The following is a 112758-nucleotide window of genomic DNA, read 5'->3' as shown; positions in this document are numbered from 1 at the left end:
CGGTGCCGGGCTCATCACCCCCGACATCACGCCCGAGGTCGCGGGGGAGTGGATCGCCGCGAGCGAGCGCACCGGCCTCGACCGCGTGTTCCTCGCCGCGCCGACGTCGTCGGACGAGCGCCTCGATCTGGTCGTGAAGTCGTCGACCGGGTTCGTCTACACCGTGTCGACCATGGGCATCACGGGCGAGCGGGCCGAGCTCGATCGCGCGGCGCGCACGCTCGTCGGCCGCCTGCGCGACCACGGCGTCGCCCGTGCCTGCGTCGGTATCGGGATCTCGACCGCCGAGCAGATCGCCGGCGTCTCCGAGTACGCGGATGGCGCGATCGTCGGCACCGCACTCGTCCGCGCTCTCCGCGACGGTGGCATCCCCGCCCTCGCAGAGGTCACCCGCACCCTGGCCTCCGGCACGTCGTCGGCACGCCCCCTACACGAGAACTAGAATCGCACTCATGTCCCACGCGCTCCACAGCTTCAACGGCGTGCTCGCCAGCATCCCCAGCCCTCCCGTGTCGTACTTCGACGTGGGCCCGCTGCGGATCCACTTCTACGCGCTGTGCATCATCGCCGGCATCATCGCCGCGGTCTTCCTGACGAATCACCGTCTGTCGCGTCGCGGCGCCGAGCCGTGGGTCGTGATCGACATCTCGATCCTCGCCGTCCCGCTCGCGATCATCGGCGCGCGCATCTTCCACGTGCTCACGCACCCCGGGTTCTACTTCGGCGAGGGCAAGAACACCTGGAACCCGTTCGAGCCCGGCTCGGTGTGGGCGATCTGGGAGGGCGGCATCGCGATCTTCGGAGCCCTGATCGGCGGTGCCATCGGCGCGTACCTCGGTTGCCGCTGGACCGGCATCCGCTTCTGGACCTTCGCCGACGCCCTCGCACCGGGACTCCTGCTGGCGCAGGCGATGGGTCGCTTCGGCAACTGGTTCAACCACGAGCTGTTCGGTCTCCCCACCGACCTCCCGTGGGGACTCGAGATCGAATCGACGAACTCCGCCTTCCCGCCGGGGCTCCCCGAGGGCACGCTGTTCCACCCGACCTTCCTCTACGAGGTCATCTGGAACGGCCTCGGCGTCATCGTTCTGCTCTGGATCAGCCGCAAGGTCACGAGCCTGCAGTGGGGCAGGACGTTCGCGATCTACCTGATCTGGTACTCCGCCGGCCGCATCCTGTGGGAGTCGATCCGCATCGATCCGAGCGAGATCTACCTCGGTCTCCGCAGCAACGTCTGGGCGGCGATCATCGGCGTCGTCGTCGGCCTCGCGATCCTCGTCGTGCAGTCGCGTCGTCACCCCGGTCTCGAGCCGTCCCCGTACCAGCCGGGTCGCGGACGGAAGGATCTGGACGCTGATGTAGACTCGCAGGACAATCCCTCCGATTTCGTGGACCTGAGTGAGCCTCCGTCCGAAGAAGTCGCCGCAGGAGCCAGCGCCACAAGCACCGCTCCCACGGACGCGGACGGCCCCCGATAGCAGCCGACCGGTCCGTGAGGACCCCATCGCATCCACCCGGCCAATGACGTCCCCGGGTTCTCCGCAGATCTGAGGACGGTACAGGTGTATTTTCAGCCTCCCTACGGCGCGTCCGGCGCCTACCCCCCGAAGCAGGGAATGTACAACCCGGCGTTCGAGAAGGACGCCTGCGGCCTGGCCATGGTCGCCACCCTGCGCGGCGAAGCCGGGCACGACATCATCGCGCTGGCGCTCGAGGCGCTGCGCAACCTGGAGCACCGCGGGGCGATCGGCTCTGATGCGGGAACCGGCGACGGCGCGGGCATCCTGACCCAGATGCCGGACGCGTTCCTCCGCGCGGTCACGGAGTTCGAACTGCCCCCGGTCGGCGAGTACGCCGCCGGACTGGCGTTCCTCCCGCGCGATTCGAGCGTCCGCCGCGAGCAGAAGGCCGGCATCGAGAAGATCGCCCGCTCGGAGGGCCTCCGCGTCCTCGGATGGCGTGAGGTCCCCACCGCCAACGAGAACCTCGGCAAGCTCGCCGACGAGGCGCGTCCGGCGTTCGAGCAGCTCTTCATCAGCGCCGGGGGAGGGTCCCACGCGGACGCGCCGCTGACGGGCATCGCCCTCGACCGCGTCGCCTACCGCCTGCGCAAGCGGGCCGGCCACGAGCTCGGCGCCTACTTCGTCTCGCTCTCCGCGCGGACCCTCGGCTACAAGGGCATGGTCACGACGCTGCAGCTCGAGCCGTTCTACCCCGATCTCCAGGACGAGCGCTTCATGTCGGAGCTCGCGGTCGTGCACTCCCGGTACTCGACGAACACCTTCCCGTCGTGGCCGCTCGCGCAGCCGCTCCGCATGCTCGCTCACAACGGCGAGATCAACACCGTCGGCGGCAACCGCAACTGGATGCGCGCCCGTCAGTCTCAGCTCGAGTCGGAGCTGCTCGGCGACGTGGCCCCGCTCCTTCCGATCTGCACCGACGGCGCCAGCGACTCGGCATCGTTCGACGAGGTCCTCGAGCTGCTCACCCTCACCGGACGCAGCCTGCCGCACGCGATCATGATGATGGTCCCGGAGGCGTACGAGAAGCAGTCCGACATCACGCCGGAGCTGCGCTCGTTCTACGAGTACCACTCGAACCAGATGGAGCCGTGGGACGGCCCCGCCGCGCTCATCTTCACGGACGGCACGCTCGTCGGCGCCACACTCGACCGCAACGGCCTGCGTCCGGGACGCTGGACCGAGACCACCGACGGACTGATCGTGATCGGCTCCGAGACCGGTGTCCTCACCTTCGAGCCCGAGCGCATCAAGCGCCGCGGCCGTCTGCAGCCGGGCAAGATGTTCCTCGTCGACACCGCCCAGCAGCGGATCATCGAGGACGAGGAGATCAAGCGGGACCTCGCCACGATGCACCCGTGGCAGGAATGGCTGGACGCGGGATCCGTGCGCCTCGCCGACCTCCCCGAGCGCGAGCACATCGTGCACCCGCCGGCATCCATCACGCGTCGTCAACGCACCTTCGGCTACACGGAGGAGGAGGTCCGCATCCTCCTGACTCCGATGGGCCAGACCGGGGTGGAGCCGCTCGGCGCGATGGGCTCCGACACGCCGATCGCCGTACTCAGCAAGCGTCCGCGTCTGCTGTTCGACTACTTCACGCAGCAGTTCGCGCAGGTGACGAACCCGCCGCTCGACTCCATCCGCGAAGAGGTCGTCACGAGCCTCAAGCTCGGTCTCGGCCCGGAGAGCAACCTGCTCACCTGGGGTCCCGACCACACCCGGACGGTATCGCTCGACTTCCCGGTGATCGACAACGACGAGCTCGCGAAGATCCGGCACATCGACAAGACGCTGCCCGACCGGTCGAGCGCGACTATCAAGGGCCTCTACCACTTCGACGCGGGCTCGAACACGCTCGAGAAGCGCCTCGAGGAGATGTGCGACGAGGTCGACGAGGCGATCGCGCGCGGCGCGGAGTTCATCATCCTGTCCGACCGCGACTCGAACAAGGACCTCACGCCGATCCCGTCGCTGCTCATGGTGTCGGCGATCCACCACCACCTGATCCGGCGCGAGAACCGCATGAAGGTCGGCCTGATCGTCGAGGCCGGCGACGTGCGAGAGGTCCACCACGTCGCCACCCTGATCGGCTACGGCGCATCCGCGATCAACCCGTACCTCGCGATGGAGACCGTCGAGCACCTCGTGCGCACCGGCTACATCACCGGCATCAGCCCCGAGAAAGCCGTCAAGAACCTCATCTACGCGCTCGGCAAGGGCGTGCTGAAGATCATGTCGAAGATGGGCATCTCCACCGTGTCGTCCTACGCGGGCGCCCAGGTGTTCGAGGCCGTCGGTCTCAGCGAGGAGTTCATCGACAAGTACTTCACGCGCACCGAGTCGAAGCTCGGCGGCATCGGCATCGCCGAGATCTTCGCCGAGAACCAGGCCCGTCACGACTACGCCTACCCGGAGGACGCCGCGGCCCGCGCGCACGAGCGTCTGTGGACCGGTGGCGAGTACCAGTGGCGGCGCGACGGCTCCCCGCACCTGTTCAACCCGGAGACGGTGTTCAAGCTGCAGCACGCGACCCGCGAGCGCCGCTACGACATCTTCCGGGACTACACGCGGCTCGTGGACGACCAGGCCGCCGAGCTGAAGACCCTCCGCGGCCTCTTCACTCTCCGCACCGGGACCCGCAAGCCCGTGCCGCTCGACGAGGTGGAGCCGGTCTCCGCGATCGTGAAGCGTTTCTCCACCGGAGCCATGAGCTACGGCTCGATCTCCAAGGAGGCGCACGAGACCCTCGCGATCGCCATGAACCGGATCGGCGGCAAGTCGAACACCGGAGAGGGCGGGGAGGACGCCGACCGTCTGGTCGACCCCGAGCGCCGCAGCGCGATCAAGCAGGTCGCCTCCGGGCGTTTCGGCGTCACGAGCCTCTACCTCACCGAGGCCGACGACATCCAGATCAAGCTCGCCCAGGGTGCGAAGCCCGGCGAGGGCGGTCAGCTGCCCCCGCAGAAGGTGTACCCGTGGGTCGCCCGCACTCGCGGCGGCACGCCCGGCGTCGGTCTGATCTCGCCGCCGCCGCACCACGACATCTACTCGATCGAAGACCTCAAGCAGCTCATCTTCGACCTGAAGAGGGCGAACCCCGAGGCGCGCATCCACACGAAGCTGGTCAGCCAGTCGGGTATCGGCGCGGTGTCGGCGGGTGTTGCGAAGGCTCTCAGCGACGTCATCCTGGTGTCCGGCCACGACGGCGGCACGGGTGCGAGCCCGATGAACTCGCTCAAGCACGCCGGCACCCCGTGGGAGCTCGGCCTCGCCGAGACGCAGCAGACGCTCATGCTCAACGGCATGCGCGATCGCGTGGTCGTCCAGGTCGACGGGCAGCTGAAGACCGGACGCGACGTCATCATCGGCGCGCTGCTCGGGGCCGAGGAGTTCGGCTTCGCGACGGCGCCGCTCGTGGTGAGCGGATGCATCATGATGCGGGTCTGCCACCTGGACACGTGCCCCGTGGGCGTCGCGACGCAGAACCCTGTGCTGCGTGAGCGGTTCACCGGCAAGCCCGAGTTCGTCGTGAACTTCATGGAGTTCATCGCCGAGGAGGTGCGCGAACTGCTCGCCGAGCTGGGCTTCCGCTCGCTCGACGAGATCGTCGGACGAGCCGAGCTCATCGAGGTCGACGCCGCGGTCGAGCACTGGAAGGCCGAGGGTCTCGACCTCAGCCCGGTCCTCGACGGCCCCGCGTTCCCCGCGAGCGAGCCGCGTCGCAGCCGCCGTACGCAGGACCACGAGCTCGACAAGCACTTCGACGTGCAGCTGATCGACGTCGCGAAATCCGCTCTCCTCAACGGCGAGCCGGTCGTCGTCGAGCTGCCCATCGCCAACACCGAGCGCGCCGTCGGCACGATGCTCGGTCACCAGGTGACCTCTCGTCACGGTGCCGCCGGGCTGCCGCGCGAGACGATCGACGTGACCCTGCACGGCACAGCCGGACAGTCGCTGGGGGCGTTCCTGCCGTCCGGCATCGTGCTGCGCCTCGAGGGCGACGCGAACGACTACGTCGGCAAGGGTCTCTCCGGCGGCGACATCACCGTCCGTCCGCCACGCGGCTCGACCATCGTGCCGCAGGAGAACGTGATCGCGGGCAACGTGATCGGTTACGGCGCGACGTCCGGGACCATGTTCCTGTCGGGAGTCGTGGGGGAGCGTTTCCTGGTGCGCAACTCCGGCGCCACCGCGGTCGTCGAGGGCGTGGGCGACCACGCGCTCGAGTACATGACGGGCGGTGTCGCGGTGATCCTCGGGACGACCGGGCGCAACCTCGGGGCCGGCATGTCCGGCGGCGTGGCCTACATCCGCTCGCTCGACACGGGCAAGATCAACGCGCAGTCCCTCGGCAGCGGCGAGCTGCTGCTCGAGCCCCTGGACCGTGCCGATCTCGAAGTGCTGCGCAGCCTGATCGCGGAGCACGTGGAGCGGACGGCGTCGCCGCTCGGCTCCGACATCCTCGCCCGGTTCGATGAGATCTCGGGCGAGTTCACCAAGGTGCTCCCACGCGACTACGCCGCGGTGCGCACCATGCGCGAGGACGCCGTCGCCGAGGGGATCGACCCCGACGGCGATGTCGTCTGGAACCGGATCCTGGAGGTGACCGGTGGCTGATCCCAAAGGTTTTCTGAAGGTCACGGAGCGGGAGCTCCCGGCCCGTCGTCCCGTCCCCGTGCGGATCATGGACTGGAAAGAGGTCTACGAGGCCGGCGACCAGGCCGTGCTCAAGCGCCAGGCCGGCCGCTGTATGGACTGTGGCGTGCCGTTCTGCCATCAGGGGTGCCCGCTCGGCAACCTGATCCCCGAGTGGAACGACCTCACCTGGCGCGGGGAAGGCCGTGCGGCCATCGACCGGCTGCACGCGACGAACAACTTCCCGGAGTTCACCGGGCGTCTATGCCCGGCGCCGTGCGAGAGCTCCTGCGTGCTCGGCATCAACCAGCCCGCCGTGACGATCAAGCAGATCGAGCAGTCGATCATCGACGAGGCGTTCGCCAAGGGCTGGGTCGAGCCGCAGCCGCCAGCGCGTCTCACCGGCAAGACGGTCGCCGTCGTCGGCTCCGGTCCCGCCGGACTCGCCGCGGCGCAGCAGCTCACGCGCGCCGGTCACACCGTGGCCGTGTTCGAGCGCGACGATCGCATCGGCGGTCTGCTGCGCTACGGCATCCCCGACTTCAAGATGGAGAAGGGGCAGCTCGAGGCCCGCCTGCGTCAGATGCAGGAGGAGGGCACGCGCTTCCGTGCGGGTGTCGAGATCGGCAAGGACATCACCTGGGCCGACCTCCGCGCCCGGTACGACGCCGTGGTGATCGCGACGGGTTCCACCGTGCCGCGCGACCTCCCGATCCCCGGTCGGGACCACGACGGCGTTCACTTCGCCATGGAGTACCTCGTCGAGTCGAACCACGCGGTCGCCGGCGACAAGGTCACCGAGCAGATCACCGCCGAGGGCAAGCACGTCATCGTGATCGGCGGCGGCGACACCGGCGCGGACTGCATCGGCACGGCGCACCGCCAGGGCGCGCTGAGCGTCACCAACCTCGCGATCGGCACGCAGCCGGGCACCGAGCGTCCGGCCCACCAGCCGTGGCCGATGATGCCGACCGTGTTCGAGGTCTCCTCGGCGCACGAGGAGGGCGGTGAGCGGGTCTTCCTCGCGTCGACCGTCGAGTTCCTCGCGAACGAGGTCGGCGAGGTGCGTGCCCTGCGCGTCGCCGAGACCGAGTACGTCGACGGCCGGCGCGTGCCGAAGTCGGGCACCGAGCGTGAGATCCCCGCCGACCTCGTCCTCATCGCGATGGGCTTCACCGGCCCCGAGCAGGACGGGTTCACCGAGGACACGCGTCCCCAGGTGACCGATCGCGGTGCCTTCCAGCGCGACGACAGCTACGAGTCGACGATCCCGGGCGTGTTCGTGGCCGGCGACGCCGGCCGCGGTCAGTCGCTCATCGTCTGGGCGATCGCGGAGGGCCGCGCGGCCGCCGCGAGCGTCGACCGCTTCCTCATGGGGACGACCGTGCTCCCGGAGCCGGTGCGCCCGCACGAAGTCGCGATCGGCCTCCAGCCCGCGTAGGCTGAGCGCGGCATCGTCGCCTGATTTCCATCCCCCACTTTCTACCCTGGAGAATCCGTTGAGACGCGCGAAAATCGTCGCCACCCTGGGCCCCGCAACATCCACCTATGAGACCGTGCGTGCACTGATCGACGCCGGCGTGGACGTCGCGCGCCTGAACCTCAGCCACGGCGACTACTCCGTGCACGAGAACAACTATGCGAACGTGCGCCGCGCCGCGGACGACGCCGGTCGTGCGGTCGCGATCCTCGTCGACCTCCAGGGTCCGAAGATCCGTCTCGGCAAGTTCGAGGCCGGTCCCTACGAGCTCGCCAAGGGCGACATCTTCAAGATCACGACCGAGGACATCATCGGCAACAAGGAGATCTGCGGCACGACCTTCAAGGGTCTGCCACAGGACGTCAAGCCGGGCGACTTCCTCCTGATCGACGACGGCAAGGTGCGCGTCGAGGTCGTCGAGACCGACGGCGTCACCGTCACGACGCGGGTCGTCGTGGCCGGAGCGGTGTCGAACAACAAGGGCATCAACCTGCCCGGCGTCGCGGTCAACGTCCCCGCGCTGAGCGAGAAGGACGAGGACGACCTGCGCTGGGGTCTGCGCATCGGCGCCGACCTGATCGCGCTGTCGTTCGTGCGCAACGCCGCCGACGTCACCCGCGTGCACGAGATCATGGCCGAGGAGGGCGTGAAGGTCCCCGTCATCGCCAAGGTCGAGAAGCCGCAGGCGGTGGACGCGCTCGAGGAGATCGTCGACGCGTTCGACGCCATCATGGTGGCGCGAGGCGACCTCGGCGTGGAGCTCCCGCTCGAGGCCGTGCCGATCGTGCAGAAGCGCGCCGTCGAGCTCGCCCGCCGCAACGCCAAGCCCGTCATCGTCGCGACGCAGATGCTCGAGTCGATGATCAGCAGCCCGGTGCCCACGCGCGCCGAGACCTCCGACGTCGCGAACGCCGTCCTCGACGGTGCGGACGCGGTCATGCTGTCCGGCGAGACCAGCGTGGGCGACTATCCGGTCGTCGTCGTCGAGACGATGGCCCGCATCATCGAGTCCACCGAGGAGCACGGCCTGGAGCGCATCGCGCCGCTCACGACCAAGCCGCGCACCCAGGGCGGGGCCATCACGCTCGCCGCTCTCGAGGTCGCCGAGTTCGTCGAGGCGAAGTTCCTCTGCGTCTTCACGCAGTCGGGTGACTCGGCTCGTCGTCTCTCGCGTCTGCGCTCGCGCATCCCGATGCTCGCGTTCACGCCCGAGCCCGACATCCGTCGTCGCATGGCGCTGACCTGGGGCATCCGCTCCAGCCTCGTCGACATGGTGCAGCACACCGACCTCATGTATCTCCAGGTCGACGACTACCTGCTCAAGAACGGCCTCGCCACCGAGGGCGACAAGGTCGTCGTGATCTCCGGATCCCCTCCCGGGATCGTCGGCTCGACCAACGACATCCGCGTCCACAAGGTGGGGGATGCCGTGAACGGCGCGGCCCCCATCTACAAGGAGGCCACGGTCTGACCTGATCAGTCCGTCACGACGGGGAAGGAGCGCACGCTCCTTCCCCGTCGTCGTCCACGGTGTCAGCGCCCGGCGGCGCCGCAGGTCGTCGTGGGTGGGCGCCCGGCGCTCACATCGGCGAGCCACACGAGCATGTCCGGGAGCGCGGCGTAGGCGGCGAGTCCGTGGTTCACGCCCCGATAGCGATGGAAGTCGACGTCCGCGCCCTGCGAGCACAGAAGGGCGACGTAGTCCTCAGTCGCCGACGGCCTCACGAGCTCGTCGGCGAGCCCTTGTCCGACGAAGACCGGCACCTCGATGGGGGAGGAGCCCGCACTGTTCTCGCTCAGCAGTGTCTTCCACGGTTCGGTGGTCGCCGGGTCGCTCGTGACGTACCCTCCGACGAGCGGATCGGCGATCTCGTGGATCTCCGCGACTTCCGAGAGCAGGCACATCGACGCCATCCTCGGAGTCGCCGACGCTCCCGCCGGCGTGAGGATGGACGACAGCGTCCCTTCCGGATACTCGTCGCCGTACGCGTTCTCGTAGGCGGGGATCGCGTACGACGCGATCGTCACCCCCGAGATGTCGATGATGTCGTCGCTCATGAGGCGGGTCAGGTCGGCCGCAGGCGCTGCGACCGCGACCCCGTGCAGTGTGAGTTCGGGGGCGTAGACCGCGGCGCGCTCGGCCGCGAACAGCACGGCCTGTCCGCCTTGCGAATGCCCCCAGAGCACGAAGTCCGTGCCGACTCCCGTCGCGCGGATGCTGTGTGCGGCGCGCACGGCGTCGAGGACGCTGTTGGACTCCGGGACCCCGAGCAGGTACGACGAATCACCGGGGACGCCGAGTCCCGGGTAGTCCGGCGCCACCACGGCGTAGCCTGCGAGCAGGAACTCGTGCACGCCCTCCATGAGCTGGAACGGATCCACGCCCAGCGACGGTGCGCATCGGGTCGCCGCGCCCGTCGTGGGGTGCCCCCAGGCGATGCTCACGCGACCGGTGTCCGGCGCGGGCACGTCCGGCACGATCACGACGGCGGAGGCGGCGACGTCCTTCCCCGCGAGATCCCGCGTGTGGTACACCACTCGCCAGGCGGTCGAGCCGAGAGGAGCACTGTCGATCTCCTCCGCGCGGATCACGGCGCCGGGTTCCCCCGAGGGGAGGGGCTGCGGCACGCGATAGAAGCCGGCATCCGAGACGAGCTCGGCCTCGCCCTCCACATGGCGGCGGATCGCGTCCGCGGCGAGCACCGTCGCCGTCGCGAGGACCACCGCGAAGACTACCGCGAGGACACGCCGTCGATGCCGTGTCCGACTCCAGATGTCGGTGGCCGGATTCGCACGCATGGTCATTGTCTAGCGCATGTTCACATCCGACGACAGAGTCGGACACGTTCTCGTGCCGGCGGTGGGACTCGAACCCACACGCCCTCTCGGACAGAGCATTTTGAGTGCTCCGCGTCTGCCATTCCGCCACGCCGGCTCGTGTGTCGCGTCTTCGACTGTAGCGCAGCGACGCTGCACCGATGTGCGCGCGGCGACTCCTTCACGGCCGTGGTGGGCACTCTCCATTAGGATGGAGGCGTGACAGAGCAAGAACAGGCTGAGCAGCCCACGGCATCCGCCCCCCGACGCGTCGTCGTCGCCGAGGACGAATCGCTGATCCGTCTCGACATCGTCGAGATCCTCCGCGACAACGGATTCGACGTCGTGGGCGAGGCCGGGGACGGCGAGACCGCCGTCGCGCTCGCGACCGAGCTGCGTCCCGACCTCGTCATCATGGACGTCAAGATGCCCCAGCTCGACGGCATCAGCGCCGCCGAGAAGCTGCACAAGGGCAACATCGCCCCTGTCGTGCTGCTGACGGCCTTCAGCCAGAAGGAGCTCGTCGAGCGCGCGAGCGAGGCCGGTGCGCTGGCCTACGTGGTCAAGCCCTTCACCCCGAACGACCTCCTTCCCGCGATCGAGATCGCCCTCGCGCGTCACGAGCAGATCATCACGCTCGAGGCCGAGGTGGCCGACATGGTCGAGCGCTTCGAGACCCGCAAGCTCGTCGACAGGGCCAAGGGCCTCCTCAACGAGAAGATGGGGTTGTCCGAGCCCGAGGCGTTCCGCTGGATCCAGAAGGCGTCGATGGATCGTCGTCTCACGATGCAGGACGTCGCCAAGGCGATCATCGAGCAGCTCGCGCCGAAGAAGTAGTCCCGTGCGTCCGCTCGATGCGGAGCACGCTCTGCGCCTCATCCGGCGGGGCGACGGCGCGGCGTTGGCGCGCGCCTACGCCGCGAACCGCGCGCATCTCGCGCCCTGGGAGCCGCTGCGCGCCGATGACTTCTTCACGGCCGAGCGCCAGGAGCAGGGTGTCGAGCAGAGTCTCGTCGACGTCGAGGCCGGTCGTGGGTATCGCTTCGTCATCGAGTCCGACGACGGTGAGATCCGGGGTCGGATCAACCTGAACAACGTCGTCCGCGGTGCGTTCTGGAGCACGGATCTCGGCTACTGGATCGATGCCTCGCGAACTCGTCGGGGTCTCGCCGGTCGAGCGGTCGCGGCCGTCGTGGACTTCGCGAGCTCCGAGCTGCAGCTGCACCGGATCCAAGCAGCGACCCTCGTGCACAACGAGGCGTCTCAACGGGTGCTGTCGTCTGCGGGGTTCGTGCAGATCGGAATGGCGCCGCAGTATCTGCGGATCGCCGGGGAGTGGCAGGATCACCTCCTGTTCCAGAGGATCCTCGTGTGATGGTCCTCTCCTGCACGCGTGGGCAGTTCGCCACGGTTCTCCACAATCGCGCTCCACGCGATTCTCGCCCGGTCCGTCCGGCGTACTGTCGTCGCATGCCCCTGACTCCTGCCGCCCTCCAGCTCCGCGTCGAGCAGAACACGAACGACATCGCGTCGATCTACGAGATCCTCGACGGCATCGGTCGGAAGCTCGTCGAGCACGACGACCGCTTCGACGCCATCGACCGCCGCCTCGATGGGATCGACGGACGGCTCGATGGGATCGACGGACGCCTGGACGGGATCGACGGACGCCTGGACGGCCTGTCGTCTCAGATGGCCGAGGTGCTCGGCCTCCTGCGCGGAGGGGTCAGGCCGGTAGGTCCTTGATCATGTTGGTGATGCGGATCGTCGAGCACCGGCGCCCCTGGCCGTCCGTGACGACGATCTCGTGCACCGTGATACTGCGCCCGAGGTGAACGGGCGTGCACACGCCCGTCACCACACCGGAGGTGGCTGAGCGGGTGTGGGTCGCGTTGATGTCGACTCCCACCGCGAGCCGTCCAGGACCCGCATGCAGGTTGGCAGCCATCGAGCCGAGCGACTCGCCGAGGACGACGTATGCACCACCGTGCATGAGCCCCACCGGCTGCGTGTTGCCCTCGACCGGCATCGTGGCGACGCAGCGCTCAGTCGAGAACTCCAGGAACTCCATCCCCATCTTCTCGGCGAGGGCTCCCATGCCCCGAGCCGTCGCCCAGTCGAGTCCAGCACCGGACACGGTCTCGCTCATGGATCCTCCTCAGCGGGTGTCCGTGGTCATCGTTAGGCTGACAGGGTGACGGACTCCGCAAAGCCTACCCTCATGGTCGTCGACGGCCACTCGCTCGCCTACCGCGCGTTCTTCGCGCTCCCGGTCGACAACTTCACCACGAAGGACAACCAGCACACGAACGCCATCTACGGCTTCCTGTCGATGCTGGTGAACCTGATCAAGGCCGAGCAGCCGACGCACCTGGCGATCGCCTTCGACACCTCCCGGCACTCGTTCCGCACGGACGAGTACCCGGAGTACAAGGCCACGCGCTCGGAGACGCCTCAGGAGTTCCGCGGCCAGATCCCGCTCCTCCAGGACTGCCTCGCTGCGATGTCGATCCCGGTCCTGACGAAGGAGGGGATCGAGGCCGACGACATCCTCGCCACCCTCTCGACACAGGGCGCCGAGCAGGGGTATGAGGTGCTCGTCGTGTCGGGCGACCGCGACACGATCCAGCTGGTGAACGACGACATCACACTGCTCTATCCCAACGTGCAGGGCGTCTCCCAGCTCAAGCGCTACGACCCGGTGACGGTCCAGGAACGTTATGGAGTGCGCCCGGAGCAGTATCCGGACATAGCCGCCCTCGTGGGCGAGACGAGCGACAATCTCCCCGGCGTCCCCAAGGTGGGCGAGAAGACGGCCGTCAAATGGCTCACGCAGTTCGGCACGCTCGACGAGCTCCTCGAGCGTGCGGAGGAGATCAAGGGCGTCGTCGGCGGCAACCTCCGCGACCACATCGAGGACGTGCGTCGGAACCGCAAGCTCAACCGTCTCCTCCGCGACGTCGAACTGCCCGTCGCGCCCGACGACCTCGCGGTGAGCCCGATCGATGCGCAGGCGGTCCGTGACATCTTCGCGCGCCTCGAGTTCCGCACGCTGCTGCCGCGCGTGTTCGACGCCGTCGGCGCCGGCGAGGTCGCCGACGACCCGGCGTCCGTGGTCGAGATGCCGACGCCCGAGCAGGTCGATGCCGCTGGTTTCGCTGCGTGGGTCGGCGCGCAAGAGGGCGACATCTCCCTCCGGATCGTCACGCAGAACGGCGTGCCGATCCGCCTCGGCGCCGCGACCGTGGAGTCTCTCCGGGAGGTCGACTGGAGCGATGATGCCGCCGCGGGATTGACGGCGTGGCTCGAGTCCGATCGTCCGAAGGTCCTCCACGACGCGAAGCCGCAGGTCAAGGCTCTTCTCCGCGTCGGCATCCGTCTCGACGGGCTCGCCTACGACACGAGCCTCGCCGGCTGGCTCCTGCGCCCGAGCTTCCCCGACAAGACGCTCGCCGACCTCGTCGAGCGCTACCTGGGGGAGAAGCTCCCTGAGGCCGATCCCTCGCAGCTCGTCCCGGAGACCGAAGGCGCGACGCCCTCCCAGGAGGCGTGGTTCGCGCTCCGCGTGGCTCAGGCCCTTCGCGAAGACATCCCGGAATCCGTGGGCACTGTGCTCACCGATATCGAGCTTCCGACGCTGCTGACGCTCGCGGACATGGAGGTCGCAGGAGTCGCGGTCTCTCACGACGTGCTGTCGACGTTCTCCGGAGAGCTCGGCACTCGCGCGGAGGGACTCGCGCAGGAGGCATTCTCGATCGTCGGGCGGGAGTTCAACCTCGGTTCGCCGAAGCAGCTGCAGGAGGTACTGTTCGACGACCTGCAGCTGCCGAAGACGCGCAAGACGAAGACCGGCTACTCCACGGATGCGGCGGTGCTCGCCGATCTCCAGGAGACCAACCCGCACCCGTTCCTCGGGCTCCTCCTGCAGCACCGTGAAGCGACCAAGCTGCGTCAGATCATCGAGTCCCTGGACACCGCGATCGGTGCGGATCATCGCGTCCACACGACGTACGTGCAGACCGGCAGCCAGACCGGGCGGCTGTCGAGCACGGACCCCAACCTGCAGAACATCCCCGTGCGCACCGAGGAGTCCCGACGCATCCGCAGCGCATTCCAGGTCGGCGACGAGTACGAGGCGCTGCTCACGGCGGACTACTCGCAGATCGAGATGCGCATCATGGCGCATCTCTCGGGCGACGAGGGTCTGATCGAGGCGTTCAACAGCGGCGAGGACCTGCATCGGTTCGTCGGTGCGCGCGTGTTCGGCGTCGACCCGGCGGACGTCACGGCCGCGATGCGCACGAAGGTGAAGGCGATGTCGTACGGTCTCGTCTACGGCCTCTCCGCGTTCGGTCTCTCGAAGCAGCTCCGGATCGAGCAGTCCGAGGCGAAGCAGCTCATGGTCGAGTACTTCGCGCGTTTCGGCGCCGTGCGAGACTACCTGCGCGCGTCGGTGCTGCGGGCCAAAGAGGACGGATACACCGAGACGATCTTCGGACGTCGGCGGCCTTTCCCCGATCTCGCGTCCCCGAACCGGGTGCTGCGCGAGAACGCGGAGCGGGCAGCGCTCAATGCCCCGATCCAGGGCAGCGCAGCCGACATCATGAAGATCGCGCTCTTCCACATCCACGGCGACCTGCGCTCCGAAGGACTCGCGTCGCGGGTGCTGCTCCAGATCCACGACGAGCTCGTGGTGGAGGTCGCGCCGGGGGAGTGGGATGCCGCGGAGCGCATCGTCCGCTCGCGGATGGGCGATGCGGCGTCTCTGTCGGTCCCGCTCGACGTGCAGGTGGGTCGCGGCCAGGACTGGAACGAAGCGGCCCACTGATCCGAGCGAAACGGCCGTGCGAGACCGACGTGTCCGCACGGCCGCCGCGGGCTACGCTGAAGGGATGACGTCTTCCCCCCGCACCCCCTCCGCCATCGACAAGGTCGCCGAAGACTGGGTCGACACGATCGCGGTCCTCGCCCCGACGCTCGGCACGTACATCGGTCGTGACGAGGTCAACGATCGTTTCGGCGACCTCAGCCCCGAGGGGCACGAAGAGATCGCAGCGGCCACGCGGAAGGCCCTGGCCGACCTCAGCGCACTCGAGCCGGTCGATGCCGTCGACGAGGTCACGAAGGCCGACCTCAGCGCCGAGCTCTCGCTCGACCTCGAGCTGCACGAAGCCCGGTGGCACCTCCGCGACCTCAACGTCATCGCGTCTGCGGCGCAGGACGTGCGTTCGGCGTTCGACCTCATGCCCACCTCCACCGCCGACGACTGGTCGGTCATCGCGACCCGTCTCGCCGCCGTGCCCGAAGCGCTGCGCGGATACACCGAGACTCTGCGCGCCGGCATCGCCGCGGGTGTCACACCGGCACGTCGTCAGGTCGTCGAGGTCGCGACGCAGATCGACAGGTACATCGCGGACGACGGCTTCTTCGCGGCCTTCGTCGCTCACGCGTCGCCCGACGAGGGGAACCTCCCCGCTTCCCTCGCGCGCACGCTCGACGAGAACTCGGCATCCGCGCGAGTCGCTTACGGAGCGCTGCGGCGCTTCCTCGCCGAGGAACTCGCACCGGCGGCATCCGAGGAGGACGCCGTGGGTCGTGAGCTGTACGCGCTGAACTCGCGCCGCTTCCTCGGGGCGACGATCGACCTCGACGAGACGTACGAGTGGGGTCGCGAGGAGCTCGATCGCATGGTCGCCGAGCAGACGGCGATCGCGAACGAGATCCTTCCCGGCGCGAGCGTCGAGGAAGCCGTGGCGCACCTCGAGTCCGACCGGGCGCGCAAGCTGGTGGGCACCGAGGCCCTGCAGCGCTGGATGCAGGAGACGAGCGACCGTGCCGTCGCCGAGCTGGGTGCCACCCACTTCGACATCCCCGAGGCGATCCGCACCCTCGAGTGCATGATCGCGCCGACCCAGGAGGGCGGGATCTACTACACGGGTCCGACGGACGACTTCTCCCGCCCGGGTCGCATGTGGTGGTCCGTGCCCGAGGGCGTGACGGAGTTCGACACCTGGCGCGAGCTCACCACCGTGTATCACGAGGGCGTACCCGGACATCATCTCCAGATCGCGCAGGCCGTGTACAACCGCGGCGAGCTGAACTCCTGGCGACGTCTGCTCGCCGGCACGTCCGGGCACGCGGAGGGGTGGGCGCTGTATGCGGAACGCCTCATGCAGCAGCTGGGTTACCTCGACGACCCCGCGGATCGTCTCGGAATGCTCGACGGGCAGCGCATGCGCGCCGCACGGGTCGTGCTCGACATCGGTGTTCACCTCGGCAAGACGCGACTCGACGGGCAGGGCACCTGGGACGCCGCGTACGCCCTCGACTTCCTGCGCGGCAACGTCAACATGTCGGATCAGTTCGTGCAGTTCGAGGTGAACCGCTACCTCGGCTGGCCGGGGCAGGCGCCGTCGTACAAGGTCGGCCAGCGCATCTGGGAGCAGGTCCGCGACGCCTATCAGTCCGAGCGCGGTGCGGACTTCGACATCAAGGAGTTCCACAAGCGTGCGCTGGACATGGGCGGGGTCGGGCTGGACACGCTCCGGACCGCACTCCTCGCGCGGTGACGGGAATGTCCTCGTCGGCATCACTGTTCATTCAGGTGAATAGAAAGGGCTGACATTGGACATCGAGTTCGGGCTGGACACATTCGGCGACATCACACGGGGCGCTGACGGCGAGCTTCTGACGGGTGCGGAGACGATCCGCAACGTCGTGGATCAGGCGGTGCTGGCGGACCGCGTCGGTGTCGGGTTCTTCGGCGTGGGGGAGCACCATCGACCGGAGTTCGCCGTCTCAGCGCCCGAGATGGTCCTCGCGACGATCGCGGGCCGCACCGAGAGCATCCGCCTCGGCACCGCCGTCACGGTGCTGTCCTCGGACGACCCCGTGCGGGTGTTCGAGCGCTTCTCGACCCTGGACGCGCTCTCGAACGGACGCGCCGAAGTCGTGCTCGGGCGCGGCTCCTTCATCGAGTCCTTCCCGCTCTTCGGATACGACCTGCGCGACTACGAGGCTCTGTTCGAGCAGAAGCTCGAGCTCTTCGTCGAGCTCCTGAAGGAGGAGCCGGTCACGTGGTCGGGCAGCATGCGGGCGTCGCTGGAGAACGCGGAGGTGTTCCCGAAGACGGCGAACGGGCTCCGCACCTGGGTCGGCGTGGGTGGGAGCCCGGAGTCGGTCGTGCGAGTGGCCCGTCACGGTCTCGGGCTGATGCTCGCGATCATCGGAGGCCCGGCAGCGCGCTTCCGGCCCTTCGTGGACCTCTACCACCGCTCCGTGGAGTCCTTCGGGACGACCTCGCACCCCATCTCCGTCCACTCTCCGGGGCACATCGCCGCTACGGACGATGAGGCCTGGGACGCCGCCTACTCCGGTTTCGAGGCGATGAACAACACGATCGGGCGGGAGCGCGGCTGGCCCGCCTACAGCCGCGCTCGCTTCCAGAACGACGTCGGTCCGGCGGGGGCGCTCTACGTCGGCTCACCCGACCGCGTGGCTGCGAAGATCGCCGACACGGTGCGCACCCTCGGGCTCGGAAGGTTCGACCTCAAGTACGCCACCGGGACCCTGTCGCACGAGGCGATGATGACCAGTATCGAGCTCTACGGAACCGAGGTCATCCCGCGCGTGCGGCGCCTTCTCGTCGACGACTGAGGCGAGGCCGGACCTGCTCGATGAGGCACTCCGCGGCCTACGATGGGGACATGGCATCACCCGCCCTGCCGAGCCGTGAGTCGCTCGCCGGTCGTCTCGACGATCTGCCGTTCACCCGTCGACACCTCCGGGTGCTCACCGGATCGGGGGTGGGGTGGGCGCTCGACGCCATGGACGTCGGGCTGATCTCGTTCATCCTCGCGGCGCTCACCGCGCAGTGGGGACTCACGAAGACGGATGCCGGATGGATCGCCTCCGTCGGCTTCCTCGGCATGGCGCTGGGGGCGACTCTCGGCGGTCTGCTCACCGACCGCCTGGGTCGTCGACAGGTGTTCGCGTTGACCCTGCTCGTGTACGGGATCGCGACGGGCGCGAGCGCGCTCGTGAGCGGTCTCGCCGCGCTGCTCGTGCTCCGCTTCCTCGTCGGGCTCGGACTCGGCGCCGAGCTGCCCGTCGCCTCCACGTACGTGAGCGAGTTCGCGCCGGCGCGCATGCGCGGACGGCTCATCGTGCTGCTCGAAGCCTTCTGGGCCCTGGGCTGGACCGCCGCCGCCGTGATCGGCTACGTCGTGATCCCTGCGTCGGACGATGGATGGCGGTGGGCGTTCGCGCTCGGCGCGATCCCGGCGGTGTACGCCCTGATCGTGCGCTGGGGGCTCCCGGAGTCGCCGCGCTGGCTGGCGTCGCGCGGACGTATCGCCGAGGCCGACCGCATCGTGTCGACGTTCGAGCTCGACGCCGGCGTGGAACGCACCCCGCCGATCCGCCGAGAGCCGGCTTCCCGGTCCCTCGCGCAGACGTCCGGCGCCCGGCTGACCGCGCTGTGGAGCACGGAGTTCCGCGTGCGGACGCTGTGTCTGTGGGCGGTGTGGCTGTGCGTGAACTTCTCGTATTACGGCGCCTTCATCTGGATCCCCAGCATCCTCGTCGACGCCGGTTTCGATCTGGTGCGATCCTTCGGCTTCACGCTCATCATCACCCTGGCCCAGCTGCCCGGATACGCCGTCGCCGCGTGGCTGATCGAGGTCTGGGGGCGTCGCGTGACCCTGTCGGTGTTCCTCGTGGGATCGGCCGTGTCCGCAGTGCTCTTCGGCACCTCCACCGCCGAGGCGGCGATCATCGCCTCGGGGATGGCCCTCTCGTTCTTCAACCTCGGGGCGTGGGGCGCGCTGTACGCCGTAACCCCCGAGGTCTATCCGACCTCGCTGCGCGGCACGGGAGCGGGCTGGGCCGCAGGCGTCGGCCGGATCGCGTCGATCCTGGCTCCCCTCGCTGTGCCGGTCCTGCTCGTCGCGGGCGGTGTCCCGATGCTTTTCATCGTATTCGCGGCGTGCTTCGTCGCCGCCGCGGTCGCCGCCTGGGGCCTGGTCGACCGCGGGGGAGCGGCGCTGGACGACCGCTAGTCCACGCGTGCTGAGGCTCGCACCAATATGCTGGCCTGATGGCAGAAGTACGCTACGTGGCCATCGGCGATTCCTTCACGGAGGGCGTCGGCGACGTGCTCCCGGATGGGAGGGAGCGCGGATGGGCCGACCTCGTCGCCCAGGGATGGGCGACGGCATCCGGCCACTCGGTCGAGTATGCGAACCTCGCGATCCGGGGCAAGCTCGCGTGGCCGATCGTCGAGCAGCAGCTGGAACCGGCGCTCGCGCTGCGTCCGACGCATCTGTCGTTCAACGGCGGCGGCAACGACATGCTGCGGCCGCGGACCGACCTCGAGCACATCGCCGACGCGTTCAGCCGGGTGCTGCGGCGGTGCGACGAGGAAGGGGTCACCCTCATCCTCCTGTCGGGTGCGAACCCGAGCGGACAGCTGCCGATGGGGTCGCTCGTGCAGAAACGAGGGGACCTGCTCTCGGAGGCCGTGCTCCGTCGGGTCGAGGACCGTCCGGACGTGATCCGCGCACTGAACTGGCCGGATCGGGAACTCGCGCGCGCCCCGTACTGGTCGGAGGACCGACTGCACATGAACGCCGCCGGCCATCACCGGGTCGCGGCTCGCGTGCTGCACGCGCTCGGCCTCGAGCCGGATCCCACCTGGTGGGCGCCGACCGCGCTGACCGCTGCGGGTCCGGCCGGCGTCGCTTACTACCGTCAGTTCGTCGGGCCGTGGGTCAGACGCCGGATGACCCGCACGTCGTCCGGCGACGGGCGCACCGCGAAGCATCCCGACTGGGTCGAGCTGGCTCCGCTCACATGACCGACATCGAGCTGCGACGCATCCCCGGCGGCGCGGTCACGCTCCACGACGCCCGTCGCGCAGTTCAGCGCACGGTCGAACTGGAGCCGTTCGAGATCGGAGTGTTCCCGGTGACCGAGGAGCAGCTCGCGGAGATCCTTCCTCTTCCGTCACGGCATCCGCGGCGGCCCGCACGCGACCTCAGCTGGCTGCGCGCCGTGCACTTCTGCAACGCCGCGTCGGAGTGGGAGGGACTGGACCCCGCGTACCGGTTCGACGGCGAGGAGGTGAGCTGGGACGTCGGCTCCGACGGCTATCGGCTGCCCACGGAGGCCGAGTGGGAGTTCGCCTGCCGAGCCGGCTCCGTCGGGCCGCACTACGCGCCTCTCGCCGAGTCCGCCTGGACGGCCGCCGACGGGGTGACCTCACCGCAGGACGTCGGCGGCAAGCTGCCCAACCTGCACGGGCTCTTCGACACGCTCGGGAACGTGTGGGAATGGTGCTGGGATCTCCTCGACCCGGCGCGATACGACGACTACCGCGTCTTCCGCGGCGGAGGATACGCCGACGACGCCTGGAGCGTCCGGGCCGGTGTACGTCGCGGCGGCGCCCCGCGCATGCACCATGACGATCTCGGCGTACGTGTGGCCCGGGGAGCTTTCGACGATGACGGCGGCGCGGTGCAGGGATGGTCGGCGACGGCCGATCGTGAACGTGCTCTCGTCGACGGCCCCGTGCCCTTCGGCTGGACGCCGCGAGCGCCCGGCACGCACTGACGGCCTCCGCCTCGCCGCCGTTTTGGTCGGCGGTGCGGGGGAGTGGGAAGCTGAGGGGATGACCTCTCGCTTCTCTCTCATCGTCTCGCAGGGGCGCGTCGCGGACCGCACGGACGGCGCCCTCGTCGGAGCGCGTCTCGTCGGGAACGCCCTCGCCGATCTCCTGGGGACCGAGCAGAACGTCATCGGTTCGCCGACGGCATCACGGACCGATGACTGGTCCGACGCACTGCCCCAGGCCGAGTCCACGCTCCACGGGCTGCGTGACGCCGTCGGCTCGGCGATCGACGCCGGCCGCACCCCGCTGCTCGCGACCAACACCTGCGCGGCGAGCCTCGGCACGCTCCCGACGGTCGCGGACCGCCACCCGGACGCCGTCGTGCTGTGGATCGATGCGCACGGCGACTTCAACACCCCTGACACCACGGCGTCGGGATACCTCGGCGGCATGGTGGTCGCCGCGGCCTGCGGGCTGTGGGACAGCGGACACGGCGCCGGGCTCGACCCGCGCCAGGTCATCGTCGTCGGCGGCCGCGACATCGATCCGGCAGAGGGCGACCTCCTCGCCGACGCGGGCGTGACCGTCCTGGCGCCGGCCGAGAGCACGCCGGAACGGGTCGCGGAGCTCGTCGCCGGCCGGCCCGTCTGGATCCACGTGGACTGGGACGTGCTCGAACCCGGATACATCCCGGCCGCCTACCGCGTCGCGGAAGGCCTCCTCCCGCACCAGATCGCGGCGATCTTCGCGGCTCTGCCCGCCGATTCGGTGAAGGGGATCGAGCTCGCGGAGTTCGAGGCGGGCGATCAGGACGTGCCCGAGCGGGTGAGTCTCGAACTCATCCTCGAGACCTTCCAGCACCTGGTGCGCTGAGTCGGATCAGCGACGACGCTCGGGGTCCAGACCCACGCGGATGCGTGTGCGCTTGCGCTCGACGAGGATGAACGCCATACCGAGCAGCCACAGCGGGAGCGGCATCAGGAACGCGATGCGGAAGGCGTCGAGCGAGTAGGTCTCCGGCGATCCCGCGCCCTGCAGATCGAGCGCGAGACCGATCAGGAAGATCGCGATCAACGCGGCGATGAACCCGCCGGCGTTGGTGACACCGGTCGCGGTGCTGAGGCGGTGCGAGGGATTGTGCGTCCTGGCGTGGTCGAACGCGATCATGCTCGCCGGACCGCCGGTCGCGAGCGCGACCGCCAGGACGTACAGCAGCCACAGCGGCGCGGGTCCGGGAAGAGCGATCACGACGAGCCAGGCCACCATCTGCACGGCGACCGCGGGCAGCACGAGTGCCAGAGAACGGTGGTTCGGGAGCCGTCGGGAGAGGTCGCCGATCACCGGTCCGAGCGCCATGCCCGCGACGACGTAGACGGAGATGATCCCCGCGGCGTGCGCGGGGGAGAGACCCTGGGCGGCGGTGAGGAACGGCATCCCCCAGAGGAGGACGAACGCCGTGCCCGCGAAGGGGGTGGTGAAGTGCGACCAGAACGCGAGGCGCGTGCCCGGATGGGCCCAAGCCGCACGGATCCCCACTCCGGTGTCGATGGCCGAAGTGACGACGCGGATCACCCCGGTGTCGGTGTCGACGGACACGTCGGCACCGCGTTCGGCCGGGTGATTGCGGATCAGCAGGGCGACGAGGACCGTGAACAGGACGCCGAGACCAGCGACGCTCCCGAAAGTGATCGTCCATGTGGTGGAGTGCAGCAGGGCTGCCAACGGGACGAGGGCGATGAGCTGTCCCGCCTGACCGATGATCCCGGTGAACTGCACCATGATCGGCCCCCGCTGGGCCGGGAACCACGTCGCGACCAGACGCAGCACGGCAGGGAAGATGGCGGCGTCGCCGGCGCCCAGCAGCACGCGCGCGACGAGGGCGATGCCGATGCTGGGGGAGAGGGCCATCGTCAACTGACCCGCCGCCATGAGGAGCATCCCGATCGTCATGATCGGCCGTGAGCCGTACTTGTCGAGCAGGACGCCGACCGGGATCTGCATGCCGCCGTAGACGGCCAACTGCACGACCGCGAAGAGCGCGAGAGTGGAGGCGTCCGCCTGGAAGCGATCGGCGGCCTCGACTCCCACGGCACCGAGTGAGGTGCGGTTGGTGATCGCGAGGACATACGCCGCGACGCCGACCGACCAGATCAGCCAGGCCCGCCACCCCGGGGCGGACACGGGGGAGTGGGAGATCTGACGCACCCTTCCACGCTACTCCTGCGGAGAGGCCGCGCCGGACCGCCGCCCACGGGTACGGGCGCGGTGGTGGATGTCCGCGCCCCGCGCTAGCGTGGCCGCATGACTGAGACACCTCGGCACCATTCGATCGACTACGTGGAACTCGTCGTCCAGGATCTCGACGCCGCGCAGAAGTTCTACGGCGAAGCCTTCGGGTGGACCTTCGTGGACTACGGACCGACCTACGCGGGCATCGCGTCGTCCACCGGTGACGGCTCCGAGGTCGGGGGACTGCTGCTCTCGGACCAGGGGCGCCCGCCCGGCGGACCGCTCGTGCTGCTGTACTCCGACGACCTCGACGCCACGCAGAGCGCGATCACCGCGGCAGGCGGCGCCGTCGTCCAGGGACCCTACGAGTTCCCCGGGGGACGCCGACTGCACTTCACCGACCCGAGTGGCAACGAACTGGGGGTCTGGGCGTCTCAGTGACTCTCAGCCGCGGGGCGGCGTGAAGTGCAGTGTGTACTGACATAATGTGCATTATCGGCTCTTCCGTGATCGCACCCAAACGGCCGTGGGAGGTCCGCTCGATAGGCTCGAGGCATGAACGGAGACGCGGCAGAGATCGACGGTGCCGAAGCGCGGCGAGCGAATCGGGACAACTGGGACGACCGGGTCCCGCTGCACGAGAACGCCTACGGCATCGAGGCGTTCGACGACCCGGCTCATCTCAGCGACGTCATCCGCGATGATCTGCCGATCCTCACGCGCATCCTGGGAACGGATGATCTCTCCGGCGTCGACCTCGTGCATCTGCAATGCCACATCGGCACGGACTCGGTGTCGCTGGCTCGCGCGGGTGCGACCGTTACCGGCGTCGACTTCTCGGAGCCTGCACTGGTGGCGGCCGCGGCTCTCGCGCAGCGCAGCGGGGTCGCGGCGACCTGGGTCCACACCGATGTCCTGGATGCCCGTTCAGCCGTCGTGGGCGACTTCGACGTGGTCTATACCAGCATCGGCACCATCTGCTGGCTCGACGACCTCGACCGGTGGGCGGCGCAGATCGTTGCGCTTTTGCGTCCCGGTGGGACGTTCTTCATCAGGGACGGGCATCCTGCCCTGTACGCGCTCGACGAGGATGCGCCGCAGCTGACGACGCGATACGCGTACTTCGGCGACGGCCGCGCGCAGCAGTGGGACGACGCCTCGACATACGCGGGAGACGGCGTCGTCACCCACATCCGCACGTACGAGTGGGCCCATCCGCTCTCGGAGATCCTCGGCTCGCTGCTGCGCGCCGGTCTGCGGATCGTGCACTTCGACGAGGGGCGCACACTGCCGTGGCGGTTCAGCCCGCGGATGGTCGAGGTCCCGCGCGGCTACGCGTGGCCCGAGGACGAGCGCGACCTCGTGCCGTGCACGTACACGATCGTCGCGCGGCGCGACTGAGGTCTCAGCTCGGGCGTCGCGTGAGGTTCAGGTGGACGACCCCTGACGGGGATGGCGTGGCCTCGATGTCGAATCGCTTCTCGATCCCTTCGAGGCCGTCCCACAGACGTTCACCACGGCCGAGGACGATCGGGACGACGACGAGATGAACCCGGTCGACGAGGTCGGCCGCGAGGAATTGACGCACGGTCTCGACACCGCCTCCGATGCGGACGTCCTGCTCCCCCGCGAGCTCACGTGCGCGACGCAGCGCCTCCACGGGATCCGCGTCGACGAAGTGGAACGTCGTGCCGCCGTCCATCTCGATCGGCGCGCGCTCGTGATGCGTCAGCACCACGACCGGAGTGTGGAACGGCGGCTCGTCACCCCACCAGCCCGTCCACTCGTCGTCGGTCCACGGACCGCGTTGGGGTCCGAACTTGTTGCGTCCCATGATCTCCACCCCGATGCCGTCGTTCCAACGGCGCGCGAACGCCTCGTCGACACCGTCCGAGCCGGGCCCGTCTCCCGGCAGCCCCATATCCCTGAACGTGCGGGTGTCGAAAGCCCAGGACATCAGTCGGTGGCCGGCATGCCCGAACGGGGCATCCAGTGTCTGCCCCTCCCCTGCGCCGTATCCGTCGAGGGAGATCGTGAAGTTGTGGACGCGGACGAGAGGCATGGATGCTCCTTCAGAGGGGCCGAGTGACTAGGCGCCGACGTACGCGGCGAGGTGCTCGCCCGTCAGGGTGGAGCGGTCGGCGACGAGTTCGGCGGGACTGCCCTGGAACACCACGCGGCCGCCGTCATGTCCTGCTCCGGGGCCGATGTCGATGATCCAGTCTGCGTGCGCCATGACGGCCTGGTGATGCTCGATCACGATCACCGTCTTGCCAGACTCGACGAGGCGGTCCAGGAGTCCGAGGATGTTCTGCACGTCGGCGAGATGCAGACCGGTGGTCGGCTCGTCGAGCACGTAGACATCCCCCTTCTCCCCCATCTGGATCGCGAGCTTGATGCGCTGACGCTCGCCACCCGACAGCGTCGACAGCGGCTGCCCCAGCGAGAGGTAGCCGAGCCCGACGTCGTCCAGGCGTCCGAGGATGGCCGTGGCGGCCGGCAGCTTCGCCTCACCCTCGGAGAAGAAGACCCGCGCCTCCGACACCGGGAGGTCGAGGACCTCGGTGATGTCCTTGCCCGCGAGCTTGTACTCGAGCACCGCGGCCTGGAAGCGCTTGCCGCCGCAGTCCTCGCAGGGCGTCTCGATCGTGTCCATGAACCCGAGCTCGGTGATGATCACGCCCGCCCCCTTGCAGGTGGGGCAGGCTCCCTCGGAGTTCGCGCTGAACAGCGCAGGCTTGACGCCGTTGGCCTTGGCGAAGGCCTTGCGGATGGGCTCGAGCAGGCCCGTGTAGGTGGCGGGGTTGCTGCGTCGCGAGCCCTTGATCGCCCCCTGATCGATCGCCACGACGCCCTCGCGCTTCGACACCGAACCGTGGATCAGCGAGCTCTTGCCCGACCCGGCGACGCCGGTGACCACGGTGAGCACGCCCGCGGGGATGTCGACATCGACGTCCCGCAGGTTGTTGGCGGTCGCCCCACGGATCTCGATGGCACCCGTGCTCGCGCGCACCGAGGGCTTGAGCGACGCCCGATCGTCGAGATGCGTGCCGGTGCGGGTCCCGCTGGACTTGAGCCCGTCGACCGTTCCCTCGAAGCAGATCTCTCCGCCTGCGCTGCCGGCCCCGGGGCCGAGGTCGACCACATGGTCTCCGATCGCGATCGTCTCCGGCTTGTGCTCCACCACGAGAACCGTGTTGCCCTTGTCGCGCAACCGCAGCAGGAGGCTGTTCATGCGCTGGATGTCGTGCGGATGGAGCCCGATCGTCGGTTCGTCGAACACGTAGGTGACGTCGGTGAGCGAGGACCCGAGGTGGCGGAGCATCTTGATGCGCTGAGCCTCTCCCCCGGACAGTGTCCCCGACGGACGCTCGAGGCTCAGGTAGCCGAGGCCCAGGGTGACGAACGCGTCGAGGTTGGCGCTCAGCGCCTCCAGCAGCGGGCCGGCGCCGGGGAGGTCGAGGCTGCGCACCCACTCGGCGAGATCGGTGACCTGCATGCGGCAGGCGTCGGCGATGCTGATGCCGTCGATCTTCGACGAGCGGGCGCCTTCGGTGAGCCTCGTGCCGTCGCACTCCGGGCACGTCGCGAACGTCGCGACGCGCTCGACGAACGCGCGGATGTGCGGCTGCAGCGCGTCGAGGTCCTTCGACAGCATCGCCTTCGTGATCTTGGGGATGAGTCCCTCGTAGGTCATGTTGATGCCGGAGATCTTGACCTTCGTGACCTCTCCGTAGAGGAAGAGATGGCGCTGCTTCTCGCTGAACTCGGCGATCGGCTTGTCGCCCGGGTAGAAGCCCGACTGCGAGAACCCCTTCACCATCCATCCATCGGCCGTGTAGCCCGGCACCATGATCGCGCCCTCGTCGAGGGACTTCGACTCGTCGACGATCTGGGCGAGGTCGAGATCGGAGACCGCTCCCCTCCCCTCGCACCGCGGGCACATGCCGCCGAGGTAGATCGCATCCTTCACGATCTTCTTCTCGCCGCCGGGACCCGTCATGACCCCGCTCGCCTTCTGGGTCGGGATGTTGAAGGAGAACGCTGTGGGGCCTCCGATGTACGGCTGGCCCAGCTTGCTGAACAGGATGCGCAGCATGGCGTTCGCATCGGTGACGGTGCCGACCGTCGAGCGGGGGTTCGCCCCGAGACGTTCCTGGTCGACGATGATGGCCGTCGTCAGCCCTTCGAGCACGTCGACGTCGGGCCGCGGCACCGACGGCATGAACCCCTGCACGAAGGCGCTGTAGGTCTCGTCGATCATGCGGCGCGACTCGGCGGCGATCGTGTCGAACACGAGCGAGCTCTTGCCCGAGCCCGAGACACCCGTGAACACCGTGAGGCGGCGCTTCGGGATGTCGACGCTCACCTCTTTGAGGTTGTTCTCGCGCGCGCCCTGGACGCGGATCAGATCGTGGCCGTCGGCGACGTGGGTCATCGTGGTCCTCGGGGTCGTGGCCGTCAGGCGGCCTGGTTGATACGGAGCAGGTTACCGGCGGGGTCGCGGAACGCGCAGTCGCGGACGCCGTAAGGCTGGTCCATCGGCTCCTGCACGACATCGGCGCCCTTCTCGACGAGGCGCTCGAACAGCCCGTCGAGATCATCGCTCGAGAGGGTCAGCGCGCCGTAGCTCCCCTTGGCGATGAGCTCGAGGATCGTCTGGCGCTCGGCGTCGGTGATTCCGGGATCGGTCGCCGGCGGGTGCAGCACGATCGACGTGTCGGGCTGCCCCTCGGGACCGACGGTGAGCCAGCGGAGGCCGTCGTATCCGACGTCGCCCCTGACCTCGAACCCCAGGGCGTCGCGATAGAACCCGAGAGCCGCCTCGGCGTCGGTGTGAGGCAGGAACGCGTAGTGGATGTTGATGTTCATGGGTTCAGGTTAGGTGCGCATCCGTGCGCGGTGCTTCTCGATTCCTGATCGGCCTGGTGACGTGCTTGGCCTGGAAGGTCGGGATGCCGTCCACATGGGCGGCGCGTTCACGGTACACCCCGGGTGGGACACCGACGAGTTCCGTGAACCGCGTCGTGAAGGTGCCGAGCGACGACCCGCCGACCTCGTTGCACACCTCGGTCACGGAGAGGTCGCCGCGACGGAGCAGCGCCATCGCGCGTTCGATGCGGCGCGTCATCAGATAGGAGTACGGGGACTCGCCGTACGCCTCGCGGAAACGCCGGCTGAGGTGACCCGCCGACATGTGCGCGCCTCGGGCCAGTGCCTCGACGTCAAGAGGCTGCGCATACTCCCGATCGATACGATCGCGCACCCCGCGCATGATGACGAGCTCGCGGATGCGGGCTTCGGCGTCGGCGGTCATGGAGCGATCCTCCCATGTCGGCGGATGGCGCCGTGTGACCGTCCGCGACATCCCCGCGCGCTCCTCCCCCGCGGGCGTCCTGGGGAGCGCTAGCCTATGAGCATCCCTCACAGGGTTTTCTCAGAAAGGGTCCCCAACCATGTCTGATCCGCTCGCGACCTCCGCGTCGTCCCTCTTCAAGTCCATCCGCATCACGCTCGCCGTGTCGGGCGTCATCGCCCTGCTCACCGGCATCGTCCTGCTCGTCTGGCCCGGCAAGTCGCTCGGGGTCATCACGGGTATCTTCGCCGTGTACCTCGTCATCGCGGGACTCGTCTACATCGGTCTCGGGATCTTCAGCGCAGCCAAGGGAGGGTGGGCGCGCGTCGGCCACATCGTGCTGGGGCTGCTCTACATCGTCGCCGGTGTCATCGCCTTCACGAACCTGCGGGAGACGGGCACTTTCCTCGCCTTCGTGATCGTGATCTTCATCGGTGTCAGCTGGATCATCGACGGCGTGGTCTCGCTCACGCTCCTCGGCAGCGACGGGTCGCGCGTGTGGACGCTTCTGTTCGCCCTGCTCAGCATCGTCGCCGGAATCATCGTGATCGTCGCGCCCCTCGAGTCCGCGCTGATCCTGTGGGTGTTCCTCGGCGTATCGCTCGTCGTGCTCGGCATCGTTCAGATCGTCCGCGCCATCACGATCGGCAAGGACGCGCAGAACCTCGCAGCGGCCGCGCAGCCGGATCCCGCGAGCTGATTCCGCTCTCGACAGACGAAGAGGCGCCCCATCCGGACCGGACGGGGCGCCTCTTCGTCTGCTTCAGAGCGGCGAGCTCACTCGGGTGCGAAGCCGCTCACGTCGCCGACGAGTCGCGTGTTGTCGGCCGGGACGGCGTCGACGGCTGCCCGAGCCACCTCGGCGGCGAACTCCGACACGTTGTAGAGCTTGCCGGCGGACTCGCGGCGCTCGGCGATCGCGCCCGGGTTCGCGCGCTCCAGGAGAGTCGCGGTGATGGTGCCCTCGATCATGTCGCCGGAGACGACCGTGAACCCGATCCCCTTCTCGGCGAGGCCCGGGATGCGGTCGCGGAGAGCGTCCTCCCCCGCGCGCTTCGACAGTGCGACCGGCTCGTACTCCGGCATCGTCGGCGTCGTGCGGATGAAGTGCGCCTGGTGGCTCGTGACGAACACGACGCGCGAGCCGTCGCCCAGCAGCGGCGTGGCGGCCTCGAGCACGTTGACCTGGGCGTCGCGGTTGAGCGTGAGCGCGTAGTCCTCCGCCATGCCCGACTCCATGCCGCCCGAGGCGTTGAGCACGAGCACGTCGAGGCGACCGTATTCGGCCTTCACCGCGTCGAGCATCTCGGCGACGGAGGCCGGGTCGGTGAGATCGGCGCCGACGACCAGCGCCCGGCGGCCCAGCTCGCGCAGCTGCGCGGCGAGCTTCTCGGCGCGGGGCGCCTTGTTGCGGTAGTTGATGACGACGTCGGCTCCGGCCTCGGCCAGGTAGCGCACGGTGTCGGCACCGATGCCGCGGGACGATCCGGTGACGAGAGCCACCTTGCCGTCGAGGGAACCTGCGGGAAGAACGTCGGTCACGGTGACTCCTCAAGTGCGTCGAACGCCGTGATCGCACGGCGGATCCAGACTACCAACCGGCCGCGGAGACGCCGTGATCCCGCCACGGACGCGTGATAGGTTGACCGCAAAGGGAGGCAGAATGAACGACTTCTCCGTCTTCATCGACATCGTCGAGAACTGGGCCTGGATCGGCTGGCTCGTCCTCATCGCCCTGTTCCTCGTGATCGAGATGCTGACCCTCGATTTCACGTTCCTGATGCTCAGCTTCGGCAGCGCGGTCGGGCTCGTCACCGATCTCGTCGGTCTCCCCGCGTGGGCCCAGGTCATCATCGCCGCCGTCGCCGCCGCCGCGTTCATCCTCCTCCTGCGCCCGCCGCTCCTCCGGAGACTGCACCGCGGCGAGGATCCGACGAAGTCCAATGTCGACGCCCTGCTCGACCTCCGGGGTATCGCTCTCCAGGACGTCACCCAGATCTCGGGCCAGGTGAAGCTCAGCAACGGGGACACCTGGACGGCGCGCTCGCTCTCGGCCGTCGCCATCCCGCAGGGCTCCCCCGTCGCGATCAGCGCAATCAACGGAGCCACCGCCATCGTCCGCCCCGTCAACGACTAGGAGTATTCCGTGGAGGATTCCTCGTTCATCCCGACTGCGATCCTGTGGATCTTCATCATCGCGGTCATCATCTTCGTGGTGGTCACGCTGGCCCGATCCATCCGGATCATCCCGCAGGCCACGGCCGGTGTCGTGGAGCGGCTGGGACGCTATCACAAGACGCTGACGCCCGGTCTCAACATCCTCGTCCCGTTCATCGATCGGCTGCGCCCCCTGATCGACATGCGCGAGCAGGTCGTCTCGTTCCCGCCGCAGCCCGTCATCACGGAGGACAACCTCGTCGTCTCGATCGACACCGTCGTCTACTTCCAGGTGACCGACGCCCGGGCGGCGACGTACGAGATCGCGAACTACCTCGGCGCCGTCGAGCAGCTCACCACCACCACGCTCCGCAACGTGGTCGGTGGCCTCAACCTCGAAGAGGCGCTCACGAGCCGCGACAACATCAACGGTCAGCTCCGCGTCGTGCTCGACGAGGCCACGGGCAAGTGGGGCATCCGGGTCGGCCGTGTCGAGCTCAAGGCCATCGATCCGCCCATCTCGATCCAGGACTCCATGGAGAAGCAGATGCGCGCCGAGCGTGACCGTCGCGCCGCGATCCTCACCGCCGAGGGGTCGAAGCAGTCGCAGATCCTCGAGGCGGAGGGACGCCGGCAGGCGGAGATCCTTCGTGCCGAGGGCGACAAGCAGGCGGCCGTTCTCCGGGCGCAGGGTGAGGCCGAGGCGATCCAGAACGTCTTCAGCGCGATCCACCAGGGCCAGCCGGACGACAAGCTCCTCGCGTACCAGTACCTCCAGATGCTCCCGAAGATCAGCGAGAGCGAGTCCAGCAAGCTCTGGATCATCCCGAGCGAGCTCACCGAGGCGCTCAAGGGCATCGGCAGCGCGTTCACCCCGAAGCCGGGCCAGGGTCCGACGATCACGCCCGGCGCGTGACGCACCCGTACTTCGACAAGACCAGGCGCCCGAGGGTCTTCGCCCATCGTGGTCTCGTGACCGCGCAGGCCGGAGCCTCGGGCGTCTGGGAGAACTCCGCGGCGGCGTTCGCCGCAGCGCACGCCGCCGGCGCGGAGTACATCGAGACGGACTGCCAGGTCACTGCGGACGGCGACGTGATCCTGTTCCACGACGCGACGCTCACGCGACTCACCGGAGACTCCCGCCCGGTCCGCGAGGTGCGGACGCGCGAGCTCCGGATGCTGTTCGCCGATCACGGCGGTCTGCTCACGGTCGCGGAGGCGCTCTCCTCGTTCCCCGCGTCCCGCTTCAACATCGACGTGAAGACCCGCGAGGCCGCCGACCCGCTCGGACCGATCCTGGTCGAACACGTCGACCGCGTGCTCGTCACCAGCTTCGACGATGCGAACCGGCGTGCCACGATCGCATCCGTCCTGCGCGCGGGCGCGGGACTGCGTCCCGCCACCTCCGGCGGGAGCCGCACGATCGCCGCAGTCCGAGCCCTGTCCGCACTGCGCCTCTCCCCCGCACGCGCCCTCCGAGACCTCGACGCATTGCAGATCCCGGAACGGCACGGACTGCTCACAGTGCTCACGCCGGCGCTGATCCGGGCCGCTCACGCACACGGCGTCGAAGTGCACGTCTGGACCGTGAACGATCCGGCCGACATGCGTCGCCTCGTCGACCTCGGCGTCGACGGGATCGTGTCCGATCGCGCCGACCTCGCCGTCGACACCCTCGCCCGCTGACCTCAGCATCGCGCGCCCGCCGCACCGCGCTGGGATTCCGCTGTGAATCCCGCCGAGAACACGGGCGCGTGGATGAAGCCCACAGGCTGGGGCGTTATACCTGACAGCGACGAGAGGACCACACAATGGCAGATCGCAGCCTACGCGGCATCCGACTCGGCGCCCAGAGCCTACAGAGCGAAGAGGGCGTCGTTTTCATGGAGCGCCGGGAGACCACCTACACCTGTGACGCGTGCGGCCACGTCACGAACCTGATGTTCGCGGCGGACGCCGAGCCGCCGCAGACCTGGGAGTGCCGCTCCTGCGGCGCCGACGCACGACTGAACGTCGACGGCCAGGCCGTCACGCTCGACGCCACCGATGAGAAGGCGGCGCGCACGCACTGGGACATGCTCATGGAGCGCCGCACGCGCGCCGAGCTCGAAGAGCTCCTCGAGGAGCGTCTCGCCTTCATCCGCGCCCGTCGCGGCGCTGGTGAGGACCCGACCCGGGAGAAGATCGGCGCCTGATCAGCGCCGGCGGGCGCGCCACCACCCGAGGATGAGCGCACCCAGTCCGCCCCACAGCAGGAGCTGCTGGATCCAGGGGCCCAGAACCACACCCGCCGTGAGGCCGGAGCGCAGCTCGACATCCTCGAGCAGGGCCCCGGCCTCATCTGCGTCCAGGCTCGACACGGTCGTGCCGTCGTGGCGGATGATCTGACTGGTGCCCACGGTGGAGACGTTCACGACACTGCGCCCGGTCTCGATCGCACGCATTCGGGCGAAGGCGAGCTGCTGGAGATTCTCGTCCGTGCCGCGGAAGTCGGCGTTGTTGGTCTGGAACACCAGCACCTCGGCGCCGTCGCGGACTCCCTGGTCGACGACGTCGTCGTAGATCACGTCGAAGCAGATCGCGAGGCCGACCTGCACCCCGTCGACGTCGATGACCGAGCTGTTGATGCCCGGAGTGTACTCGCGCTGGATGAGCCCGATGAGGTCCGGCGCCAGAGCGTTGAAGAACGGACGATCGGGAACGTACTCGCCGAACGGCACCGGATGGCGCTTGTCGTGGATCGCCTCGGCTGCTCCGTCGCGCCACAGCATCGAGGTGTTGAAGTACCGCTCGTTCCGCCCCGTCGCCGCGTTCGCCAGTAGCGGTGCGTCGATCCTGGTGGAGACGAGGGACATCCGGCGTGCCAGGTCCGGAGTCTGGAACGGGTCGTAGTCGAGTGATCCCTCCGGCCAGACGAGCAGGTCGACGTCCTCGCCGTAGAGGGGTTCGGTCGCCGCGGTCTGCGCGTCCACGACGGAGAACGGCGTGCGCTCGTCGAAGTATCCGGTGGGGCCGTTGCCCTGCACCGCGGCGATCCGCATGCTTCCGCTGGCGGAGGTCGGGAACAGCGGGGTCAGGAAGAGCACGAGCACGAGGCCCGCCGGCACCAAGAGCGTGATCCGTGGCAGGCCGCGCCGCAGTCGCACGAGCTCGATCAGCACGGCGACGAGCAGGACCATCGCGAAGCTGAGCCCGGACACCCCGAGCCACGACGTCACGGACGCCAACGGACTCTCGGCCTGGGTCATCCCGAGTCGCGCCCACGGGAAGCCGCCGTACGGCCAGGAGCCGACGAACAGCTCCCGTCCGACCCAGAGCGCGGCCACGACCACCGGCAGCACCACGACGCGCCCCCAGCGCCCCGGCAGCGCCCGCGGGAGCCAGCGGTACGCGAGGGTGATCGGGATCAGGCCGAGAGCCGTCAGACCACCCTCCACCACGCTCAGGGCCATCCACGGCACCGGTCCGAGGTAGCGCGACGTCCAGGAGACCAGCAGGCCGAAGAACAGGATGCCGAACACGGCGCCCACGAGCAGAGCCGCACCGACGCGACGTCCGACGAAGGCGAGGAGCAGCAGGGCGGTCGCGGGGAACGCGAGCACCCAGACCCCGGCATCCGGGTACGCGAGGTCCAGGAGGAGGGCTGCGAGGGCTGCGCTGACGAGAGCAGCCCAGAGCGGGAGGATCGGGCGCGCCGGATCAGCGCTCGCTCGAGAGTCGGACATCGATCTCCTTCTCACATCGACGAGTAGGCGACGATGCCTCGTCGGACCCCGTCGAGCGCGGTGCGCGCATTCCGAGCGATCGTCGCGTCCTCGGCGACGATGGACAGCTGGTCGAGCAGGTCGATCGTCTGCTTGGCCCACCGCACGAAGTCGCCGGCGGCCATGTCGGCGTCGATCAGGACCCGGTCGAGCGTCCCCCCGCGCGCCCAGGAGTGCATGGCGCCGGCGAGCCCGGCGGCGAGCGGCTCGGTGCCGGGCAGGTGGTGGTCCTTCTCGAGATCGTCCAGTTCGGCCCACAGGGTGGTGGTCTTCTCGTAGGCCGCGCGGAAGGCTCCACGGGGCAGGCCCCGCTCCCCCGAGTTCGCCTCGTCCCGCCGGGGCTCGTAGACCAGGCAGCACGCCATCGCCGCGAGAGACGGCGCATCCAGGCCGGTCCAGAGGCCCTGGCGCAGGGACTCCGCGACCAGGAGATCCCGCTCTCCGTAGATGCGGCGCATGGTCCGTCCGGCATCCGTGAGGGTCATCTCACCGGTGTCGCGGCGAAGGTAGTCGAGCGTCTCGAGCACCTCGACGACCCGGTCGAAGACCCGAGCGACGGTGCCCGTGCGGTTCTCGATCTGCCGGCGGGTGCGATCGGTCTCCCGCTTGAGCTTCCAGTAGCGCTCGGCCCAGCGCGCGTGGGCTTCGCGGTCCGGGCAGCGATGACATCCGTGCCGCTGCATCCGCGTGCGGAGCGACTGGATCTGCTTCATGCCCTTGTCGCGGGCGGCTCGGGGCGCGTTCGAGTCCTGACGGTTCTTCTTCTCGAGGTCGCTGAGCTCGCGGCGCATGGTGGCGTACTCCATGAAGTCCCCGTGGTCGCAGGTCATCGCCGCCCGGTAGCCGTCAAGCGATTCCTCGGCCTCGCGCACCTGGCGGGCGAGGCCGACCACCGCGCGGTCGGCCTGGAACTGTGCGAACGACGATTCCAGCACCTCGCGCGCCCTGGCCTTGCCGAACAGGTCGATGAGGTTGACCGCCATGCTGTAGGTCGGCCGGAAGCTCGAGTTGAGCGGGTACGTGCGGCGTGAGGCGAGAGCCGCCACCGCCTGCGGATCCATGCCCTCCGTCCACTGGACCACGGCGTGTCCCTCGACGTCGATCCCGCGGCGTCCGGCGCGGCCCGTGAGCTGCGTGTACTCCCCCGAGGTGATCGCCACCCGCGCCTCGCCGTTGAACTTCTCCATCTTCTCGAGCACGACGGTGCGCGCGGGCATGTTGATGCCGAGCGCGAGCGTCTCGGTCGCGAACACGACCTTCACGAGCTTGCGCTGGAACAGCTCCTCGACGACCTCCTTGAACGCCGGGAGGAGGCCGGCGTGGTGCGAGGCCACGCCCCGCTCGAGGTTGTCGAGCCACTCGAAGTACCCGAGGACGCCGAGATCCTCGTCCTGAAGTGTGCGGGTGCGCTCCTCGACGATCGCTCGGATCTCGGAGCGCTCCTCCGCCGACGTGAGGCGCAGACCCGACCGCCGGATCTGCGACACGGCCGCGTCGCAGCCCACGCGGCTGAAGATGAAGAAGATCGCCGGAAGCAGGTTCGAGCGCTCGAGGAGCCGCACGACATCGGGGCGGTCCATCCGCTCGATCCGGCGGACGTTCGCGGAGCGCACGGGACGACGCCCGCCGCGCGGAGGACGCTGCGCCTGACGCCCCGCATGCCGGTTGCTGCGGTAGGACTGCGCCTCACGGTTCTGCTCGTAGTGCGAGCCCGTGAACGACCGGATGCGCATCAGCTCCTGGTTCACCCTCGCCGTGGCCAGTCCGGCGCGGTCGTCGAACAACGGCAGCAGATCGTCGCGCACGAGCACGTGCTGCTCGAGCGGCACCGGGCGGATCTCGGACACGATGACCTCCGTGTCGCCGCGGACGGTGTCGAGCCAGTCGCCGAACTCCTCGGCGTTCGACACGGTCGCGCTCAACGACACGAGACGCACGTGCGGCGGGAGGTGGATGATGACCTCCTCCCACACCGCGCCGCGGAACCGGTCGGCGAGGTAGTGGACCTCGTCCATCACGACGTAGCGCAGATCGCGCAGAGCGGCCGAGTCGGCGTAGATCATGTTGCGGAGCACCTCGGTCGTCATGACGACGATCCGGGCGTTGCCGTTGATGTTCGTGTCGCCCGTGAGCAGGCCGACCTGATCGGCCCCGTACACGTCGACGAGCTCGCGGAACTTCTGGTTCGACAGCGCCTTCATCGGCGTCGTGTAGAACGCCTTGTCGCTCGGGGTCTGCATCGCGAGGTGGATCGCGAACTCCCCCACGATCGTCTTGCCCGCACCCGTGGGCGCCGCGACGAGCACGCTGTGTCCGCGTTCGAGAGCGTGGCATCCTTCGACCTGGAACGGGTCGAGGTCGAACCTCTGCCGGGCGGCGAACGCCGTCGTCTCCGGGTGACCGGCGGACTCGCGGGCGGCTGCGTACCTCTCGGCGGGCGAACTCATGCGGCGGCCGTCGTGCCGAGGCCGGCGGCTTCGTCGCGCTTGCGCTTGCGACGGTCGAACAGCAGGGAGACGAGTGCGGCGGCGAAGTAGAGCAGCACGAGGATCCCGGCCAGCATGAACATGCTCACGAGATCCGCGGCGGGTGTCGCGAGTGCGCCGAAGACGCAGGAGACGAGAATGGCCACTCGCCAGCCCTTGAGGATGTCCCGACCGGTCATGACGCCGGCGACATTCAGGGCGACCAGGAACACGGGCAGGACGAACGAGACACCCACGACGATCATCAGTTTGAACACGAAGTCGTAGAAGGCTGACGCCTCGTAGAGGTTGTTGCCGCCCTCGGGGGTGAAGTTCGCCATCAGCTCGATGACGTGCGGCACCACGAGGGTGCCCACGTAGCAGCCGGCGAAGAAGAGCGGGATGGCGGCTCCGACAAAGCTCACCGTGTACACGGTCTCCTTCTTCGTGAGGCCGGGCATGATGAACGCCCAGATCTGCCACAGCCACACGGGCGCCGAGAGGAAGAGTCCGATCGAGAAAGCGATGCGCATACGCAGATCGAAGGGCGCGGTGACGGAGGAGAACGTCAGGGCGACGATGCTCTCACCGCGCTCGTCTGCGATGTGTCTGATCGGCTCCGTGATGAAGTGGATGATCGGATCGGTGACGAGGAAGGCCACCACCATGCCGACGACGAGTGCGATGGCCGCGATGATCAGACGTCGCCGCAGTTCGACGAGATGGGCGCCGAGCGACATCCGTCGATCGCGGCGCCCATCACTCGCAGCCTGGGGGGCCGAATCGATAGCGGCCACGGAGATCAGCTGGGACGTTCGGGCCCGGAAGGAGTCCCGTTCTCCGGCGCAGTGGTGCCCTGGGGCTTGGGAGCCTCGGCCTGCTCGGCCACGGCGTCGTCTTCACGCATCGCCTTCATCTCGCCCTTGAAGACGCGGGCCGACTGGCCCATGCTCTTCGCGAGCGCGGGAAGCTTGGCTGCTCCGAACAGAAGCAGGACGATGACCACGAGGGCCAGCAGGTGCCAGCCGGTCAAACCAGCCATAGGTTACTCCTCAGGTCGGGGATTCCCACCAGTCTAACCGGCGTCCGCGCTATTCGGGTCCCGGTAGAGGGCGAGTCCTGCGGCCGCCCATTCCCGAGCCGCCGTGCGCGCCACACCGGGCTCCACGACCTCGATGACACCGCCGAAGCGTGCGGCGAGGCGCTTCACGCCCCGGGGATCGGCGAGGTGCAGTCGGGCCGTCACGACGCCGTCGACGGACTCGATCTCGTCGCCGCTGAGGAAGCCCCGCAGCAGCGGGGCGATCCGCTCGGGCACGCGCACCCGCACTTCGCCCTCGTCCGCGGCGGCGGCGAACGCCTCCGGCACGTGGTCGCCGGCGTGCGTGATCGGGATGTCCGTCAGGCGGGCGTCGCTGACCCGGTCGAGGTGGAACGTGCGCATGGCGCGACGCAGATGGCACCACCCCTGCAGATACCACTGCGCGTTCGTGATGAGCACCTGGACCGGGTCGACCGTGCGCGTCGTCGGCGCCGCGTCGGGGGCCTGGTAGGTGAAGGACACCGCCACCCCGTCGCGGATCCCGGCCGAGACGACCTGACGGACCTCGTCGACCGCGCTCGGCGCCACGACGACCTCGGCGGGCGCGTCCGCTGCACCCCGGGAGAGCTTGGAGATCAGGCCGCTCACGAGACCGGAGTCCGACACCGCCGGCACCGCCGCGACCATCTGGAGTCCGGCCAGCAGCGCGGCGGCCTCCCGTGCCGTGAATCGAGGGACACGACGCAGGGCGACATCGTTCGTGATCTCGATGACGTCCTCCTGCTCGAGGAGGTCCCAATTGATGTCGAACATCTCCTGCGGCTGCTGCCAGTACCCCGAGTCGCCGGGCAGCCCGATGACCGTGAGTTTCTCGACCATCTGCCGCATCTCGCGGGGCGTGACCCCGAACTCGGACGCGGCCTCGCTCAACGACACCTGTCCGTGCTCGAGGAGATAGGGCACGAGTGTGAGGTACAGCCGCACGCGGTCGGCCGCGAGCAGGGGCTTGGCCGGCGCGCTCATCGGTCGCTCTCCGCATCGGCGTTCGCGGCGACGACCGCGCGCAGACGGGCGATCACGGCGTCGCGCAGCGGTTCGGGCTCGACGACCCTGACCTCCGGCCCGTAGGACGCGAGCTCGTCGGCGAGGATATGGAGGTCGACGAACGGCACCCGGATCCCCTGGGTCGCCGGCGTCGCGCGGCGGCCGAGACGTAGCGACGCCTCGGTGCCGGGCGTCACCTCCAGGAGCGCCGAGTTCTCGGCCGCGACACGCTCGAGGCCGCTGAGCGCCCGCTCCCCCGCGCCGTCGCGCAGGGCGGGATCGAACCCGGTGGACGTGACCTTGACGGCGCCGACGATGCGGCTGAGGAGGAACATGCGGTCCTCCTCTATCGCCGTGTCCACGCCGAACACGTGCCAGCGGGCCTCGTAGTCGACGAGCGCGAGGGGACGGATGCTGCGGCGCCGAGGGGCGTCCTCCCCGGGCTTGAGGTAGTCGAAAACGACGACTCGACTCTTCTCGATCGCGTCCTGCAGAGGCGTGAACGCCTCGCTGCGGGCCGTGATGCGCGGCGCGAAGCCGATGATCGGCTCGTCGCCGTCGATCCCCAGCGCGCGGATCTTGCGGACACCGGCCTGCGCATCGCCCGACGCGGACTCGGCGCTCCACACGCTGCCCGCGAGTCGGAGGACGGCGAGCTCCGCAGGGGTGAAGCCGATGTCGCCGGGGAGATCGTATTCCGCTTGCGGAATACGATAGCGCGCTTCGCGGAGATCATTGGGGTCGGCCTGATCGCCGAGCGTCTCCACCGGTACGCCGAGCGTGCGCAGCTCATCCTTGTCGCGCTCGAACATCTTCTCGAGGGCGTCGGCGCGCGCGCCGGCATCCGCACGCTGGCGGTATCCCGAGACGTTGTCGAGGATCTGCTGCTTCGTGAGCCCGATCTCCGTAGCCATGAGCGCCACGACGAGGTTCGTCAGGCGCTCCTCCGCGGGGATACGGGCGGCCATCAGCGCGTCGTCACCGCACCCAGGACGTCGATGACGTACGCCATCGCGGGGCCGCTGTCGGACGCCGGCGTCACGACGAGGATCTGCGAGCCGACGGTCTTGCCGACGAGTTCCTTCGCGACCTCGGGCGCCGTCGACGGCAGGTTGAAGCTGGGGTTGTCACCCCACGTCGTCGTCGTGACCTTGCGGTCGTCCCATCCGACCGCCGTGAGGTTCACGAGGGGCGTCTTGTCGGCCGTGACCTTCTCGCCGTCCCCCTTGATGAGAGTCTGCGTGACGATCTCGTCCGGGGCGTCGGTGTCGGGGATGATGACGCCCGGCGTGCCGTCGGGTGCGCGGACGACGGTCGGCATGTTGCGCGCATCGTTGAACTGGAGGGCGCCGTCGGCGCGCGACGGGTAGATCTTCAGGAGGTCGACCACGACGATCGCCGCATCGCCGTCCCCGAGCCCGAGGTTCTTCCGAGTCTCCGCGGTCACACCGTCGGAGGGGATGCCGGCGATGATCCGCGAACCGCCGGTCGCGCACTCGAGCACGGGGCCGAGGCCGGGGAACTGGGGCACGAGGGTCGCGATGTTCGAGAGGCTCTCGGAGTCCTCCGAGTACGGCGACTGGAACAGCATCTCACCGGTCTTCGCGCTGTAGATCGACAGCTCGGTGGTCATCACCTGGGTATCGGTCACGAGCGGCTCGCCGTCCCCCACGACGACGTCCTCGAACGACGTCTTCGGGAACTTCGCCGGCGCGAACACCTCGACGTCCGGGGCCGAGCCGAACTCCCCCGTCACGGTGACGGCGCTGGAGACGGCGTCGCCGTTGCCGACGCGATCACACGCCTCTCCCGCGAAAGAGGGGGCGGCGGCGCACCCGCTCAGAGCGAGGGCGGCGAGGCTGAGGGTGGCCAGAACGGCGGACGTTTTACGCACGCGCTCCAGTCTATTCCGTCGGGGGCTCCGATTCGCGCGAAGCGGCCGCGATACGCGCACCCTCGGCGGCCTTGCCGGCCTCCCGAGCACGCTTGCGCAGGTTCTTGTCGGTGATCTCCCGATCCCCCACCGCGCCCGGCGTCCAGGCCTCGACATCCGCGTCGCCGTAGCTGCTCTTCGAGGCGCGACGTTTGACCGAGGGCGCGACCGCACCCGGGGCGAGACGACGCGCCGTCAGGAGGAAGCCGGTGTGGGCGACCATACGGTGATCGGGGCGAACGGCGAGGCCCTCGACGTGCCATCCGCGCACCATGGTCTCGGAGGCCTCCGGATCGGTGAAGAGTCCGGTACCGCGAATGTACTCGGCCACACGCGAGAGCTGGGTCGCGGTCGCGACGTAGCAGAGCACGACGCCACCCGGGGTGAGGGCGTCGGCGACCGCATCCATGCACTCCCACGGAGCGAGCATGTCGAGCACGACGCGGTCGACCGTGCCGTCCTCGAACTGAGCGGGAAGCTCCTCCGCGAGGTCGCCCACGACGACGTCCCAGGTCGACGGCGTCTCGCCGAAGAAGGTCTCGACGTTGGCCCGGGCCACGTCAGCGAACTCCTCGCGACGCTCGAACGAGACCAGGCGGCCCTCGTGCCCGATCGCCCGCAGCAGAGAGAGGGAGAGCGCGCCGGAGCCGACGCCCGCTTCGACGACCACCGAGCCGGGGAACACGTCAGCCTGCATCACGATCTGGGCGGCGTCCTTGGGGTAGACGATCGCGGCGCCGCGGGGCATCGACATCGCGAAGTCACGCAGCAGCGGCCGCAGTGCGAGGTAGTCGTGACCGGAGCTGTTCGGGACGACCGAGCCGTCGGGCAGGCCGATCAGGTCGCGGTGTCGCAGCACGCCCTGGTGCGTGTGCAGCTCGCCGTCCTCACGGAGCGTGACCGTGTGCAGACGGCCCTTGGGGCCGGTGAGCTGCACGCGGTCGCCCTCGCGGAACGGTCCGCTCGGTCGGTGCGCGGCGGTGGAGGTCATCGGGGGGCTCCCGTCATGGAGGTCGTGCGGTCGAAGAGATCGACGAGGTCCGCGGCGGTCCGGTCCTGCAGTGTCGGCCACAGCTCGTGAGCACCCACGTGCTCGAGGGGGACGATGTGCGGCACCCCGAGCGCGACCGCGCCGGAGGCGAGACCGGCGCGCAGACCGGTCGGAGAGTCCTCGATCACGACGGCGTCGGCGATGTCGATGTCGAGCAGCGAGGCGGCCTTCAGGTAGGGCTCGGGGTGCGGCTTCGGCTGGGACACGTCGTCACCGGCGACCACGATGTCGAAGGCGTCGAACTCGATGAGCTCGACGACGCTCAGGGCCATCCGGCGCAGGGACATCGTAACGAGTCCGGTCGGGATGCCGGCGGACTTCAGGTCGAGCAGCAGCTCACGCGCCCCCGGTCGGAAGGGCACGCCCTGAGTGCGCAGCGACTCCTGGACACCGTCCGTCAGCAGGGCGATGATGGCCTCGGGCTCCATGTCCACACCGGCGTTCTGCAGGATCACCGCGCTGTCGATGAGACCGTTGCCGACCAGTTGCAGCGCCTGCTCGTGCGACCACGTGCCGCCGTAAGACTCGACGAGCGCCGTCTCCGCCGCCATCCAGTAGGGCTCGGTGTCTACCAGGGTTCCGTCCATGTCCCAGAGGATCGCGCGGGGCTGTCTGCTCACCGGTCCATGTTAGCCGTGGCGCAGCCCGGTCCCCGCGCGGGCGGACTAGCCTGGAGGGATACCCACCCGGGTTCGCGAAGGGAGAGCAGCATGGACGTCCTCGGTTCGCGCATCATCATCACCGCCTTCGACGGCTGGAACGACGCGGGAGAAGCCGCGAGCGGCGCGATCGCCGCGCTGCGTGAGATGAGCGAGTACGACCTCGTGCACTCGATCGACCCCGAGCTGTACTTCGACTACCAGTACACGCGCCCCGCCACGAAGATGGACGCCGAGGGACGCCGGCAGCTCACCTGGCCGGAGGCCGGCCTGTGGCGCCCGCGCGACCCCGGACCCGGACCTGAGTTCTGGGTGCTCACGGGCGTCGAGCCCGCACGCACGTGGCAGGCGTTCGCCTCGGAGTTCATCGACGTCGCGCTGCGCGATGACATCACGGGTCTCGTGACCTTGGGGGCCATGCTGTCCGACGTCCCGCACACACGCCCGATCTCGATCTTCGCCTCGAGTCAGAACGAGCAGGTCCGCGAGGCGCACGGGCTCGAGCGGTCGCTGTACGAGGGGCCCGTCGGCATCCTCAGCGTCTTCGAGCACTTCGCGGAGTCCGCCGGCATCCCCACCGCGAGCCTCTGGGCGAGCGTGCCGCACTACGTCGCGTCGGCCGCGCCCTCGCCCAAGGTGACGCTCGCTCTGCTCGACCGTCTCGAGGAGCTCACGGGCGTGGACGTCCCGCGCGACCATCTGCGCACCGAGGCGGCCGCGTGGGAGGCCTCGATCGATGCGGCTGCTGCGGACGACGAGGACATGACCGAGTACATCCGTCAGCTGGAGCGCACCCGCGACACCTGGGACTCCCCCGACGCCTCCGGTGACGCGATCGCCCAGGCCTTCGAGCGGTATCTCAAGCGCCGCGGCGACGGCCCCGCCGACCGCAAGGGCTGACCCGCGATCAGGGGGCGATGACCCCCGTGCCGAGCAGCACCAGGAGTACCGTGCCCAGCAGGATGCGGTAGATCACGAACGGCAGGAAGCTGCGCTTCGAGATGTAGTTCATGAAGAACGCGATCACGCCGAGCGCCACGACGAACGCGATGCCCGTCGCGGCGAGGGTGTCGCCGAAGGAGAAGAACGCCGGCTCGTCCCAGCTCTTGAACACCTGGTAGAAACCGCTGCCGAACACGGCCGGGATCGCCAGGAGGAACGCGTACCGAGCGGCCGCCGCGCGCTCGTAGCCGAGGAACAGCCCCATCGTGATCGTGCCTCCCGAGCGCGAGACGCCGGGGATGAGTGCGAGTGCCTGCGCGAAACCGTAGGCCACGCCGTGCGGGTAGGTGAGGTCCTCGAGCTTGCGGCGCTTGGCGCCGACGTGGTCCGCGATGCCGAGCAGGATGCCGAACACGATCAGCATGACCGCGACGATCCACAGCGAGCGGAAGACGCTCTCGATCTGGTCCTGGAACAGCAGGCCGAGGAGCACGATCGGGATGCTGCCGATGATGATCATCCAGCCCATCCGGGCGTCCGGGTCGCTCTTCGGGGCCTTGCCGACGAGCGAGCGGAACCACTGGCGGATGATGCGGACGATGTCGCGCCAGAAGAACACCACCACGGCCGCCTCGGTGCCGATCTGCGTGATCGCGGTGAACGCGGCGCCGGGGTCCTCCCCGGAGGGCAGGAACGTCCCGAGGATGCGCAGATGCGCGCTGGAGGAGATCGGCAGGAACTCGGTGAGTCCCTGCACGATGCCGAGGATGAGCGCTTCGAACAGGTGCATGGAGGGCCTTCGGGGTGGGAGTGACCGCGTCTCCGACGCGGAAGCGCTCAGTACGTGCGCAGCAGATCGGCCAGCACCTGCTGACCGAAGACAAGCGATTCTACGGGTACTCGCTCATCGACTCCGTGGAACATGCCCGTGAAGTCCAGGTCGGCCGGGAGCCGCAACGGCGCGAATCCGTATCCGGTGATGCCGAGGTATGCGAGCGCCTTGTTGTCCGTGCCGGCGCCGAGGAGATACGGGATGACGGGCACACCGGGATCATGGCGCCCCAGCGCGCCGACCATGGCGTCGACGAGCTCACCCGCGAACGGCGTCTCCATCCCGATGTCGCGCACGACCGTCTGGATCTCGATGTCCTCGCCGACGATCTGCTGCAGCTCCGCGAGAACGTCGTCCTCGGTGCCCGGGATGACACGGACGTCGATCAGCGCCTCGGCGCGCTCCGGGATCACGTTGTGCTTGTATCCGGCTTTCAGGACCGTGGGGTTCGTCGTGGTGCGGAACGTCGAGCGCAGGAACGCCTCCGCGGGCCCCGCGGTGGCCGCCAGGGCATCGGGATCGTCGACGGGGAGCCCGCTCAGCGCGCTGAGCCCGTCGAGCAGGGCCTCGGTCGTCGCCGTGAGGCGCACGGGCCACCGGGTGCGGCCGATCGCCGCGACGGCCTCGGACAGGCGCGTCACGGCGTTGTCCTCGTGCAGGCGGCTCCCGTGGCCGGCGCGGCCCTTCGCGACGAGGCGGATCCAGATCAGCGCCTTCTCGCCCACCTGCAGCAGGTAGGCGCGGCGGTCGTCGACGGAGATCGAGTAGCCGCCCACCTCGCTGATCGCCTCCGTGGCGCCCTCGAACCAGTCCGGACGGTTCTGCACCACGAGGGCCGACCCCTCGACACCGCCGTTCTCCTCGTCCGCGAAGAACGCCAGCACGAGATCGCGCTCCGGCTGCTCCCCCGCCCGCAGGATGTCCGCGATCGCGGTGAGGATCATCGCGTCCATGTTCTTCATGTCCACGGCGCCGCGGCCCCACAGCATCCCGTCCTGAACGATGCCCGCGAACGGGTCGACCGTCCAGTCCGCGGCCATCGCCGGGACGACGTCGAGGTGCCCGTGCACGACGAGCGCCGGCTTCGAGCGATCGCGACCGGGCACGCGGGCCATCACGTTCGTACGACGTGGGATCGGCTCGTAGTACTCGACCTCGAGCCCGAGCGCCTCGAGGTACGCGCCCACGTACTCCGCGGCCTCCCGCTCGCCCTTGGCATCGCCGCCCCCGAAGTTCGAGGTGTCGAACCGGATGAGGTCTCGTGCGACGCGCACGACCTCGGGGAGGGAGTCGTCGTTCATGCGATCCAGGCTATCGAAGCGACGAGGCGCGCCCGGGCGTCCGCGCCGGTTTCGGGGTGGGCTCCACCCCGTGCTAATGTAAATCCTCGTTCGGCAACGAACATCCAACACCTGCGCGGGTGGCGGAATGGTAGACGCGCTACGTTGAGGTCGTAGTGCCCGATAGGGCGTGGGGGTTCAAGTCCCCCTCCGCGCACAGACAGGCCCCGGAAGATCACATGATCTCCCGGGGCCTTCTTCGTTCCGGGAGATCATCGCCCGCGCACAGCCGCCTACACCGCGCCGACTCCGAACACGAGACCCAGCACGTAGGTGATCGCGGCCGCACCGAAGCCGATCGCCAGCTGTCGCAGCGCGCGACGCAGAGGCGGGCCACCGGACAGGATGCCGACCATGGCACCCGTGGACAGGAGAGCGATCCCCACGAGGACGAGCGCCACGATCACCGCAGTCGCGCCCTGCAGTCCGAAGATCCATGGCAGGACCGGGATGATCGCACCGGAGGCGAAGAGCAGGAACGAGGAGATCGCGGCCGTCCAGTCGCTCCCGACGATCTCGTGGTCGTCTCCCGGATGAACCGCCACCGGACCCGTCGCCGTGCGCTCGACCCCGGCGCGGGCGGCCGCGACGATGCGCCGGGCCCGCGCGAGCGCCTCCGAATGCTCGATGCCCCGCGCGCGGTAGACCAGTGCCAGCTCATTTTCGTCGATGTCGAGGTCGGCGGCCGTCGCCGCGGCATCCTCGTTCGCCTCCGTGGCGGCGAGCAGCTCACGCTGGGAGCGCACGGAGACGAACTCGCCCGCGCCCATCGACAGCGCGCCGGCGAGCAGGCCGGCGATGCCGCTGAAGAGGACGAAACCCGAGCTCACGCCCGTGGCGCCGATGCCGAGCACGAGGGCGAGGTTGCTGACGAGGCCGTCGTTCGCACCGAACACGGCGGCGCGGAAGGAGCCGGAGAGCCGCCGACGCCCGCGAGCGGCGAGGCCCCGCACCACCTCGTAGTGGACCTTCTCATCCGCGCGCATCGCCGGCGTGGCGTACTGCTCGGAGTCGTAGGGAGAGCGAGCCTCGGCGCTCTGCGCGAGCGCGAGGACGAAGATCGAGCCGAAGCGGCCGGCCATCCAGCCGAGGAGCCGCGAGCGGAACCCGGCCCTCGGCAGTCTCGCCGGCTCTCCGCCGAGAAGATCGAGCCAGTGCTGCTCATGCCGGCGCTCCGCCTCGGCGAGACTCAGAAGGATCTCGCGCTCCTCCCCCGCGCGGCGGCTCGCGAGCTTCTGATAGACCATCCCCTCGGCTCGTTCCTCGACGAGGTATCGAGCCCACCGACGACGATCGGCCGCGGTCGCCTGGGCGGGGACGGGAGTGGTCATGCGGTCTCCTCCTCGGAGCGTGCGGACGCTCCCACGGTAGCCCCGCAGTACGCGCCGAAGCGCCACCGGCGAGCGATTGCCAGGATTTCGGCGCGGTGAAGCGCGGGAGCGCTCAGGAGCGGACGCGTTTGCGCAGGACGTCGATCCGGGCCTGCAGCTGGGTCACGGTGGCCTGCGCCACAGCCGGGCCGCCGCAGATGCGCCGGAGCTCGGCGTGCACGGATCCGTGCGGCTCGCCCTTCTGGCGCGCGTACAGGCCGACGAGGCTGTTCAACAGCTGTCTCTGCTCCTTGAGCGTGCGGTGCAGCGGAGCCGGCAGCGTCGTGGTCTCGGTGGGGCCGGCGGCGGCCTCGCGAGCCTCTCGCAGACGTGACTGACGCGCCTGTCGCTGCATGAGCAGGTCGTGCACGTGCTCGGGCTCGAGGAGTCCGGGGAAGCCGATGAACTCCTCCTCCTCCGGTGTGCCCGGCTCGGCGAGCTGACCGAACTCCTGACCTTCGAACACGAGACGGTCGAAGTGGGCGACCGACGAGAGCGCCTGGTAACTGAACTCCTGCGTCAACGCGTCGGAGGCGTCGTCCTCGCGGTTGGCGCTGTCGAGCAGCGAGTCCTCGAGACCGTCGTCGTCCTTCGACTGCCGGTCGAGCGCGTGATCGCGCTGCTTGTCCATCTCGTTCGCGAGGCCCATGAGCACGGGCACCTGCGGCAGGAACACGCTCGCAGCCTCGCCGCGACGACGGGCGCGCACGAAGCGGCCGATGGCCTGGGCGAAGAACAGCGGCGTCGACGAGGACGTCGCGTACACGCCCACCGCGAGCCGCGGCACGTCCACGCCCTCGGACACCATGCGCACAGCGACCATCCACCGGGCGTCGCTCGCGCTGAACTTCTCGATGCGCTCCGACGCCGAGGCGTCGTCCGAGAGCACGATGGTCGGCTGCTGCCCGGTGATGCTGTGGAGGATCTTCGCGTAGGCGCGCGCCACCGTCTGGTCCGTCGCGAGCACGAGTCCGCCGGCATCCGGCACATGGTTGCGCACTTCCGTGAGTCGACGGTCCGCTGCCGAAAGCACCGCCGGCATCCATTCGCCCTCGGGGTCGAGTGCCGTGCGCCAGGCCTGCGAGGTGACGTCCTTGGTGTTGTCCTGACCGAGGTGCGTCTCGAGCTCGTCCCCCGAGCTCGTGCGCCAGCGCATCTTTCCCGCGTACATGTGGAAGAGCACGGGCCGCACGACGCCGTCGGCCAGCGCTCGACCGTAGCCGTAGTTGTAGTCGGTGCGGGAGATCCGCGCTCCCGACTCGTCGGGGTGGTACTCGACGAACGGGATCGGAGCGGTGTCGCTGCGGAACGGCGTGCCCGACAGCAGCAGCCGTCGCGTGGCCGGTGCGTAGGCATCGCGGATCGCGTCGCCCCAGCTGAGCGCGTCACCGCCGTGGTGCACCTCGTCGAGGATCACCAGCGTCTTCGCGTCTTCCGTCAGGTGGCGGTGCACCGAGGACTTCGCGGCGACCTGCGCGTAGGTGACGACCGCGCCGTGATAGTGCCGCGCAGGGGCCCAGTGGCTGTTGCGGAACTGCGGGTCGAGGCGGATGTGCACACGTGCGGCCGCATCGGCCCACTGCGTCTTGAGGTGCTCGGTCGGCGCGACCACGATCACGCGGTTCACCTCGCCCATCCGCATGAGCTCCACGGCCAGCGTCAGGGCGAACGTCGTCTTGCCTGCCCCGGGGGTCGCTGCGACGAGGAAGTCGCGCTGGTCCGCCTCGAAGTACTGCTCGAGAGCCTCCTGCTGCCAGGCGCGCAGCTTGTTGGCGGTTCCCCAGGGGGCGCGCTGGGGAAAGGACGGAGAAAGCATCGGATCAACGATAATCGGTCCCTCCGACATCGGCGCGCGCCTTCGACGATGTCGGGCGGCGGAGTAGGCTCGGTCACTGCGTGACGATCACCGTCGGATGCGCGCGTTCGCGAAGGAGAGCTGGATGACCGACCAGGATTCGACACGGACCCCGTACGTCGCCAACGAGACACCGCACCCGTGGCGGCGCTTCGTGGCGGTCGGCGACTCCTTCACAGAGGGCATCGGCGACCCCGATCCGGCCGTTCCCGGAGGCAACCGCGGGTGGGCCGATCGCGTCGCCGAGGTGCTGTCGCAGGACGTCGACGACTTCGCGTACGCGAACCTCGCGGTGCGCGGCAAGCTCATCGCCCAGATCGTGGAGGACCAGATCGAGCCCGCCGTCGCGCTGCGGCCCGACCTCATCTCGATCTGCGCGGGCGGCAACGACGTGATCCGCCCCGGCACCGATCCGGACGCGATCTCCGTGCAGTTGGAGGACGCGGTGGCGCGGCTGTCATCGACGGGCGCGGCCGTCATCCTCTTCACGGGTATCGACACCCAGTTCACCCCGGTGTTCCGTCCGTTCCGCGGCAAGGTCGCCATCTACAACGAGAACATCCGCGCGATCGCCGACCGTCACGACTGCATCGTCGCCGACCAGTGGGCGCTCAAGGTCGTGCAGGACATGCGCTTCTTCGACGACGACCGCCTGCACTACAACGCGCTCGGCCATCACGAGATCGCGCGCATGGTGCTGCGGGCGCTCAACGTGCCGAACGAGCTCGAGTCGATGCAGCCGAAGACCATCCCGCTCCGCACCTGGCGCGAGGCCCGCGGCGAGGACCTCGAGTGGGCGCGCGAACATCTCGTTCCGTGGGTGCTGCGACGGCTGCGGCATCAGTCCTCGGGCGATCATGTCGCCGCCAAGCGACCGGAGGCCGCTCCGTATCTGTTCGTCCGCGATCAGGACTGAGCAGCGCCGACGCTGAACCGCGCGGGTCGCGTCACTCGTCGGCGAGGGCGTAGAGGGCGACCGCGGCCGCGGAGGCGACGTTGAGCGAGTCGACTCTTCCGCGCATGGGGATCGTCACGATGCGGTCCGCGGAGGCGAGCTCGGTGTCGGAGAGGCCCTCGCCCTCCGAGCCCATCAGCAGTGCCACTCTGTCCGCGCGGCCACGCGAGTAGTCGCGCAGGGAGACCGCATCCTCGGAGAGCGCGAGCGCGGCCACCTCGAAACCGGCGGCGCGGAGATCGGTGACCGATCCGTCCCAGTCCGGCATCCGGGTCCATGGCACCTGGAACACCGTGCCCATGCTCACCCGCACGCTGCGGCGGTAGAGCGGATCCGCGCACCGTGGCGCGACGAGCACGGCATCCGCTCCGAGACCCGCGGCTGCGCGGAACGCCGCGCCGATGTTCGTGTGGTCGCCGATGCCCGCGAGAACCAGCACGAGGTGCGCGTCACTCACGATCTCGGCGACCGCGGGCAGCGCTGGGCGGTGCATCGCGGCCAACGCGCCGCGGTGCACGTCGAAGCCGGCGACGGCCTCCGCCACCGCGTCGGGCACCTCGTACACCGGCACATCGACATCGCGCAGCAGGAGCCGGATGCCGTCGACCCACCGTCTCTGCACCATGACCGACCGCGGGCGATGACCTGCGGCCACCGCCCGTTCGATGACCTTCGCCGACTCGGCGATGTAGAGGCCGTTCGCGGACTCCGTGCGGGTGCGGAGCGCCGTGTCGGTGAGTCCCCGGTAGTCGTCGAGGCGCGGGTCGTCGGGGTCGGTAACGATGTGCAGGTCCACGCCCTCACTCTGCCACCCCTCGCTCGATGCCCGTCGCCTCCCTCATCCGTCGCACGCCGTAGACTCGCAGGAGGAGGTCCTGTGAGCGCATCGAGCCCGGTCGAGTCGTCGGCCATCGTCGCCCGCACCGCCGAACTCCTCGCCGGACGCCGTATCGCCTTCCTCACGGGTGCCGGTATCTCCACGGACTCCGGCATCCCCGCCTATCGCGGCGAGGGCTCGCGGACCCGCAGCGACCCCATGACGATCGACCGGTACCTCGGCGACGAGGCGGCCCGGCGGCGCTACTGGGTCGGCGGTCACCTCGGGTGGCGCGCGTTCGCCCGCGCCGAACCGAACGCCGGCCACCGGGCGCTCGCGACGATGGAGTCCACCGGCAATGTCACCGGGGTCATCACGCAGAACGTCGACGGTCTGCACCTGCGTGCGGGCAGCTCGCACGTCATCGAGGTGCACGGCACCATGCGCCGGGTCTCCTGCCTCCACTGCGGACAGGTCTTCGACCGGCGCGACGTCGCGACGCAGATCGAGGACCTCAACCCGTGGATCACCGTGCCGGAGAACGTCAAGCTCGCGCCGGACGGCGACGTGCTGCCGGAGAGCACCGAGGGTTTCGTCGTGCCGGTGTGCACGGTGTGCGGCGGCATGCTCAAGCCCGACGTCGTGTTCTTCGGCGAATACGTCCCTCAGGACCGGTTCCGCGCCGCGGAGTCGCTGCTCCGTTCGAGCGACGCCCTGGTCGTCGCGGGGTCCTCGCTCGTCGTCAACTCCGGCGTGCGTCTCGTGGAACGCGCGCGCCGACGCAGCATCCCCCTCGTCATCGTCAATCGCGAGCCGACGCGTGCCGACCCCTGGGCCGATATCACCATCGCCGCAGGCACCAGCGACGTGCTCCCCGCCCTCCAGGAGCTCCTTCCATGACCCTCATCACGCTCGTCCGTCACGGCCAGACCGACTGGAACCTCGCCCGCCGCATCCAGGGGTCGACGGACATCCCGCTCAACGAGACCGGGCGGGCGGATGCACGCTCGGCCGCAGGTCTCCTCGCCGACACCACGCACGACGCGATCTACACCAGCCCGCTCCTGCGCGCCCGCGAGACCGCGGAGATCATCGCCGGCGAACTCGGTCTCGACGCACCGCAGCCGGTCGCCGACGTGCGCGAGCGCGAATTCGGCGACGGCGAGGGGATGCTGGTCGCCGAGTACCTCGAGCAGTACGGCGACTGGCTCGCTCCGGTCCCCGGTGCCGAGACGCTCGGCGCGGTCGCCGATCGCGCGCTCGCGGCGATCGACGTGATCGCCCGGGACTCGCGGCGTCGCTCTGCACCGCGCGCCGAGTCGGTCATCGTGGTCGCCCACGGCGGCGTGATCCGCTCACTGATCGACCACGTGTCCGGTGGGACCCTCCCCCGCGTGGGCGACGTCCTCGCGAACGGGTCGGTGCACCGCTTCGAGGCCTCGCCCGGTTCGCTGCGTCTGCTCGAGCAGGCGATCCTCGTCTGAGGAACAGGTCTCAGCGCACGCGGTCGAGCACGGAGCGCGCGTGCCGGAGAACGGGCTCGTCGACCATCCGGCCCTGGAACCGGAAGACCCCGCGCTCGCTCTCGGCCGCCGCGAGGACGTCGCTCGCCCACGCGACCATCGCCTCATCGGGGGCGTAGGCCGCACGGATGACGCCGACCTGGCTCGGGTGGATGCACGCGGTCGCCGCGAACCCGGACGCCGCCGCGTCCTCCGCCTCGAGCCGCAGCCCGTCGACGTCGTCGATCGCGAGGTGCACCGCGTCGATCGCGCTCTTCCCGTGCGCGCCGGCTTCCATCAGCACGCGGGATCGCGCGTAGCGGGCCACCTCGCGGTACGCGCCTCCGGTCGTCCGGCTCGCGGTGCCGCCCAACGACGCCACGAGATCCTCCGCGCCCCACATCATCGCGACGATCCGGGGATGCGCGGCGATGCGGTCGGCGAAATGCACACCGCGTGCGGTCTCGCACAGCGCAATCAGGTCGAACCGTCCGTCGAACGCCGAGAGCGCATCGGGGTCTTCCGTCTTGGCGACCATCACGGTGCGGAAGTCCGTCTGCGACAGCGTCGAGAGATCGGAGACGAACGCCTCCGTGTCCGGAGCGTTGACCCGCACGATCACCCGATCCGGATCCAGGTCGGCGTCGATGAGGTTGCCGCGAGCGGTCGCCTTCGCGTCGGGCAGCACGGCGTCCTCGAGGTCGAGGATCACGGCGTCGGCTTTCTCCAGCGCGCCGCGGAAGCGCTCGGGTCGGTCGGCCGGGCAGAACAGGAGCGCAGGGCCGAGGTCGAAGGTCATAGGTCGTCTCCTCGGGGTGTGCATCGAACGAGCACCGATCGCGAGGCGGTGGCCACGACCGTGCCGTCCTGATTGCGTCCGGTATGGGCGATCCGCACGACGCCCTGGCCCGGACGCGACGATGACAGGCGTTTCTCCACCACGGTGCTCTCGGTGTACAGGGTGTCGCCCGCGAAGAGCGGATGCGGGAACGCGACCTCCCCGAACCCGAGCTGCGCCACGAGGGTGCCCTGTGTGAGCTGCGCCACCGAGGCGCCGACCATGGTCGACAGCGTCCACATCGAGTTGATGAGCCGGGCGCCGAAGGGCTCCTGCGCGTCCGCGAACGCGGCATCCAGATGCAGGGCCTGCGTGTTCATGGTCAGCGTCGTGAACAGGACGTTGTCGGCCTCGGTCGCAGTGCGTCCCGGTCGGTGCAGGTACCGCGCATCGATCTCGAACTCCTCGAACCACAGCCCGCGCTGCACGATGTCGGTCATACGGTCCACGCTACCCGGCGAGCCCGAGCGCCCGCGCGATCACGAGCAGCTGCACCTCGGTCGTGCCCTCACCGATCTCGAGGATCTTCGAGTCCCGATAGTGCCGGGCGACGGGGAACTCGTTCATGAACCCGTTCCCGCCGAAGATCTGCGTTGCATCGCGTGCGTTGTCCATCGCCGCCTCGCCCGCGACGAGCTTGGCGATCGCCGCCTGCTCGGCGAACGGTCGGCCGGCGTCGCGCAGCCGGGCCGCGTGATGCCAGGCGAGACGCGCCGTGTGCACGCGGGCTCGCATCCGCGCGAGCGTGAACTGGGCGTTCTGGCGAGTGCTCAGTGCACTGCCGAAGATCGTGCGGCTCTTCGCGTAGTCGACCGCGGCCTCGAGGCAGCCCTCGGCAGCGCCCGTGGAGAGCGCGGCGATCGCGATGCGCCCTTCGTCGAGGATGCTGAGGAAGTTGCGGAAGCCGCTCCCCCGCGTTCCCAGCAGGTTGTCCTCGGGGACGCGGGCGCCCGTGAAGGTCAGCGGATGCGTGTCGGAGGCGTTCCAGCCGACCTTGTCGTACGGTGCTTCGACCGTGAAGCCCGGAGTGCCGTTGGGGACGATGATCGTGGAGATCTCCTTGCGGCCGTCCGCGTTGCCCGTGACGGCGGTCACGGTCACGAAGCGCGTGATCGGGGTGCCGGAGTTCGTGATGAACTGCTTCGAACCGTCGATCACCCACTCGTCGCCGTCGAGTCGTGCGGTGGTGCGCGTCGCGCCTGCGTCGCTGCCCGCCTCGGGCTCGGTGAGCCCGAACCCCGCCAGCGCCTTCCCCGCGAGGAGGTCGGGCAGGAGTTCCTGCTTCTGCGCCTCGGTCCCGAAGCGGAACACGGGCATGGCGCCGAGACTCACTCCGGCCTCGAGCGTGATCGCGATCGACTGGTCGACCCGTCCGAGCGCCTCGATCGCGATGCCGAGCGCCATGTAGTCGCCGCCCTGCCCGCCGTACTCCTCCGGGAAGGGCAGGCCGAACAGTCCGAGATCGCCCATCGCGGCGACGACGTCCATCGAGAGCGTGTGCGTGCGGTCCGCTTCATACGACTGCGGCGCGACGACCGTCTCGGCGAACTCCCGCACCATCCCTGCGAGCTCGCGCTCCTCGTCGGTCAGCTGGTCGTTCATGCGTTCTCCTCCGTCGTGACGTGCGCGACCGCCTGGTCGCGTCGGACCTGATCTCCCACCGCGACGAGCAGATGCACCGTCCCGTCCTGCGGAGCGACCACCTGGTGCTCCATCTTCATGGCCTCGATCGACACGAGCGGGTCGCCCGCGGAGACCGGTGCGCCGTCCGCGACGTGCACGGCGACGACGCTGCCCGGCATCGGAGCACGGCCGTCGGGACCTTCGGCGGCGGCATCCCGCTCGCCCGCCGCCAGCCGATGCCGGAGACGCGCGCGACGGTCGAGCGGCCGCAGACGCGCCGTGCGCCCCTCTGCGCTCACCCACACCGCGCCCTCCGCGTCGACGCGGGTCGCGATGCCGGGGGCCGACCGCCCACCGGGCCGCTCCTCGACCACGTCGCCCTCATCCGTGAGGAAAGCCACGGTCGAGGCGGCCGGGTCCGCGAGCGACAGCCACACGGCTCCGGCACGATCGGCCGCACGTCGCGCTCTCGCGGCCCGGGGTGCCGTCGTCCGCACCTGAGCGGTCGCGGCGGCGAGCATCTCCTCGGAGGGGGAATCCGCCACCACCGGGAGGAGCGTCTCGATGATCCCGGTGTCGAGATCACCGGATGCGACGCGCGGGTCCCGGCACAGCTGTCGGAGGAACGCGACGTTGGTGTCGACCCCGAGGACGACCGTGCGACCGAGAGCCTCATCGAGGCGGCGGAGCGCCGTGGCGCGATCCTCCGCGACGGCGACGACCTTCGCGATCATCGGGTCGTAGAAGCCCGTCACCTCCGACCCGGTCTCGATCGCCGCATCCACGCGCACGCCCGGGGGAGGGTCGAACAGCAGCACGCGACCGGTCGACGGCACGAATCCGCGCTCCGGCGACTCGGCGTAGATGCGCGCCTCGATCGCGTGTCCGCGCACCGCGGGTCCCTCGTCCAGCGCACCGCCGGCGGCCACGTGCAGCTGCAGCGCCACGAGATCGAGACCGGTGACCTCCTCGGTGACGGGATGCTCGACCTGCAGTCGGGTGTTCATCTCGATGAAGAACACCTCCTCGGGACGGTCTGCGTCGATGAGGAACTCGACCGTCCCGGCGCCGACATAGGACACGCTCTGCGCGGCCTGGACCGCGGCGCGCAGCAGACGCTCGCGCGTGTCGCTCGGGATCCCGGCCGAGGGCGCCTCCTCGATCACCTTCTGATGGCGACGCTGCAGAGTGCACTCGCGTTCGCCCAGCGTGATGACCCGCCCGTGCGTGTCGCCGAAGACCTGCACCTCGATGTGGCGCGGTCGTCGGATGAGTCGTTCGAGGATCAGCGCGTCGTCGCCGAACCCGGCCTTCGCGACGCGACGCGCGGAGGCGAGGGCCGCGCTCAGCCCGACGGCATCCGAGACGACCTCCATGCCCTTGCCGCCTCCTCCCGCGCTGGGCTTGACGAGGAGCGGGAACCCGACGCCGGCGGCCTCCTCGGCGATCTCGGCGTCGGACAGTCCCCGCGCGTCGAATCCCGGGACGACGGGCACTCCGGACCTCACGACGTGATCCCGGGCTCGCGCCTTGTCGCCCATGATCTGGAGGGCATCGACGCCGGGTCCGATGAACACGAGTCCGCTCTCGGCGCAGGCCTCCGCGAGCCCGACGCTCTCGGACAGGAAGCCGTACCCGGGATGGATGGCCTCCGCTCCGGTGGCGCGTGCTGCGGCGACGACGGCGTCGATGTCGAGGTATGACTCCGCCGCGGCGGCCGGCCCGATGCGCAGGGCCTCGTCGGCCTCGCGGACGTGCGGCGCCTCGGAATCGGCGTCGCTGTAGACCGCGACGCTGCGGATGCCGAGTGCGCGGAGGGTGCGGATCACACGGCGCGCGATCTCGCCGCGGTTCGCGACGAGGACGGTGGAGAAGGGGGGTGCGGTGGTCACGGGGTCACATCCGGAAGAGGCCGAAGCGGGGCTCCGGGAGCGGGGTGCGGGCGATGACGTCGAGCGCGAGACCCAGTCGGTCACGGGTCTCGGCGGGGTCGATGATGCCGTCGTCCCAGAGTCGCGCGGTCGCGTAGTACGGCTCGCCCTGGGACTCGTACTGCGCGCGGATGGGCTGCTCGAACGCAGCCCGCTCCTCGGGCTCCCACGAGTCTCCGCGCGACGCGAGCTGGTCCTCCTTGACGGTCGCGAGGACGGAGGCCGCCTGCGCCCCGCCCATCACCGAGATGCGGCTGGCGGGCCAGGTCCACAGGAAGCGCGGCGAGTACGCGCGGCCGCACATCGAGTAGTTCCCGGCGCCGAAGGAGCCCCCGATGATCACGGTCAGTTTGGGGACGCGTGTGCTCGCCACCGCGGTCACCATCTTGGCGCCGTCCTTCGCGATGCCTCCCGCCTCGGCATCCGAGCCGACCATGAATCCCGTGATGTTCTGCAGGAACAGGAGCGGGATGCCGCGCTGGTCGCACAGTTCGATGAAGTGCGCGCCCTTCAGCGCCGATTCGCTGAACAGCACCCCGTTGTTGGCGACGATGCCGACGGGATGCCCGTGCAGTCGCGCGAACCCGGTGACGAGGGTCGTGCCGTACCCGGCCTTGAACTCGTGGAACGTTTCCGCGTCGATCAGCCGTTCGATCACCACGTGCACGTCGTAGGAGGCGTTCACGTCGACGGGCACGACGTCGTAGAGCGGGCCCTGCTCGGCGGGGGCGACGGCGTCGATCACATCCCACGCCGGGGCGGGCGGTGCGGGCAGCGTCGCGACGATGTCGCGCACGATCTCGAGCGCGTGCTCGTCGTCCTCGGCAAGGTGGTCGACGACGCCGCTGCGCCGCGCATGCAGCTCTCCCCCGCCGAGCTCCTCGGCGCTCACGACCTCGCCGATCGCGGCCTTCACCAGCGGAGGCCCACCGAGGAAGATGGTGCCCTGCCCGCGAACGATCACGGTCTCGTCGCTCATCGCGGGGACGTAGGCGCCCCCGGCCGTGCACGATCCGAGTACCGCGGCGATCTGCGGGATGCCCTCGGCGGACATGCGCGCCTGGTTGAAGAAGATGCGTCCGAAGTGGTCTCGATCGGGGAAGACCTCGTCCTGCTTGGGGAGGAAGGCTCCGCCGGAGTCGACGAGGTAGAGGCACGGCAGCCGGTTCTCGAGCGCGATCTCCTGCGCCCGCAGGTGCTTCTTGACTGTCAGGGGGAAGTACGTCCCGCCCTTGACGGTCGCGTCGTTGCAGACGACCATCACGTGGCGGTCGTGGACGAGCCCGATCCCGGCGATGACGCCGGCCGCCGGCGCCTCTCCCCCGTACAGCCCCTCGGCGGCGAGCGGAGCGATCTCGATGAAGGGGCTTCCCTCGTCGAGGAGCCGGGCGACGCGGTCTCGGGGCAGCAGCTTGCCCCGTGCGAGGTGACGGGCGCGGGAGGACTCGGGTCCGCCGAGGGCGACGGTCGCGAGTCGTTCGCGGAGGTCGGCCGCGAGGGACTCCTGGGTATCGGGCATCGTGAAGTCCTCCTCGACCCACGTCGCGCCTCGGTAACGATCTGGCGCACTCGACGGAATTCCGGTTAGTGTGCACTAACCCGTTGCATCAGGTTAGCGAGGATTAACTGAGATGACAAGCCCCCTCACGGCCCGTGATCGTGCCAAGGCCGAACGATCCGATGCGATCCTGCGCGCCGCGGCGCACCTGTTCGCCGAGCGCGGTTACAACGGCGTGAGCCTCGAGGACATCGGCGCGGCCGTCGGCGTCTCCGGCCCCGCGGTCTACCGCCATTTCGCCGGGAAGCAGGCGCTCCTCGGCGCGGTCCTCGTCGCGGTGAGCGAGGACCTCGTCCTCGGCGGCACGGACGTCGCGGAGGCGACCGCCGGAGCCTCCGAGCGGATGCGGGCGCTGATCGCCTTCCACGTCGAGTTCGCGCTCGGTCACGCCGACGTCATCCGCGTCCACGACCAGGAGGTCGCCCATCTGGCCGACGACGACCGCGCCGCGGTGCGACGGCTGCAGCGCGCGTACATCGAGCTCTGGATCCGCACGCTCGCCCCGCTGATCGACGCGGCCCCGGACGAGCTCCGACTGCGCGTCCAGGCCTGCTTCGGACTCATCAACTCCACCCCGCACAGCACGCGCGCGGCGGTCCGCCAGGACCCCGCCACCGCGACCGTGCTGGTCGCGATGGCGGAGTCCGCGCTGCGAGCGGCTATCTGAGCAGCATCGCCCGACCGGGTTCCTCGAGCACGTCGGCGACGTCCTTGAGGAACCGCGCTCCCTCGGCACCGTCCACCAGGCGGTGGTCGAACGAGAGGCTCAACGTCATCATCTGGCGCAGCGCGATCTCGCCGCGGTACTCCCACGGCTGACGACGCACGGCACCGACGGCGAGAATGCCGGACTGACCGGGCGGGAGGATGGGCGTGCCCGCATCGACACCGAACACGCCGATGTTCGAGATCGAGAACGTGCCGCCGGCGAGCTCCGCCGGCGACGTGCGCCCGGACCGCGCCGTCGTCGCGAGCTGCGCGATCGCGTCGGCCAGGGCAGGAAGGGTGAGTGTCTGCGCATCACGGATGTTCGGCACGATGAGCCCGCGGTCGGTGGCCGCCGCGATCCCGAGGTCGACGTAGCCGAACCGGACGATCTCGCCCGCCTGCTCGTCCCATCGGGAGTTGAGGCCCGGTGTGCGACCGAGTGCGAGGCACACGGCCTTCGCGATCACGGCGAGCGGTCCGATCCGGTGCTCGGCGAGCGAACGATCCTCTCGCAGCGACGCGAGCAGATCCATCGTCGCGGTGACGTCGACGGTGTGGAACACGGTCACGTGCGGTGCCGTGAACGCGCTCTCGACCATCGCCGCCGCCGTGTGCTTGCGGACGCCGCGGATCGGGATGCGGACCTCGCGAGCCTCACCGGCACCGCCGGCGGAGAGCGCCGAGACGGCGTCCCGCTCGACCGCGGGAAGCGGCGACTCCGCTCGCTCGGACGCGACGCCGGTGCGCTGCGCATACTCGTCGACGTCGCTGCGCGTGATGACACGATCGCCCACCGTGGCCGCGACCAGCACGAGGTCGACGCCGAGACGCTTCGCGTGCGCGCGCACCGGCGGCGTCGAACGCGGGCGCTCGATCACGGTCTCGACATGGACGGTCGGCTGCGCGTCGTGCGGGGCGGCCTCGAGCACGGCCGTGTCGGCGACCGGGGCATCGGCCGTCCGACGGGCGCGGCGTGCCGGGCGGCCGGCGGCGGCAGGAGCGGCTCCGTACCCCACGAGGTTCGGCTGCGCCTTCTCCCCCGCCGCGGGCACGCCGTCGGCATCCGGCGCGTCGCCGTCATCCCCGGCGACGTCGAAGGCGATGAGCGGCGCGCCGACGGCGACGGTCTCGCCGGCCTCGGCGTGCAGCGTCGACACCGTGCCCTCGTAGGGCGACGGCAGCTCGACGACAGCCTTGGCGGTCTCGACCTCGGCGAGCGTCTGGTTCAAGGCCACCGGGTCGCCGGGGGCGACGAGCCAGGTGACGACCTCAGCCTCCGTGAGGCCCTCACCGAGGTCGGGAAGGCGGAACTCCGCGATCATGCGTCTGCTCCCGTAAGGCTGTTCGGCCGATCGAGCACGCGGTCCACCGCGTCGAGGATCCTGTCGAGGTCGGGCAGGTGATACTTCTCGAGCTTCGCCGGCGGATAGGGCACGTCATGCCCCGTGACCCGCAGCGGCGCGGACTCGAGGTACTCGAAGCACCGCTCGGTGATGCTCGCGATGACCTCGGCGGCGACACCCGCCTCCCGGGATGCCTCGTGGGCCACGACGACGCGTCCGGTCTTGCGCACCGATGCCGCGACCGAGTCGTAGTCGACCGGCGACAGCGAGCGCAGATCGATGACCTCGAGAGAGATCCCCTCGTCCTCGGCGGCCTCCGCGGCCTGCAGCGCCGTGGACACCATCGCACCGTAGGTGATGAGTGTCGCATCCGTCCCGGCGCGCACCACGCGGGCGAGCCCCATCGGCGCGGCATCCGCGAGCGGAGCGTCCAGATCGATCTCGCCCTTGTGGTGGTAGAGACGCTTGGGCTCGAAGAAGATCACGGGGTCGTCGCTCGCGATCGCCTGGCGCAGGCTGCGGTAGGCGTCCTCGGGATTCGAGACGGCGATGACGCGCAGGCCGGCCGTGTGCACGAAGTACGCCTCCGGGGATTCGGAGTGGTGCTCGGCGGCGCCGATACCGCCGGCCCAGGGGATCCGGATGGTGATCGGCATCTTCACGCGCCCCTGCGTGCGGTAATGCAGCTTCGCCACCTGCGCGACGATCTGGTCGAACGCCGGGTACACGAAGCCGTCGAACTGAATCTCCACCACGGGGCGGTATCCGCGGAACGCGAGGCCCACGGCCATCCCGACGATGCCGGACTCCGCGAGCGGCGTATCGATCACGCGCTGCGCGCCGAACTCGTCGAGCAGTCCGTCGGTGATCCGGAACACGCCGCCGAGCGCGCCGATGTCCTCACCGAGGAGCACCACCCTGTCGTCATCGCGCATCGCCTGGCGGAGTCCGGCACTGAGCGCCTTGCCGAGCGTCATCTCCGTCATGGTCAGACCTCGCCCTCGAAGGACGCGAGGTACGCGGCGTACTCGTCACGCTGGCGTGCGAGCCCCGAATGCGGCTCCGCGTAGACGCCGTCGAACACCGCGAGCGGCGGTCGCGTGACCATGCCGAGGCACTCCGCGCGCATCCGCTTCGCAACGTCGTCCGCGGCCGCCTGGGTCGCGGCCAGATGCTCCTCCGAGAGTTCGCCCTGCGCACGCAGGTAGGTCTCGACGCGGGAGATCGGGTCGCGTCGACGCCACGACTCGAGCTCCTCGGCGTCGCGGTAGCGGGTCGGGTCGTCAGCCGTGGTGTGCGGTCCCATCCGGTAGGTCACCGCCTCGATGTACGCGGGACCCTTGCCCGCTCGGGCGTGGTCGAGAGCCCAGCGCATCGCTGCCATGCAGGCGAGGACGTCGTTGCCGTCGACCCGGACGCTCGGGATGCCGAACCCGGGAGCTCGTCCGGCGATCGGATACTGCGACTGCACGGCCACCGGCTCCGAGATCGCCCAGTGGTTGTTCTGGCACACGAACACCACGGGCGCCTGGTAGGAGGCGGCGAAGATCATGGCCTCGTTGACGTCTCCCTGGCTCGTGGCGCCGTCGCCGAAGTACGTGACGGCGACCTCGTCCGTGCCGTCGTGACGGATGCCGAGCGCGTAGCCGACCGCGTGCAGCGACTGCGCGCCGATGATGATCTGCAGCGGGGCGACGCGCAGCGATGCGGGGTCGTGTCCTGCCCCCTCCTCGCCGCGCCACATGCGCACGTAGTCGCCCGGTTCGGCGCCGCGGGCGTAGATGACCCCGGTCTCGCGATAGCTCGGGAAGACGTAGTCCTGCGGGGCGAGTGCGCGGGCGGTGCCGATCTGCGTGGCCTCCTGCCCCTGACAGGGCGCCCAGAGACCCAGCTGACCCTGGCGCTGCAGCGCGACGCCCTCCGCGTCGATTCGCCGCAGCACGACCATGTCGCGGTGCAGGGCGCGGAGCTGCGCGGCGTCGACGTCGGCGACGTAGGGGTCGAGCTGCGCGTTCGCGACGCGCTGTCCGTCCGGCGTCAGGATGCGCTCGGAGAGCTCGAGATCCTGGGCGGTGTCGGCGATCGGCGTGATCTGCGGTGACATCATCGTCCTCCTCGTTCGCGGCCGTCCTCGTGGGACGCGGCACGTCGGCGCCGGCGTCCTCGCCGGCTCATTCGAGCGTACGTCTGCTCATCACCTCGCTCAAGCAATGAAGAAGCGCTTGAGCATGTTGCTCAATTCGGCCCCATCGCGCCCTGCTACCCTTTGGCACTATGGCCGGACTTGACCGCATCGATCTGGAACTTCTCGCCGCCCTCGCCGACGATCCGCGCATCACGATCGTCGCCCTCGCCGAGAACCTGGGACTCTCGCGCAACACGATCCAGGCGCGCATGGCCCGTCTCGAGCAGACCGGGGTGTTCCTCTCGTACGAGCGGGCTTTCTCCCCCGATGTGCTGGGCTTCCCTCTTCAGGCGTTCGTGAGCATCGGGGTCAAGCAGACCGAGCTCCCCCGGATCATCAACGAGCTCGCGCGCATCCCGGAGGTGGTGCAGGCGCACGGGCTCAGCGGTTCGATCGACCTGCTCGCGCGGGTCGCGTGCCGCGACGCGCGTCACCTGTTCGACACGGACGCCCGCATCCTGTCGATCGACGGCGTCGAGCGGACCGAGACGTCGCTCGCGATGGGCGAGGTGATCCCCTTCCGCGTGGCCGGCCTCATCGGCCTCGCGCGACGGGAATCCTGAGGTAACGGCGGATGGCGCCGGCCGCCTCGGCCGGCGTCTCGTAGTGGATGAGATGTCCGACATGCGCGATCTCGACGAGCTCGGCATCCGCGAACCGCGTCGCGAGCTCCCGCTCGACCTCGATCGGGGTGATGTCGTCACGCTGAGCGGCGATGAGGAGCGTCGGCACCGCGATCGAGGCCGCGTACTCGCTCACGTCGTGCGACACGCTCGCGACGAAGGCGTCACGCAGGACGTCACGGTCGGCGAACAGCGAGAAATAGGTGTCGTGCTGGTCGTGGATGAACCGGCGCAGCACGGGATCCGAGGTCTTGGCCATCGTGATGCTCATGACCCGCACGATCAGGCGGTTGCGGAGCAGGGCGGTGCCCAGTCTCTCGGGGAGCCGAGCTCCGAGAGCGTAGTAGAGCACGGCGAGGCGGGTCATGACGCCCTTCGGCCCTTCCAGCGCCGGTGCCCCGATCGGGTTGATGAGAATGAGCTTCGGGGTCTCGAGACCGGCGGCGACGGCTGCCGACGTGACGATCGATCCGAAGGAGTGCCCGAGGATGACGGCGCCCGGCGCGACGGAGGCCGCGAAGGCGCGCAGCCACGCGACGTACTCGTCGAGGTCGTAGCGGCGGTCGGGCGCGGGCGTGGACTCGCCGAAACCCGGCAGGTCGGGCGCGATCACCCGCGCTTCGGGAAGGAAGGCCAGTACGGACTCCAGCCCGTGGTGATCGCCGCGGAACCCGTGCACGGCGACGATCGTCGTCTCCGCATCGTCGGGGCCGTACTGCCAGTACGCCGTCCGCGCACCGCGCACGTCGATCTCGTGCCGCTGCACCGGCAGTCGGCTCAGACGGTCGGCATACGGGGAGCGCACGGGCATGACCTCAGTCTAGAGGCGGCGCGGGAAGCGTCCCGTGTGTCCCTGAGGCTCGATGTCCGCGTCGCCCCGTACGGTGAAGTCATGTGCCGCACCGCCCGTCATCTCGCTCGCGGAGGGTGCGGCGCGGGGACCCGACGGCCGATCCTCGAGGAGGAACATGCGCTTCTCCACCCGTGACGTCTCCCGGGTCGAGGAGACCTGGAAGCGATACGTGCCCTCGGCCGTCCTTCGCGACGTCGACCCCCGCCGCTTCCGATTCGAGTGGAACTCCGCCGACCTCGGCGGCGTCGGCCTGGTGCGCTACGACCTCGCCGCGCAGGTGCACTCCACCGCCGAGCCGCACGAGCAGTTCCTCGCGTGCAGGGCCGCGGGTTCCGACGTGCGACTGCACTCCGACCGCACCGACCTGGACCCGACGCGCCCCTGGATGACCGACGGCCCGCGCGTGGACGCGCACTGGGACGCCGGCGCCCGGGTCACGGCTCTCGTCTTCGACCGCGCGAAGCTCGAACAGCGGGCACGGCAGATCTCCGGCGATGACCTCCTGTCCCTGCATGTGACGGATCTGTCGGCGAGCAGCTCTCCGGCCGGTCTCGCCTGGGAGCGCACGGTCGCGTATCTCGAGAGGAGCCTCGACGACCTCGCCGCCGACGACGTGATCCTCCGCGGCGAGCTCGCGCGACACGCGAGCATCGTCACCCTCGCCACCTTCGCTACGACCCTCCGCGGCAGGCAGCGGCGCACAGCCCAGACCACGCCCGCTCCCGCGACCGTCCGTCGCGCGCTGGCCTTCATCGCCGAGAACGCCCACCGGCCGATCACCGTCGATCACATCGCAGAGGCCGCGCACATCTCCACCCGAGGCCTGCAGTACGCCTTCCGCCGCGCCCTGGACCGGAGCCCCGCCGAGTGTCTGCGGCAGGCGCGTCTGGACGGCGCGCATCGCGAGCTGCGTTCCGGCGCTGCCGGGACGGTCGCGGCGGTCGCGCGCCGATGGGGGTTCAGCCATCCGTCTCGCTTCGCCGCGGCCTATCGGGAAGCCTTCGGCGTACCGCCCTCGGTGACCGCTTCCGCGAACCGCGGATGACATGACGCGAACAGATTCTGCGCGCCCCACGCGCGCCGTGACGATGATGTCGGGACCCGCCGCTCGCACCCCGTAGATTCCGATCCATGGGATCCCTGTACTACGGCGAGTCCGAGCCGATCCAGATCGAGGACCGTGCCCTCGCGCACCTGAAGGTGGACATCGCGACTAAGCTCCGACGAAACGAGAGCTTCACCCTGTCCTGGCGTCACCCGGAAGGTCAACCGGAGGGACGATCGACCATCTGGCTGCATCCGTCGATCCCCTTGCGGTTCGTCTTCCAGGAGCCCGAGACCCCGCAACTCAGCCGCCGCTGGATCGAGGACCTCGCACACACCGCCAACTCGAGCGGCGGCATCAGCCTCGTCGACGAGCACCTCGAGACGCCGGAGGCTCCGGAGACCGGATCGGACTGACGACGAGGGAGCCGCCGGCCCGACCCGGCGCCTCAGATCACGTCGTCTTCGACGACGCGATCCCGACGTCCCCGTCGGGAGACCAAAAGGATCAGCCCGATCACGAAGGCCACGGCGCCCGCGGCCATCAGGATGTAGCCGACCATGTCGAGGTTGATCCAGTCGAGCTGGATGTTGAGGGCGAAGACCAGCACAGCGCCGATCACGATCAGGACGATTCCCGTGCCTATGGTCATGATGGTTCCTCCTCGGGTGAGTATTCGGCCCGAGAGTGCCAGCGCGGCTCGTCGGCCGGGTAGGGGCTTGACAACGCCTCAGGGGCGCGGCGTGGCCACCGCTCGATCACCCGACGAGCAGCCCGAGCGCCATGAGCGCCGTGGCGGTTCCCGCCAGCAGATGCCGCATCCGCTCCACCATCCCGCGTGACCGTGCGACCTCCACCGCGGAGACCGTCGCATGCGCCACGAGCCCCCACAGCACGAACGGTGCCAGCTCCACCGCCGCGGGATGATGCGTGCCGGTCGTGGCGACCTGGTGCGGCGCCGTCACGAGCTGCACGAGACCGGTGAGGATGAGCGCGAATGCACCGTGGACCCACGGTGGGGCGAACCTCGCTCTCGTGATGTCGGCGCCTCGCGCGTGCGACCTCGGGCCCTGCACCGCGGCGATCGCCACCGCGGTGATGACGGTCACCGCGAGCCAGGCGACGGGCGACAGCACGACGGCGCCCAAGACCATGTCGAGCATCGCGATGACCATGACGATCTCCCCGCACAGGGGCACGACGCCCGGCCGCGCTCCGGTGCCGCTGAGCGCGACGTGTGCGACCATCACGAGGACCGCCAGCAGGTGCAGCGCCATGTCCGGCATCCCACGCTCCCGTTCCGCCGGAGCATCACGCCGACTCTTGTCCACAGTGCCGCTCCCCGACGGCACGGAACCGACACCTGCCTCCACGGACAAGCACCGTGCTCCCCATGACAACCCCGCCGCGGTGAGGCTCGCCACGATGGGATCACGGCGTCGAGCCGTCCTGCATCGAAGGAGCTGCCATGACCTCTTCCGCCCCGCCGACCGTTCGCACGGAGGCGCATCGGCGCCTCGGCGTGCCCGCCGTCGCGTTCATGATCGTCGCCGCATCCGCGCCTCTCACCGTCATCGCCGGTGGTTCGACGAGCGCGTTCTCGGTGACGCACGTCCTCGGCGTGCCGTTCGGGTTCCTGGTGCTCGCCGCCGCCCTCGCGGTGTTCGCGATCGGATACGCCGCCATGAGCCGATTCGTGACGAACGCGGGCGCCTTCTACTCGTACGTGGCGCAGGGCATCGGGCGACCGGCCGGCATCGGCGCATCGGTGCTCGCGCTGATCGCGTACAACGCGATGCAGGTCGGGATCTGGGGGATGTTCGGCTTCCAGGTGTCATCGTTCGTCGAGGCGAAGACCGGCGTGGCCATCTCGTGGTGGGTGTGGGTGCTCGTGGGCATCGCGGTCGTCGCGGTGATGGGCATCAACCGAGTGGACCTGTCGGCGAAGGTGCTCGGGGTGCTCGTGGCGCTGGAGTTCCTCGTCGTGATCGTGTTCGACGTGGTCGCCTTCGCGAGTCCCGCCGAGCAGCTCACCGCCGCTCCGATCAGTCCTGCCGCTCTCTTCGTGCCCGGGGTCGGCGCCGTCCTGGCATTCGGTATCGCGGCGTTCATGGGCTTCGAGTCCGCCGCGATCTACGGCGAGGAGTCGAAGGATCCGAAGCGCACGATCCCGCGTGCGACCTTCCTCGCGGTCGGCGTGATCGGCGTCTTCTACACGATCTCGTCGTGGGCGCTGGCTCTCGCCGTCGGTCCGGAGAAGATCCTCGACCCCGCGGGGATCACCGCGGCCGAGGCCGGTCCGCCGCTGTTCTTCGACTTCGTGTACGCACGACTGGGGGCGATCTGGGTCGACATCATGTCGGTGCTGTTCATCACGAGCGTGTTCGCGGCGGTCGTGAGCTTCCACAACGCCGTCGCCCGGTACGCGTTCTCGCTCGGACGCGAGGGCGTGCTGCCGAGAGGACTGGCCGCCATCCGTCGCGAGAGCGGTGCACCATGGGCGGGTTCCGTGCTGCAGACGGCGATCGCGGTGGTGGTGGTGCTCGCCTTCGCGGTCGGCGAGATCGGGTGGGATCCGGAGATCGGCCCCTTCCCGGTGCTGACACTCTTCACCTGGCTCACCAACCTCGGCGCGTTCGGCCTGGTGCTCCTCATGGCTCTCGTGTCCGTCGCCGTGCTCGGGTTCTTCCGCCGGGACGCCCGCGATGTCGGCGTCGGCAGTCGCGTCGTCGCACCGCTCGTGTCCCTCGCCGCCCTCGGAACCGTGTGGGCGCTCATCCTGGCGAACTGGGACGTGCTGCTCGGTCAGGCGGAGACCACACCGACGTCCTTCATCCTGCCCGCCGCGATCCTCGTGCCTTCCGCCGGCGCGGTGCTGTGGGGATTCTGGCTGCGACGCGCCCGTCCCGAGGTCTACGCGCGGATCGGTCACGGCGCCGAGCAGCAGGGAGCGCCGGTGCTCGGCGACGAACCCGCGGGAACCTGATCCGCGGAGGATGCGAACGAGGGGCGGATGCCGCAGCATCCGCCCCTCGTTCGCGCGTTCTGTTCAGCCGCAGGTGCAGTGCTCGCCCTGACCGCACCCGCCGTCGGTTCCCGCGTGCGCCTGGCTCGACTCGGGCACATCCAGCGCAGGGTTCGCGTCGAGGAAGCCGTACGTGCTGAAGGTGAACCCGGTGTGGTCGACGGGCATCACGGGCCAGTCCTCGGGACGCGGGATGTGGGTCAGGCCGAAGGTGTGCCACAGCACGATGTCCTCGCCGTCGAGTGGACGGTCGTCCGCCGTGTAGGCCGGGAGCCCGGCACCGCCCTCATGCGCGTTGGGGTAGCGCCCGGCGGGCCAGCGCTCCTCGGCGTCGTACGCCGTGCCCCACAGATGCTTCGTCGCGAACGCGGCTCGCGCAGCGACCGTCGACGCGGGATCCGCCATGAGCAGAGCGGTCGGCTGCGGCACGAGATGGTAGGCCGTGGGCTTCCCGAGGCGGTTCGTGCGCGAGGCGGACTGCACCTCCCAGACACGTGCGACCGAGGTATCCGCGACTCGCTGCGCTGCCGCCTCCGACACGAGGGGGGTCTCCGTCCAGGTGAAGGCGTTGCCGAAGGGGTTCGCGTCGCCCATCGGGACGCGGGCGGCGTCGATCTCGACGAGCCGGTTGTCCTCACCGTCGACGGCGACGTCGAGGCGCGCGCTGAACAGATGCTGGTGCACGGGGGCGAACACCCCGGGCGCGATCTCGGGCGCGTGCGCGTTCGTCGACCCGGGCTCCCCGGCGCCGACGAAGACGATGCCGGTGGCCTTCGCCTCGAGGCGGATCGTGCCGTCGAGCGTGAAGTACCAGTAGAAGCCGTAGTCGTAGTTGCCGATCGTGGAGAAGTACGAGACCACGAGCCGGCGCGACCGCCGCACGTGCGATCCGACCGCGCCCTGCTCGGTGTGCTTCCAGAGGATCCCGATGTCCTCCTCGTGCATGCACACGACGTTCGGGATGCGCATCGGGTGGCCGTGGTCGTCGGCGACGTGGCCGTCGAAGTAGTGGATCACGCCGAGGCAGTCGCAGCCCAGCTCGAGGTGGTTGGCGTTCTTGCCGAGGAGGTACTCCCCCGCATCGAAGTAGCTGATCCAGAACCGCGTGGGCGAGGTGTCCCCGTAGGGCACGACCATCTCGGGCACGCTCGCGCGGGTGAGCACCGGACGTCCGTCGAAGCGCACGTCATGCAGCACGAGACCTTCGCGGGCGTTGAAGTCGACGCGCATCGACCAGTTCTCCCACTGCACGGCCGAGCCCTCGACGCGGAAGCTCGGCCCGTCCGGCTGGGTGATCTCGATCGGCTTCAGGGTCGAGCGTGCGGGGCCCACGACCTCCGGCGTGTAGTTCCCGTGTCCCGACGGCACCGGGACGTCGCCCTCGTCCTCGATGCCGATCACGGCGTTCGCGATCAGATCGACGTGCACGATGAGTCCCTCGACCGGGTGCGCCCAGGGGATGTCGTCCTCGCTGTCGCGCAGGAAGGTCAGGGAGCGGATGACGCGGCGCCCGACCTCGTCCGCACGCCCGACGAAACCGGGAGCGAGCGGGGAGCAGAAGGCGAGCTCGGCGCGATCGGCCAAGCCGCGACGCGCCATCGCCGCCTGCCACTCCGGAGAGGCCTTGACGATATCGGCGGCGCGCTCGTACTCCTCGAACAGGTACTGGGGCTGACCGTAGGGGGCTGACGACGGATCGTGGGCCCGCGTCGAGACCACCACCCGACGGCTCACCGACACGATCGCCTCCGTCACCGCGCCGGTCTCGGTGTCGAGCAGGGTGACGTCGACGCGACGATCCATCGGCGCTCCCGGTGTCCACGCCCCGAGCTCCGTCTTGGTCGGCTCGTCGGGCAGGAGCATCGGCACGCGCACCGCCTCGCCGAGCAGACCCGCCTCCACGAGCACCTCGCGGGCGGCCGTGATCTCCTCGGCGGACAGCGGGTCGAGAGGGTGCCGCGGCGCCGGCTCGCGGTTCGCCCTCACCGGGATGAGGTCGGCGTTGTCGTGCGGCTGCACCGGATGCTGATGGTGGGTCATGCCCAGATGCTAGGAGCGCACTCGGGCGCCGACAAGCGATCGGCTCGCGTCGCGGCCGACCGTTCGCGCACGCACATCCACTGCGCGCTCCTCGACAAGCCGGCGGGCGTCGAGCCGCGCAGACTGGGACTCGCGCACGGCGGCGATGCCGCTGCGCACACCGCCACCGCGCAGAGGAGACGCCGATGTCCGAGCACACCCCCACCGTCCCGACCACGACCGAGGACTCCGCACTGCTGGAGCGGATCGGAGCGACGGGCCCCGACGGCCGCGACGTCCCCGACGCGGCGACGCGCGAGACCATCGGACGCGCACCGGTACAGGGCGTCGACGGCCTGGAGGACGCCGTCGCCCGCGCGCGCGCCGCGCAGCCTGCCTGGGAGGCGCTCGGCCACACCGAACGATCCCGCTTGCTGTCCGCCGCCGCCGACGCCGTCGAGGAGCACGCCGAAGCGCTCGCCCGCCTGCTCTCCCGGGAACAGGGCAAGCCCCTGAACGGTCCCAACGCCCGTTTCGAGGTCGGAGCGTGCGCCGCGTGGCTGCGCACCGCCGCCGCCACACCGCTCGAGACCGAGGTGATCCTCGACGACGAGACCGGCCACGCCGAGCTGACTTACCGGGCCATCGGCGTCGTCGGCGCGATCGGGCCGTGGAACTGGCCGCTCATGATCACGATCTGGCAGATCGCCGCCGCCCTCCGCATGGGCAACACGGCGGTCGTCAAGCCCAGCGAGTACACGACGCTCAGCGTCCTCGCGCTCCTGTCCGTGCTGAACGACGTGCTGCCGCCCGACGTGCTCATCGGCGTGGCCGGCGACCGCGAGATCGGGGCTCGGCTCACCGCGCACCCCCTCATCGGCAAGGTCATGTTCACGGGCTCGACCGCGACGGGTCGGCGCATCGTGGAGGGGTCGGCGCAGAACCTCGCCCGCCTCACACTGGAGCTCGGCGGCAACGATGCCGGGATCGTGCTGCCCGGCGCGGACCCCGCCGCGATCGCCGAGGATCTCTTCTGGGGCGCGTTCATCAACACGGGGCAGACCTGCGCCGCGCTCAAGCGCCTGTACGTGCACGATTCCCTGTACGAGCAGGTCGTGGAGGCGCTCGCCGCAGTCGCCGCCACGATGCCCATGGGGAACGGCCTCGATGAGGACAACGTCCTCGGCCCCCTGCAGAACCGCGCCCAGTTCGACATCGTCTCTCGTCTGGTCGACGACGCCAGGGAGCGCGGCGCGCGGATCGTGACCGGTGGCACCCCGGCATCGGACCTCGGTGAGCTGTTCTACCCCGTCACGCTCGTCGCGGACATCGCCGACGGTGCACCCCTCGTCGACGAGGAGCAGTTCGGCCCGGCGTTGCCGATCATCCGTTACAGCGATGTCGACGACGCCGTGCGCAGCGCGAACGGGCTCGATGTCGGACTCGGCGCCTCGGTCTGGGGGGACCGTGACGAAGCCAGGGCCGTCGCCGCCCGGGTGCAGGCGGGCACCGTGTGGATCAATTCGCACGGCGGAGTGCATCCGATGATCCCGTTCGGCGGCGTGAAGGGATCCGGGTACGGCCTCGAGTTCGGAGTCGAAGGGCTCAAGTCGGTCGCGGTGCCGCAGATCATCAACGGCTGACGCCGTCGCCGACCGCACCGCGCGAAGGGACGCGCGGTGCGGTCAGTGCGTCGCGCGGAACTCGCTCGGCGAGACGCCGAAGGTCGCCTTGAACACGCGGCTGAAGTGCGCGGCGTCCGGGAACCCCCACTGCGCCGCGATCGCGGCCACGGGCCGTGCAGCGGACGCCGGGTCCACGAGAGTGCGCTGGCACTGCTGCAGACGGCGCATGCGGATCCACGTCGAGATCGTGGTGCCCTGCTCCCGGAAGAGGCCGTGCAGATGCCGAGTGGAGATGAAGTGCGCGGCCGCGATCGAGCTCGGCCCGAGCTGCGGCGAGCCGAGGTTGCGATCGATGTGCGCGTGGATGCGCTGCACCAGAGCGCGGTGAGGGTCGTTCGCCGCGTCGAGCCCCAGCTCGCGGGTGAAGACGGTGGTGAGCAGATCGACGGCGCTGTGCAGGAGTCGCGCCCCGGTCGCCCCCACGACCTGGTCGAGGTTGTCGGCGAGCTGGCTGAGATACGGCGCGACGAGAGCTCCCACGCCCTCCGATCCCGACATGCGCACGGCGGTGAGCTGTCCGAGGACCTCGCTCGGCACCGCGACCAGGTGTCGGGGCACCATCATCACCATGGTGCGGAACGTGTCGTCGAAGGCGAGCGTGTAGGGGCGGTCTGTGTCGTAGATCGCGAGGTCGCCGGGGCCGAGCAGCGCTTCGCGTCCGTCCTGGATCAGCATCCCGCTGCCGGCGAGCATCATGCTCACCTTGAAATAGGGGCTGTCTCCTCGGGCGATGAGCTCCGGTGTGCGCTCCACGACGTGCTCGGTCGCCCGCACGTCGGTGATGTGCAGTTCGTCGACCTGCGCCCCGCGGATGATTCCGCGGAACCCGTCCGGGCGCGCGCTCGACACCTGCAGAGGCACGAACGAGTCGTTCACGGCGGCACGGAAGCCGCTGATGCCCAGGACCTCGCTGTGGACCGGCCGCTCGTCTCGGGTGTTGAGAGCCATGGGACCACCTCTCCCTCGAAGCGGATCGTCATCGTATACGATGCTGGCGCCAGCCTACCCCGTACCCGATCGCACGACAACGAACGTCGACGCGGCGGAGGTGCGCAGAGAAACGGTAGGGCGGGCGGGACTTGAACCCGCGATCGTTGGGTTATGAGCCCACTGCCTTAACCAGCTTGGCCACCGCCCCGTGGTCCCCAGCCTAGCGGGCGTGCTCCGTCATGCCGGCGTCGCGTCCTCGTGCGTGCGGAGGTGTCCGAGATAGATGTCGGCGTTCGCGATCAGACCCTCGCGCTCCTCCTCCGTCAGGGCACGCCGCACTTTCGCCGGGACACCCGCGACGAGAGATCCGTCCGGCACCGTGGTGCCGCCGAGCACGACCGCTCCCCCGGCCACGAGGCAGCCCTCACCGATCACGGCGCCGCTCAGCACCACCGCTCCCATGCCGATCAGCGAGCCGTCGCCGATCGTGCAGCCGTGCACGACGGCGTTGTGCCCGACCGACACCTTCGCGCCGATCCGCACCGGGTGTCCGGCGTCCACGTGCACCGAGACGTTGTCCTGCACGTTGCTGCCGGGGCCGACGACGATGCCGGCGGAGTCGCCACGGAGCACCGCGTTGTACCAGACGCTCGCGCCGGGCTCGAGGCGCACGTCGCCGACGATGCGTGCGCCATCGGCGACGAAGGTCGCCTCGGCGATCGACGGGACTCTGTCTGCGAGGGCGAGGACGGATGCTCCGGATGCGACGCTCATGAGGCGAGCCTACCCTCGCATGCCCGTTTTTCCGCGTGATTACGCGGAACTAAGCCCAGCCTTCACTTGCTTGCGGAATGAATCAGGATGAGTAGCGTTGTCTTCACCAGGTACGAAATGACCACTCCGGAGGAGTCACGATGAGCAAGGCACAGACCGTTTCCACCACCGCCAGCGATCCGACCGTCGCGGCCGCCGCCGCGCAGTTCCTCTCCCCGGTCGTCCTCGGCCTCCAGGCCCTCACGATCGACGGCAAGCAGGCCCACTGGCACGTCCGTGGCGCGAACTTCGTCGGCGTCCACGAGCTGCTCGACACGATCGTCGCCCACGCCGGCGATTTCGCCGACACCGCTGCGGAGCGCATCGTCGCTCTCGGCCTCCCGATCGACGCCCGTGTCTCGACCGTCGCCGCGAAGGCCGGTGCGACCGCCGTCCCCGCCGGGTTCACGCAGTCCGACGAGCTCGTCCGCGCCGTGATCTCCGACATCGACGCGATCCTCGTCGACGTGAAGGCCGCGATCGACGGCCTCGACGAGGTCGACCTCACGAGCCAGGACGTCGCGATCGAGATCATGCGCGGCCTCGAGAAAGACCGCTGGTTCCTCGTCTCGCACATCGCCGCGTAACAGCACCGCACGACGAAGGGCATCGGGATCCGTCCCGGTGCCCTTCGTCGTGCGTGGGAGGGTCAGGCGCGGTGTGTCACGCGTCCGCCCACCAGGGTCGCGACCACCGGCATCGTGCGCAGAGCATCGCCGGCCGCCGTCCGGGGGTCCGTTCCGCACAGGGCGATGTCCGCCGCCTCCCCCGGACGCAGCGAGGTCCGCACGCTGGCACGCAGAGCGTCCCCGAATCCGAGTGCCTCCTCCGGGTGCCAGGGTGTGCGGTCGTCATCGGTCCGCTCGACGGCCGCGGCGATCGCGTGCCACGGGTCCAGCGGGGCCACCGGCGCATCCGAGCCGAATCGCAGCTCGACGCCCACGTCGTGGAGGGCGCGCAGGGGGTAGCCGATCGAGGTCTGCAGCGCCCAGTGCGTGCCGACGACGTCACGGTCGTCGAGCGCGTGCTGGGGTTGCACGCTCGCGATCACCCCGAGCCGGGCGAACCGGGCGAGATCCGCATGACGGACGAGCTGCGCGTGCTCGATGGTGCCCACCGCACCCGTGGTCGTGAAGGCGTCGAGCGCTGCCGTCACCGCGCGATCGCCGATCGCGTGGACGGCGACCGCGAGCCCCGCTCCCGTCGCCGTCGTGAGGAGATCGGTCAGTTCCGCCGGGGGAACCGTCAGCACGCCGAAGTTCTCGGGATCCCCGGGGTAGGCGTGCGAGCAGGCGGCCGTGCGAGTGCCGAGGGAGCCGTCGCTGATGATCTTGAGCGCACCCACGCGGATGAGCCCACGACCGGCATCCGGAGTCCCCGGCCATTCGTGGGTGTCGCCCGTGCGGAGACCTGCGGTGATCGCACGCTCCAGGTCGAACGGGTACACCGCGAACTCCACGCGATGCGCGGCGAAACCGTCGGCGATGCGCCGCGGCCACGCATCCGCGTTCCACGCCATGTCGAAGTCGACGAGTCCGGTCACGCCGCGCGCCGCCGCCCTCGCACCCGCGGCGATGACGGCCCGGTCGCTGCGCGCGGGGTCGACCGCGTTCAGGCGACGGGAGATCTCGAACGCATCCTCCTCGCGCAGCATGCCGTCCGGGCTCGTGAAGCCCTCGCGCCGCAAGGCCGCGGAGTTGAGCCAGGTGCTGTGCACGTCCGCATTGATCAGGTACGTGGGGACGGTCCCGGTCGCGGAGTCGAGCAGCGAGAGGGTCGGGGCGTCGCTCCACAACGCGTCGCGGAACCCGGCGCCGACACGCCGCCCGTCCGACAACGGCGCGGCGCGGCCCATCACCGCGGCCGCCTCCGCCGCCGTGCGGGCGGCTCCGAGGTCTACGCGCTCCGCGGCGAGGGCCCACTGCACCGTGTGCACGTGGTTGTCCCACAGACCGGGTACTGCCCAGGCACCCGCGGCGTCCAGCACGGCGCCGCGGGGCGGCAGCACGCCGGTCGGGGCGATGTCCGCGATCACGCCATCCTCGAGGAACACGTCGACGGGTTCGTCGTCCATGAGGAACTCACTCCCCGGTCCGGCGATGCGGACGGCGGTGATCGTGCCGGCGAGCTCTCCCTCGTGGCTCATCGGCCGGCCGCCGTGCGCGCGTCCTGAGCCCGGCGCATCTCGCGCGCGAGCTCGGGCTGCGCGTACGGACCGTCGCCCTCCAGCGCGGCGATCACCGTCTCGATCGTCTCCGACGGCTTGTTCTGGCTGAGCTTGCGTTTGGCGACCACGCGGGTCGGCGTCAGCCGGAACCCCACGGTGCCCGCGGCGAGACGCGCGACGAACGCCTCGTCGTTCGGACGCTCCCACATGAGCCGCGGGTCGGACATCCGCCCTTCGAAGTGAGCGACGAGCCGGTCCAGCACCTGGAGGTTTTCCTGCTCGCTGAGGATCTCGGGCACTCCCGCGAGGTGCACGGCGGTGTAGTTCCACGTCGGCACCGCCGCGACGTCGCCGTACCAGCCCGGCGAGATGTAGCCGTGCGGCCCCTGGAACACCACGAGGAGCTCCCGATCCCCCAGCCCGTGGATCAGGTCGTCGGGACGTCCGACGTGGGCCACCACGGTGAGGTCGTCCCGGTCCTCGTCCAGCAGCACCGCGTAGTGCGAGGACACGAGCCCTTCGGGGCCGTCGCTGACGATCGTGGCCCACGGGTTCGCGGCGATCACGCGACGGATCTCGACGGTGTCGGCGAGACTGAAACTGGGGTTCTGACGCATCCCCTCAGCCTACGGCCGTGGGCTCAGGCCTGGCAGCGCGGACACCAGTAGAGCTTGCGGGCGCCGAGCTCCTCGAGGGCGATCTCCGTCCCGCACACGCGGCAGGGCAGACCGGCCCGATGATAGACCCAGTGCCGATCGTCGCGGCTCGCCATGGCGGCGCGATACTCGTCCGGCGACAGGTCGTCCATGGTCATCATCTGCCCGGTCTCGACGCCGATCGCGAGCAGCCGCACCCAGTCGTGCCACAGTGCGCGCACGACGTCCTCGGGCACCTGCCTGCCCGGCGTGTGCGGGTTGAGGCGCTGGCGGTAGAGCATCTCGGCGCGGTACACGTTGCCGATCCCGCTGACCACGGACTGGTCCATGAGAAGCAGCGCGATCACGGTCTGCGTCTTGCGCACGGCGCGGACGAACCGCTCCTCGTTCTCGGTCGGATCCCCGACGAGCGGGTCGGGACCGAGCTTCGCGACCGTCGCGAGCATCTCTTCGGGAGTCTGCAGAACGCACGCCGTCGGTCCGCGCAGATCCGCCGCCGTGATGTCGGTCAGGAGGCGCAACCGCACCTGCCCCACGACCGGCGGAGGCCACTCCATGTCCTCGTCCGCGAGTCCCTTGGTCTGCTCCGACATGCGCACGTGCACGCGCGTGCGTCGCGGTGCGCCGATCGACGCGAGCGAGTTCTCCCCCGCGTCATCGAGGATCTCCTCGTCGACCACGGTGCCGCGCTGATTGGTCTGCCCCATGCGCCCGTTCGCCGAGGCGATCGTCGGATCGACGAGGATCTCCCCCGCGAAGTCCCAGGCGCCGTAGAGGCCGAGGTGCACGCGGAGCCAGATCGCCCCCTCGAACTCGAGGAACATCTGCTTGCCGACGGCCTGGACGCTGACCGCCTCGCGCCGATCGAGCACCGCAGCCCCCTCGGCGAAGCGCCCCTGCGGGCTCGATGCGCGGAGCACCTTCCCGACGAAGTTGCGGTCGAACTGGCGCGCGATGCGGTGGACGGAGTGACCCTCGGGCATGTCAGGCCCGCGGGTCCGGCAGCAGGGATCCGTCGCGCTCGAAGTCCGCGATCTGCGCGATGCGCCTCACATGACGTTCCTCATCCGAGAACGGAGTCGCGATGAAGGTGTCGATGAAGGAGGCGACCTCATCGAACGAGTGCTGGCGCGCGCCGATCGAGATGACGTTGGCGTCGTTGTGCTGGCGGGCGAGTTCGGCCGTGGAGGTGTTCCACACGAGCGCGGCGCGGACGCCCTCGACCTTGTTCGCGGCGATCTGCTCGCCGTTGCCCGATCCGCCGAAGACCACCCCGAGCGTCGCCACGCCCGCGGCCTGGTCCGAGACGACGGCCTGGGCGGCGCGGATGCAGAACGCCGGGTAGTCGTCCAGGGCGTCGTACTCGACCGGTCCGTGGTCGACGACCTCGTGCCCCGCGGCGCGCAGGTGCTGCTGGAGCTGCGTCGAGAAGTCGAGACCGGCGTGATCGGTGGCGATGTGGATGCGCATGGCTCCCATCCTAGGAGCGGCGCTCCCCGGATCGCCGCACGCGTGACCGCGAGGTCAGGGCGCGATACCCGCGGCCGCGGGTTTGAATCCCGCGCGGATGTTCTCGCAGCAGCCGGGACGGCAGACGTCGAACCCGCCGGGGAGCGAGGTGACGTGCGGGCGCTCCTCGTTCGGACGCCCCTCGAGGCGTTCGAGGATCAGATCGACGATGCCCGTGACGAACGAGGGGGCGACACCCGGGGTGGGCGTGCGCGTGAAGGCGAGTCCCGCCTCCTCGGCGGCCTCGGCGGCCTCGGTGTCGAGGTCCCAGAGGACCTCCATGTGATCGCTCATGAAGCCGACGGGCACGACCGCGACGGCGCGGCGGCCGCGCTCGGGCAGTTCTCCGATCACGTCGCACACGTCGGGCTCGAGCCACGGCTGCGATGCGGGGCCGGAGCGCGACTGGTAGACGAGCTCCCAGGAGACGTCGGCCGCGGCGGGGATGCTCTCGCGGACGCGGTCCATGACCCAGGCGGCCACGGCCAGGTGCTGCGCGGCGTACGCGCCGCCCTCGCCCCACTCGATGTCGCGGGCGCCCGAGCGCTCGGCGTCCTCGGTGGGGATGCTGTGGGTCGAGAAGAGGATCTGGATGTCGGACGCGGGGATGCCCTCACCGAGGAAGCCCTCGACCGCCTCACGCACCCCGGTCTCGAACGATTCGACGAACCCGGGGTGGTCGTAGAACGGGCGGATCTTGTCGATCGTGACCGTCTCACCGAGTCCGGTCTCCTCCAGAACCCGCGCGAAGTCCTCGCGGTACTGACGGCAGCTGGAGAACGAGCTGTACGCGCTCGTCGCGAAGGCGAGGAGCGTGGTGTGGCCGGCATCGGCCGCCTCGGTCACGACCTCTTCCAGGTACGGGCTCCAGTTGCGGTTGCCCCAGTACACCGGGAGCTCGATGCCGCGACGCGACAGCTCCGCCTCGAGCGCCTCCTTCAGGATGCGGTTCTGTCCGTTGATCGGGCTGACTCCGCCGAAGTGGCGGTAGTGGTGCGCGACCTCCTCCAGACGCTCGTCCGGGATGCCGCGACCGCGTGTGACGTTGCGCAGGAACGGGATGACGTCGTCCTGGCCCTCCGGTCCGCCGAACCCCGCGAGCAGGATGCCGTCGTAGGCGACGGGTGTCGTCACGAAGGGCGCACCGCCGCCAGCGGCGGGAGAGGCAAAGGGGACGGTGTTCGGCTCGATCGCAGTCACCTCTCCATCCTTTCACCTCTCCGGCGCGAGACAGGCCGCGATGCTGGCGTAGGCTGTCATGGTTGCCGTGGGTGCCAACTGCGCCGGGTTACGGCAGCATCCCCTCACCCCTGGGAGTACACCTGTGCCTGGAGAGAACCTCACCCGCATCGAAGCGCAGGAGCGCCGCGACGTCGTCGACACGCAGTCGTACGAGGTGTCCCTCGACCTGACGAAGGGTGCCGAGGTCTTCGGCTCCCGCAGCGTCGTGCGCTTCACCGCCACGCCCGAGAGCTTCACCTTCATCGACCTCATCGCGCGCGACGTGCGCGAGATCTCGCTCAACGGCGAGCAGCTCGACCCCGCCGAGGTCTTCGCGGACTCGCGCATCGCGCTGACCGGCCTGCAGGCCGAGAACGTGCTCGTGGTCGACGCGGACTGCCTCTACACGAACACGGGTGAGGGTCTGCACCGCTTCGTCGACCCGGTCGACGGCGAGGTCTACCTGTACTCGCAGTTCGAGGTCCCCGACTCCCGCCGTGTGTTCGCGGTGTTCGAGCAGCCCGACCTCAAGGCGACGTTCCAGTTCACGGTCACAGCCCCGGCCGCATGGAAGGTCGTCTCCAACTCCCCCACGCCCGAGCCGATCCTGCACGACGACAGCTCGATCGCCACGTGGGGCTTCGAGCCCACGCCGCGCATCTCCTCGTACATCACCGCGCTCGTCGCCGGTCCCTACGAGTCGACGTTCTCGGAGCTCACGAGCGCCTCGGGCCGTGTGATCCCGCTCGGCGTGTACGGCCGCAAGAGCCTGTGGCAGCACCTCGACGCCGATTACATCTTCGACAAGACCCGCGAGGGCTTCGCCTACTTCGAGTCGAAGTTCGGCGTGCCCTACCCGTTCGCCAAGTACGACCAGCTCTTCGTGCCGGAGTTCAACGCGGGAGCGATGGAGAACGCGGGAGCGGTGACGTTCACCGAGACGTACGTGTTCCGCAGCAAGGTGACGGATGCGGTCAAGGAGCGCCGCGTCGTCACGATCCTGCACGAGCTCGCGCACATGTGGTTCGGCGACCTCGTCACCATGAAGTGGTGGAACGACCTGTGGCTGAACGAGTCGTTCGCCGAGTGGGCCTCGACCATCGCCACCGCCGAGGCCACCGAGTGGACCGAGGCCTGGACCACGTTCAACGCCATGGAGAAGACCTGGGCCTACCGCCAGGACCAGCTTCCCTCCACGCATCCGATCGTCGCGGAGATCAACGACCTCGAAGACGTCCAGGTCAACTTCGACGGCATCACGTACGCCAAGGGCGGGTCCGTCCTCAAGCAGCTCGCCGCGTGGGTCGGCATCGAGCAGTTCTTCGCCGGCGTCTCGCAGTACTTCCAGAAGCACTCGTGGGGCAACACCGAGCTGAGCGACCTCCTCACCGAGCTCGAGGCCACGAGCGGACGCGATCTCAGCACCTGGTCCAAGAAGTGGCTGGAGACCGCAGGGGTCAACACGCTCGAGCCGGTCATCGCCGAGGATGCCGACGGCACGATCTCGCGCTTCGCCGTGACGCAGACGGCTCCCGCCGACTACTCGACGATCCGCCCGCACCGCCTCGGCATCGGCTTCTACTCGCTCACCGACGGCGCACTCGTGCGCAGCCACTACGCCGAGGTCGACGTCGACGGAGATCGCACCGAGGTCCCTGAGCTCGTCGGCCTGAAGCGTCCCGACCTCGTGCTGCTGAACGACAACGATCTCGCGTACGCGAAGATCCGTCTCGACGAGCGTTCGCTCGAGACGGCGATCGCGCACCTCGCCGACATCAGCGACCCGCTGGCCCGCTCGCTCGTGTGGGGTGCCGCCTGGGACCAGACGCGGGATGCCGAGACCGCGGCCTCCGATTACATCGACCTCGTGCTCGGCAACATCGGTCGCGAGACCGAGTCGACCACCGTGCGCACGACGCTCGCGCAGCTGCGTACCGCCGCGACGCTCTACGTGACGCCGGAGAATCGCGCCGCGGCCCGCCAGAAGGTCGCCGATGGGCTGTGGGCTCTCGCAGAGGGCGCCGAGTCCGGCAGCGACAGCCAGCTGCAGTTCGTCACGGCGTTCGCCGGAGCGCTCGTCACCCCCGAGCACGCCGGCGTCATCGGCCGTCTGCGCTCGGGCGAGGAAACGCTCCCCGGCCTCGAGATCGACGCCGACCTGAACTGGCAGCTGCTCGTGGGTCTCGCCACGATCGGAGCAACGGACGCTGCGGCGATCGACGCGGCCCTCGCGGCGGACAACACCGCCAAGGGCGGCGAGTTCGCGGCGCAGGCCCGCGCCGCACTTCCCGACCTCGCGTCGAAGAAGGCGGCCTGGGCATCGCTGATCGAGCGTGACGACGCCCCCAACACGATCGTGCGCTCCGCCGCACTCGGCTTCGTGCACCCCGCCGGCGCCGAGGTGCTGCGCGAGTTCGTGCAGCCGTACTTCGACATGCTGCTGCCGATCTGGGAGTCCCGCACCTACCAGATCGCCCAGTACCTCGTGGTGGGGCTGTTCCCGACAGCGATTGCCGACGTGGCTCTGCGCGACGCGACCCGCGGGTGGCTCGCCGAGCACCAGGACGCCGCACCCGCTCTGCGCCGCCTCGTGCTCGAGAACCTCGCCGACGTGGAGCGCGCCCTCGCCGCCCAGTCGCGCGACGCCGAGGACTGACGAACCCTCTCCTCGATCAGGCCTCTGCGCGGTGCGTCCAGCCCGCGCAGAGGCCTGATCGCTACTCTGGGAGGTGATGATGATGCTGCCGTTCGAGACCGATACTCCCCCCGCCGAGGTCGTCGCGCCCGTGTGGTGGACCGACTTCCTCAACATCCTTGGGGTCGTGGGGATGCGCGCGCTCAACGTCGCGATCATTATCGTCGCGTGCGTGCTGATTGCGCTCGTGCTGCGGATCGTCATCCGTCGCGTGGTGCACCGCATCGTCGACACCGCCAAGAGCAAGGCGGCCGTCGACGACACGCAGGCTCTGGAGCGCAGTCCGCTGGCCGACATGCGCCTCGTCCAGCGCACGCGCACCCTCGGCACGATCCTGCAGAACATCGTGAACGTGATGCTCGTGGTGATCGCGGTCGTCCTGATCGTGAACGCCCTCGACAACAGTCTGCTCGGCTCGCTCACGCTCCTCACCGCCGCAGTGGGCGCCGGCCTCGGCTTCGGCGCGCAGAACATCGTCAAGGACGTGCTCAACGGGATATTCATCGTCGCCGAAGACCAGATCGGCATCGGCGACGTGGTCGACCTCGGCCTCGCGACCGGCGTCGTCGAGTACGTGAGCGTGCGCATCACCCAGGTGCGTGACGTCAACGGCACGCTCTGGTACGTGCGCAACGGCGAGGTGCTCCGGATCGGCAACATGTCGCAGGGCTGGGCCCGTGCGATCATCGACCTCGGCATGCCGCTCGATGTGGACCTCGATCAGGTCGAGCAGGTCATGCTGGAGACCGCCCAGGGCCTCGCCAAGGATCCCAAGTGGCGCACGCGCATCATCGAGAAGCCCGAGCTGTGGGGACTCGAGTCCATCGGCGGCGATGCCCTCGTCGTGCGGCTCGTCATCAAGGCCCGCGCCAACGCGAAGGACGACGTCGCCCAGGAGCTGCGCAAACGCCTGCGTGCGGCGTTCCTCGACAAGGAGATCGCACTGCCCAGCATGGCCACGGTCGTGCCGACGGGACTCGACGGTGCCCGCCGCGTGCGCGGAGCGAATCCGCCCAAGACCCGGCCGAACGCCGTGACCGGTGTGCCGGTGATCCCGGACCGCGGGATCTGGCGGCGCAAGAAGCAGCAGCAGAACGACGACGGGAGCCCGCAGAAGTGACGTTCTACGACGAGGTCGGCGGGCGCGAGACGTTCGCGAAGATCGTCTCGGTGTTCTACCGTGAGGTCGCGCTCGATCCCGTACTCAAGCCCATGTACCCGGAGGACGACCTCGGTCCGGCCGAGGAGCGTCTTCTGCTGTTCCTCGAGCAGTACTGGGGTGGGCCCACGACGTACGGCGAGACGCGCGGACACCCGCGCCTGCGGATGCGGCACATGCCGTTCCACGTCGATCCGGATGCCCGTGATCGTTGGCTGCGTCACATGCGGACGGCGCTCGACGAGGCGCAGTTGTCGCCCCTCCACGAATCCACCCTGTGGGACTACCTCGAGCGCGCCGCGTATGCCATGGTGAACACGTTCGAGCCCTCGGGCATCGGCGCGGGAGCCGACGGACGCCCGACACTCGAGACGCGCTCACGTCAGGAATCAACGGAGACCCCATGACGACCACGCCCCTGTCCACCGACGTCCTCGTGATCGGATGGGGGCTGGCCGGTCTCGTCGCCGCATCCGAAGCCCTGGACGCCGGCCGCCGGGTGATCCTGATCGATCAGGAACCCCGCACGAATCTCGGCGGCCAGGCCTGGTGGTCGTTCGGCGGCCTGTTCTTCATCGACTCCCCCGAGCAGCGACGCATGGGCATCCGCGACTCGCTCGCGCTCGCCACGCAGGACTGGTTCGGCACCGCCGGTTTCGACCGACCGGAGGACGACTGGCCCCGCCGCTGGGCCGAGGCGTACCTGCAGTTCGCCGCCGGCGAGAAGCGCGCCTGGCTGCGTGAGCGGGGAGTCGGCTTCTTCCCCGTCGTGGGCTGGGCCGAGCGCGGGGGCTACGGTGCACTCGGACCCGGCAACTCCGTGCCGAGATTCCACATCACGTGGGGCACCGGCCCTGGCATCGTCGCCCCCTTCCAGGCCGCGGTGGAGCAGGCCGAGCGCGACGGGCGCGTCACGATCCTCCCCCGCCACCGCGTGACCGAGCTGACCGTCACCGACGGCGTGGTCACGGGTGCGAGCGGATCGGTCCTCGCGTCGAGCGCCGCAGAGCGCGGCGTCGAGTCCTCGCGCGAGGTGATCGGCGACTTCACCATCACGGCCTCGGCGACGATCGTCGCCTCGGGAGGCATCGGCGGCAACCACGAGCTCGTGCGCGCCGCCTGGCCCGACCGACTCGGCACCCCGCCCGAGAACATGCTCACCGGCGTGCCTGCGTACGTGGACGGCTCCATGCAGTCGGTCAGCGCCGCCGCCGGCGCCCGTCTCATCAACGGCGATCGCATGTGGCACTACGTCGAGGGGATCCGCAACTGGGACCCGGTGTGGCCGTCGCACGGCATCCGCATCCTCCCTGGACCGTCGTCGCTGTGGCTCGACGCCACCGGGCGTCGACTGCCGGTGCCTCTGTTCCCGGGGTTTGACACGCTCGGCACCCTCGAGCACCTGCGACGCAACGGACACGACCACTCCTGGTTCGTCACGTCGCGCCAGATCGTCGAGAAGGAGTTCGCCCTCTCCGGCAGCGAGCAGAACCCCGATCTCACCGGCAAGGACGTCGGGCTGCTGCTGCGCTCCCGGCTCGCGAAGGGACCCACCGGCCCTGTGCAGGCCTTCCTCGACGAGGGTGCGGACTTCATCGTCGAGAACGACCTCGACTCGCTCCTCGAGCAGATGCGGCGGCACGACGGCGGGGAGCTGCTCGACGTCGATCACGTCCGCCGCGAGATCGTCGCGCGCGACCTCGAGATGGACAACGAGTTCTCCAAGGACGCGCAGATCGGGATGCTGCGCTCCATGCGCGGATATCGCGGTGATCGACTGATCCGCACCGCCACTCCGCACCGGCTGCAGGATCCGGCGGCCGGCCCGATGATCGCCGTCAAGCTGCATGTCCTCACCCGCAAGTCGCTCGGCGGCATCACGACCGACCTGGACGGCCGCGCTCTCGACGCGGAGGGCTCGCCGATCCCGGGGCTGTACGTGGCGGGCGAGGCGAGCGGTTTCGGAGGCGGCGGCGTGCACGGCTACCGTGCCCTCGAGGGCACGTTCCTGGGCGGCTGTCTGTTCTCCGGGCGTCAGGCGGGTCGCGCGGCCGCCCGCTGAACGAAGGCGCTCCTCTTGCTCACTCCGATGCGCCGGTGCCCCGCACAGCGGTGAGTCCGACGACCGCGGGTCCGCGCGTCAGCACATGCCCGCGGCGGAACGCGAGCCTGGTCCATCGCCCCGATCGCAGGACGGCGACGTCCTCCTCGCCGGAGATGAATCCGAACGCATCCGCGGCGAAGGCCACTCCGCGGGGCAGGCCGAGCAGATCCTCGTCCGGTTCGCCCCAGATGGCCGCGCGGAGGGCGCGGACCGCTTCCTCCCCGGCGCCGTCCGTCGCCCCGCGGGCCACGGCGCTGATGCCCCACTGGGCGCGTTGCGCGATGACGGACGCGGTCAGCCGTCCTTCCGGCGTCCAGTCAGCACGGGGCGGTGCGATGCCCGCCCACGCCGGCGACAGGCCCGTCTCCGGGAGCGCGAGCACTCGCTCGTCCGCCGTCTCGGTGAGCGAGGCCACCACGATGTCGCATTCCAGCTCCGGATCAGCGTGCACGACGCGCATGCCGAGCACCGTCGGAGTGTGGTCGAAGAGCCCGTGCGGGGCGAGGGCGGCGCTGGTGAGAGCCAGGACGCCGCGAGCCGCCTGGAGTCGCACCCCCTCGTCGGTGATGCGCCCGGCGCGGCCGAGGAACGTCAGGACGTCCTTGGCGGTCGGGGCATCGGCGAGGACGAGCTGGTGGGGCACAGCATCTAAACTATCAACGCCAGCGGTCGCCCCCGTCCGCGGGGAAGGACCTCATGACGCCCGATGCCCACGCGACCCGCACGGTCGATCAGCTCCTGGCCGTGCTCGATCTCGATGCGACCCAGGCGCGAACCACCGAGGACATCTTCACCGGACGCTCGCATCCGATGCCGTCGGGACGCATCTACGGCGGTCAGGTGCTCGCACAGAGCCTCCTCGCGGCAGAGCGCACGCTTCCCGAGGACCGTGCGGTCCACTCCATGCACGGCTACTTCCTCCGGCCGGGTGACGCCGCCCAGGGCATCACGATCGCGGTGGACCGTATCCACGACGGACGCTCCTTCTCGACGCGCCGCTCGCAGGCGTATCAGAACGGGGTGCCGATCTTCTCAATGATCGCCTCGTTCCAGGACGAAGGGCCCGGCGTGGAGCACTCGACGCCGATGCCCGACGGCGTACCGGATCCGGAGTCCCTGCTTCCCGACGAGAAGCGCGTCGACGGCCTCCCCCCGGGAACGGCGAGCATGCTCACCGACCGCGCCGCGGACGTCCGTCACGTCGAGTCCCCGCTGTTCTTCCCGAGCGATGACGATCGGGTTCCGCACCAGGGCGTGTGGATGCGGATGCGGGCGCCGCTGCCGGACGATCCCCGCATCCACCGCGCGGCCCTCGCGTACCTGAGCGACATGACGATCCAGGAGTCGATCCTGCGCGCGCACGGCGTGTTCTGGGCGCTTCCCGGACTCAAGGTCGCGAGCCTCGACCACGCCATGTGGTGGCATCGTCCCGCTCGCGTGGACGAGTGGCTGCTGTACGTGCAGGAGTCGCCGAACGCCCGCGGCGGACGCGGGCTCGCGCAGGGGCGCATCTACACGCGCGACGGTCGGCTCGTGGCCTCCGTCGCGCAGGAGATCATGGTGCGGGTCCCGGAGACGCCGTAGCCGGCGGGGGCGCGACCGCGATCAGCGGTGCACGTGATCGATCAGCGGTGCGCGTATTCGATCGACGGCCCGACGAAGGGCTCCCAGACGTCGCGCATCTCCTGCGTCAAGCGGGTGGGGCGTCCCGTCGCGGCATCCACGAGGACGATCACGGCCGTCGAGCGCGCGTAGATGGTGCGGGGTTCGGCTGTCGGGTCGTTGTGCACCTCGTAGCAGACCTCGACGCTGGATCCGCCGAGCTTTCCGAACCACATCTGCACCTCGAGCGGGCGTCGCTGGTACGGGACCGGAGCGAGGTACTCGATCTCCTGACGGGCGATCAGCGTGAGGATTCCCTCGTCGATCCCCGAGTCGAGGACCGCGGTGGACGGGGCCTGCTCCCCCGGCCCCGCCCGCCAGAACGCACGCACCCGCGCCTCCTCGAGCAGTTTGAGCATCGAGGTGTTGTTGACGTGGTTGAACGCGTCCAGGTCCCCCCAGCGCAGCTGGATGGGGATGTGCAGACGGGGTCCGGGAGTCGCTTCGGCCATCGCGATCAGTCGCGCGTGAGCTTGCGGTGCGTGGAACGGTGCGGCTTCGCGGCGTCCGGTCCGAGGCGTTCGACCTTGTTCTCCTCGTACGCCTCGAAGTTGCCCTCGAACCAGTACCACTGGTCGGGCTTCTCGTCGGTGCCCTCGTAGGCGAGGATGTGCGTCGCGATGCGGTCGAGGAACCACCGGTCGTGGGTGATGACCACGGCGCAGCCGGGGAACTCGAGCAGTGCGTTCTCGAGCGAGCTGAGGGTCTCGACGTCGAGGTCGTTGGTCGGCTCGTCGAGCAGCAGCAGGTTGCCGCCCTCCTTGAGCGTGAGCGCCAGGTTCAGGCGGTTGCGCTCACCACCGGAGAGCACCCCGGCCTTCTTCTGCTGATCCGGTCCCTTGAAGCCGAACTTCGAGACGTAGGCGCGCGACGGGATCTCGGTCTTTCCGACCACGATGAAGTCGAGCCCGTCGGACACGACCTCCCAGAGCGTCTTGTCGGGATCGATGTTCGCCCGCGACTGGTCGACGTAGCTGATCTTGACCGTCTCGCCGACCTTGAGGTCTCCCCCGTCGAGCGGCTCCAGACCGACGATCGTCTTGAAGAGCGTCGTCTTTCCGACGCCGTTCGGACCGATCACGCCGACGATGCCGTTCGGCGGCAGGCTGAAGCTCAGACCGTCGATGAGCGAGCGCCCGTCGAAGCCCTTCTGCAGCTTCTTCGCCTCGATCACGACGTTGCCGAGGCGAGGGCCGGCCGGGATCTGGATCTCTTCGAAGTCGAGCTTCCGAGTCCGCTCCGCCTCCGCCGCCATCTCCTCGTACCGGGCCAGACGGGCCTTCGACTTGGTCTGACGCCCCTTGGCGCTGGAGCGCACCCATTCGAGCTCCTCCTTGAGGCGCTTCGCGAGCTTGGCGTCCTTCTTGCCCTGGATCTCGAGGCGCTCGCCCTTCTTCTCCAGGTAGGTCGAGTAGTTGCCCTCGTAGCCGATCAGGCGTCCGCGGTCGACCTCGGCGATCCACTCGGCCACGTGGTCGAGGAAGTACCGGTCGTGGGTGATGGCGATGACCGCGCCCTTGTACGCCTGCAGGTGCTGCTCGAGCCAGAGCACGCTCTCGGCGTCGAGGTGGTTGGTGGGCTCGTCGAGGAGCAGGAGGTCGGGCTTCTGGAGCAGCAGCTTGGCCAGCGCCACTCGACGCTTCTCTCCACCGGACAGCGGGGCGATCGCGGCGTCGCCCGGAGGCGTGCGGAGCGCGTCCATCGCCTGGTCGAGCTGCGAGTCGAGGTCCCATCCGTCCGCGGCGTCGATCTCCTCCTGCAGCGTGCCCATCTCGGCGAGCAGCGCGTCGAAGTCCGCGTCGGGATCGGCCATGAGCGCGGAGATCTCGTTGAACCGGTCGAGCTTCGCCTTGATCGCGATGCCGTCCTGAATGTTCTCCAGCACGGTCTTCGACTCGTCCAGCTCCGGCTCCTGCATGAGGATGCCGACACTGAATCCGGGAGTCAGCTTCGCCTCGCCGTTCGAGGGCGTGTCGAGGCCGGCCATGATCTTGAGGATCGTCGACTTTCCGGCGCCGTTCGGGCCGACCATGCCGATCTTGGCCCCGGGCAGGAACGACATCGTGACGTCGTCGAGGATGAGCTTCTCACCCACCGCCTTGCGTGCACGAACCATCGAGTAGATGTACTCAGCCACCGAAAACCGCTCCTTCTGTTGGCGTCGTTGATCGACACTCCAGCCTACCGGCCTCGTCGAGCGTCACCAGTCGATCGCGCGCGTCGTGCCGATCAGACAGCGTCCTCCGTCGAGCTGGGGCATCACAGCGGTGACCGGCTCCCCCGTCGACGGCCCCACCTGGCCGATCAGACACTCCGTCTCGCCCCAGGCCACCGAGAACTGCAGACTCTCCGCCGCGTTACCCACGGTCGACACATCCTGCGTGACCTGCATCGCTGCGCGGTCGAACCCCGCCGCGATGAGGGCGTCGATGTACGCGCGACCGGCGCCACGTTGGTCGGTCGCCCACACCTGAGCGGTGATCGTGCTGAACAACGGGAGGTTGTCCTCGGCGCTGCCGTCGGCGACATAGACAGGAGACTCCGGCGTGGTCGACGGAGTCGGAGCGGACGTCCCCGCGGACGGCGACGGCGAGGCGTCTCCCATCGGACCGCACGCGGTGAGCAGCAGCGCGGCGCCGATGGCGCCGAGGGCCAGGGCTGCACGCGTCGCGGAGAGGACTGGTCGTCGAAGCACGCCCCGAGTCTACGCGGAGCTCTTCGCCCCGACGGCGTGCATGCCGTGGCCCGAGCGGTGTCAGGATGCGACGCCGGCCCGGTCGGAGTACGACGCGGTGGGCGAACCATCGTGCTCCCGGGACTGCTCCGCCGTCCACGCATCTCCGAAGTCCGGCTCCCTCGGGCTCCGGTCCGCCTCGTCGAACGGCGACTGCTCCGACCCGGGGGACGCCGTCGCGGAATCCTCCCTCCGGTCGGCCCCGCTGCCCTTCGGCGTGCGGCGGTAGTTCGCGGTGCCCCACTTGAGATCGTGGCCGATCGCGTCGGCGTCGATGTCGATGCTCGTCCCCTGCTTGCCGTTGTTCTCCCACGCGCGGATCTTGATGCGGCCGACGACGATCACGCTGTCCCCCGATCGCAAGGAGGCCTTCACGTTCTCGGCGAGGCCGCGGAAAGCGGCGACGGAGTACCAGTTCGTCGCAACCTCGACCCACGTCTGCGTCGCATCGTCGAAGCGTCGGTGCGAGCTGGCGAGTCGGAAGTTGGTGACGGGCACGCCGCCGGCCGTCCTTCCCTGGGTCGGGTCGGTCGCCACATTGCCCACGATGGTCACGATGTCCTGCATGTCTGCTCCTCTGTGATCCGGGGCTGATCACCCGGGTGCTCACATCCTGCGCGTTCCGAGCGACGTCGCGACCCCGCGACAACACGATCTGTGGACGCACAGGGCGCACGCCCCGATGGGGAGGGACAGTCCCGGATCGGTCACCCTCCTGGTCGTGAGGGAATGTCGGTGGTCGGTCATATGTTCGAACGAGAGAGGAGAACCGATGTCCGACCAGATCACGACGCTTCCCGAGGTCCCGTACGCGACGCCGAGGCTGTCGTCGCCGCGAGAGCACCTGATCCGCGCGTCCGGCCATCTCTGGCGAGTGCAGGACTCGTCGGGAAGGGTCCTCGGACACCTGCGCCTCGCCACCGATCCCCTCGGCGTGCGCTATCGAGCGGAGCGACTGCATCTGCCGACGGCCACCTTCCGCCTCGTCGGGGACTTCTGGCGAGCAGACGACGCCGTGGCCGCACTCCGCAACGGCTGAGATCGCACCGGGAAGTCCACTGGACAACGCGGCGGACACGTGTCGTGCCCCCGGCAGGATTCGAACCTGCGACCAAGAGATTAGAAGGCTCCTGCTCTATCCCCTGAGCTACGGAGGCGGCTCTACCACGGTACCGTGCCGGAGCCCGATGTCGGAGCCGTCGATAGGATGTCGGCATGGTATCTGCGTCTGAGAACGACCGGCTCGTCTGGATCGACTGCGAGATGACCGGACTCGATCTCTCCGTGGATGAGCTCGTCGAGATCGCGGTCGTCATCACCGACTTCGAGCTCAACCCGGTCGATGCGGGCTTCCAGGTCGTCATCCGCCCGAGTGACGCCGCGCTCGATCACATGAATGACTTCGTCACCGCGATGCACGAGACGTCTGGGCTGATCACCGAGATCCCGGACGGTGTGACCCTGGCCGAGGCCGAGGAGCAGACACTCGCCTACATCAAGCGCTTCGCGCCGGTCGAGCGCAAGGCCCCGCTCGCCGGAAACACCATCGGCACCGATCGCATGTTCCTCGCGAAGTACATGCCCCAGGTCGACCAGTGGCTGCACTATCGCAACGTCGACGTCTCGAGCATCAAGGAACTCTCGCGACGCTGGTACCCGCGCGTGTTCTTCCAGGCTCCGGCGAAGGACGGCGGACACCGCGCTCTCGCCGACATCCTCGAGTCGATCAGGGAGCTCCGTTACTACCGCGAAGCGGTGTTCGTCGATGAGCCCGGACCGTCCAGCGATGACGCCCGGGAGATCGCGAGTCGCACCGTGTCGGAGTTCACCCCAAACATGTAATAGACTCGTCTGGTTGCCGATTCCGATCGGCGCATGGTGGGTATAGCTCAGCTGGTAGAGCGCTGGCTTGTGGTGCCGGATGTCGCGGGTTCGAGTCCCGTTACTCACCCCAGAAAGGCCCGGATCTCTGATCCGGGCCTTTTTCTCGCGTTCCGGAATACCCCTAGGGGGTATATGGTTCTGGGAGGGAGAGACGAACGGAGCTTGACCATGTCACATGACCACGGTCCCCGCACGACCCATCCCGCGCCGGGCGCCCACGGCGCGCCCGTGACGGACGCAGGACACGCCGACCACGCAGGAGACGCCGACCACACGGGACACGCCGACCACGCAGGACACACGGAGCAGTTCCGTCGTCTGTTCTGGATCATGCTGGCCGTCGCGGTCCCGGTCATCGCGACGTCTCCGATGTTCGCGATGATCCTCGGATACGAGATCCCGAGACCGTGGAACTGGATCGCGCCGATCCTCGGCACCGTGATGTACGCCTGGGGTGGTGCGCCGTTCCTCTCGGGGGCGGTGTCGGAGCTCCGGTCGCGCCGGCCCGGGATGATGCTCCTGATCGGTCTGGCCATCACCGTGGCGTTCCTGGCGTCCTGGGGTGCCTCGCTCGGCATCCTCCACCATGAGCTCGAGTTCTGGTGGGAGCTCGCACTCCTCATCGTCATCATGCTGCTGGGGCACTGGATCGAGATGCGCTCGCTCGCGCAGACCACCTCGGCCCTCGATTCGCTCGCCGCACTCCTGCCGGACGAAGCGGAGCGCGTCGACCCGGACGGCACGACCCTGATCTCCCCGTCCGACCTGCGCGTCGGCGATGTGGTGGTCGTCCGGCCCGGCGGGCGCATCCCCGCGGACGGCCGGATCATCCGCGGCGCATCGAGCATCGATGAGTCGATGATCACCGGCGAGTCCCGCCCGGTCGGGCGTGCTGCGAGCGACCCTGTCGTCGCCGGCACCGTGTCCACCGATTCCGCGATCCGGGTCGAGATCACGGCCGTCGGCTCCGAGACGACGCTCGCCGGCATCCAGAAGCTCGTCGCCGACGCCCAGGCCTCGTCATCGAGGGCTCAGCGGATCGCCGACCGAGCCGCAGCATGGCTGTTCTGGTTCGCTTTGGCGGCCGCGGTCGTCACGGCGGTCGTCTGGACTGTCGTCGGCCTCCCCGACGAGGCCGTGATCCGGACCATCACGGTCCTCGTCATCGCCTGTCCGCATGCGCTCGGGCTCGCGATCCCGCTGGTCGTCTCCATCGCCACCGAGCGGGCCGCTCGAGCCGGGATCCTCGTGAAGGACCGTCTCGCGCTGGAGACCATGCGACCGGTCGACACCGTACTGTTCGACAAGACGGGAACTCTCACGAAGGGCGCTCCGGCGATGACCGGCATCGAGACCGTTCCCGACGTCGAGCCCGAGGAGGTGCTGCGTCTCGCGGCCGCCGCGGAGAGCGACTCGGAGCACCCTCTCGCTCGCGCCATCGTCGACGCGGCGGCGCAACGGGACCTCGCCGTCCCGGCGGTCACGGACTTCTCCTCCTCCCCCGCCGTCGGCGTCCGCGCCGTCGTCGACGGACGGCTCGTCGCGGTGGGCGGCCCCAATCTCCTGCACGAGGAGTCGCTCGACGAGCTCCCGAGCGTGGACGTCTGGCGCGCGGAGGGAGCGATCATCCTCCACGTCGTCGCCGATCATCGCGTGATCGGCGCCCTCCGCCTGGCCGATGCCGTTCGCCCGGAATCCATCGTGGCCGTCGAGACCCTCCGCGAGCGCGGCGTCGACGTGGTGATGATCACGGGAGACGCGCAGGCTGTCGCCGAGCATGTCGCCGCTGAGCTCGGCATCTCGCGCGTGTTCGCCGGCGTGCGCCCCGCAGACAAGGCCTCGAAGGTCCGGGAGCTCCATGCTGAGGGACGCATCGTCGCCATGGTCGGCGACGGGGTCAACGACGCCCCGGCACTCGCGCAGGCGGACGTCGGGCTCGCGATCGGCGCCGGCACGGACGTGGCGATCGCCTCCGCGGGGGTGATCCTCGCCGGTGACGATCCGCGGACGGTCGGCTCGGTCATCACCCTCTCCCGGGCGAGCTACCGCAAGATGACGCAGAACCTGTGGTGGGCGGCCGGGTACAACCTCCTCTCGGTGCCCCTCGCGGCCGGCCTCCTCGCGCCGTGGGGTTTCGTGCTGCCGATGTCGGTCGGCGCGATCCTCATGTCCCTGTCCACGATCGTCGTGGCGGCGAACGCCCAGATCCTGCGACGTCTCGATCTGCGTCCTGCGAGGCTCCGGGAGCTCGACGACGCAGCGAGCTGAGATCGGGGCGGTGACGGGTGCGTCCTAGACTTGCGGGGTGTCGCTCGCCGTCTGGTTCTCACTCCTCACCGCCTGCGTCGTGATCAGCTTCACCCCGGGCGCCGGAGCGATCAACACGATGTCGAACGCCCTCAGCCAGGGATGGCGTCGGTCGATCTGGGGCATCGTCGGACAGCAGCTCGCCCTGATCGTGCACGTCGTCATCGTCGCCGCCGGCGTCGGACTCATCGTCTCGAGATCAGAGATCCTCTTCACCGTGATCCGGTACGCCGGCGCGGCCTATCTGGTCTACCTGGGGGTGCGTCTGATCCTCGCCCGTCCCATCGTGCGGGAGAACCCGGACGACCTCGTCGACGACGCCCGGGAGGGGCACTGGGCGATGATCCGCAGAGGATTCTGGGTGAATCTCCTCAACCCGAAGGCGATCGTCTTCTTCCTCGCCTTCATCCCGCAGTTCGTGCGCCTCGACCAGCCGCAGCTGCCGCAGTACCTGACGCTCATCATCACCGTCATCGTCGTCGACGTGCTCGTCATGTGGGGGTTCTTCGCCGCGGCGGCCCGTCCCTTCCGCCGGCTCACCCGGTCGGCACGCGGTCAGCGCACCCTCAACAGCGTCTTCGGCATCCTCTTCATCGCCGTCGCCGCGCTGCTGGTGTTCCTCCATTGACGCCGGACGCACCATGTCTTCGTCGCTCGGCAATAGGCTGGGAGTGATGGAGATGGACGCCGCAGCCTTCGAAGAGCTCGTGATCGACGAGCTCGACCGTCTTCCCGACGACATGGTCGACGGACTCGACAACGTCGTCTTCGTCGTGGAGGATCGCCCCGAGGACGGCAGCCTCGATCTGCTCGGGCTCTACGACGGCCTGGCCCTCACCGAGCGCACCCAGTACGGCATGGGCGAGCTCCCCGACCGCATCGTCGTGTACCGCGAGCCGCACCTCGCCGCGTGCGACGACGAGGAGGAGCTGCGGGACGAGATCCACACGACTCTCGTTCACGAGATCGCGCACTTCTACGGGATCGACGACGAGCAGCTTCACGAGCTGGGGTGGGCATGACACCGCTCACCAGCCCGGAGGTCGAGGAGGATCTCGCGCTCTCCGCCGCGCCCCTGGAGCCGTGGGAGGTCGTGGTGTGGAACGATCCCGTGAACCTCATGAGCTACGTCGTGCGTGTGTTCCGGACGTACTTCGGCTACACGAGCGAGCACGCCACCCGACTGATGCTCGCCGTGCACCACGACGGTCACGCGATCGTCGCGACGGGACCGCGCGAGACCATGGAGGTGCACGCCCAGGCGATGCATGACTACGGACTGTGGGCGACCGTACGGAAGGTCGGCGCATGACCCGGACGATCGAGATGCGGATCGCGCGCATCGAGGGCATCCAACTGTCCCGCCTGGTCGATGACTTCGTCGACCTCGTGGGCGCGGACCGCGACCTCACGGATCCTGCTGTGAGCCGGCTCGCCCCGGATGCGTACCCCGACGACCCGGAGGCCGCACGCGGCTTCCGAGAGGCGACACGTGCCGATCTGTTCGACCGCCGACTGCACGATGCGGAGGTCGTCCGCCACGCGCTGTCGCCGTTGCGGACCGAGGACGATCTGTCGGAGGCGGATGCCTTCGCCGAGCACGATCTCCGACTGACGGCATCCGACGCCGATGCCTGGCTGCGCACGCTCACGGCGCTGCGGCTCGTGATCGCCGCGCGACTGGGCATCGAGCACGACGACGACCATGATCCGGACGACGCGAGGTACGGCGTCTACGACTGGCTCGGCTACCGCCTCGAGATCATCGTCCACGCGGCCGACGAGCTCGACTGAGCGGATCTCAGGGCACCGCGACGATACGCGTGGCCAGCGATCGAGGGTCGTCGCGCTGCAGATGCGACTCCTCCTGACGAGCCCAGCGCTCCCAGTGCGGCCGATAGGTGTCGCCGTCGCGGGCCAGGGCCCGGCGTCTGCGCGCCTCGTCCCCGGACTCCGCCCAGATGCGCACATCGGCGATCGCGGCCGTCGCGGGCGTGAGGATGCCGCTTCCCTCGACGAGCAGGCTGAGCGACGGATCGACGGCGTGGCTCTCCGCGTCGCGGTCGTGCTCCCAGTCCCATCGTCGCCAGGTGCCGAGGAGACCGCGTCCGTGCGGACGGAGGATGCCGTCCAGAGCACGCTCGACCCCGGACTCCAGTCCGTCCCAGCCCGGGTAGATCGAGTCGAGCGCGATGAGCTGGACGCGTCCGCGCACCGGCCAGCGCTCGACCAGTCGGCGCGCGAGGGACGTCTTGCCGGCACCGCTGCGGCCGTCGATGAGGACGACCGGGTTCGTCGCCGCGAGAGCGCGGATGTCCGCGACGATCAGAGACGCGGCGCCGGAGAGTGCCGCCGCGACCGGATCGTCACTTCTTGAGGGCACGGATGATGCGGGAGAGAGCACGCCCGGCGACCCAGACGAAAGGCACCGCGACGACCAGGAGTGTGACGATGTTGGGCTCGAACCGCAGCCCCTCCTCACGACGCACGTAGACGCCGACCGGGACCGACACGCCGCCGCCACCGCCGCCCTCGGCTCCGTCTCCGCTCCCCCCACCGAAACCCGAGTAGGTGAAGGCGACGGGCGTGATGCTCACGCCGTCGACGTCCTGCGGTTCGCCGTAGGCGCTCTTGACGCCGAATGCTGCCGCCTGCTTGCCGAGTTCCAGTGCGATGTTGGGCATGCGTCCACGCTAGTCCAGGTCCGAGCCCGATGCGGGGTCAATCGACGCCGTGGTCCTTCGGATGCCGCGCCGCGCCGCGCCCCTCGCCCCGGCCGATGTGGCGTGCCCTCGTGATCGAGGCGTTCCCGAAGCGGGCGACCGCCACGTCCATCGCCCCCTCCACGCGGCGCCAATCCTCGTCGTCGTCCCACAGCCCGATCCCTCCGCCCCCGCCCGGCCGCAGGTTCTCGGCACGCACGCCGATGAGGCGTATGGGGTCGCGGCGGTCGATCTGCGCGAACAGCGTCCGGGCAGCCTCGCCGATACGCTGCCCGACCGCTGTCGGTTCAGGCAGCGTCTGGGAACGGGTCAACGTGCGGAAGTCGTCGAATCGCACCTTGATCGACACGGTCGCCGCCTCCCAACCCGCGCGACGCAGACGGGCGGCGACGCGGTCGGCGAGCCGCACGAGCTCCGCGCCGAGGAAGGTGCGATCCACCACGTCCGTGTCGAAGGTCTCCTCGTGCCCGATGCTCTTCTCGACGCGCTGCGTCTCGACCGCGCGGGCGTCGTGTCCCCGAGAGAGCGCGACGAGACGTGAGCCGAGAGCGGGACCGACGGCACGGTCCAGCATGTCGCTCGAGGACTCCCGGATGTCGCGGATCGTGCGGATGCCGCGTCCCTCCAGTGCCTCCGCGGCCTTGGGGCCGACGCCCCACATCGCCCGGACCGGTCGGGGGTCGAGGAACGCCTGGGTGTCGGGGCCGGCGACGACGAGCATCCCATCGGGCTTGGCGATCGTCGATGCCATCTTCGCCACATGCTTGGTGGCGGCGACACCCACGCTGCAGGTGATGCCGACCTCGTCGTGCACGCGTTCGCGCACGAGCTGCGCGATCCGCGCCGGGCTCCCCCACAGCCGACGGACGCCGTGCACGTCGAGGAACGCCTCGTCGACCGACAGGGGCTCGACGAGCGGCGTGAAGGACTCGAAGATCGCCATCACCTGGCGCGAGACCTCCTGGTAGCGGTGGAAGTGCGGCGGCACGATGCGCGCTGTCGGGCACAGGCGGATCGCCTGCGAGACCGGCATGGCGGACCGCACGCCGTAGCGTCGCGCCTCATAGGACGCGCTGGAGACCACGGACCGGCCGTCCGGAGCACCGATGATCAGGGGAAGACCACGCAGACTCGGGTCGTCCAGCACCTCGACGGCGGCGTAGAACGCGTCCATGTCGACGTGCAGGATGCGGGTACCCGTGTCGTCGGCATCGGCGGACGACACCATCCGCCCTCTGCCGTCACCGTGACCCATGAGTCCATTGTCCTCCGGGTCGCGGACATCCCGAGCGGCGGACTCGACGCCGCGCGGGCAGCCGAGTCCGCCACCGGATCACTGTGCTGCGCGCTCCAGGACCAGCTCACGCACGCGTGCGGCGTCGGCCTGGCCCTTCATCGCCTTCATGACGGCTCCGATCACGGCGCCGGCCGCCTGGACCTTGCCGTCCTTGATCTTCGCGAGGATGTCGGGCTGGGCGGCGAGAGCCTCGTCGATGGCCGCGATCAGGGCGCCGTCGTCGGAGACGACCGCCAGACCTCGTGCATCCACGACCTGCTGCGGGGTGCCCTCCCCCGCGATGACGCCCTCGAGCACCTGGCGGGCCAGCTTGTCGGTGAGGGTGCCGGCGTCGACGAGCTTCTGCAGCGCGGCGACGTTCTCCGGCGAGACGAGCTCGGTCGCGTCCTTCTCCTGCGTGTTCGCGAGGCGGGTGATCTCTCCCGTCCACCACTTGCGCGCCGTGGCGGGCGTCGCGCCGGCAGCGACAGTCGCCTCGACGACCTCGACGAGGCCTCCGTTGCGGACGTCCTGGAACTCGAGGTCCGTGAACCCCCACTCGCCCATCAGGCGGCGACGGCGCGCGACCGGCTGCTCGGGCAGAGCCGCGCGCAGCTCCTCGACGAGCTCGCGGGCCGGCTGGACGGGCAGCAGGTCGGGCTCGGGGAAGTAGCGGTAGTCATCGGCATCCGACTTCGGGCGACCGGGAGACGTCGTGCCCGTGTCCTCGTGCCAGTGACGGGTCTCCTGCGTGATCGTGCCACCGTCAGCGAGGATCTGCGCCTGTCGCTGGATCTCGTAGCGGACGGCGCGCTCGACAGAGCGCATCGAGTTGACGTTCTTGGTCTCGGTGCGCGTGCCGAGCTTCTCGACGCCGCGCGGCCTCAGTGAGACGTTCGCGTCACAGCGCAGGTTGCCGCGCTCCAGGCGTGCCTCGGAGATGCCCAGGCCGCGGACGATGTCGCGGATCGCGGCCACGTACGCCTTGGCGACCTCGGGGGCACGGTGCTCGGTGCCGAAGATCGTCTTCGTGACGATCTCGACGAGCGGCACACCCGCGCGGTTGTAGTCGACCAGCGAGTACTCCGCGCCCTGGATGCGTCCGGTCGCTCCCCCCATGTGGGTCAGCTTGCCGGCGTCCTCCTCCATGTGGGCGCGCTCGATCGGCACCTGGATGAGCGTGCCGTCCTCGAGCTCGACCTCGACCGAGCCCTCGAACGCGATCGGCTCGTCGTACTGCGAGATCTGGTAGTTCTTGCCGAGGTCCGGGTAGAAGTAGTTCTTGCGGGCGAAGCGGCTCGACTCGGCGATCGAACAGCCCAGGGCGAGCCCGAGGCTGATCGACGAGCGGATCGCCGTCTCGTTGACGACCGGCAGCGCCCCCGGGAGTCCGAGGTCGACCGGGGCGATGAGCGTGTTCGGCTCTGCCGCGTGGTACGCCTCGTTCGCCGGGTTCGGAGCATCCGAGAACATCTTCGTGTTCGTGTTCAGCTCGACGTGCACCTCGAACCCGAGAACGGGCTCGAACAGCTCCAGCGCCTTGTCGAAGTCCATGAGCTTGGCGGTGGCCATCAGCGGGTCCCTCCCACGAGCTGGGGTGCACGCGTGAGGAGCGGCGCGCCCCACGAGTCGACGAGCAGGGTCTCGAGCGCGGCGCCGACCTGGTAGAGGCGGGCATCCTCGCGAGCCGGAGCGAGGAACTGGATACCGACGGGCAGCCCGTCCTCGGCGGCCAGGCCGCTGGGGATCGAGATCCCGGGGACGCCCGCGAGGTTCGCCGGAATCGTGGTGATGTCGTTGAGATACATCTGCAGCGGATCGTCGATCTTCTCGCCGAGCTTGAACGCCGTGGTGGGCGCCGACGGGGTCGCGATCACGTCGACCTCGGCGAACGCGTTCGCGAAGTCCTGCTGGATGAGCGTACGGACCTTCTGCGCGCTGCCGTAATAGGCGTCGTAGTACCCCGCGGAGAGCGCGTAGGTGCCGAGGATGATGCGGCGCTTGACCTCCTCGCCGAAACCGGCGTCGCGCGTCGCGGACATGACGTCCTCGACCGTCGGGTTGCCGTCGGGCGTCACGCGGAGACCGAAGCGCACCGAGTCGAACTTCGCGAGGTTGCTCGAGGCCTCCGCCGGGAGGATCAGGTAGTACGCGGCGACACCGTACTCGAAGTGCGGAGCGCCGATCTCGACGATCTCGGCGCCCTGAGCCTCCATGAGAGCGAGAGCGCTGCGGAACGACTCCGCGACACCGAGCTGGAAGCCGCTGTCGGGGAGCTCACGGATCACACCGACCTTGAGCCCCTTGAGCACGTCGCCGCGGGCACCGTCGCGAGCGGCCTGCGCGAACGAGGGCCAGGCGTCCGTGAGCGAGGTCGAGTCCTGGGGGTCGTGCCCACCGATGACGTCGTGCAGCAGACCGGCGTCGAGCACCGTGCGGGTCACCGGGCCGACCTGGTCGAGGCTCGAGGCGAGGGCGATCGCGCCGTAGCGGCTGACGCCGCCGTAGGTGGGCTTGACGCCGACAGTGCCGGTGACGTGCGCGGGCTGGCGGATCGATCCGCCCGTGTCGGAACCGAGGGCGAGAGGTGCCTCGAAAGCGGCGACCGCCGCGGCCGAGCCACCACCGGACCCGCCGGGGATCCGATCGAGGTCCCAGGGGTTGCGCGTCGGCCCGTAGGCCGAGTGCTCGGTCGACGAGCCCATCGCGAACTCGTCCATGTTCGTCTTGCCGAGCGGGATCAGACCCGCGGCGCGCGAGCGTGCGACCACGGTGGCGTCGTACGGCGAGCGATAGCCCTCGAGGATGCGCGATCCGCTGGTCGTGGGCTGGTCGGTCGTGACCAGCACGTCCTTGATCGCGAGCGGCACACCGGCGATCGGTCCCAGCTGCTCCCCCTCGGCGCGGCGGGCGTCGATCTCCGAGGCCGCGGCGATCGCACCCTCGTTCACGTGGAGGAACGCGTGGACGTCGCCGTCGACCGTGGCGATCCGATCGAGATGGGCCTGCGTGGCCTCGACGCTCGAGATCTCGCGTGCGGCGAGCTTGTCGGCCAGCTCGGCCGCGGTCAGGCGGATGATGTCGCTCACTGCTCTTCTCCCAGGATCGCGGTGACGCGGAACCGGCCGTCCGCCTGGTCCGGCGCGTTCTGGAGCACCTGGTCGTGCGTGAGCGTCTCACCGACCACGTCGGGACGGAAGACGTTGCTCAGCGGGATCGGGTGGCTCGTCGCGGCGACGTCGGCCGTCGCGACCTCCGACACCTTCGCGATGTTGTCGACGATGGCGTCGAGCTGGCCCGTGAGCCGCGTCACCTCGTCGTCGTTCAGCTGGATGCGCGCGAGCACGCCGAGATGGCGCACAAGATCAGGGGTGATTTCAGACACCGCTCCAGTCTAGTCAGCGCCCTCGGCGTCACCGGCAGCCGCGGGGTCGTCGCCCCTATGCTGGGCACGTGAGCACGTATGAGCCTCCTCGCCCGTGGATCGCCAGCTACGCGGACGGCGTCCCCGACGACCTCGCCCCGGTCTCCGGATCGCTGATCGACATCGTCGCCGCCTCGGCCCGGGACTATCCGGATGCGCCCGCGCTGCAGTTCTTCGGGCGCGAGACCACCTACGCCGACATGCAGCACGCGATCGACCGCGCCGCCGCCGGCCTGAGGGACCTCGGGGTGCGCGCAGGCGATCCCGTCGCGATCGTGCTGCCGAACTGCCCGCAGCACATCATCGCGTTCTACGCGGTACTGCGCCTCGGCGCCGTGGTCGTCGAACACAATCCGCTGTACACGCCGCGCGAGCTGCGTAAGCAGTTCGAGGACCACGGTGCGAAGCACGCGATCGTCTGGAACAAGGTCGTCGCAACAGTGCAGGACTTCCCCGCCGATCTGGCGGTCACGAACCTCGTCTCGGTCGACGTCACCCGCGCGATGCCGTTCCTCACGCGTCTGGCGCTGCGGCTGCCCGTCGCCAAGGCGCGCGAGTCGCGCGCCGCCCTGACCGAGCGCGTGCGCGGCACCGTGACGTGGGAGTCGCTCCTGGGCTCCGAGTCGTTGCCGGCGTCGCACCCGCGCCCGGGTACGGACGACCTCGCGATCATCCAGTACACGTCCGGCACGACCGGTACTCCAAAGGGTGCCTCGCTCACTCATCGGAATCTTCTCGCCAACGCGGCGCAGGCCCAGGCGTGGGTCCCGTCCATCCAGCGCGGGAAGGGCTGCGTGGTCTACGCCGTTCTCCCGATGTTCCACGCCTATGGCCTCACCCTGTGCCTCACGTTCGCGATGTCGATGGGCGCGCGCCTCGTGCTCTTCCCGAAGTTCGACCCGGACCTCGTGCTCGACGTGATGAAGAAGCACCCCGCGACCTTCCTGCCCCTGGTGCCGCCGATCGCCGATCGCCTCCTCGCCGCGGCGAACGCGAAGGGCGTGTCCCTGGCCGGCATCGAGGTCGCCATCTCGGGGGCCATGCCTCTCCCGCACGAGCTCGTCGTGCCGTTCGAGAAGGCCACAGGCGGCTTCCTCGTCGAGGGGTACGGGCTCAGCGAATGCTCGCCGGTGCTCATGGCGAACCCCGTCGCCGACAACCGCGTCCCCGGAACGGTGGGTCTCCCGCTCCCCGGCACCGAATGCCGCGTGGTCGACCCCGAGAACCCGACCGACGACGTCCCCGCCGGGACCGCGGGAGAGCTGATCGTCCGCGGTCCTCAGGTGTTCTCCGGCTACTACGGGAAGCCCGAGGAGACCGAGGCCGTGTTCGTGGACGGCTGGTTCCGCACAGGCGACATCGTGACCGTCGACGAGGCTGGTTTCATCCGCATCGTCGACCGCATCAAGGAGCTCATCATCACGGGCGGCTTCAACGTGGCGCCGACCGAGGTGGAGAACGCCCTGCGACAGCATCCGCAGGTCGCCGACGCCGCGGTCGTCGGGCTGCCCAGCGAGCATTCCGGCGAGGAGGTCGTCGCGGCTATCGTCGTCGACCCCGGCACGGACGTCGACGTGGAGGCGATCCGCGAGTACGCCCGCAGCATCCTCACCCCGTACAAGGTGCCCCGGCGGATCTTCGTGGTCGACGAGCTGCCCAAGTCCCTGATCGGCAAGGTGCTGCGTCGGCAGGTCAAGGAGCGACTCCTCGCCCTCACCGGCGGCGCCTGACAGCGTGTCCAGGCGGCGCGGGTCGCGAGACGCTACCCTTGATCAGTGACTCCTGAAGACGCTGCGCCCATCGACGCCCCCTCGACCCCCGGATTCGAGGAGCTCGGGATCACTGGGCCCGTCCTCAAGTCCATCAAGGATCTCGGCTACGAGACCCCTTCGCCCATCCAGGCCGCGACCATCCCGACTCTTCTCTCGGGACGCGACGTCGTCGGCATGGCGCAGACCGGAACCGGCAAGACCGCCGCGTTCGCGCTGCCCGTTCTCGAGCGCCTCGACGTCGCGCAGAAGACGCCGCAGGCGCTGGTGCTTGCCCCGACCCGTGAGCTCGCGCTCCAGGTGTGCGAGGCGTTCGAGTCCTACGCCTCGAAGATGAAGGGCGTGCATGTGCTGCCCGTCTACGGCGGTCAGGGCTACGGCGTGCAGCTGTCGGCACTGCGACGCGGCGTCCACGTCGTCGTCGGCACGCCCGGCCGCATCATGGACCACCTCGCGAAGGGCACCCTGGACCTCTCGGAGCTCCAGTACCTCGTCCTCGACGAGGCCGACGAGATGCTGAAGATGGGCTTCGCGGAGGACGTCGAGCAGATCCTCGCGCAGACGCCCGTCGAGAAGCAGGTCGCGCTGTTCTCGGCGACGATGCCGGCCCAGATCCGTCGTCTCGCCCAGCAGTACCTCCGTGATCCCGAGGAGATCACGATCAAGTCGAAGACCGCGACCAACACGAACATCACGCAGCGGTACCTCGTGGTGTCCTACGCGCAGAAGGTCGACGCCCTCACCCGCATCCTCGAGGTCGAGAACTTCGACGGCATGATCGTGTTCGTCCGCACGAAGAACGAGACCGAGACGCTCGCCGAGAAGCTCCGTGCGCGCGGATACTCGGCTGCGGCGATCAACGGCGACGTGCCCCAGGTTCAGCGCGAGCGCAGCGTGAACCAGCTCAAGGACGGCAAGCTCGACATCCTCGTGGCGACGGACGTCGCCGCGCGCGGCCTCGACGTCGAGCGCATCAGCCACGTGGTCAACTTCGACATCCCGACCGACACCGAGTCGTACGTGCACCGCATCGGGCGCACAGGTCGCGCGGGTCGCAAGGGTGACGCGATCAGCTTCATCACGCCACGCGAGCGCTACCTGCTCAAGCACATCGAGAAGGCCACGCGTCAGCAGCCGACGCAGATGCAGCTGCCCACGACCGAGGACGTCAACACCACGCGTCTCGCGCGTTTCGACGACGCGATCACCACGGCCCTCGGCGAGACCTCGCGCATCGAGAAGTTCCGCGACATCATCGCGCACTACGTGCGCAACCACGACGTGCCCGAGGCGGATGTCGCCGCGGCGCTCGCGGTGGTCTCGCAGGGCGATCGGCCCCTCCTCCTCGACCCGCAGGACGACGCCCTCGCGCGCGCCGTCGAGTTCGACAACCGCCCGCCGCGCGAGCGCACCACGCGCGAGCCCCGGGAGAACCGCGAGCCGCGCGAGCGTCGCGGACGCGGCGACTATGCGGCATACCGCATCGAGGTCGGCCGTCGTCACCGCGTCGAGCCGCGCCAGATCGTCGGGGCGCTGGCGAACGAGGGCGGTCTCGGTCGCGACGACTTCGGGGCGATCAACATCCGTCCCGACTTCTCGATCGTCGAGCTGCCGGCGAACCTCGACCCCGCCGTGCTCGAGAAGCTGCGCGACACGCGGGTGTCCGGTCGCCTGATCGAGATCAAGCCGGACCGCGGCCCCGGCGCGCGCCGCGCACCGCGCGAGGGTGGTCGTGACGGCGGCCGTGACCGCTTCGAGCGCCGCGACGAGCGTCCGCGCTACGACCGCCCGGCCCGCGACGACCGGCCTGCCCGCAAGCCCCGCCACAAGGGCTGACCCGTGGACGGCGTTCGGATAGAACGCGCGACGCCCGAGCTCGCGGTCGATCTCGCGCGAGTCAAGTGGCTCGACAGCGAAGGCCGCGAGCCGTCGAGCGCCGAACTACGCGTTTTCACAGAACAACTCGTGCACTGGTGGACCGGACAGGGCAGATCGCACTCCGCATTCATTGCCCGGACGGGCTCGGGTGACGCGATCGGCGCCGCATGGGTCGCTCTCGTCCCTCGCGTGCCGCGACCAGGCCACCTCACGCGGCTTTCCGCCGACATCCAGAGCGTGTATGTCGTACCGGCATTCCGCGGCCAGGGTGTCGGAGCAGCGCTCGTCGAAGCAGCCTGCGCCTCTGCGGACGAAGACGGCTCTCGACGCATCGTCGTTCACGCCAGCGACCGAGCCTTACCGCTGTATCGCCGCCTCGGATTCGCGGTCTCCGAGCGTCTCCTCCAGCGACATCACGACATCTGATTCGCACCATTACGGCGTCCGAGCGGGCACAGCTTCGGATGCGGGGGCCGAAACGCCGCGGCATACGGGCGCGTGGCGGCGTGTCGCCCGCGCGGTCCGCAGTTGTGCTCGCGCTAGGGTGACCGGATGCTGGAGATCAGAGACGCGCAGGTCGAAGATGCGCACGGCGTCGCCGTCGTGCACGTGGCGTCGTGGCAGGCCGCGTACGTGGGACTCATCGATCAGGATGTCCTGCACCGGCAGAGCGTCGACGCGCGCGCAGCCATGTGGTCGACCTGGATCGAGCGTTCGCTCGCGGGCGAGTCGACGGACGCGTACGGACCCGTCGCCCATCGACTGGTCGTCGCCGAACTCGATGGTCGCATCGTCGGCTGGGTGAGCTTCGGAGGCGGACGCGACGAGGAACTGAGCGACCAGGGCGAGATCGCCGGTCTCTACGCGCATCCGGATGCCTGGTCCCAGGGCGTTGGGCGCGCGCTGATCCGGCACGCCGAGAGCGCCCTGCGGGCCGAGGGATGGGCACGCGGCTACCTCTGGGCCTTGAAAGGCAACGCGCGGGCGATCGGCTTCTACCGGGCGCACGGATGGACCGTCGACGGCGGCGAGAAGTTCGGAGAGGGTGGCAGCGTCGTGGGATTGCACGAGCTGCGGATGTCGCGGGCGCTCTGACGTCCGGCCTCGCGTCGGGGAGTTCGGCGGTACCCTGACCCCGTGGTGACACTCGGGACCGAAGACCTCAACAGGGCGCTGCTCGCGCGTCAGATGCTCGACGAGCGTGTCGATGTGTCGGCGCTGTCCGCGATCGATCGTCTCGTGGGCCTTCAGGCTCAGGAGCCGCGCTCCCCGTACATCGGGCTCTGGAGTCGCCTGGTGGGTTTCCGGCCCGAGGAACTCGAGAGTCTGCTCACCGACCGGGCGGCGGTGCGCATCCTGCTGATGCGCGGCACGATCCACCTCACCACCACCGCCGACGCCCTCGGGTTGCGACCCCACGTGCAGCCGAAGCTCGACCGGGAGATGCGCAGCGGTCCCTTCGCGAAACCGTTGCGCGAAGCGCAGGTCGACACGGACGAGCTGGCGGTAGCAGGTCGAGCCGTGCTGGCAGCGGAGCCTCGCAGCACAGCCGACGTCGGCGCCGTCCTCCGCGAGCGCTGGCCGGATGCATCGCACACCGTGCTGGGCAACGCGATCCGGCTGTCCCTGCCACTGGTCCAGGTCCCGCCTCGGGGTCTCTGGCGGTCGAGTGGACGAGCGGTGTGCGCGACGCTCGAGCAGTGGCTCGGACGCGAGCAGCAAGCCGTCGCCCTCGAGGATGTCGTCGTGAGGTATCTGCGTGCCTTCGGCCCAGCGACGGTCATGGACGCTCAGCAGTGGTCGGGACTGACCCGTCTCGGCGGAGTCTTCGAGAGTCTTCGCGATCGCCTGGTGACCTTTCGCGACGAGGCGGGAAAGGAGCTGTTCGATCTGCCGGACGCGCCTCGCCCCGGTCCCGACACCGATGTGCCGGTGCGGCTCCTGCCGGAGTTCGACAACATCCTGCTCGCGCACGCCGATCGACGACGCGTGATCGCCGACGATCGCCTGGGCCTCGTGATCGGGGGAAAACGCACGGTGCTCGTCGACGGCCAAGTGGCCGCGACATGGTCGCTCGACGCCGATCAGTCCGTCTCTGTTGACTACATCGACGAGGTGACGCGCCGCCAGAGGGATGCGGTCTCCGCGGAGTGCGAACGCCTCACCGAGTGGCTGCGGAACACGTGAGTCTGACATCGACGGTCAGGATGCGGCGACCCTCAGGAGGAGGGCCGTCCCCTCGACGGCGTGGTGCTCCGAGCGAGCTTCGCGGCGACGTCCACGAGCGACTCCGGGCGCGCGAGAAGCGCTCGCTGCGTCGGGGCGGCGATGAGCTGCTCGAGCAGCCGATGGGCCCCGTCGACCGTGGGCGCCCAGTACCCGCCCACATGGTGACGGCTGAGCGGGAGGACCTGCGGCCCGCCGTCGACCGTGATCGTGAGCGAGCCGTCATCCGGGTCCACACCGAGGTCGGAGAGAGCAATCGCCGAGAGAGCGCCGAGGATGACCGTGCCGACGAGACCGGGCAGGCGGAACCTCGTGGTCGGGACGTCCAGTCGGATGCGGTCGACACCGCCCCACGGGATGATCCCCCGATTCTCGACGCCCTCACGCAACAGGACGGCGTCGGGCGTCAGACGGAGGTGATGCCGCCCGGGATCCCCGACCGCCAGAGCCCCGGGGACCGCGAGCAGGGGCCCGTAGCGCTTCATCCGAGAGCGTCCGGACCTTCCGTGACGAGAAGGTGGAACTGCGCGGCGTCGAGCACGCGGATGCCGAGCTCCTCCGCCTTCGCGAGCTTCGATCCTGCACCCGGCCCCGCCGCGACGAAGTCGGTCTTCTTGGAGACGCTGGACGCCGCCTTGCCGCCGGCCTGGATGATGGCCTCCTGAGCGCCGTCACGCGTGTAGCCGTCGAGAGAACCGGTGGCGACGACCGTGAGACCCTCGAGCACTCCACCCTCGGCGACCGCTCCGCCCGGGCCGGGATGACCGGGCGTCGCCCACTGCACGCCGGCGTCGGTCCACTGCTGCACGATGTCGCGGTGCCAACCGACCTCGAACCAGGCGAGGAGCGAGTCGGCGATGATGCCGCCCACGCCTTCCACCGCGGCGAGATCGTCGCGGGATGCCGCCCGGATCGCGTCGAGCGAGCCGAACCACTGCGCGAGCGCACGAGCGGCGGACGGCCCGACGTGACGGATGTTCAGGGAGACCAGCAGACGCCAGAGGTCCTTCGTCTTGGCCTTCTCGAGCTCGGCGAGGAGCGTCACGGCCTGCGAAGACGGCTGCGGCCCCTCGACACCCGACTTCTTCTCGGCGGCCGTGGGGTTGCGACGGAACGGCGCACGCGTCTTCACGAGTCCGTCTTCATCCTCCTTGGGCAGTCCCGTCTCGGCGTCCTTCACGACGAGCTCGATCGGCACGATCTGCTCGAGGGTGAGGGCGAACAGGCCGGCCTCGGTCTCGAGCGGCGGTGTCGCAGGCGACGTCGGCTGCGTCAGCGCGGCGGCGGTCACCTCGCCCAGGGCCTCGATGTCGAGTCCGCCGCGGGATCCGATGTGCTCGACGCGGCCGCGCACCTGCGCCGGGCACGAGCGGGCGTTCGGGCAGCGGAGGTCGATGTCGCCGTCCTTCATGGGGCGCAGCGGCGTGCCGCACTCGGGGCACTCGACCGGCATGACGAACTCGCGCTCGGTGCCGTCACGCTTCTCGACCACCGGGCCGAGCACCTCCGGGATCACATCGCCCGCCTTTCGCAGCACGACCGTGTCCCCGATCAGCACGCCCTTCGCCTTGACCACATCCTTGTTATGCAGAGTCGCCTGCCGCACGACGGATCCCGCGACGTGCGCGGGTGCCATCACGGCGAACGGCGTGGCGCGGCCGGTGCGGCCGACCGACACGACGATGTCGAGGAGCTTCGTCTGCACCTCTTCCGGCGGGTACTTGTAGGCGATCGCCCACCGCGGTGCGCGGCTGGTGGCACCCAGCTCGTCGTGCAGGGCGAGCTCGTCGATCTTCACGACGATGCCGTCGAGCTCGTGCTCGATGTCGTGGCGATGTTCGCCGAAGTACTCCACGAACTCGACGACGTCATCGACGCTCGCGCACACCCGCGTGTGCGGGCTCGTCGGCAGACCCCACTCGCTGAGGAGGTCGTACACCTGGCTCTGTGCCGCGACCGGCGGGTTCTCCCACGCGCCGATGCCGTGTACGTACAGGGCGAGCGACTCGATGCGCAGAAGCCCGGCTTCGAGCTCCAGTCCGTCCTTCTTGTCGATCTGCTGGCGGAGCCCTCCGCTCGCGGCGTTGCGGGGGTTCGCGAACGACGGGAAGCGCCGCGCCGCGGCCGTGCGAGCCTTCTCCTCGTCGAAGGGCTTCCTAGCGCCGGAACGCGCCTCCCAGCGGGCCAGCGCGTCGGCATAGGCCCGTTCGCGGAACTCCGCCTGCGCCGCGTTGAGCCGCTCGAAGGCCGCGACCGGGATGAAGACCTCGCCGCGCACCTCGACGATGGGGGGATGCCCCGTGCCGCTCAGCTGCGCGGGAATCATCGGCAGCCGCAGCGCGTTCTCCGTGACGATCTCGCCCACCCGGCCGTCGCCGCGAGTCGCCGCGGAGGTGAGGCGGCCGTTCTCGTAGCGGAGGTTGATCGCGAGTCCGTCGATCTTGAGTTCGGTGAGCCAGTCGACGTCTCGACCGGCCGAGGCTCGGGTCTTGGCGGCCCACTCACGGAGCTCCTCGATCGAGAAGACGTTGTCGAGACTCAGCATCCGCTCGGCGTGCTCGATCGTGGCGAGCCCGGTCGCCTCTGCGGCGCCGACCATCTGCGTCGGCGAATCCTGTCCCTGCAGCTCGGGATGCAGGCGCTCGATCTCCTCGAGCCGATGCATCCACCCGTCGTACGTGGCGTCGTCGACGAGGGAGGTGTCGCGCCCGTAATAGGCGTCCTTCGCCTCGAGGATGCGAGTCGTCAGCTCCTCAGCCTCAATACGGGCGTCTTCCAGCGAGATGTTCTCCGGCACCCGCTCAGTCTACGAGCGACCACCGACATACTCGGGAGCCGCTACGCGTCGACCGGCACCGCCGACACCGTGCGATCGATCGTGAACTGCCCGCGCACGCGCGTGCCGATGTACAGCACGGCGGTCTGCCCCGGAGCCACCCCGTCCAGCGGTTCCTCGGGCACGACGGTCACACCGGACTCCGAGACCACGGCGCGCGCCGCGACGGGCTCGGCGTGGGCGCGGATCTGCACGTCGCAGGCGAACTCCGACTCCGCAGGTGCCGCACCGGCCCAGCTGAAGCGCTCCCCCGCGATCTCCCGCGTCGCGAGCGCCTCCTTGGGCCCGACGACGACCGTGTTCGACACCGGTCGCACCTCGAGCACGAAGCGGGGCTTGCCGTCGGGCGCCGGCACTCCGAGCTTGAGCCCGCGACGCTGTCCGACGGTGAACGCGTGCGCACCCTCGTGCGAACCCACCACCGCACCGGTCCGATCCACGATCTCGCCGGTCGCCGTTCCCACCTTCTCGGCCAGCCAGCCGCGTGTGTCGCCGTCGGGGATGAAGCAGATGTCATGGCTGTCGGGCTTCTGCGCGACGGTCAGCCCGCGCTCGGCGGCCTCGGCGCGCACGATCGCCTTCGACGGCGTCGTGCCGAGCGGGAAGTACGTGTGCGCCAGCTGCTCCGCCGTGAGCACGCCCAGTACGTACGACTGGTCCTTCGCGTTGTCAGCGGCACGGTGCAGCTCGAGTCCGGCATCGGTGGAGACGAGCGTGGCGTAGTGGCCCGTGCACACCGCGTCGAAGCCCAGCTCGATCGCGCGCTCCAGGAGGGCGGCGAACTTGATCTTCTCGTTGCAGCGCATGCACGGGTTCGGGGTGCGTCCCGCCTGGTACTCCGACACGAAGTCGGCGATCACATCGTCGCGGAAGCGCTCCGAGAAATCCCACACGTAGAAGGGGATGCCGAGCAGGTCGGCCGCGCGGCGGGCATCGAGCGCGTCCTCGATCGTGCAGCACCCGCGACTTCCGGTGCGCAGCGTGCCGCCCGCGCGGGAGAGCGCCAGGTGCACTCCGACGACGTCGTGCCCCGCGTCGACGGCCCGTGCGGCCGCCACAGCGGAGTCGACGCCGCCGCTCATGGCCGCGAGTATCCTCATGGGACCAGTCTACGAGCGCTCGCCTGGGCCGGACCCGGATGCGCGTGCGTAGACGTCCCCGATCGCGCTCAGCACGGCGTCGACGTCGGCGTCCGACGAGGTCCGCCCGAGGGAGAAGCGGAGCACGCTGCGTGCGTCCTGCTCAGTGCGCCCCATCGCCGTCACGACATGCGAGGGCTCCGCGACGCCCGCCTGGCACGCGGAGCCGGTGGACGCCGCGACACCGTGCATGTCGAGGAGGAAGAGCAGGCTCTCCCCCACGGCCCCGGGGAACAGGATGTGCGCGTTGCCCGGGAGCCGGTCGACGGGCTCCCCCAGCAGTTCGGCGACGGGAACCCGCGAGAGGATGCCCGAGACCAGTCGGTCCCGCAGCGCGGAGAGCCGCTCGTGCTCGGCCTCGCGCTCCGACTCCGCGAGCTCGACCGCGGTCGCGAAGGCCGCCGCTCCCGCGATGTCCTGCGTCCCCGCGCGCAGTCCGCGCTGCTGTGCCCCTCCGTGCAGCAGCGCGCTGAGCCGCGCGGTCCGCGAGACCACGAGAGCGCCCACGCCGACAGGCGCCCCGATCTTGTGACCGGCGACACTCAGCGCCACGAGTCCGGTGCCGGCCGTGGCCTCCCCCCGCAGTCCGCGGAACGACAGCGGGACATGACCGAGGGCTGCGACGGCGTCGAGGTGCAGGGGTGTCCCGGCTTCGGCGGCTGCTGCGGACAACGCCGTGACGTCGTTCAGCGTGCCTGCCTCGTTGTTCGCCACGAGCGCGGTGGCGAGGGCGGCTCCGGGCAGCTGCGCCGCGAAGTCGTCCACCTCGATCGCGGCCGTGGGCGAGACGCGCGCACGACGGACGAGAGCGCCCGCCGCCACCAGAGCCTCGACCGTGTCCATCGTGGCGTGGTGCTCAGCGTCCGGCAGCACGATCGCGTCCGCGCCCTCGGCGCGCGCAGACCAGAGCCCCTGAAGCCCGAGGTTGATCGACTCGGTGCCCCCGGATGTGAGCACGACCTCGATCGGGTCGCAGGCGAGCACTGCGGCGATACGCTCCCGCGACTCCTCCAGCAGCCGCCGCGCTCCCTGCCCGGCGCCGTGCGTCGACGATGCGTTCCCGACGACCTCGCTCGCCCGCAGCCAGGCCGCCCGCGCCTCCGGGCGCAGCGGGGTCGTCGCGGCATGGTCGAGATAGTGCTGCATCCCTCCACTCTCCCGCATCTCGCGGTCGACAGGGCCCATTTCACGGACGACCATCCGTACCTGCCCTCCCTGCGCGGCGTGGGACCGGATGCGGACTGGTCTGACACCCGGGCTCGGCGCTCTAGTGTGTACTCATGCCCGCGAACCGAGTCCTCACCGTGCCCGGCGGAACCACCCTCGACGACCTCGGCGTGCGTCTGCACGACGGCGTCGGGACGCTGCGCATCTGGTCGCAGAACGCCTCGTCCGTCGAGCTCGTCGTGTTCGATGCGGAGGACCTCGACTGGGCGACCGATCAGGTCGATCTCGAGCGCCTCCCCGGCGGCGTCTGGGAGGTCACGACGCCGCTGCTCCAGCCGGGCACGCGCTACGCGATCCGCGTGGGCGGACCGCACGGCCCCGGCAACACCTTCAACCCCGAGACGCTGCTGCTCGATCCCTACGCGCGGGGCCTCGCGCAGGGCGACGGCTACGAGGAGTGGCGCTCGGTCGTCATCGAGGACGGCTTCGACTGGGGCGACTCCGCGAAGCCGCGCATCCCGCTCGACCGCACCGTCATCTACGAAGGGCATCTGAAGGGCCTCACGAAGCGCCAGCCCGACGTACCACCGGCACTCCACGGCACCTACGCCGGACTCGCCCACCCCGCGATGATCGCGTACTTCCACGATCTCGGAGTGACCTCGA

General features: G+C 69.5%; 107 protein-coding genes and 5 tRNA genes (2 of these 112 cut by a window edge). 53 read left to right on the top strand and 59 right to left on the bottom strand.

Translation table 11 applies throughout. The features are described 5' to 3' along the window. From trpA to pyk, 5 genes are all read left to right on the top strand, one after another. Positions 1-442, top strand: the 3' portion of a protein-coding gene (gene trpA / locus ACIPY8_RS09965; RefSeq protein WP_400817483.1) for a tryptophan synthase subunit alpha. 362 nt of this gene lie to the left of the window's left edge; 442 of the gene's 804 nt are visible here — the last part of the coding sequence; its start codon lies beyond the left edge, outside the window; it ends in the stop codon at positions 440-442. A gap of 10 nt (positions 443-452) precedes the next feature. Next, positions 453-1478: a prolipoprotein diacylglyceryl transferase gene (gene lgt / locus ACIPY8_RS09960; RefSeq protein WP_400817481.1), complete on the top strand. Its 1026-nt coding sequence runs from the start codon at positions 453-455 to the stop codon at positions 1476-1478. A 138-nt stretch (positions 1479-1616) separates the two neighbouring features. Beyond that, on the top strand, positions 1617-6140 hold the full coding sequence (gene gltB, locus ACIPY8_RS09955) for a glutamate synthase large subunit (RefSeq protein ID WP_400817692.1): 4524 nt from the start codon (positions 1617-1619) through the stop codon (positions 6138-6140). Next, entirely contained in the window at positions 6133-7599 is a 1467-nt protein-coding gene (locus ACIPY8_RS09950) for a glutamate synthase subunit beta (protein WP_400817479.1), read from the top strand. The genes gltB and ACIPY8_RS09950 overlap by 8 nt, the downstream gene beginning before the upstream one ends. A 58-nt stretch (positions 7600-7657) precedes the next feature. Further along, on the top strand, positions 7658-9109 hold the full coding sequence (pyk, locus tag ACIPY8_RS09945; RefSeq protein ID WP_400817477.1) for a pyruvate kinase: 1452 nt from the start codon (positions 7658-7660) through the stop codon (positions 9107-9109). A 62-nt stretch (positions 9110-9171) separates the two neighbouring features. Here pyk and ACIPY8_RS09940 read toward each other — a convergent pair whose 3' ends face one another. Continuing rightward, the gene (locus ACIPY8_RS09940) at positions 9172-10437 is read right to left on the bottom strand and encodes an alpha/beta fold hydrolase (RefSeq protein ID WP_400817475.1); all 1266 of its coding nucleotides are present in this window, start codon (positions 10435-10437) and stop codon (positions 9172-9174) included. 53 nt (positions 10438-10490) lie between these two features. Beyond that, positions 10491-10573 (bottom strand) — tRNA-Leu (locus tag ACIPY8_RS09935). 101 nt (positions 10574-10674) lie between these two features. On the opposite strand from ACIPY8_RS09935, the gene ACIPY8_RS09930 reads away from it, so the two are divergent. The 3 genes from ACIPY8_RS09930 (at position 10675) to ACIPY8_RS09920 (ending at position 12201) form a co-directional block, all read left to right on the top strand. After that, positions 10675-11292, top strand: coding sequence for an ANTAR domain-containing response regulator (locus ACIPY8_RS09930; RefSeq protein WP_025103469.1), 618 nt, complete (start codon positions 10675-10677; stop codon positions 11290-11292). 4 nt (positions 11293-11296) lie between these two features. Further along, a complete protein-coding gene (locus ACIPY8_RS09925; protein WP_400817473.1) occupies positions 11297-11830 on the top strand; it encodes a GNAT family N-acetyltransferase in 534 nt (177 codons plus the stop codon). Positions 11831-11925: 95 nt separating this feature from the next. Beyond that, a complete protein-coding gene (locus ACIPY8_RS09920; protein WP_400817471.1) occupies positions 11926-12201 on the top strand; it encodes a hypothetical protein in 276 nt (91 codons plus the stop codon). Here ACIPY8_RS09920 and ACIPY8_RS09915 read toward each other — a convergent pair. Next, positions 12182-12604 (bottom strand): hotdog fold thioesterase, encoded by a 423-nt coding sequence (locus ACIPY8_RS09915; RefSeq protein WP_400817468.1) that lies wholly within the window; start codon positions 12602-12604, stop codon positions 12182-12184. The two genes, ACIPY8_RS09920 and ACIPY8_RS09915, sit on opposite strands and share 20 nt — an antisense overlap. A 45-nt stretch (positions 12605-12649) precedes the next feature. Here ACIPY8_RS09915 and polA point away from each other — a divergent pair, with 45 nt between their 5' ends. The 7 genes from polA (at position 12650) to ACIPY8_RS09880 (ending at position 21937) form a co-directional block, all read left to right on the top strand. Continuing rightward, a complete protein-coding gene (gene polA, locus ACIPY8_RS09910; RefSeq protein ID WP_400817467.1) occupies positions 12650-15283 on the top strand; it encodes a DNA polymerase I in 2634 nt (877 codons plus the stop codon). Between the two features lie 64 nt (positions 15284-15347). Next, positions 15348-17024, top strand: coding sequence for a DUF885 domain-containing protein (locus ACIPY8_RS09905; protein ID WP_400817465.1), 1677 nt, complete (start codon positions 15348-15350; stop codon positions 17022-17024). 55 nt (positions 17025-17079) lie between these two features. Then, positions 17080-18111, top strand: coding sequence for an LLM class flavin-dependent oxidoreductase (locus tag ACIPY8_RS09900; protein WP_400817463.1), 1032 nt, complete (start codon positions 17080-17082; stop codon positions 18109-18111). A 50-nt stretch (positions 18112-18161) separates the two neighbouring features. Then, positions 18162-19514, top strand: a complete 1353-nt coding sequence (locus ACIPY8_RS09895; RefSeq protein WP_400817460.1) for an MFS transporter — start codon at positions 18162-18164, stop codon at positions 19512-19514. 38 nt (positions 19515-19552) lie between these two features. After that, positions 19553-20311: an SGNH/GDSL hydrolase family protein gene (locus ACIPY8_RS09890; RefSeq protein ID WP_400817458.1), complete on the top strand. Its 759-nt coding sequence runs from the start codon at positions 19553-19555 to the stop codon at positions 20309-20311. Then, the gene (locus ACIPY8_RS09885; RefSeq protein WP_400817457.1) at positions 20308-21066 is read left to right on the top strand and encodes a formylglycine-generating enzyme family protein; all 759 of its coding nucleotides are present in this window, start codon (positions 20308-20310) and stop codon (positions 21064-21066) included. The genes ACIPY8_RS09890 and ACIPY8_RS09885 overlap by 4 nt, the downstream gene beginning before the upstream one ends. Before the next feature lie 58 nt (positions 21067-21124). After that, positions 21125-21937: an arginase family protein gene (locus ACIPY8_RS09880; RefSeq protein ID WP_400817455.1), complete on the top strand. Its 813-nt coding sequence runs from the start codon at positions 21125-21127 to the stop codon at positions 21935-21937. A gap of 6 nt (positions 21938-21943) precedes the next feature. Here the strand turns inward: ACIPY8_RS09880 and ACIPY8_RS09875 are convergent, their stop codons facing one another. Further along, the gene (locus ACIPY8_RS09875) at positions 21944-23269 is read right to left on the bottom strand and encodes a nitrate/nitrite transporter (protein WP_400817453.1); all 1326 of its coding nucleotides are present in this window, start codon (positions 23267-23269) and stop codon (positions 21944-21946) included. A gap of 96 nt (positions 23270-23365) precedes the next feature. Here ACIPY8_RS09875 and ACIPY8_RS09870 point away from each other — a divergent pair, with 96 nt between their 5' ends. Next, the gene (locus tag ACIPY8_RS09870; protein ID WP_400817450.1) at positions 23366-23734 is read left to right on the top strand and encodes a VOC family protein; all 369 of its coding nucleotides are present in this window, start codon (positions 23366-23368) and stop codon (positions 23732-23734) included. 114 nt (positions 23735-23848) lie between these two features. Then, a complete protein-coding gene (locus ACIPY8_RS09865) occupies positions 23849-24694 on the top strand; it encodes a class I SAM-dependent methyltransferase (RefSeq protein ID WP_400817448.1) in 846 nt (281 codons plus the stop codon). Positions 24695-24698: 4 nt separating this feature from the next. Here the strand turns inward: ACIPY8_RS09865 and ACIPY8_RS09860 are convergent, their stop codons facing one another. From ACIPY8_RS09860 to ACIPY8_RS09845, 4 genes are read right to left on the bottom strand one after another with little or no spacing between them, the layout of a single operon-like run. Continuing rightward, the gene (locus tag ACIPY8_RS09860) at positions 24699-25355 is read right to left on the bottom strand and encodes a dihydrofolate reductase family protein (RefSeq protein WP_400817446.1); all 657 of its coding nucleotides are present in this window, start codon (positions 25353-25355) and stop codon (positions 24699-24701) included. Between the two features lie 27 nt (positions 25356-25382). Next, positions 25383-27731 carry an ATP-binding cassette domain-containing protein gene (locus tag ACIPY8_RS09855; protein ID WP_400817445.1) on the bottom strand — a complete coding sequence of 783 codons (2349 nt, stop codon included), beginning with the start codon at positions 27729-27731 and terminating at the stop codon, positions 25383-25385. A gap of 23 nt (positions 27732-27754) precedes the next feature. Beyond that, positions 27755-28165, bottom strand: a complete 411-nt coding sequence (locus tag ACIPY8_RS09850; protein WP_400817442.1) for a VOC family protein — start codon at positions 28163-28165, stop codon at positions 27755-27757. A gap of 4 nt (positions 28166-28169) precedes the next feature. Continuing rightward, positions 28170-28610, bottom strand: coding sequence for a helix-turn-helix transcriptional regulator (locus ACIPY8_RS09845; RefSeq protein ID WP_400817440.1), 441 nt, complete (start codon positions 28608-28610; stop codon positions 28170-28172). Between the two features lie 139 nt (positions 28611-28749). On the opposite strand from ACIPY8_RS09845, the gene ACIPY8_RS09840 reads away from it, so the two are divergent. Further along, positions 28750-29349 (top strand): HdeD family acid-resistance protein, encoded by a 600-nt coding sequence (locus tag ACIPY8_RS09840; protein WP_400817438.1) that lies wholly within the window; start codon positions 28750-28752, stop codon positions 29347-29349. Positions 29350-29426: 77 nt separating this feature from the next. On the opposite strand, the gene ACIPY8_RS09835 is transcribed toward ACIPY8_RS09840, so the two are convergent. Continuing rightward, the gene (locus ACIPY8_RS09835) at positions 29427-30191 is read right to left on the bottom strand and encodes an SDR family oxidoreductase (protein ID WP_400817436.1); all 765 of its coding nucleotides are present in this window, start codon (positions 30189-30191) and stop codon (positions 29427-29429) included. Positions 30192-30312: 121 nt separating this feature from the next. Between ACIPY8_RS09835 and ACIPY8_RS09830 the strand changes: the two genes are divergently transcribed. From ACIPY8_RS09830 to ACIPY8_RS09815, 4 genes are all read left to right on the top strand, one after another. Next, positions 30313-30786 carry an NfeD family protein gene (locus tag ACIPY8_RS09830; RefSeq protein WP_400817434.1) on the top strand — a complete coding sequence of 158 codons (474 nt, stop codon included), beginning with the start codon at positions 30313-30315 and terminating at the stop codon, positions 30784-30786. Between the two features lie 9 nt (positions 30787-30795). After that, the gene (locus ACIPY8_RS09825; protein WP_400817432.1) at positions 30796-31722 is read left to right on the top strand and encodes an SPFH domain-containing protein; all 927 of its coding nucleotides are present in this window, start codon (positions 30796-30798) and stop codon (positions 31720-31722) included. After that, on the top strand, positions 31719-32492 hold the full coding sequence (locus ACIPY8_RS09820) for a glycerophosphodiester phosphodiesterase family protein (protein ID WP_400817430.1): 774 nt from the start codon (positions 31719-31721) through the stop codon (positions 32490-32492). The genes ACIPY8_RS09825 and ACIPY8_RS09820 overlap by 4 nt, the downstream gene beginning before the upstream one ends. A 125-nt stretch (positions 32493-32617) precedes the next feature. Further along, complete coding sequence (locus ACIPY8_RS09815) at positions 32618-33001, top strand: RNA polymerase-binding protein RbpA (RefSeq protein WP_400817428.1); 384 nt, start codon at positions 32618-32620, stop codon at positions 32999-33001. Here the strand turns inward: ACIPY8_RS09815 and lnt are convergent, their stop codons facing one another. The 9 genes from lnt to ACIPY8_RS09770 form a co-directional block, all read right to left on the bottom strand. Then, the gene (gene lnt / locus ACIPY8_RS09810; protein ID WP_400817427.1) at positions 33002-34531 is read right to left on the bottom strand and encodes an apolipoprotein N-acyltransferase; all 1530 of its coding nucleotides are present in this window, start codon (positions 34529-34531) and stop codon (positions 33002-33004) included. 11 nt (positions 34532-34542) lie between these two features. After that, positions 34543-37017, bottom strand: a complete 2475-nt coding sequence (locus ACIPY8_RS09805; protein WP_400817426.1) for a DEAD/DEAH box helicase — start codon at positions 37015-37017, stop codon at positions 34543-34545. Next, on the bottom strand, positions 37014-37775 hold the full coding sequence (tatC, locus tag ACIPY8_RS09800; protein WP_400817424.1) for a twin-arginine translocase subunit TatC: 762 nt from the start codon (positions 37773-37775) through the stop codon (positions 37014-37016). The genes ACIPY8_RS09805 and tatC overlap by 4 nt, the downstream gene beginning before the upstream one ends. 62 nt (positions 37776-37837) lie before the next feature. Continuing rightward, complete coding sequence (locus ACIPY8_RS09795) at positions 37838-38077, bottom strand: twin-arginine translocase TatA/TatE family subunit (RefSeq protein ID WP_400817423.1); 240 nt, start codon at positions 38075-38077, stop codon at positions 37838-37840. 33 nt (positions 38078-38110) lie between these two features. Beyond that, positions 38111-39100 (bottom strand): helix-turn-helix transcriptional regulator, encoded by a 990-nt coding sequence (locus ACIPY8_RS09790; RefSeq protein ID WP_400817421.1) that lies wholly within the window; start codon positions 39098-39100, stop codon positions 38111-38113. Then, the gene (locus ACIPY8_RS09785; protein WP_400817418.1) at positions 39097-40089 is read right to left on the bottom strand and encodes a helix-turn-helix transcriptional regulator; all 993 of its coding nucleotides are present in this window, start codon (positions 40087-40089) and stop codon (positions 39097-39099) included. The genes ACIPY8_RS09790 and ACIPY8_RS09785 overlap by 4 nt, the downstream gene beginning before the upstream one ends. Next, complete coding sequence (locus ACIPY8_RS09780; RefSeq protein WP_400817416.1) at positions 40089-41015, bottom strand: hypothetical protein; 927 nt, start codon at positions 41013-41015, stop codon at positions 40089-40091. Before ACIPY8_RS09780 ends, ACIPY8_RS09785 begins: the two co-directional genes overlap by 1 nt. A gap of 10 nt (positions 41016-41025) precedes the next feature. After that, entirely contained in the window at positions 41026-42045 is a 1020-nt protein-coding gene (locus ACIPY8_RS09775; RefSeq protein WP_400817414.1) for a tRNA (adenine-N1)-methyltransferase, read from the bottom strand. Then, on the bottom strand, positions 42042-42725 hold the full coding sequence (locus ACIPY8_RS09770) for an HAD family hydrolase (protein ID WP_400817412.1): 684 nt from the start codon (positions 42723-42725) through the stop codon (positions 42042-42044). The genes ACIPY8_RS09775 and ACIPY8_RS09770 overlap by 4 nt, the downstream gene beginning before the upstream one ends. Positions 42726-42815: 90 nt before the next feature. On the opposite strand from ACIPY8_RS09770, the gene ACIPY8_RS09765 reads away from it, so the two are divergent. Then, the gene (locus ACIPY8_RS09765) at positions 42816-43664 is read left to right on the top strand and encodes a PAC2 family protein (protein ID WP_400817409.1); all 849 of its coding nucleotides are present in this window, start codon (positions 42816-42818) and stop codon (positions 43662-43664) included. A 7-nt stretch (positions 43665-43671) separates the two neighbouring features. Here the strand turns inward: ACIPY8_RS09765 and ACIPY8_RS09760 are convergent, their stop codons facing one another. Together ACIPY8_RS09760 and ACIPY8_RS09755 are read right to left on the bottom strand one after the other, a co-directional pair. Further along, positions 43672-44496 carry an undecaprenyl-diphosphate phosphatase gene (locus ACIPY8_RS09760; RefSeq protein WP_400817407.1) on the bottom strand — a complete coding sequence of 275 codons (825 nt, stop codon included), beginning with the start codon at positions 44494-44496 and terminating at the stop codon, positions 43672-43674. Positions 44497-44543: 47 nt separating this feature from the next. Then, entirely contained in the window at positions 44544-45839 is a 1296-nt protein-coding gene (locus tag ACIPY8_RS09755) for a M20/M25/M40 family metallo-hydrolase (protein ID WP_400817405.1), read from the bottom strand. A 113-nt stretch (positions 45840-45952) separates the two neighbouring features. On the opposite strand from ACIPY8_RS09755, the gene ACIPY8_RS09750 reads away from it, so the two are divergent. Further along, a tRNA-Leu gene (locus ACIPY8_RS09750) sits at positions 45953-46035 on the top strand. Between the two features lie 76 nt (positions 46036-46111). Here ACIPY8_RS09750 and ACIPY8_RS09745 read toward each other — a convergent pair. Beyond that, positions 46112-47209 carry a VIT1/CCC1 family protein gene (locus ACIPY8_RS09745; RefSeq protein ID WP_400817403.1) on the bottom strand — a complete coding sequence of 366 codons (1098 nt, stop codon included), beginning with the start codon at positions 47207-47209 and terminating at the stop codon, positions 46112-46114. A 112-nt stretch (positions 47210-47321) separates the two neighbouring features. Continuing rightward, on the bottom strand, positions 47322-49064 hold the full coding sequence (locus ACIPY8_RS09740) for a DEAD/DEAH box helicase (protein WP_400817401.1): 1743 nt from the start codon (positions 49062-49064) through the stop codon (positions 47322-47324). 124 nt (positions 49065-49188) lie between these two features. On the opposite strand from ACIPY8_RS09740, the gene ACIPY8_RS09735 reads away from it, so the two are divergent. Beyond that, complete coding sequence (locus ACIPY8_RS09735; protein WP_400817399.1) at positions 49189-50019, top strand: SGNH/GDSL hydrolase family protein; 831 nt, start codon at positions 49189-49191, stop codon at positions 50017-50019. A gap of 31 nt (positions 50020-50050) precedes the next feature. On the opposite strand, the gene ACIPY8_RS09730 is transcribed toward ACIPY8_RS09735, so the two are convergent. Continuing rightward, positions 50051-50854: a TrmH family RNA methyltransferase gene (locus tag ACIPY8_RS09730; RefSeq protein WP_400817397.1), complete on the bottom strand. Its 804-nt coding sequence runs from the start codon at positions 50852-50854 to the stop codon at positions 50051-50053. Positions 50855-50935: 81 nt separating this feature from the next. Between ACIPY8_RS09730 and ACIPY8_RS09725 the strand changes: the two genes are divergently transcribed. Next, positions 50936-51775, top strand: coding sequence for a Sir2 family NAD-dependent protein deacetylase (locus ACIPY8_RS09725; RefSeq protein ID WP_400817395.1), 840 nt, complete (start codon positions 50936-50938; stop codon positions 51773-51775). Beyond that, positions 51772-52359: a histidine phosphatase family protein gene (locus ACIPY8_RS09720; protein WP_400817393.1), complete on the top strand. Its 588-nt coding sequence runs from the start codon at positions 51772-51774 to the stop codon at positions 52357-52359. The genes ACIPY8_RS09725 and ACIPY8_RS09720 overlap by 4 nt, the downstream gene beginning before the upstream one ends. A 10-nt stretch (positions 52360-52369) precedes the next feature. Here the strand turns inward: ACIPY8_RS09720 and ACIPY8_RS09715 are convergent, their stop codons facing one another. The 5 genes from ACIPY8_RS09715 to ACIPY8_RS09695 are packed head-to-tail and all read right to left on the bottom strand — an operon-like array spanning position 52370 to position 58288. Beyond that, positions 52370-53176, bottom strand: a complete 807-nt coding sequence (locus ACIPY8_RS09715) for an HpcH/HpaI aldolase/citrate lyase family protein (RefSeq protein ID WP_400817391.1) — start codon at positions 53174-53176, stop codon at positions 52370-52372. Next, positions 53173-53655, bottom strand: coding sequence for a MaoC family dehydratase (locus ACIPY8_RS09710; protein WP_400817389.1), 483 nt, complete (start codon positions 53653-53655; stop codon positions 53173-53175). The genes ACIPY8_RS09715 and ACIPY8_RS09710 overlap by 4 nt, the downstream gene beginning before the upstream one ends. Before the next feature lie 10 nt (positions 53656-53665). Beyond that, positions 53666-54817, bottom strand: coding sequence for an acyl-CoA dehydrogenase family protein (locus tag ACIPY8_RS09705; RefSeq protein WP_400817387.1), 1152 nt, complete (start codon positions 54815-54817; stop codon positions 53666-53668). Beyond that, positions 54814-56730: a biotin carboxylase N-terminal domain-containing protein gene (locus tag ACIPY8_RS09700; RefSeq protein ID WP_400817385.1), complete on the bottom strand. Its 1917-nt coding sequence runs from the start codon at positions 56728-56730 to the stop codon at positions 54814-54816. Before ACIPY8_RS09700 ends, ACIPY8_RS09705 begins: the two co-directional genes overlap by 4 nt. Positions 56731-56734: 4 nt before the next feature. Continuing rightward, on the bottom strand, positions 56735-58288 hold the full coding sequence (locus ACIPY8_RS09695; RefSeq protein ID WP_400817383.1) for a carboxyl transferase domain-containing protein: 1554 nt from the start codon (positions 58286-58288) through the stop codon (positions 56735-56737). A 112-nt stretch (positions 58289-58400) separates the two neighbouring features. Here ACIPY8_RS09695 and ACIPY8_RS09690 point away from each other — a divergent pair, with 112 nt between their 5' ends. Next, the gene (locus tag ACIPY8_RS09690) at positions 58401-58994 is read left to right on the top strand and encodes a TetR/AcrR family transcriptional regulator (protein ID WP_400817381.1); all 594 of its coding nucleotides are present in this window, start codon (positions 58401-58403) and stop codon (positions 58992-58994) included. On the opposite strand, the gene ACIPY8_RS09685 is transcribed toward ACIPY8_RS09690, so the two are convergent. From ACIPY8_RS09685 to pdhA, 3 genes are read right to left on the bottom strand one after another with little or no spacing between them, the layout of a single operon-like run. Next, positions 58987-60357: a dihydrolipoamide acetyltransferase family protein gene (locus ACIPY8_RS09685; RefSeq protein ID WP_400817379.1), complete on the bottom strand. Its 1371-nt coding sequence runs from the start codon at positions 60355-60357 to the stop codon at positions 58987-58989. The two genes, ACIPY8_RS09690 and ACIPY8_RS09685, sit on opposite strands and share 8 nt — an antisense overlap. After that, entirely contained in the window at positions 60354-61364 is a 1011-nt protein-coding gene (locus ACIPY8_RS09680) for an alpha-ketoacid dehydrogenase subunit beta (protein WP_400817377.1), read from the bottom strand. Before ACIPY8_RS09680 ends, ACIPY8_RS09685 begins: the two co-directional genes overlap by 4 nt. 2 nt (positions 61365-61366) lie before the next feature. Further along, positions 61367-62482, bottom strand: a complete 1116-nt coding sequence (pdhA, locus tag ACIPY8_RS09675) for a pyruvate dehydrogenase (acetyl-transferring) E1 component subunit alpha (RefSeq protein WP_400817375.1) — start codon at positions 62480-62482, stop codon at positions 61367-61369. 170 nt (positions 62483-62652) lie between these two features. On the opposite strand from pdhA, the gene ACIPY8_RS09670 reads away from it, so the two are divergent. Then, positions 62653-63126, top strand: a complete 474-nt coding sequence (locus tag ACIPY8_RS09670) for an Lrp/AsnC family transcriptional regulator (protein ID WP_400817373.1) — start codon at positions 62653-62655, stop codon at positions 63124-63126. Here ACIPY8_RS09670 and ACIPY8_RS09665 read toward each other — a convergent pair. Next, the gene (locus ACIPY8_RS09665) at positions 63098-63997 is read right to left on the bottom strand and encodes an alpha/beta fold hydrolase (protein ID WP_400817371.1); all 900 of its coding nucleotides are present in this window, start codon (positions 63995-63997) and stop codon (positions 63098-63100) included. The two genes, ACIPY8_RS09670 and ACIPY8_RS09665, sit on opposite strands and share 29 nt — an antisense overlap. Before the next feature lie 157 nt (positions 63998-64154). On the opposite strand from ACIPY8_RS09665, the gene ACIPY8_RS09660 reads away from it, so the two are divergent. Together ACIPY8_RS09660 and ACIPY8_RS09655 are read left to right on the top strand one after the other, a co-directional pair. Next, positions 64155-65084: an AraC family transcriptional regulator gene (locus ACIPY8_RS09660; protein ID WP_400817369.1), complete on the top strand. Its 930-nt coding sequence runs from the start codon at positions 64155-64157 to the stop codon at positions 65082-65084. Between the two features lie 86 nt (positions 65085-65170). Further along, positions 65171-65500, top strand: a complete 330-nt coding sequence (locus ACIPY8_RS09655) for a hypothetical protein (protein WP_400817367.1) — start codon at positions 65171-65173, stop codon at positions 65498-65500. Positions 65501-65532: 32 nt separating this feature from the next. Here the strand turns inward: ACIPY8_RS09655 and ACIPY8_RS09650 are convergent, their stop codons facing one another. Both ACIPY8_RS09650 and ACIPY8_RS09645 read right to left on the bottom strand, forming a co-directional pair. After that, positions 65533-65736 (bottom strand): DUF6458 family protein, encoded by a 204-nt coding sequence (locus ACIPY8_RS09650; protein ID WP_400817365.1) that lies wholly within the window; start codon positions 65734-65736, stop codon positions 65533-65535. 106 nt (positions 65737-65842) lie between these two features. Beyond that, positions 65843-66361, bottom strand: coding sequence for a hypothetical protein (locus tag ACIPY8_RS09645; RefSeq protein ID WP_400817363.1), 519 nt, complete (start codon positions 66359-66361; stop codon positions 65843-65845). A 191-nt stretch (positions 66362-66552) separates the two neighbouring features. Here ACIPY8_RS09645 and ACIPY8_RS09640 point away from each other — a divergent pair, with 191 nt between their 5' ends. Beyond that, positions 66553-68070 carry an APC family permease gene (locus ACIPY8_RS09640; RefSeq protein ID WP_400817361.1) on the top strand — a complete coding sequence of 506 codons (1518 nt, stop codon included), beginning with the start codon at positions 66553-66555 and terminating at the stop codon, positions 68068-68070. Positions 68071-68133: 63 nt separating this feature from the next. On the opposite strand, the gene ACIPY8_RS09635 is transcribed toward ACIPY8_RS09640, so the two are convergent. Beyond that, positions 68134-70149: a primary-amine oxidase gene (locus ACIPY8_RS09635; RefSeq protein WP_400817359.1), complete on the bottom strand. Its 2016-nt coding sequence runs from the start codon at positions 70147-70149 to the stop codon at positions 68134-68136. Positions 70150-70334: 185 nt separating this feature from the next. On the opposite strand from ACIPY8_RS09635, the gene ACIPY8_RS09630 reads away from it, so the two are divergent. Beyond that, positions 70335-71771 carry an aldehyde dehydrogenase family protein gene (locus tag ACIPY8_RS09630; protein ID WP_400817357.1) on the top strand — a complete coding sequence of 479 codons (1437 nt, stop codon included), beginning with the start codon at positions 70335-70337 and terminating at the stop codon, positions 71769-71771. 42 nt (positions 71772-71813) lie between these two features. On the opposite strand, the gene ACIPY8_RS09625 is transcribed toward ACIPY8_RS09630, so the two are convergent. The 3 genes from ACIPY8_RS09625 to ACIPY8_RS09615 form a co-directional block, all read right to left on the bottom strand. Next, positions 71814-72761 (bottom strand): helix-turn-helix domain-containing protein, encoded by a 948-nt coding sequence (locus ACIPY8_RS09625; RefSeq protein ID WP_400817355.1) that lies wholly within the window; start codon positions 72759-72761, stop codon positions 71814-71816. 116 nt (positions 72762-72877) lie between these two features. Further along, positions 72878-72951, bottom strand: a tRNA-Ile gene (locus tag ACIPY8_RS09620). Positions 72952-72980: 29 nt separating this feature from the next. After that, positions 72981-73517, bottom strand: coding sequence for a gamma carbonic anhydrase family protein (locus tag ACIPY8_RS09615; RefSeq protein ID WP_400817353.1), 537 nt, complete (start codon positions 73515-73517; stop codon positions 72981-72983). A gap of 140 nt (positions 73518-73657) precedes the next feature. Here ACIPY8_RS09615 and ACIPY8_RS09610 point away from each other — a divergent pair, with 140 nt between their 5' ends. Next, positions 73658-74143, top strand: coding sequence for a Dps family protein (locus tag ACIPY8_RS09610; RefSeq protein WP_400817351.1), 486 nt, complete (start codon positions 73658-73660; stop codon positions 74141-74143). A gap of 62 nt (positions 74144-74205) precedes the next feature. Here ACIPY8_RS09610 and ACIPY8_RS09605 read toward each other — a convergent pair whose 3' ends face one another. From ACIPY8_RS09605 to ACIPY8_RS09585, 5 genes are read right to left on the bottom strand one after another with little or no spacing between them, the layout of a single operon-like run. Beyond that, entirely contained in the window at positions 74206-75702 is a 1497-nt protein-coding gene (locus ACIPY8_RS09605) for an amidohydrolase family protein (RefSeq protein WP_400817349.1), read from the bottom strand. Further along, positions 75699-76340, bottom strand: a complete 642-nt coding sequence (locus ACIPY8_RS09600; protein ID WP_400817347.1) for an FMN-binding negative transcriptional regulator — start codon at positions 76338-76340, stop codon at positions 75699-75701. Before ACIPY8_RS09600 ends, ACIPY8_RS09605 begins: the two co-directional genes overlap by 4 nt. A 23-nt stretch (positions 76341-76363) precedes the next feature. Beyond that, a complete protein-coding gene (locus tag ACIPY8_RS09595) occupies positions 76364-77362 on the bottom strand; it encodes an Fpg/Nei family DNA glycosylase (protein ID WP_400817345.1) in 999 nt (332 codons plus the stop codon). Position 77363: 1 nt separating this feature from the next. Beyond that, a complete protein-coding gene (locus tag ACIPY8_RS09590; protein ID WP_400817344.1) occupies positions 77364-77849 on the bottom strand; it encodes a ribose-5-phosphate isomerase in 486 nt (161 codons plus the stop codon). Between the two features lie 54 nt (positions 77850-77903). Then, positions 77904-79088, bottom strand: coding sequence for a ferrochelatase (locus ACIPY8_RS09585; RefSeq protein WP_400817342.1), 1185 nt, complete (start codon positions 79086-79088; stop codon positions 77904-77906). 124 nt (positions 79089-79212) lie between these two features. Here ACIPY8_RS09585 and pepN point away from each other — a divergent pair, with 124 nt between their 5' ends. From pepN to ACIPY8_RS09565, 4 genes are all read left to right on the top strand, one after another. Continuing rightward, complete coding sequence (gene pepN / locus ACIPY8_RS09580) at positions 79213-81765, top strand: aminopeptidase N (protein WP_400817340.1); 2553 nt, start codon at positions 79213-79215, stop codon at positions 81763-81765. Positions 81766-81844: 79 nt separating this feature from the next. Next, positions 81845-82924, top strand: coding sequence for a mechanosensitive ion channel family protein (locus ACIPY8_RS09575; RefSeq protein ID WP_400817691.1), 1080 nt, complete (start codon positions 81845-81847; stop codon positions 82922-82924). Beyond that, on the top strand, positions 82873-83370 hold the full coding sequence (locus ACIPY8_RS09570) for a globin (protein ID WP_400817689.1): 498 nt from the start codon (positions 82873-82875) through the stop codon (positions 83368-83370). Before ACIPY8_RS09575 ends, ACIPY8_RS09570 begins: the two co-directional genes overlap by 52 nt. Next, positions 83367-85025 (top strand): FAD-binding dehydrogenase, encoded by a 1659-nt coding sequence (locus tag ACIPY8_RS09565; protein ID WP_400817338.1) that lies wholly within the window; start codon positions 83367-83369, stop codon positions 85023-85025. Before ACIPY8_RS09570 ends, ACIPY8_RS09565 begins: the two co-directional genes overlap by 4 nt. A 19-nt stretch (positions 85026-85044) precedes the next feature. Here the strand turns inward: ACIPY8_RS09565 and ACIPY8_RS09560 are convergent, their stop codons facing one another. Then, positions 85045-85710, bottom strand: a complete 666-nt coding sequence (locus ACIPY8_RS09560) for a hypothetical protein (protein ID WP_400817336.1) — start codon at positions 85708-85710, stop codon at positions 85045-85047. 53 nt (positions 85711-85763) lie between these two features. On the opposite strand from ACIPY8_RS09560, the gene ACIPY8_RS09555 reads away from it, so the two are divergent. Further along, complete coding sequence (locus ACIPY8_RS09555) at positions 85764-86651, top strand: acyl-CoA thioesterase (RefSeq protein ID WP_400817334.1); 888 nt, start codon at positions 85764-85766, stop codon at positions 86649-86651. A gap of 41 nt (positions 86652-86692) precedes the next feature. Here the strand turns inward: ACIPY8_RS09555 and ACIPY8_RS09550 are convergent, their stop codons facing one another. The 4 genes from ACIPY8_RS09550 to ACIPY8_RS09535 all read right to left on the bottom strand — a co-directional run bounded on the left by ACIPY8_RS09550 (position 86693) and on the right by ACIPY8_RS09535 (position 90030). Next, positions 86693-87181: an acyl-CoA thioesterase gene (locus ACIPY8_RS09550; RefSeq protein ID WP_400817332.1), complete on the bottom strand. Its 489-nt coding sequence runs from the start codon at positions 87179-87181 to the stop codon at positions 86693-86695. A gap of 5 nt (positions 87182-87186) precedes the next feature. Beyond that, positions 87187-88866, bottom strand: a complete 1680-nt coding sequence (gene ettA / locus ACIPY8_RS09545; protein ID WP_400817330.1) for an energy-dependent translational throttle protein EttA — start codon at positions 88864-88866, stop codon at positions 87187-87189. Positions 88867-88929: 63 nt separating this feature from the next. Then, entirely contained in the window at positions 88930-89424 is a 495-nt protein-coding gene (locus ACIPY8_RS09540) for a DUF6993 domain-containing protein (protein ID WP_400817328.1), read from the bottom strand. Positions 89425-89484: 60 nt separating this feature from the next. Continuing rightward, positions 89485-90030 carry a single-stranded DNA-binding protein gene (locus ACIPY8_RS09535; RefSeq protein WP_400817326.1) on the bottom strand — a complete coding sequence of 182 codons (546 nt, stop codon included), beginning with the start codon at positions 90028-90030 and terminating at the stop codon, positions 89485-89487. A 205-nt stretch (positions 90031-90235) separates the two neighbouring features. On the opposite strand from ACIPY8_RS09535, the gene ACIPY8_RS09530 reads away from it, so the two are divergent. Beyond that, entirely contained in the window at positions 90236-90502 is a 267-nt protein-coding gene (locus tag ACIPY8_RS09530) for a hypothetical protein (protein WP_400817324.1), read from the top strand. Between the two features lie 45 nt (positions 90503-90547). On the opposite strand, the gene ACIPY8_RS09525 is transcribed toward ACIPY8_RS09530, so the two are convergent. After that, positions 90548-90620, bottom strand: a tRNA-Arg gene (locus tag ACIPY8_RS09525). 58 nt (positions 90621-90678) lie between these two features. Between ACIPY8_RS09525 and orn the strand changes: the two genes are divergently transcribed. From orn to ACIPY8_RS09490, 7 genes are all read left to right on the top strand, one after another. Beyond that, positions 90679-91305 (top strand): oligoribonuclease, encoded by a 627-nt coding sequence (gene orn, locus ACIPY8_RS09520; RefSeq protein WP_400817322.1) that lies wholly within the window; start codon positions 90679-90681, stop codon positions 91303-91305. A 36-nt stretch (positions 91306-91341) separates the two neighbouring features. Continuing rightward, positions 91342-91417 (top strand) — tRNA-His (locus tag ACIPY8_RS09515). 98 nt (positions 91418-91515) lie between these two features. Then, positions 91516-93615, top strand: coding sequence for a heavy metal translocating P-type ATPase (locus ACIPY8_RS09510; RefSeq protein WP_400817320.1), 2100 nt, complete (start codon positions 91516-91518; stop codon positions 93613-93615). Between the two features lie 37 nt (positions 93616-93652). Further along, the gene (locus ACIPY8_RS09505) at positions 93653-94282 is read left to right on the top strand and encodes a LysE family transporter (protein ID WP_400817318.1); all 630 of its coding nucleotides are present in this window, start codon (positions 93653-93655) and stop codon (positions 94280-94282) included. Between the two features lie 46 nt (positions 94283-94328). Beyond that, positions 94329-94676: a metallopeptidase family protein gene (locus ACIPY8_RS09500; RefSeq protein ID WP_400817316.1), complete on the top strand. Its 348-nt coding sequence runs from the start codon at positions 94329-94331 to the stop codon at positions 94674-94676. Continuing rightward, on the top strand, positions 94673-94966 hold the full coding sequence (clpS, locus tag ACIPY8_RS09495) for an ATP-dependent Clp protease adapter ClpS (RefSeq protein WP_400817314.1): 294 nt from the start codon (positions 94673-94675) through the stop codon (positions 94964-94966). Before ACIPY8_RS09500 ends, clpS begins: the two co-directional genes overlap by 4 nt. Next, positions 94963-95448 carry a DUF2017 family protein gene (locus ACIPY8_RS09490; RefSeq protein WP_400817312.1) on the top strand — a complete coding sequence of 162 codons (486 nt, stop codon included), beginning with the start codon at positions 94963-94965 and terminating at the stop codon, positions 95446-95448. The genes clpS and ACIPY8_RS09490 overlap by 4 nt, the downstream gene beginning before the upstream one ends. Before the next feature lie 7 nt (positions 95449-95455). On the opposite strand, the gene ACIPY8_RS09485 is transcribed toward ACIPY8_RS09490, so the two are convergent. The 6 genes from ACIPY8_RS09485 to gatC form a co-directional block, all read right to left on the bottom strand. Continuing rightward, complete coding sequence (locus ACIPY8_RS09485; protein WP_400817310.1) at positions 95456-96037, bottom strand: hypothetical protein; 582 nt, start codon at positions 96035-96037, stop codon at positions 95456-95458. Beyond that, positions 96021-96338: a hypothetical protein gene (locus ACIPY8_RS09480; RefSeq protein ID WP_400817309.1), complete on the bottom strand. Its 318-nt coding sequence runs from the start codon at positions 96336-96338 to the stop codon at positions 96021-96023. Before ACIPY8_RS09480 ends, ACIPY8_RS09485 begins: the two co-directional genes overlap by 17 nt. Before the next feature lie 37 nt (positions 96339-96375). Continuing rightward, positions 96376-97632 (bottom strand): DNA polymerase IV, encoded by a 1257-nt coding sequence (gene dinB, locus ACIPY8_RS09475; protein ID WP_400817307.1) that lies wholly within the window; start codon positions 97630-97632, stop codon positions 96376-96378. A 78-nt stretch (positions 97633-97710) separates the two neighbouring features. Further along, complete coding sequence (gene gatB / locus ACIPY8_RS09470) at positions 97711-99225, bottom strand: Asp-tRNA(Asn)/Glu-tRNA(Gln) amidotransferase subunit GatB (RefSeq protein ID WP_400817305.1); 1515 nt, start codon at positions 99223-99225, stop codon at positions 97711-97713. Further along, positions 99225-100742, bottom strand: coding sequence for an Asp-tRNA(Asn)/Glu-tRNA(Gln) amidotransferase subunit GatA (gene gatA / locus ACIPY8_RS09465; RefSeq protein ID WP_400817303.1), 1518 nt, complete (start codon positions 100740-100742; stop codon positions 99225-99227). The genes gatB and gatA overlap by 1 nt, the downstream gene beginning before the upstream one ends. Continuing rightward, on the bottom strand, positions 100739-101038 hold the full coding sequence (gatC, locus tag ACIPY8_RS09460) for an Asp-tRNA(Asn)/Glu-tRNA(Gln) amidotransferase subunit GatC (RefSeq protein ID WP_400817301.1): 300 nt from the start codon (positions 101036-101038) through the stop codon (positions 100739-100741). The genes gatA and gatC overlap by 4 nt, the downstream gene beginning before the upstream one ends. 68 nt (positions 101039-101106) lie before the next feature. Here gatC and ACIPY8_RS09455 point away from each other — a divergent pair, with 68 nt between their 5' ends. From ACIPY8_RS09455 to ACIPY8_RS09435, 5 genes are all read left to right on the top strand, one after another. Continuing rightward, positions 101107-102807: a long-chain-fatty-acid--CoA ligase gene (locus ACIPY8_RS09455; protein ID WP_400817299.1), complete on the top strand. Its 1701-nt coding sequence runs from the start codon at positions 101107-101109 to the stop codon at positions 102805-102807. 45 nt (positions 102808-102852) lie between these two features. Continuing rightward, entirely contained in the window at positions 102853-104682 is a 1830-nt protein-coding gene (locus tag ACIPY8_RS09450; RefSeq protein ID WP_400817297.1) for a DEAD/DEAH box helicase, read from the top strand. 3 nt (positions 104683-104685) lie between these two features. Next, positions 104686-105150 (top strand): GNAT family N-acetyltransferase, encoded by a 465-nt coding sequence (locus tag ACIPY8_RS09445; protein ID WP_400817295.1) that lies wholly within the window; start codon positions 104686-104688, stop codon positions 105148-105150. A gap of 126 nt (positions 105151-105276) precedes the next feature. Beyond that, on the top strand, positions 105277-105819 hold the full coding sequence (locus tag ACIPY8_RS09440; RefSeq protein ID WP_400817293.1) for a GNAT family N-acetyltransferase: 543 nt from the start codon (positions 105277-105279) through the stop codon (positions 105817-105819). Positions 105820-105861: 42 nt separating this feature from the next. Next, complete coding sequence (locus tag ACIPY8_RS09435; RefSeq protein WP_400817291.1) at positions 105862-106911, top strand: winged helix DNA-binding domain-containing protein; 1050 nt, start codon at positions 105862-105864, stop codon at positions 106909-106911. A 32-nt stretch (positions 106912-106943) separates the two neighbouring features. Here ACIPY8_RS09435 and ACIPY8_RS09430 read toward each other — a convergent pair whose 3' ends face one another. From ACIPY8_RS09430 to ACIPY8_RS09415, 4 genes are read right to left on the bottom strand one after another with little or no spacing between them, the layout of a single operon-like run. Continuing rightward, a complete protein-coding gene (locus ACIPY8_RS09430) occupies positions 106944-107435 on the bottom strand; it encodes a hypothetical protein (RefSeq protein WP_400817290.1) in 492 nt (163 codons plus the stop codon). Continuing rightward, a complete protein-coding gene (gene ligA, locus ACIPY8_RS09425; protein ID WP_400817288.1) occupies positions 107432-109747 on the bottom strand; it encodes an NAD-dependent DNA ligase LigA in 2316 nt (771 codons plus the stop codon). The genes ACIPY8_RS09430 and ligA overlap by 4 nt, the downstream gene beginning before the upstream one ends. A gap of 41 nt (positions 109748-109788) precedes the next feature. Continuing rightward, a complete protein-coding gene (gene mnmA, locus ACIPY8_RS09420) occupies positions 109789-110886 on the bottom strand; it encodes a tRNA 2-thiouridine(34) synthase MnmA (protein WP_400817286.1) in 1098 nt (365 codons plus the stop codon). A 9-nt stretch (positions 110887-110895) separates the two neighbouring features. Beyond that, entirely contained in the window at positions 110896-112071 is a 1176-nt protein-coding gene (locus tag ACIPY8_RS09415) for a cysteine desulfurase family protein (protein WP_400817284.1), read from the bottom strand. Positions 112072-112205: 134 nt separating this feature from the next. Here ACIPY8_RS09415 and glgX point away from each other — a divergent pair, with 134 nt between their 5' ends. After that, positions 112206-112758, top strand: partial view of a glycogen debranching protein GlgX gene (gene glgX, locus ACIPY8_RS09410; RefSeq protein ID WP_400817282.1) — the start only. Its footprint extends 1520 nt past the window's final position; only the first 553 of its 2073 coding nucleotides appear in the window; it begins with the start codon at positions 112206-112208; the stop codon falls past the right edge of the window.

Source organism: Microbacterium sp. NPDC089696 (assembly GCF_044749125.1).
GTDB lineage: Bacteria > Actinomycetota > Actinomycetes > Actinomycetales > Microbacteriaceae > Microbacterium.
Note: the sequence above shows the minus strand (reverse complement) of the source record. Positions and strands in the feature narration are given on the sequence as shown.

Bases quoted from the DNA above. Each gene is read 5' to 3' on its own strand.
- lgt (WP_400817481.1), top strand. From the start codon at position 453: ATGTCCCACGCGCTCCACAGCTTCAACGGCGTGCTCGCCAGCATCCCC.
- gltB (WP_400817692.1), top strand. From the start codon at position 1,617: ATGTACAACCCGGCGTTCGAGAAGGACGCCTGCGGCCTGGCCATGGTC.
- ACIPY8_RS09940 (WP_400817475.1), bottom strand. From the start codon at position 10,437: ATGCGTGCGAATCCGGCCACCGACATCTGGAGTCGGACACGGCATCGA.
- ACIPY8_RS09920 (WP_400817471.1), top strand. From the start codon at position 11,926: ATGCCCCTGACTCCTGCCGCCCTCCAGCTCCGCGTCGAGCAGAACACG.
- ACIPY8_RS09915 (WP_400817468.1), bottom strand. From the start codon at position 12,604: ATGAGCGAGACCGTGTCCGGTGCTGGACTCGACTGGGCGACGGCTCGG.
- ACIPY8_RS09905 (WP_400817465.1), top strand. From the start codon at position 15,348: ATGACGTCTTCCCCCCGCACCCCCTCCGCCATCGACAAGGTCGCCGAA.
- ACIPY8_RS09895 (WP_400817460.1), top strand. From the start codon at position 18,162: ATGGCATCACCCGCCCTGCCGAGCCGTGAGTCGCTCGCCGGTCGTCTC.
- ACIPY8_RS09890 (WP_400817458.1), top strand. From the start codon at position 19,553: ATGGCAGAAGTACGCTACGTGGCCATCGGCGATTCCTTCACGGAGGGC.
- ACIPY8_RS09885 (WP_400817457.1), top strand. From the start codon at position 20,308: ATGACCGACATCGAGCTGCGACGCATCCCCGGCGGCGCGGTCACGCTC.
- ACIPY8_RS09880 (WP_400817455.1), top strand. From the start codon at position 21,125: ATGACCTCTCGCTTCTCTCTCATCGTCTCGCAGGGGCGCGTCGCGGAC.
- ACIPY8_RS09870 (WP_400817450.1), top strand. From the start codon at position 23,366: ATGACTGAGACACCTCGGCACCATTCGATCGACTACGTGGAACTCGTC.
- ACIPY8_RS09865 (WP_400817448.1), top strand. From the start codon at position 23,849: ATGAACGGAGACGCGGCAGAGATCGACGGTGCCGAAGCGCGGCGAGCG.
- ACIPY8_RS09860 (WP_400817446.1), bottom strand. From the start codon at position 25,355: ATGCCTCTCGTCCGCGTCCACAACTTCACGATCTCCCTCGACGGATAC.
- ACIPY8_RS09855 (WP_400817445.1), bottom strand. From the start codon at position 27,731: ATGACCCACGTCGCCGACGGCCACGATCTGATCCGCGTCCAGGGCGCG.
- ACIPY8_RS09850 (WP_400817442.1), bottom strand. From the start codon at position 28,165: ATGAACATCAACATCCACTACGCGTTCCTGCCTCACACCGACGCCGAG.
- ACIPY8_RS09845 (WP_400817440.1), bottom strand. From the start codon at position 28,610: ATGACCGCCGACGCCGAAGCCCGCATCCGCGAGCTCGTCATCATGCGC.
- ACIPY8_RS09840 (WP_400817438.1), top strand. From the start codon at position 28,750: ATGTCTGATCCGCTCGCGACCTCCGCGTCGTCCCTCTTCAAGTCCATC.
- ACIPY8_RS09830 (WP_400817434.1), top strand. From the start codon at position 30,313: ATGAACGACTTCTCCGTCTTCATCGACATCGTCGAGAACTGGGCCTGG.
- ACIPY8_RS09815 (WP_400817428.1), top strand. From the start codon at position 32,618: ATGGCAGATCGCAGCCTACGCGGCATCCGACTCGGCGCCCAGAGCCTA.
- lnt (WP_400817427.1), bottom strand. From the start codon at position 34,531: ATGTCCGACTCTCGAGCGAGCGCTGATCCGGCGCGCCCGATCCTCCCG.
- ACIPY8_RS09805 (WP_400817426.1), bottom strand. From the start codon at position 37,017: ATGAGTTCGCCCGCCGAGAGGTACGCAGCCGCCCGCGAGTCCGCCGGT.
- tatC (WP_400817424.1), bottom strand. From the start codon at position 37,775: ATGTCGCTCGGCGCCCATCTCGTCGAACTGCGGCGACGTCTGATCATC.
- ACIPY8_RS09795 (WP_400817423.1), bottom strand. From the start codon at position 38,077: ATGGCTGGTTTGACCGGCTGGCACCTGCTGGCCCTCGTGGTCATCGTC.
- ACIPY8_RS09790 (WP_400817421.1), bottom strand. From the start codon at position 39,100: ATGAGCGCGCCGGCCAAGCCCCTGCTCGCGGCCGACCGCGTGCGGCTG.
- ACIPY8_RS09785 (WP_400817418.1), bottom strand. From the start codon at position 40,089: ATGGCCGCCCGTATCCCCGCGGAGGAGCGCCTGACGAACCTCGTCGTG.
- ACIPY8_RS09775 (WP_400817414.1), bottom strand. From the start codon at position 42,045: ATGACCTCCACCGCCGCGCACCGACCGAGCGGACCGTTCCGCGAGGGC.
- ACIPY8_RS09765 (WP_400817409.1), top strand. From the start codon at position 42,816: ATGGACGTCCTCGGTTCGCGCATCATCATCACCGCCTTCGACGGCTGG.
- ACIPY8_RS09760 (WP_400817407.1), bottom strand. From the start codon at position 44,496: ATGCACCTGTTCGAAGCGCTCATCCTCGGCATCGTGCAGGGACTCACC.
- ACIPY8_RS09755 (WP_400817405.1), bottom strand. From the start codon at position 45,839: ATGAACGACGACTCCCTCCCCGAGGTCGTGCGCGTCGCACGAGACCTC.
- ACIPY8_RS09745 (WP_400817403.1), bottom strand. From the start codon at position 47,209: ATGACCACTCCCGTCCCCGCCCAGGCGACCGCGGCCGATCGTCGTCGG.
- ACIPY8_RS09740 (WP_400817401.1), bottom strand. From the start codon at position 49,064: ATGCTTTCTCCGTCCTTTCCCCAGCGCGCCCCCTGGGGAACCGCCAAC.
- ACIPY8_RS09735 (WP_400817399.1), top strand. From the start codon at position 49,189: ATGACCGACCAGGATTCGACACGGACCCCGTACGTCGCCAACGAGACA.
- ACIPY8_RS09720 (WP_400817393.1), top strand. From the start codon at position 51,772: ATGACCCTCATCACGCTCGTCCGTCACGGCCAGACCGACTGGAACCTC.
- ACIPY8_RS09715 (WP_400817391.1), bottom strand. From the start codon at position 53,176: ATGACCTTCGACCTCGGCCCTGCGCTCCTGTTCTGCCCGGCCGACCGA.
- ACIPY8_RS09710 (WP_400817389.1), bottom strand. From the start codon at position 53,655: ATGACCGACATCGTGCAGCGCGGGCTGTGGTTCGAGGAGTTCGAGATC.
- ACIPY8_RS09705 (WP_400817387.1), bottom strand. From the start codon at position 54,817: ATGAACGACCAGCTGACCGACGAGGAGCGCGAGCTCGCAGGGATGGTG.
- ACIPY8_RS09695 (WP_400817383.1), bottom strand. From the start codon at position 58,288: ATGCCCGATACCCAGGAGTCCCTCGCGGCCGACCTCCGCGAACGACTC.
- ACIPY8_RS09690 (WP_400817381.1), top strand. From the start codon at position 58,401: ATGACAAGCCCCCTCACGGCCCGTGATCGTGCCAAGGCCGAACGATCC.
- ACIPY8_RS09685 (WP_400817379.1), bottom strand. From the start codon at position 60,357: ATGATCGCGGAGTTCCGCCTTCCCGACCTCGGTGAGGGCCTCACGGAG.
- ACIPY8_RS09680 (WP_400817377.1), bottom strand. From the start codon at position 61,364: ATGACGGAGATGACGCTCGGCAAGGCGCTCAGTGCCGGACTCCGCCAG.
- pdhA (WP_400817375.1), bottom strand. From the start codon at position 62,482: ATGTCACCGCAGATCACGCCGATCGCCGACACCGCCCAGGATCTCGAG.
- ACIPY8_RS09670 (WP_400817373.1), top strand. From the start codon at position 62,653: ATGGCCGGACTTGACCGCATCGATCTGGAACTTCTCGCCGCCCTCGCC.
- ACIPY8_RS09665 (WP_400817371.1), bottom strand. From the start codon at position 63,997: ATGCCCGTGCGCTCCCCGTATGCCGACCGTCTGAGCCGACTGCCGGTG.
- ACIPY8_RS09660 (WP_400817369.1), top strand. From the start codon at position 64,155: ATGCGCTTCTCCACCCGTGACGTCTCCCGGGTCGAGGAGACCTGGAAG.
- ACIPY8_RS09655 (WP_400817367.1), top strand. From the start codon at position 65,171: ATGGGATCCCTGTACTACGGCGAGTCCGAGCCGATCCAGATCGAGGAC.
- ACIPY8_RS09650 (WP_400817365.1), bottom strand. From the start codon at position 65,736: ATGACCATAGGCACGGGAATCGTCCTGATCGTGATCGGCGCTGTGCTG.
- ACIPY8_RS09645 (WP_400817363.1), bottom strand. From the start codon at position 66,361: ATGGCGCTGCACCTGCTGGCGGTCCTCGTGATGGTCGCACACGTCGCG.
- ACIPY8_RS09640 (WP_400817361.1), top strand. From the start codon at position 66,553: ATGACCTCTTCCGCCCCGCCGACCGTTCGCACGGAGGCGCATCGGCGC.
- ACIPY8_RS09635 (WP_400817359.1), bottom strand. From the start codon at position 70,149: ATGACCCACCATCAGCATCCGGTGCAGCCGCACGACAACGCCGACCTC.
- ACIPY8_RS09630 (WP_400817357.1), top strand. From the start codon at position 70,335: ATGTCCGAGCACACCCCCACCGTCCCGACCACGACCGAGGACTCCGCA.
- ACIPY8_RS09625 (WP_400817355.1), bottom strand. From the start codon at position 72,761: ATGGCTCTCAACACCCGAGACGAGCGGCCGGTCCACAGCGAGGTCCTG.
- ACIPY8_RS09615 (WP_400817353.1), bottom strand. From the start codon at position 73,517: ATGAGCGTCGCATCCGGAGCATCCGTCCTCGCCCTCGCAGACAGAGTC.
- ACIPY8_RS09610 (WP_400817351.1), top strand. From the start codon at position 73,658: ATGAGCAAGGCACAGACCGTTTCCACCACCGCCAGCGATCCGACCGTC.
- ACIPY8_RS09605 (WP_400817349.1), bottom strand. From the start codon at position 75,702: ATGAGCCACGAGGGAGAGCTCGCCGGCACGATCACCGCCGTCCGCATC.
- ACIPY8_RS09600 (WP_400817347.1), bottom strand. From the start codon at position 76,340: ATGCGTCAGAACCCCAGTTTCAGTCTCGCCGACACCGTCGAGATCCGT.
- ACIPY8_RS09595 (WP_400817345.1), bottom strand. From the start codon at position 77,362: ATGCCCGAGGGTCACTCCGTCCACCGCATCGCGCGCCAGTTCGACCGC.
- ACIPY8_RS09590 (WP_400817344.1), bottom strand. From the start codon at position 77,849: ATGCGCATCCACATCGCCACCGATCACGCCGGTCTCGACTTCTCGACG.
- ACIPY8_RS09575 (WP_400817691.1), top strand. From the start codon at position 81,845: ATGATGCTGCCGTTCGAGACCGATACTCCCCCCGCCGAGGTCGTCGCG.
- ACIPY8_RS09565 (WP_400817338.1), top strand. From the start codon at position 83,367: ATGACGACCACGCCCCTGTCCACCGACGTCCTCGTGATCGGATGGGGG.
- ACIPY8_RS09555 (WP_400817334.1), top strand. From the start codon at position 85,764: ATGACGCCCGATGCCCACGCGACCCGCACGGTCGATCAGCTCCTGGCC.
- ACIPY8_RS09550 (WP_400817332.1), bottom strand. From the start codon at position 87,181: ATGGCCGAAGCGACTCCCGGACCCCGTCTGCACATCCCCATCCAGCTG.
- ACIPY8_RS09535 (WP_400817326.1), bottom strand. From the start codon at position 90,030: ATGCAGGACATCGTGACCATCGTGGGCAATGTGGCGACCGACCCGACC.
- ACIPY8_RS09530 (WP_400817324.1), top strand. From the start codon at position 90,236: ATGTCCGACCAGATCACGACGCTTCCCGAGGTCCCGTACGCGACGCCG.
- orn (WP_400817322.1), top strand. From the start codon at position 90,679: ATGGTATCTGCGTCTGAGAACGACCGGCTCGTCTGGATCGACTGCGAG.
- ACIPY8_RS09510 (WP_400817320.1), top strand. From the start codon at position 91,516: ATGTCACATGACCACGGTCCCCGCACGACCCATCCCGCGCCGGGCGCC.
- ACIPY8_RS09500 (WP_400817316.1), top strand. From the start codon at position 94,329: ATGGAGATGGACGCCGCAGCCTTCGAAGAGCTCGTGATCGACGAGCTC.
- clpS (WP_400817314.1), top strand. From the start codon at position 94,673: ATGACACCGCTCACCAGCCCGGAGGTCGAGGAGGATCTCGCGCTCTCC.
- ACIPY8_RS09490 (WP_400817312.1), top strand. From the start codon at position 94,963: ATGACCCGGACGATCGAGATGCGGATCGCGCGCATCGAGGGCATCCAA.
- ACIPY8_RS09480 (WP_400817309.1), bottom strand. From the start codon at position 96,338: ATGCCCAACATCGCACTGGAACTCGGCAAGCAGGCGGCAGCATTCGGC.
- dinB (WP_400817307.1), bottom strand. From the start codon at position 97,632: ATGGGTCACGGTGACGGCAGAGGGCGGATGGTGTCGTCCGCCGATGCC.
- gatB (WP_400817305.1), bottom strand. From the start codon at position 99,225: ATGGCCACCGCCAAGCTCATGGACTTCGACAAGGCGCTGGAGCTGTTC.
- ACIPY8_RS09440 (WP_400817293.1), top strand. From the start codon at position 105,277: ATGCTGGAGATCAGAGACGCGCAGGTCGAAGATGCGCACGGCGTCGCC.
- ACIPY8_RS09430 (WP_400817290.1), bottom strand. From the start codon at position 107,435: ATGAAGCGCTACGGGCCCCTGCTCGCGGTCCCCGGGGCTCTGGCGGTC.
- mnmA (WP_400817286.1), bottom strand. From the start codon at position 110,886: ATGAGGATACTCGCGGCCATGAGCGGCGGCGTCGACTCCGCTGTGGCG.
- ACIPY8_RS09415 (WP_400817284.1), bottom strand. From the start codon at position 112,071: ATGCAGCACTATCTCGACCATGCCGCGACGACCCCGCTGCGCCCGGAG.